The following is a 111,402-nucleotide window of genomic DNA, read 5'->3' on the forward strand; positions in this document are numbered from 1 at the left end:
GGCCCGGGCGTCGGCGAAGGCAGACTGGCTGTCTGTCGAGGCGGCGCCCGGGCCGCAGGCGAGCTGACACCGCGGCCCCCACATGTGAATACTAAAGACGGGGTGATGCCCAGAAGGCTCGCGGTGCGTGCCGCGCGGCTTGCCAAGGCGACCAGCCTTCCCGGCGCCACGCAACACGCACCGCGAGCCTTCTGGGCATCATGCCGCCTTCGTTGAATAGATCAGAGCACCCCTATGAATCGCGCCATGAGCGAGCAGGCAGGTTTCGATATCCGGAAATTCCAGCGCTGGAAGCGCCCCTTCGAGGTGGGCGTCTGGTTGCTGTCCATCCTGCTCAATACCGTGTTCAACGGTTTGGTCGCCTGGTTCGACACCGTATATCGAGCCCATCGCACCTCCGGCATCGAGCCGTGGATCTGGGAGGTGAGCAGCGGCCTGACGATCCTGGCTCTGGTGCCGCTGGTGGTCATGGCGGCGCGGCGTTGGCCGTTCCGGTTCGACAGCTGGCGGCGCAGCCTGAAGGTGCACCTGTTGCTCAGCGTCCCGTTCAGTCTGGCCCATGTCGGGATCATGGTGGCGCTGCGCCACCTGGCCTATGCCGTCATGGGCAGCCAGTACGATTTCGGTAGCGATTGGCTGCAGCAGTTGGGCTACGAGTACCTCAAAGATATCCGCACCTACTTCCTGTTCGTCGGGCTGATCTCGCTCTATGGCTTCGTGCTGCGCCGCCTGCAGGGCGAGGCGAGCCTGCTCGCAGAGCCCGACGTGGGTCCGCCGGTGGAGCCGGTGGAGCGGCCGGAGCGTTTCCTGGTGCGCAAGCTGGGCAAGGAATTCCTGATCGCCGCCCGCGAGATCGAGTGGCTGCAGGCTTCAGGCAACTACGTGAACCTGCATGTGCGCGGGCGCGACTATCCGCTGCGCGCCACCATGGCCGGGATTGAAGATCGCCTTGATCCCGGACGCTTTGTGCGAGTGCATCGCAGCTACGTGGTCAACCTCGATTACCTGGCCGAAATCGAACCGCTGGACACTGGCGATGCCCGTTTGTCGTTGCGCGACGGCGCGAAAATTCCCTGCAGCCGGCGCTACCGCGCGTTGTTGCGGGAGCGTTTCGGTGAGGCCGTAGTCACCCTGTAGGAGCCCACCCTGTGGGCGAAAGCCCTGCGCTAGCAGGGCCGATGTTCTAAAGGCGCGGCCCTATCGGGCCGTTTCGCGCACAGGGTGCGCTCCTACAGTTGCGCCGTCCTGCTAGCCGTTCCACTCTAAGCGCCTTCTTGTCACCGGACCTTGCCGATGAACCTGCCGCGCTTCCGTTCCGTCGCTACCGCCCTGGGCGTCATGCTCGTGTTTGCCGGCTGCACGCCGTCGGGTGATCAGGCGGCTCCGGCAGCCCAGGCGCCGGCTCAGGCGCAGGCCGATGAAGCGGCGAAGAAGCTGGACACCTACCATCAGCTGTTGCGCATCGGTAACGACGAAATGGCTACCACGATGGGCAAGGACATCGTCAGCCGTTATCCCGACAGCGCGGCGGCCAAGGAAGTGCAGCAGAGCCTGCCCGAGATCGAAAAGCGCTGGAAGGAAACCAGCGAGAAGAATCGCCTGCAGGGTTTGTGGCTGTATCAGGTGTCGCCGATGCAAGGCGGCACGCAATCCACGGCCACCATCTATAGCAGCCAGCCTTCCGGCAACGATCGCGTGCGCCTGGTGCTGCGCCGGCATACCGAGTGGGGCCAGAACGCATTCCTCTACAGCGGTGGTGCCCATGGCTTCGTGTGCAAGGCCAATTGCACGCTGCACACGGTGGTGGACGGCAAGGACACCGGCATCAAGGCCTTCGCACCCAGCACCGGTGAGCCGGCGCTGATGATCCGCGATGACAAGGCATTCATTGCCATGCTGGAGAAGGCGAAGAAGATCACCATCGACGTCACCATGCAGGATGGCGAGAAGAAATTGCAGCTGGTGTATGAAGTCGGTGGCTTCGATCCCGCCAAGTGGCAAAGCGTCAGCAAGGGCAAGAAGAAATGAATGCCCGTTCATAAGGAATGTGCACTGATCGGGGCATCGCGCGTTCTTGCGATAGTCCCCCACACGGAGGTCGTCCCCATGTTTGCCAAACGTCTTTTGATCGGTGCAGTACTCGCCACGTCGCTGGCTGCCTGCGCCAGCGTGCCTTACGCGCAGCGTATGAGCGATCGTCAGGCAGCGTATGCCGCCGCCGCCGGCGAGCCGGTACGCAGTTTCCGCTTCTTCGAGCTGTATTCGTGGGAGCCGCTGGGCAACAGCCAGCTCGCCGTCTACACCCGGCCGAATCAGGCATGGCTGCTGAGTGTGAGCGGGCCTTGCCCGGATCTGGAATTCACCAACGCCATTGGCCTCACTTCCAACATGAGTGAAGTGTCGATCAACTTCGACAAGGTGCTTACCGGTCGTACCTTCCCTTGCACCATCTCGCAGATCCGGCCGATCGATGTCGCCAAGATGAGGGCAGTGGAACACGAGCAGCGCAAGATCGAGGCTGCGTCGCGTCCGCAAGATCCCGCCGCCAAGAACTGATGTCCGAGGTATGAGCGAGCCTGAAATCTACTGCCCGTTGTGCACCTGGCGTCCGGCGGGCAGTAGCCGCTGGCGGTGTTCATCGATGATGGGTGGATGCGACACGGTGTGGAACACGTTCTGGACCGGTGGCGTTTGCCCGGGTTGCAGCTACCGCTGGGAAATCACTATTTGCCTCGCCTGCAAGAAGTTCTCGCCGCACGAAAACTGGTATCACTGGCCGCCGCGGCCGATCGACGAGATCGAGCGACAACTCGAAGCAGAACGCTCGTAACGCTGTCGCAAGCAGTGAGCCGTCCTAGTTGAGAAACAGCCTTTCGGCGATCCTCGCCAGCGGCTTTTCCACCAGATGCTGCACGCGTGGCGGCAGGTCCAGCGGTTTGAGCAGCATCTTCACCGTCATCTCGGCCGGGATGTTCCGGCGCAGCAGCGCTTGCGCCCGGCCGGTGATGCGCTTGAACTCGGCCTGGTCCTCCTTGTGCTGCGGATAGCACTGGTTGAACACGTGGCGCAGGGCGATGTCGCTGTCCTCGCTCTTGATCTCGTTCACCCGCTTGAGGATGGTGCGGAACACCTTGTAGCGGCCGAAGCCCTCGCGTTCGCGGTACAGCCGGTAGTGATGGTAGAAGTGCTTGAAGTGGCGCACTTCGTCGCTCTTGATGCGGTTGGTGAGCTGTTTGAGCACCGGCTCGTCGGTGATGTCATTGAGGGCGCGGTACAAGCTGGCGGTGCCGGTCTCCACCACGCAGCGCGCGGCCAGTTCGAGGCCGCGGCTGGTCTCCAGCTGGTCCGTGGTGCACACCGCGCCGTACTCTTGCCAGAACGACTGAAAGCCGCGCTCCCAATCGAACTCCGGCCATACCTTTCTCACATAGGCAGCGAGGGCGCGGCCGTGCTGCAACTCCTCGTGCTCCCAATGCTGGCTCAGCCAGGTCTGCAGGGTCTCGTCGCCAGCGAAGTGGTCGACGAGGTTGTGCGTATAGAGGTCCGAGCCGCTCTCGACGAAAGAGGAGCTGCAGAGGAGAAAGAAGAGGTCTTCGTTGTGGCGGATTCGCTCGAATTCGATCCGATCGAGGTCCAGGCTTTCCAGACTCCAGGGCAAGGAGATGTTGTAGCTCACGCGGGATTTCCTGTGCGGGCCCGGGCCGGTTCGTTACGGGGCGTACGCCGGCCTGGCATGACTGTTCTGTGACAACAGCATACGACGAGACCGCCGCGGTGGATTAATGCCTACCGACCTATAGCGAGCGCCTGGTCTGGACGAGTAAAGGTCCGGGCGTGATATATGGCCAAGCCGGCCGGTTCCGGCGAGTTGAGACGGTGCGCGCAGGAGCGCGCACGACCAGCGGAGCTGGCCCGAAGGGCACGCACTATGGATGGTGCGAGTAAAGGGAAGCAAAGCCCTCTTCAACACTACTGTCAGGGCACCACGGTCACTGGCACGCGCGCACCGGCCAGCACGTCGGTGGATACCGAGCCGAGCAGCCAGCGCGCCAGTGCACCGCGTTCGGTGTGGCCGATCACGATGTGGTCGATGCCGTGTTGCTTGACCTGCTGCAGCAGCGCGTCGCCTGGATTGCCGGGGACGACTTCCACGTCGATGAGCGCTTCCGCCTCTGGCGCCATGGTCTTCAGTTCCGCCAGCAGTTCGTTGGCGCGCTGAGCACCGGAGTCGGCCATCACCAGTGCGCAGGTATCCGCAGCGCCTTCGATCAACTTCACCGCGTTCACCACGCGTACCCGGCCACCGCCTGCGCGTGCCAGCTCGACCGCGTAGCGGAACGCACGCTGCGACGAAGCGGAGCCGTCATAGCCGACCAGTGCGTATTTGAGCATGAGGTTGCCTACCTGGCCTTACTCGGTGACTTCGTGGCAGCGATGCTCGACATGGGTGTTCTTGGCCTGCTGGTGCTCCTCGATTTTCTTGCCCGCATAGCCGCCGCCCACGGCGCCGGCCACCGTCGCCAGTGTCCGTCCCTTGCCACTGCCGATCTGGTTGCCCAGCAAGCCGCCGGCAACGCCGCCGATCGCCATGCCGGCGATCTGGTTGGAGTCTTTAGGCGTGTCCTGCACGGTCACGTCTTCGCACACCGTGCGGGTCCTTGGCTGGGTGACGGCGGTGGACTTGGTCGTCTTGTGTTTGGTGGTCTTGTGTTGGGGCGTGGCGTGATGGGCTGTCGTGCTGCTCGTCGCGGGCGCAGGGTTGCTAGATGGGGCGGTGGTTTGAGCGTAAAGGTCGCTGCTGGCGAGCAGCAGAAGAGACAGGCCAGCGGCGAGTGCGGTCTGCAGTTTCATGGCGTCCTCTCCCTTGGTGACCTTGGGGGAATAAGTCTGCGCGCAGCCTTGTTAGCGACAGATCAACGAGCCCGCGAAAGCGGGCATCCACGCCGCAATCACATGCAGTAGCGAAGTCTGAACATCGCCACTCGCCCTTGCCGGACCGTTCAGCGGAGCGGTCTACCATGGCCAGTGCACCAACCCTTACTACCGCGAAAGGAGATGACCATGATCAAGCGTTCTATGGGAATGGCAGCGCTGATATTGGCGGTCGCAGGCGGCATGACCGCATGGCCGGTGACGCATGCGCAGGCGGCTGAGGCGAGCGTGGATTGCGACCTCAAGTTCAACCTTACCGGTTGGTCGATCCTGTACAAGCACGCCGAGGGCTCGGGCGCGATTAGCTGCAAAAACGGGCAACATTCGGCAGTGAAGATCAACGTCGTGGGCGGCGGCCTTACCGCAGGCAAGTTCCGCATCGACAACGGCAAGGGCGAGATCACCCACGTTCGTGGCATCGAGGATGTCTTCGGCGACTACGTGCAGGCGGGTGCCGAGGCTGGCGTGGTCAAGAGCGGTACGGTGCAGCTGTTGACCAAGGGCACGACCTCGTTGGCCCTGGAGGGTACGGGCGAAGGCATCAACCTGGGCGTATCGGTGGGCAAGTTCACCATCAGCAAGCCGTAAAAACATGATGGCAGGTTGACGAAGGGCGCCATGGGGCGCCCTTCGTCGTTGCTACGCGTACACTTCGCCTGCTTACCCCCACATCTGGAGTCACGTCATGCGCCGTAACGTCCTGCTACTCATGTTGATCCTGCTGGTTGGGCTGATGGCCCCCGCGTTCGCCGACGAGGCGCCCACGGCCTTGCCGCAGTCTGGTCAGGCCGCGCCCGATTTCCGCCTGCAAGACCAGAACGGTAAATGGCACGCAGCGTCCGATTATCGCGGCCACTGGCTGGTGCTGTACTTCTATCCCAAGGATTTCACGCCGGGCTGCACCACGGAGGTCTGCACCTTCCGCGACGACATCGCCAAGCTGCGCAAGGCCGGTGCCGATGTGGTGGGTGTGAGTCTGGATGACGTGAAATCGCACGCCGAGTTCGCCGCCAAGTATCACGTGCCGTTCCCGCTGCTGGCCGATGCCGAGCGCAAGATGTCGGAAGCCTATGGCGTGCTCACCTCCAAGATGGGTATGCACTACGCCAAGCGCACCACCTTCATCGTTGACCCGCAGGGCAAGGTCGCCAAGGTCTACCAGGATGTCGACCCAGAGAAGAATTCCGCCCAGGTGCTGGCGGATCTGGCGACGCTGAAGGCCGCGTCCTGATGCCATTGAAGGCTCATGGCCATGCGGCAAATCCCTTTCCGGGGTTTGCCGCATGGCGCCTGGTGCTGTGGTTGTTGCTCATGCTGGCAGTCTTTGGTTGCCTGCAGTACGCGCGTCACGCCGAGTACATCTATCTCGCCGCCTCCCTCGCGGTGATTGTGGTCAGCGCCGGTTGCATCCTGCGGCAAGCGTGGGCGCGCGACGCCATGCGCGTGGTGGCGGTGCTGCTGGCCGTGTGGTCACTGGTCACCGGTGGGGTGATGCTGACGCAGTGGAGTCAGCTCGAGGAAGCCAGGCAGGCGGCACAAGCCCAGCCACAGATGGCCGAGCTGGCGATGATGATGGTCGAGCGCGCTCGCCGTACCTATCAGATCGTGTTGGTGTTCAAGGCGATAGCTGTGCCCGTGATGCTGTGGCTGGCCTGGCAGCTTGGGCGCCCGTCGGTGAGCGCCCAGTTCAGAACACGGGGAGCATGAGCGGATTCAGCGAAGGTTGGTAAGCGGCAGGGTATCGCTGCTTTCTTCGTTATTGAGGATGTTGCATGCGCCGGTCCCCGCTTCTGTTTTCTCTGATCCTGGCTTTTGGCAGCGTTGGCCTGCACGCGCAGGATCTGGCCACGACCTGCCAAGCCAGCAGCAGCTACGACCTGACGCTGAAAGCCGCCAGCGTGATGTTCGATCGGCCGCAGCCGGCGCCGTTCCATGTTGAGCTGCAGGATGGCAACCTGCGTACCGATGGCGCGCCGGTGCATTTGAATGCCGAGGATCAGGATCGGCTGGCGCTGTTCGAACGGGAGTTGCGCGCGCTCGCGCCACGCGCCAAAGCGGTCGCGCAAAACGGCGTGGATATCCTGGCCCAGGCGGTGCGCGAAGAAGCTGCTGGCATGGGACTTGGCGCTGACACACAGGCCGAACTGAACCAACGCCTCGCCTCGCGTGTGGCGGAGCTGAAGCAGCGCATCGCTACCAGCAATAGCACGCATGATTGGCAGGGCGACATGGCCGACCAATACGCCAGCCAGATCGCCAGCGATCTGTTGCCCTTGCTGGCTGGCGACCTCGGCCAGCAGGCCGTTCAGGCGGCCCTGAGCGGTGACCTGCAAGCCGCTGCCAGCCTACGCGATCGTGCCTCCGATCTCGCCACCCAGTTGCGTCCGCGACTGGAGCGCCGGATGCAGGCCTTGCGCCCACAAATCCAGGCGCTGTGCCCCTCGATCCGGCACCTGGCTGAATTGCAGCAGGGTGTACGCGGGGGTAAGGGACAGCCGCTCAACCTGTTGCAGATCGCTCAGTAACAACGGGAGCTGAGCGATCGAGGGCTTGGCCGGGCGGATTAATGTCTTGCTAAGTGAGCGAGTTCGAGGATAGCGACGGTCTGGTCTCATCCCTCGAACCGCCCGGAGGCGGTCACCGTGTCGCATCTCAACCACCCGCTCTATAACGCCCTGATCCGTCGCGGCATCGACGATCGCGACCTGCATCGGCGGGCGATGGCGCAGGTGCGCGACCCGGCGCTGCAGATGCTGCTGTTCGAAAACCTGCAGACGCTCGACTCGTTGATCGACGACCTGCAAGGCCAGGTTCGTGCCGACGGCGGCGTGCCGGCCGAACACGGCAGCATGGCCGGGACCCTGCAGAGCCTGCTGGCGGACGTTTTCACTCGTTTCTCCGCGCATCGTGATACCGCCTGGGTGCAACGCCTGGCGAGTCACGAGTGCGGTCTGTTGCACAGCTTCGAGCGGCGTTTGCAGCGGGCGCCGGTGGAATCTCGCGGTGTGCTGGGACGCCAATTGAGTCGCCTTTACGGCATGCACAAAGATATGCACTGTCTCGCCGGGACCACCCACGGTTGAGCGATGACTATGCCTACGGCGCAGGACCTGCTGGATTTCTGGTTCGATTCCGCCCATGAGGTGCGCTGGTTCGACCGTGATGATGCTTTCGATGCCCGGATACGCGAACGCTTCGGCGTACTGCATGCCAAAGCCGCGCGCGGCGAACTCGCCGCGTGGGCGGAAACGCCTGACAGCTGGCTGGCACTGCTGATCCTGCTGGACCAGTTCAGTCGCAATCTGTATCGCGATGATTCACGGGCATTCGCCTGCGATCTGCAAGCGCAGACACTGGCCCTTGCCGGCATTGTGCGCGGCCATGACACGGCGTTGCCGTTGCTCCGCCGGAGCTTTGCTTACTTGCCGCTGGAACATGCCGAGGATGCCGCCCTACAGCAACGCTCTGTCGACCTGTTTGGCGGTTTATGCACGCAGGCGCCGAACGACGAGCGTTATGCGGACTACCTTGGCTATGCGCGCCGCCATCAGGCGGTGATCGATCGTTTCGGGCGCTTCCCCCATCGCAATGCCATCCTCGGTCGGCGCTCAACGCCGGCCGAGGAAAGCTACCTCGCCGAACCCGGTGCAGGTTTCTAGTCTTACTCATCTCGAGGAAAGGAGATCCGTCATGCGTCGCTATTTGCTGATTCCGCTGTTGCTGATCAGCCTTGCCGCCGATGCCACGAGCACATTGCGCGTTGGCAGCCAAGTATTGACCGTGGGAGACAGCGCCCTGCGCGCGATACAGCTGTTGGGCGAGCCCGAATTCAAAGAGCCGGTGGAGAACGACGAAGGCGCTTATCTCGGCGAGCGCTGGCAGTACCAGCGCGACAACGGCCGAATCACCATGATCACCATCATCTACGGCAAGGTCAGCCTGATAGAAGACCGCTCGCGCTGACACGAACAACTCGGCAAGTCCTACAACCTCGGCTGGTGTGGCGCGGATGCCGCCCTGATTCTGGCGCGGCTATGGTTTCCCGACACGTGCCGTTGCCGTGGCTGACTGGGAATGTTTATGCGCCGGATTTTCTTGTTGGTGTTGTTGGCGTGGGCATGGGATGCCCGCGCCTCCGACACGCTGCGGGTCGGCAACAAGGTGCTGACCACCGGCGATAGCGCCGCACGGGTGGTTGAGCTGCTCGGTAAACCCACGCATAAGGCGCGTGGGAACAAGGCCGGCAGTGGCAAGTCCAGCAGCGCCAAGCACAAAGGGAAGAAGCCCGAGGCGAAGGGGGGCGAGCGGTGGCAATACCGGCGCGGCAGTCGTACCACCACGATCACCATGGTGGACGGCAAGGTGGCTCATATCGATGAGCGGGGGTAGTGCACGTGGCGGTGGCGTCGAGCGTCATGCGATAAAGGCGGCGATCCAAGGGGAGGCCGTTCTATGTCGCAGTATTCGTCCACGCAAGGTCCATCGGCTGGCAGCCTGCTAAGGGCCCGAGTCGAGGGTGGACACGGCAAGGTCACCAATATCGAGTTGTTCTTCGATTTGGTCTTTGTCTACGCGATCACGCAGCTCTCGCACACGTTGTTGCAGGCATTGAATCTGGTAGGCGCCGTCCACGTACTGCTGTTGTTTCTGGCCGTTTGGTGGGTATGGGTGTTCACCGGTTGGATCACCAATTGGCTGGACCCCGAGCGCCTTGCCGTCCGCGTGATGTTGTTGGCACTCACCTTCGCCGGCCTGCTGTTGTCGACCTCGTTGCCCGACGCGTTCGGCGAGCATGGCCTGCTGTTCGCAGGTGCGTTTGTGGCCATGCAGGTGGGCCGGACGTTGTTCATGCTGTGGGCGATGGGTCGGGACGCGCCTGCGGCGAACCGGCGCAACATCATCCGCATTGCCGTGTGGCTGTCTTGCTCTGGCGTGTTCTGGCTGATCGGCGGATCATTGGGAGGCGAAATCAGGTTCGCCTTCTGGGTGGTGGCGCTGACCATCGAATACCTTGGCCCCGCTGCGTATTTCTACGTGCCGGGCCTAGGCCGTTCGAGTACTGCCGAGTGGGACGTGGAGGGTGGTCACCTGGCTGAACGTTTCAGCCTGTTCGTGATCATCGCGCTGGGCGAATCGGTGGTGGTGACCGGTTCCAGCTTCGCCCAGACGGCGCGGCAAGCCGATACGATCTTCGCTTTCGCCGTCGCCTTTCTCGGTTGCGTGGCGATGTGGTGGATCTACTTCGACCTCGCTGCCGACCGCGCCAGTCACGCGATCCGCCACTCCTCCGATCCGGGGCGCACGGCGCGGCTCGGCTATACCTATCTGCATTTGTTGATCGTGGCTGGCATTGTGGTGAGTGCCGTGGGTGATGAGTTGAGCCTCAGCCAGCCGCATGCGCGCTGCGATATCGCCAGCGTGGCGGTGCTGATCGGTGGTCCTGCGCTCTATTTGTTGGGCAATGCGCTGTTCAAGATGACCGTCAACCAGATCAGCTTTCCGCTGTCGCACCTAGTCGGACTGGGCCTGCTGGTGCTTCTGGTGGCACCCGCCTTTCTGCTGTCGGTGCTGTGGCTGTCGGCGCTGACCACCGCGGTGCTGATTCTGGTGGCGGCATGGGAAACGCTGTCGTTGCGCTCGGTGCGTCGCATGTTGAGCGAAGAGGCGAGTCACTGATTTGGTTTTGCTCCCTCTCCCCCGTTTACCGATTTGTGCACGGGGGAGAGGATTGAGGTGAGGGTCGGGTGCTCGCGATAACCTCTCACCGTCGTCACCCCGGCGTAGGCCGGGGTCCAGTGGCATTGCCGTTTGATGTTCGCGTTGTCGCAACCTGGTTCGCCTGCGGCGGGCTTTCGAACCGCTGCCGCGGTCCGAGTCACTTTTCTCTGCTTGCCCAGAGAGCTGACCACCGCGGTGCTGATTCTGGTGGCGGCATGGGAAACGCTGTCGTTGCGCTCGGTGCGTCGCATGTTGAGCGAAGAGGCGAGTCACTGATTTGGTTTTGCTCCCTCTCCCCCGTTTACCGATTTGTGCACGGGGGAGAGGATTGAGGTGAGGGTCGGGTGCTCGCGATAACCTCTCACCGTCGTCACCCCGGCGTAGGCCGGGGTCCAGTGGCATTGCCGTTTGATGTTCGCGTTGTCGCAACCTGGTTCGCCTGCGGCGGGCTTTCGAACCGCTGCCGCGGTCCGAGTCACTTTTCTCTGCTTGCCCAGAGAAAAGTAAGGCGGACTCTGGATACAAGTGCAACACCCCGATGGAAACCCCAAGAGCAAAACGGGGGCTAAGCTTGTTGGAGAGATGCGAGCAAACGTTCGGACGTCCATTTGACTGGTGAGGTTTCTGCTTCGCGTATCAGGGCGATGATGCGTTCGTTGACTGGGGCGCGTCTGCCGAGGCGAGTAGCCAGTTCCACGATTTCGCCATGCAGGGCGTCGACTTCAGTGCGCCGGCCCGCCTGCAGGTCTTCCCAGGTCGAGGAGCGCGCCAGGGGATCGATCGCCAGCATGCGCGGTGCAATGCGCGTGAACAGCGCATCCGGTAGTTCCAATACCCGTGGCAGCCAACTTGCGGGTAGTGGTGTCAGTCGCGCCAGCGGCAGGCCGGCAGCGGCAAAAACTGACAGGGCTTCGCGCTGGGCCAAGGCCAGGCAGCGTCGCCAACCGCGTTCAGCCAGTTGCTGCCGCAGTGGCACGTTGGATAGGGCGTTGATGGCGTTGTTGAGATTGAACAGCAGCTTGGCGCGTTGGACGGCCGGCATGTCCTGTCGTTGCTGCAAGGGAAGTCCCGCTGCCTCAAAGACAGGAAGAAAACGCGCGAGCGCCGGGTGTTCTTCGACCATCAGCTCGCCGCTCGAACCTTGATGAAACACGCCGGGCGACTGCTGTAGCACGTTGAACGGCACCATGCCTGCGAGCACGGTGCGGCCGGGCAGGGTGTTGCGCAGGATTTCGGCGTTGCGCAGGCCGTTCTGGAAGCTGATGACCAGTGCGTCTGGCGGCAACACATCGGCCAGTTCGCGGCCCGCTTGCGCGGTATCGGCCGATTTCACCGTGACCAGCACCAGCGATGCGACGGCCGCCTGCGGCTCTGTTTGGATGTCCAAAGATGTGCCTGAAATGACCCGATGGAAGCCTTGTAGGTCGCTCAGGGTCAGACCGCGCTCACGCAGCACATGGGCCATGCGCGCACGGCCGATCAGGCGTACGGCGATCTGATCATGCAGTCGCCCGCCGAGATAGCAGCCGACACTACCAGCGCCATAGACGACGATAGCTGGGCGATCGCTCATGCGACGGCCGCCGCGGCGGCACGTCCGGCGACGCGTCCGGAGAAAAGACAGCCACCGAGAAAGCTGCCCTCAAGCGCGCGATAGCCATGCAGGCCACCACCGCCAAAGCCGGCCGCCTCGCCGGCTGCGTACAGGCCCGGCAGCGGCTGGCCATTGTGGCCGAGCACGCGCGCCTGCAGGTCGGTCTCAAGTCCCCCCAGCGTTTTGCGGGTGAGGATGTTGAGCCGCACAGCGATCAGCGGTCCATTCGCCGGATCGAGCAACCGATGCGGTTTCGCCACGCGCACCAGCTTGTCGCCGCGGTAACGGCGCGCATTGTGGATGGCCATCACCTGGCCGTCTTTGGCGTAGGGGTTGTCGAACTGCAAGTCGCGCGCCTCGATCTCGCGGCGGACCAGCGCTGCGTCGAGCAGGCCGTTGCCGGCCAGCGCATTCATGCCGGCGACCAATTCCTCCAGCGTGTCTCGCACGATGAAGTCGCGGCCATGCTGTTTGAATGCCTCCACCGGCGCAGGCGCACCCTTGCCGACGGCGCGCTTCGCCACCTGGCGCCAGCTCTTGTTGGTGAGGTCGGGATTTTGTTCGGAACCCGATAACGCGAACTCACGCCGGATGATCTGCTGGTCGAGGATGAACCAGCTGTAGTCGTAGCTGGTGCCGCGCAAGTATTCCAGCGTGCCCAACGTGTCGAAGCCTGGCCACAGCGGGCCCGGCAGTCGCTTGCCCGTGGCGTCGAACCATAGCGAAGAAGGGCCGGGCAAAATGCGGATCGCATGCATCGGCCAGATGGGGTTCCAGTTCTCGATGCCCTCGACGTAGTGCCACATGCGATCGCGATTGATCAGCCGCGCGCCGGCTGTCTCGCTGATCCCGAGCATACGGCCATCCACATGAGCGGGCACGCCGCTGAGCATGTGAGTCGGCGGCTCGCCAAGACGCTGCGGCCAGTTTTGGCGCACCAGTTCATGATTGGCACCGATACCGCCGGAGGCGACGATCACGGCCTGCGCACGATGTTCGAAGTGGCCGATCGCATCGCGCGAACTCGGCTTGCCGCGCTCCATCGCATCATCGGCCAGTACGCTGCCGCGCGCACCGACGACGGTGCCGTTCTCGACGATCAGTTCATCCACGCGATGACGGAAGCCGAATTGCAGCAGGCCTTTCGTTTGCGCCTCGCGAGCGCGCCGCACGAACGGTTCGATCACACCCGGCCCGGTGCCCCAGGTGACATGAAAACGCGGTACCGAATTGCCATGACCATAAGCGCCGTGCCCGCCACGTTCGGCCCAACCCACCACCGGAAACCAGCGCATGCCCATCGCATGCAGCCACGGACGTTTCTCGCCAGCGGCGAAATCCACATAGGCTTCGGCCCAGCGGCGCGGCCAGTGATCCTCCGGCCGGTCGAACGCTGCGGTGCCCATCCAGTCGGCTAGGGCGAGCGCGTGCGAGTCACGCACACCCATGCGCCGTTGTTCCGGTGAGTTGACGAAGAACAGGCCGCCGAAGGACCAGAACGCCTGGCCACCCAGGCTCTGTTCCGGCTCCTGATCCAGCACCAGCACCCGCTTGCCAGCGTCGGTCAGCTCGGTGGCGGCCACCAGGCCAGCCAGGCCAGCGCCGATCACGATCACATCGCACCTGTCCCGCATGTCCCCGTTCCCCGTCGCGAACCAAGCCCCCAACTTAGCGTGTCGCGAGATGGCTGCCTATGCGCATTGCGCCATGACGCAGCTATGACCGATGGCAGGGCATGACGCCTGGCCCATGTTCGGCTACTAGCCGCGGCGCATCGTGCCATCACGAGCCGAGGGACGAGCGGCCGGCCATGCAGAGACCGCAAACAGGCTCTAAGGGAGGCACTTATGCGTACGACGTTTACTGCCATCACGCTGGCGCTCGGCTTGGTGCTTGGTGCGCCGGCTCAGGCGCGCGAGATTCACATCAATCATCCGGCCTGCGGTTACGACACGCCTTACAACCTGCAGGTCGATGACTCGGGCATCCGCTTCGATCGCGAAAGCGGTATGCCGGGCAAGGTATTCATGCACGATGGCTTTGTGCGTGTGGATGGCCGTGATCTAGCCGTCTCCGCCGACGATGCCGTCCGCCTGCGTCAGTATGAAACCAGCGTGCGCGCGCTGCTGCCGGAAGTGGCTGGCGTCGCGCGCGACGGCGTGGATATCGGCTTCACCGCGATGCGCGCGGTGATGATGACCTTCGCCGAAAACGAGAGCGAACGCCGCCAGATGGTGGGGCGCCTGGACGAGCGGCGCGCCCAGGCGCTGGCGCAGATCGATGGCTCGCTCGGCCATGGCGTGTGGAAGCACGACGCGATCAGCGACGTCGTGGCTGACAGCATCCAGGACTCCGTGTCCGAACTGGTCAGCAAGGTCACGGCCGGCGCGGTGAAAGCGGCGTTGAGTGGCGATCAGAGCAAGGTGGCTGCCTTGCAGGCGCGCGCCGATACGCTGGACAAGACCATCGATAAAGAAGTCAACGCACGCGCCGACAAGCTTGAGGTGCGCGCACGCGCGTTATGCCCTCGCTTACAGGCGCTGGAGCAATTGCAACAGCAGTTCCAGTTCCGCCTTGCCGACGGCTCGCGCTTGGAGCTGATGACACACGACAAGGACGAGCAGAAGAAGGCAACAACCGGTAAGGAACCCAAAGTCGCGCTGCGCTGAGCGGCTTTCCAGGGCCCCAGTTTCTCCCTCGTGGTTGGCCCTGATGCCGCGCCCCTTCCCCGGGGCGCGGCTTTTTTTATCCTGTACCAGGGATGCTCTGATCTATTCCGCGTACCCGGCATGACGTCCAGAAGGCCCGCAGGCTGCGCCGCGCGGCCAGTCTGCCCGGCGTCGCGCAACACAACCTGCGGGCCTTCTGGACGTCACCCCATCATTCAATTCAACACGTTGGGGCCGCTCTGTATGCACGCAGCGCTTCGCCCCAGCGTCTCGACAGACGGCCAGTCTGCCTTCCTCGCTCCTCAGAGCCGAGTCCATCCATGGACTCTCCCCGCGTGCGCCGCTGCGGCAAACCGCTGCGCGCATACAGGGCGGTGACGGGTACGCGGAATAGATCAGAGCATCCCTAGTCCTACAGAACCTTGATGGCTCGCCTGCTAGGCTTCGCGCCTCGTTTCACAGGTTTGGGTTCTGATCCATGCACGATTTACTCGCGCGTCTGCATCTGTCCGAAGACGTCATTCAACTCATCACCAATCTCGTCAGTGCGCTGCTGATCCTGCTGGTAGGCATCTGGCTGGCGGCGCGCGCGGCCAATATCGCGCAGCGCGCCATGCGGCGCGCCAATCTCGATTCCACGCTGAGCGGTTTCCTGCGCAACCTGATCAACGGCGTGCTGATCGTGTTGCTGGTGGTGATGGCGTTGCAGCAACTCGGCATTCCCTCGGCGCCGTTGATCGCCGCGCTGAGCACGGCTGGCCTGGCGATCGGCCTCGCCCTGCAAGGCTCGCTGAGCAACCTGGCCTGGGGCGTGTTGCTGATCGTGTTCCGTCCATTCCGCGTTGGCGACTTTATCCATGCCGGTGGCATCGACGGCACCGTGGAGAGTGTCAACCTGATGCACACCGTGCTGGTGCTGCCGGACAACCGCGAGGCGGTGGTGCCCAACGGCAAGATCGGGGCCGACGCCATCATCAACTTCAACCGGCGCGGCACGCGTCGCCTCGAGCTGAAGGTGGGCATCGGTTACAAGGACGACATCGGCAAGGCAATGAACGCGGTGCAGCAGCTGTTCGCCGCCGACCCGCGCATCCTGCGTGACCCCGCGCCGGGCGTGTGGACCGACAGCCTGGGCGAGAGTGCGGTGTATCTGGTGGTGCGCGCCTTCGTGCGCAGCGGCGACATCTGGGCCACACAGACCGATCTGCTGCGCGCGATCAAGGAGCGCTTCGAGGCCGAGGGCATTCGCATCCCGTTCCCGCAGCGCGAGCTGACCGTGGTGCAGGGACGCCTGGTGGACTGACTGGGTCGCGCGCCTGTCATTGGTTGGGTCGACGCGAGGCGCCCTCGCTGCCTGCGCCCCTGGTGCATACATACGTATGCGCATGGTACCTGCGGCCAGTGTTGAGCCAGACGAAATCGTTAATCCTTCGCTATGATTGGGCTCTTGCGCGCCGCCATCCCCGGGCGCTGCGCCATCGCCATCCGTAGGAGAAACCATGGCCGACCTTAAAGAAGCCCGCGTCCCCGACATCGGTCACGACAATGTCCCGGTGATCGAGGTTCTGGTGAAACCCGGCGACAAGGTCGCGAAAGAGCAGAGTCTGATCACTCTGGAATCAGACAAGGCCACCATGGAAGTCCCGGCGCCGTTCGCCGGTACCATCAAGGAAATGAAGCTCAAAGTGGGCGACGAAGTTTCCGAGGGCGCTGTGATCGCGATCATCGAGGCCGATGAGGCCGGTGCCGCGCCGGCCCAGCCGGAAGCGCCCAAGGCCGCCGCTCCGGCGCCTGCACCGGCTCCTGCCAAAGCGGCCGAGCCCAGCCGTGCCGAACCCGCGAAGCCCGCCACTGCCGGCGGCGTGCGCGAGGCCCTGGTGCCGGACATCGGTGGCCACGAAGGCGTGCCCGTGATCGAGGTGCTGGTGAAGGTTGGCGATACCGTCGCCAAGGACCAAAGCCTGATCACCCTGGAGTCGGACAAGGCCACCATGGAAGTGCCCGCGCCGTTCGGCGGCGTGGTCAAGGAACTCAAGGTCAAGGTGGGCGATGAGCTCTCCGAAGGCAACGTGATCGCGCTGATCGAAAGCGCGGACGCCGCCCCGGTATCCGCGCCCGTTGCGGCCAAGGTCGAAGCGCCGAAGGTGGAAGAGAAGCCGGCCCCGATCGGCGGCCGCGGCATCCTGCCGGGCAACGCGCCAGAAGGCGACGTGGCACCCACCGCACGCCCGCCGTTCGATTCGCGCATCGTCATGCCGGGTGATGCGCCTTACGCCAGCCCCGCGATCCGCGCCTTTGCGCGCGAGCTTGGGGTGGACGTCCATCAGGTAAAGGGTACGGGTCGCGGCAGCCGCATCATGCGTGAGGACGTTACGGCCTACGTCAAGCATGCGCTGGCCTCCGGTGCACGCCCCACCGGCGCACCGCAGGCGACCGGCGGCGGGCTCAACCTGCTGCCGTGGCCCAAGGTCGACTTCGCCAAGTTCGGCGAGATCGAAGAGAAGCCGCTGTCGCGCATCCAGAAGATTTCCGGCGCCAACCTCGCCCGCAACTGGGCGATGATCCCGCACGTTACCCAGCACGAAGACGCCGACATCACCGAGCTGGAAGCCTTCCGCAAGAAGCTCGGCGAAGAGAACAAAGACCTCAAGGTCACCCCGCTGGTGTTCCAGATCAAGGCGGTGGTCGCGGCGCTGAAGAAATTCCCGCAGTTCAATGCATCGCTCGACGTGAGCGGCGAAAAGCTGATCCTCAAGAAGTATTTCCACATCGGCATCGCGGTGGACACGCCCGATGGCCTGGTGGTGCCGGTGATCCGCGATTGCGACAAGAAGGGTTTGATCGACCTGGCGCTGGAGCTGGGCGAGATCTCCAAGAAGGCGCGCGATAAGAAGCTCGGCCCGAACGAGATGTCCGGCGGCTGCTTCTCCATCTCCTCGCTGGGCGGCATCGGCGGCACCGCGTTCACGCCGATCGTCAACGCGCCGGAAGTCGCCATCCTCGGCGTCTCCAAGGCGCAGACCAAGCCGGTGTGGAATGGCAAGGAGTTCGCGCCGCGCTTGATCCTGCCGCTGTCGCTGTCCTACGACCATCGCGTGATCGACGGGGCACTCGCCGCGCGCTTCGCTTCCTTCCTCGCCACCCAGCTCGGCGACATCCGCCGCCTGCTGCTCTGACCGAGACGGTGAGGCGGTGCTAAGAGCCTGCTCCCTATCTTTTCGTAGCCCGCGTTGAGTGTCGCCGGGCGCCAGGTGGTGGAGCGTGGCGCAGCGCCTGGCTGGCTGCCAGGCCAAGCCGCGCGCCGCCGCATGGCGCCCGGCGACACTCAACCCGAAGGGCCGGGTCTGTTTGCACGCCAGCCGGCGTCATCGTTCGGTCGTGTACGGACGTACACTTCCTCACTCTTCCTTGGCTGGCGTGCAAACAGATCCCGGCGCGGGCCACGAAAAGATAGAGAGCAGGCTCTTATGCGCTCCCACCAAGCCACGTCCGCACTGACCGCCTTGGCCAGTGCGGACGCGGGCACCGTCCCCGGCAATTGGCTCGGTTCGCGGTTGCTTCATACCGACGACTTCGACCTTTCCCTGGGGGCGGTGATCGCCGCCTGTCTGCTGTTTCTGGCATGTCTGGCGCTGTCGGCGATACTGCGTCATTTGCTGAGGCGCTATGCGCGCAGGCACGAGAACGTCAATCCATCGGCCGTCTATACCGTTGGTCGACTAACCCACTATCTGTTGCTCACGCTCGGTGTGCTGCTGGCGCTCAACGCCACCGGCATTCCGATGGCGCGGTTCACGGTGTTCGCTGGCGCGCTCGGTGTCGGCCTGGGCTTTGGCCTGCAGGCGATCTTCAACAACTTCGTTTGCGGCCTGATTCTGTTGTTCGACCGCAGCCTTCGAGTGGGCGATTTCGTGGAGCTGGCCTCCGGTGTGCATGGTGTGGTGCGGGGTATCCACATCCGGGCCACGCGAGTCACCACCAACGACGATCTCGACATTCTGGTGCCGAACTCGGAATTCGTGACTGGCCAAGTCGTCAATTGGACCGTGCGCGAGGGCCTGCGCCGGCTGAAAGTGCCTTTTCATGTCGCCTACGGCAGCGATAAGGAACAAGTGAAGGAAGCGGCGCTGGACGCCGCGCGCGCCGTGCCTCACACCTATGCCTTCGAAGGGCCGCACGCGCCGCAGGTATGGTTGGCGGAATTCGGCGACTGGGCATTGAAGTTTCAGTTGGTGGTATGGCTCAACGCCGATGCCACGCGCAGGCCCGGTGCCGCGACGGCAGCCTATAACTGGGCTTTGCATTCGGCTTTGCAGGCGCACGGCATCCGCATTCCGCTACCGCAATACGACGTGCGCCTGCGCGACGCGCAGGCCGTGACGGCTACCGATAGTTCTCCCCATTGATCACAGGCGGACGCCGGTTACCGGCTCCGCTCGAACACCCAAGGAAACAGCATGGCCAACACCATTGAAATCAAAGTTCCCGATATCGGCGGCCACGACGGCGTGCCGGTGATCGAAGTGCTGGTGAAGGCCGGCGACACGGTGACCAAGGACCAGAGCCTGATTACGCTGGAGTCGGACAAGGCGACGATGGAGATTCCGTCGAGCGCCGCCGGCACCATCAAAGAGCTGAAGGTGAAAGTGGGCGACGAGCTGTCCGAAGGTTCGGTGATCGCTGTGCTCGAAGTCGCCGGTGACGCCGCTGCTCCCAAGGCGGAAGCGCCGAAGGCCGCATCCGCACCGACGCCCGCCGCGCCTGCTCCGGCCAAGGCCGCCGCACCGGCACCTCAGGCAGCAGGCGCCTCCGGTCGCACCGCAGACATCGAATGCAAACTCGTCGTGCTGGGTTCCGGTCCGGGCGGCTACACGGCGGCCTTCCGCGCCGCCGATCTCGGCGTCGACACCGTACTGGTAGAACGCTACGCCACCCTCGGCGGCGTCTGCCTCAATGTCGGCTGCATTCCGTCCAAGGCGCTGCTGCACGCCGCCGCCGTCATTGACGAGGCCGAAGCGATGGCCGCACACGGCGTCAGCTTCGGCAAGCCCAAGCTAGACCTCGACAAGTTGCGCGGCTTCAAGAACAAAGTGGTCGGCCAGCTCACCGGCGGCCTGAGCAGCATGGCCAAGCAGCGCAAGGTGCGCACCGTGCAAGGCGTCGGCACCTTCGTGTCGCCGCATGAGATGGAAGTAGAGACGGCCGAAGGCAAGAAGCTGATCCGTTTCGAGAACGCCATCATCGCTGCCGGATCGCAGTCGGTGAAGCTGCCCGCGTTCCCGTGGGACGACGAGCGCATCGTGGATTCCACCGGCGCACTCGAATTGAAAGACGTGCCGGCCAAGTTGCTCGTCGTGGGCGGCGGCATCATCGGTCTGGAGATGGCCACCGTATACGCCGCGCTCGGCAGCGAAGTGACCGTGGTCGAGTTCATGGACCAGCTCATTCCGGGTGCCGATGCCGACCTGATCCGGCCGCTGGCCAAGCGCCTCGGCGGCAAGCTCAAGGGCGTGCATCTCAAGACCAAGGTGGTCGAGGCCAAGGCTACCAAGAAGGGCATCGAGGTCAGCTACGAAGGCGAGAGCATTCCCGAAACCAAGCTGTTCGATCGCGTGCTGGTCTCCGTGGGCCGCTCACCGAACGGCAGCAAGATTGGCGCTGAGAAGGCTGGCGTCGCCGTCACCGAGCGCGGCTTCATCAATGTCGACACGCAGATGCGCACCAACGTGCCGCACATCTACGCCATCGGCGATCTGGTCGGCCAGCCGATGCTGGCGCACAAGGCCACGCACGAAGCCCGCGTTGCCGCGGAAGTGGTCGCCGGCATGAAGAGCTACTTCGATGCGCGTGTGATTCCGTCCGTTGCCTTCACCGATCCGGAAGTGGCATGGGTGGGCGTGACCGAGCGCGAGGCGAAGGAAAAGGGCCTCAAGATCGGCGTGGGCAAGTTCCCGTGGGTGGCCAGCGGCCGTGCCATCGGCATCGACCGCACCGAGGGCTTCACCAAGCTGCTGTTCGACGAAGAGACCCATCGCGTGGTCGGCGGCGCCATCGTCGGCCCGCATGCCGGCGATCTGATTGCCGAGATCACCCATGCGATCGAGATGGGCAGCGAAGCCGCCGACATCGGCCTCACCATCCATCCGCATCCGACGCTGAGCGAATCGGTGGGCATGGCGGCGGAGGTGTACGAAGGCACCATCACCGATCTGTACCTTCCGAAGCGGAAGTGATGCTCCGGTTGCGGTGAAAAAAGCCCGGGCTGGTCCCGGGCTTTTTTTACGACCCTACGCGTGCGGCCGCTGATCCGCCGGCAGGTTGGTTTCGATCTTCTTTGTCAGGTTGTCCAGCATATTGACGAGCTCGCTCGCCGCGCCAGCCATCTGATTGACCACGCGTAGAAGCTCGCGCGGCTGATAGTCGTCGGCCTGGACGTCCAGCATCGCATCGATCATGCGCGGTCCATCGAGAACCATCGGTATATCCTGGGCCTGAATGGTACCGCTGAGGGTCTGCATCGCGTAAATGGTGGAGTAGTTCCGCAACCGTTCGCTTTCTATCCAGCCAGCGGACTGGTTGGCCACTGTTACATCCCAGGCTTCGCGGCGCAGCATCGGCCAGCGGTAGTCGAGGTAGAGTCCGTGCGGCGTGGCCTGTCGTACATGGCGGTGAATCACCTCATCCGGCACATGCGCCTTCAGGTCGCTGCTCAGCGCATCGCGCAGCGCACTCAGTTCGCGCAGGCGGGCGGCATCGTGTTCGCGAACGCGGCGAATCTCGGCGAGGTTCTGCTGGATCTCCGCTTCGATCTTGGCGCCGGCCTCGGCAGCCGCATGCCGATGGTGTGTGTGCTCGATCCACGCTTCCAATCCCAGCGCGGTGAGGATGCTGAGCACGATCATCAGGTAATGCTTGGAAAAATCTTTCAGCGAATGAAGGCGTTCTTTCGGCAGTTCGAGGTGCATGCGTGACTCCGCTGTTTGTCGATCCGGGTCGATGGTGCGGCTTACGGGCTGTGGGCGGACGTGAAAAAGTTCGCAGGGACAGACTCATCCGGACACGATGCATGCGGCCGGCTTTTTGGTGGTTCAGGAGGCCTGCGCTGGCTTTGCAGTGTCGGGGCTTCCGTTCGGCAGCGCTGCGGCAAGCTGCTTTTCCAGCAGGCCGAGGTTGTTCACCATTTGGCGTTGCATGGCGATCATCTGGCTGATGACATGCAGGAATTCGCGCGGCTGAGCCTCATCGGTCTGCAGGTCGGCGACCGTGTCGACCAGCCCTGTGCCGGTCATCAGTATCGAGATGTTCTCGGTCATCGCGGCGGCGGAGTCGCGCTGGTTGGCATAGGCGGCGGAGTAGCGTTGCACGCGCTCATGGTCGATCCAGCTGACCGCCTGGTTCGCTACGCCCACGTCCCAGGCTTCGTGGCGCAGGGAGGGAAAGCGGAGGCCCAGATCGAAACGGTCTTTCGCCTGCTCCAGGATGTGCCGCTTGATGGTGTCTTCCGGGACGCGTGCTTTGAAATCCTCGATCAGTGAGTCACGGATTTTGGAGAGCCGCTTCAGCTGTTCGGCATCATGCTCCAGGGCAGCGTGGGTTTCGGTCAGATTGGTACGGATCTCCGCCTCGATCTGCTGGCTGGCCACCTCAGCAGCATGGGTGTGGTGCGAACGCTCAATCCACGCCTCCAGCCCCAGCGCGGTGAGGATACTGAGCACGATCATCAGATAGTGCTTGGAGAAGTCCTTGAGCGAATGAAGGCGCCCTTTCGGGAGTTCGAGGTGCATGCTGCGAATCCAGGCTGATGGGTGGTGATCGGGGAGCCGGAGCGTAACTGATTGGCCGCAGGAATCGCAGTGCGGCGAACTGGGGGGGGCTGACGATCCATAAGCGCCACGGCGTATTGAGTACTCTCAAGAGCAGCCCAACATCCCTGGGTTCGATAAGTGCAGTGGTAAAGGAGATCGTTATGACACTGAAGGTTTGTCTTGCCGGAGCTACCGGCTGGGCCGGTTCCGAACTGGCTCGCGGCATCGCGGCCACCGATGATCTCCATCTGGTCAGTGCGATTTCGCGTAAACATGCCGGCCAGCCGCTTGGTGCCGTACTCGGTGAAAGCCGTCTCGATACGCCGGTGTTCGCCAGTGCGACAGAAGCCTTGGCGCAGCCCTGCGATGTATTCGTGGAATACACCAAGCCCGACAGCGCCAAGGCCAACATCCTCGCCGCGCTGGCGCATGGTGCGCATGTCGTCGTGGGCACCTCGGGCCTCACTGACGAGGACTACGCGCAGATCGACGAGGTGGCACGCAAGCACCAGCGCGCTGTGCTGGCCTGCGGCAACTTTGCGCTCACCATGGTGCTGATGCAGAAGTTCGCCGAGATGGCGGCGAAGTACATCCCCAGCTGGGAGATTATCGACTACGCCTATGAGGGCAAGCCGGATGCGCCGAGCGGCACCGTGCGCGAGCTAGCCGGGCGCCTTGGCAAGGTGCGCCAACCGGAGCTGGCCGTGCCGCTGGAGCAGACCAACGGCGTGCGCGAAACCCGCGGCGGTACCTTGGCCGGAACGCAGGTGCATGCCGTGCGCCTGCCGGGCTTCGTGCTTGGTGCCGAGGTGATCTTCGGCATGCCCGACCAGACGCTGACGCTCAGGCACAACGCTGGCGGCAGCGCGAAGCCTTATGTGGATGGCGCGCTGCTGGCGATCCGCAAGGTATCCACCCTGGTCGGATTGTATCGGGGCCTGGATGCGGTGCTGGACGTCTAAGCGTCTAGCTTTGGGCCTTGCCCACGATGGCGGGCACGGACTTCACCAGGTGCGCCTCCAGCTGCCTGAGGTGCGACTGGGTTTGGGTCGTGACGTTGATCATCTGGCGCAGCACGACCAGGTATTCGACCGGGTCGACCTCCATGCCGAGGGTAACCCGTGTGCGCAGCGTGGACATATGCGGCGCGTCGAGGGTGATGGTGCTGTCGTGAGTCATCCAGGATGCGGCATCACGCAGTTCGGCATAGGCCGCTGAGTACTGGCGCAGCTTGGCGGCGTCTACCCAGCTGGCGGACTGGTTGGCGACGGAAACATCCCATGCCTGGCTGGCGAACACTGGCCAATTGAGGCTGAGCCCGAAGTCATCCTTCCTGGCCTGGATATGCTGGTTGATGGTGGCCGCCGGTACGCCCTCGCGGATGTCTTTGGTGATCGCCGCGTCCAGGTCACGCATCGGTTGGAAGCGCTCTTCGTTGGTCTTGAGCGAGCTGCGTACATCCGCCAGGGCGCCGCGCAGTTCATTCTCAATTTGTGCGCTCGCTGATGCGGCGGCGTGCTCGTGATGGGTGTGCTCGATCCATGCCTCCAGTCCCAGCGCGGTCAGGATGCTGAGCACAATCATCAGATAGTGCTTGGCGAACTCCTTGAACGAATGCGTCGAGACCTTGGGTATTTCGATATGCATGTCGCGTTCCGGGTGGGGCTGGCGGACGCGCAGCGTACCCGATACGCAGGCACCTGTTCATGGGTCCGGTGGGCCGGCTCCAAAAAGAAAGGCCGCCGGGGGTACCGGCGGCAAACTGGGAAGATCCTGCTGCCCGGCCAGAGATAGGCCGGGCGGCGGTACAGCTTTTTGGATTACAGCGAGAAGTCGTATTCGGCGTTCAACTGCACGTAGCGCGGTGGCTGGAAGGCCGTCGGCATCTTGTACGTCGAACCGAACAGCGAGGTGCCGCCAGTTTGGCCGGTTTCGCCCGACTGGTTGACCGAGGTGACCATTTGCTTGTTGAACACGTTGAACACGTTCGCGCGCAGGGTCAGGCCCTTCACCCAATGCGGCTTGTACTGCACGTTGGCGTCCACGTTCCAAGTGTTCGGCGTGCGGCCGGCGCTGCCCTGGTTGATCTGCTGGTTATGGCACATGTTGTAGACGCCCGTGCCATAAGCGCCTCCGATGGTTCCATCGATCGGGTTGAGGCCATAGCAGCTGATCGGTATGCCGGTCTGGAACACGCCGTTTGCGCCGACCGTCCACTCCTCGTTGATCTGCCAGGCACCGTAGACCTTGAAGGTGTGGCGGTGGTCGTTCGGCAAATAGCCGTTCGAGCCGATCATCAACTCCGGATAGTCGAACAAGTAGGACGTGCCGGTATCGGTCTGCTTGTTGTTGGAGTTGACCAGGCCTTCGGTATTGCCCCACAGGCGCGACCACACGTACGAAGCCTTCACGTAGAACCGGTTGTCGAACGCGCGCTCGGCCGTCAGTTCCAGTGCTTCATACTTGCGCTTGTAGGCCGGCTCGCCGATCTGTGCTGCGTTGAGGTTGATCGGGTAGAGCTTGCCGCTGGTGTCGAGCGGGAACAGCAGGCTGGCGCTGCTGCCTGGGTTGTAGATGAAGCAGCCACCCGGGATGTTCGGGTCCACCGAGCCAAGCTGGTTGGTCGGCAGGTTGGTGCCGAAGTGCGCATTAGCGTAGGCGTACACCGGACGCAGGTCGCACGAGTCGTCGGTGCCGTTGATCACCTTGCGATATGTGCCCTTGACGCCGAATGTCCAGTTCTGCACCTGCTGCTGCGCGCCCAGGATGAACTCACGCTGCTTGAACGGACGCAGGTTGGTGGCCGCCGACGAGTGCGGGTTCGGTGTGACGCCGGTCTCGCCGTTGTAGATGGTCGGAGCGTAGTTCGTATTCAGCGCAATCAGCCCCGCAGGAACCGGAGCTAGGCCTAGCGGCTTGCCGGTCTTCGGGTCGACGCCGGTATAGGTGTAGAACTGGTAGCCGAAGAGCGAGGCCGAGGCACCACGCAGCGAAACTTCGGCGTCCAGCGGCAGCGAGTAGTCGCCGGCGCTGCCGTAGACCTTCAGCGTCGAGTCGCCGTGAACGTCCCACGAGAAGCCGAGGCGTGGCTGCCAGCTGTTGGACATCTTCACATAGTCCTGGCCCTGGCCGTTCTGGTCCTTGAAGCCGTCATTGCGGACGCCGATGCGCAGCAACAGGTTACTGGTGATCTGCCACTTGTCCTGCAGGTAGAACGCCTTCTGTTGAAGCGTCGCCTTCGCGCCGGTAGCGAACGTCGTGGCCTGCACGACGCTGTCGACTGGGTTCGGTGTCGCGTCGTAGCCCAGATAGGCCGTCGGCAGGCTCTGATAGGTGAAGCCCGCGCCGCCTTCGCTTGCTGCACCGGCAAACGTCTTGAAGCGGGTCTGTTGCCAACCGGCCGTCAGGTCGTGATCGCCGAGCTTGTACTCGAGGTCGAGGCGGGCATTCTTGGTCGTGTCCTTGCTGTTCGGAATGCCCAGTGTGCCAACGAAGCTGCAGCTGTAGTTCGTATAAGGGGTCACGCCCGGAACGTTGTTGACGATCGCGTTACGGCTATCGGTGATCGCCGGGCAACCCGGTGCATTGATCGCGTTGAAGATGTTGCCGTCATACGACTCTTGCACACCGTTGGCCGCTGTGGCGCGGTTGGAGCGATGATTGATCGATTCGCCATACATCGCCTGCACGCTGAAGTCGTCTGTGATGTACGAGGTGTACTTCAGGATGTGGTTGGCACCGCCGGTCTTGTCGTAGATCTGGCCAAGATAGTTGTAGTGGTACGGGACGTTGTTGGCGTCGTAGTTGTAGTCGTACACCGAGGTCGTGCGCTTACGGGTGTTGTCGAAGCCCGTGTATTCCAGCAGGTTGCTCGCGTTGATGTTCCAGTCCAGCTTCACCAGGTAGGTAGGATTGGTGGTCTTGACCTTGTCGTAGCCCGGACCAACCGCCTGAGTGCTGCCGTAAGCGGCGTCAGTGGTACGCGTGCCGCCCACGAGGGCGAACACGAACAACTTGTCCTTGATCACCGGGCCACCCAGCCAGGCGTTCCAGCGCGTGCTGAAGTCGAGCGCGCCACCGCCACCGCCGCCTTGGGCGCCAGCATTCGCCGCGTTACCGGTGAGGAAGTTGCGATTCAGCGCGTTCGACTGGAACAGCGTGCCGTTGTTCTCGTAGATGTTCTTCTGTTTCGCCTGCCAGAACTCAGGGTTATAAGTGATGTCGGCACCGCCCTTCCACTCGTTGGTGCCGCGCTTGGTCTGCACCGAGATCACGCCACCGGTGGAGTTGCCGTATTCGGGGCCGTAGCCGCCGTTCTGCACTTCTTCCTGGTCGATGGCTTCGAACGGAACCTCGGAGAACGTCAGGCTCTGGAACATATTGCTGACGTTGAAACCGTTGACGTAGTAGCTGTTCTCGGCAACCGAGGCGCCGCCGACCGAAGCGAGGTTTCCGAACGCGCTGTCGCCGCGCGAGACGCCGGGCGCCAGCAGGGCGACGGACGTCTGGTTGCGCGCAATGGGCAGGCTCTTCATTTGGTCGGCGGTGAGCACGGTGGCCGTCTGCACCGAGGACACGTCGATCGCGGGCAGGGCGTTCGCTACCACGTTAATGGTGCTCAGCTGCTGTGCCGAGGCAGCGGGAGCGGCGGCCGTGGCCAGATTGAGATTGAAGCCCTGGCCGGCGACGACACGGATATCGCGACTGGTGGTCTGACCGTTCTCGGTGACATTTACCCGGTAGGTGCCGGGCTGCACCGAGCTGACGTTGAACTTGCCGTCCTTCTCGACCGTCACTTCACGCGACTGATTATTGCCGAGGTTGATCACTTCCACCTTGGCGCCCGCGTCGGCCGTGCCGAACACGGAGCCCACGGTGCTTTGCGCCTGGGCAGCGCCGCAACCAAGGCCAAGGGCCATGGCGACGGCGAGAACCATGTGACGCTGACGGATTACGTGGTTAAACCTGCGATGCAGCATTGACTCCCCTCCTGGTAGCTTGCCTGCGCCTCGTGCGGCGCGTGCCGATTTGTCATCTCCTGACGAGCCTGTTGTTTCTTTTGGCAACAGTTCCCCCGATTCGCCCGGATTGCCCTGGCGAATGGCTGTCGATTTACAACAGTGATGGCTGAGTCAGTCTCCCCACCTGCGGGAATGTCATTGGGTGACGACATTCGCAGGAGCCAAGACAGTAACTGCAGAAACAATTGTTACGCAATGGTTGTTTTTACGTGACCGTATTTTTAACGGCCAACCGCGATTTACTTGCCATGGGCGGCGCTTGAGTCGCAAGAAATAACAGCGGCGAAGTGATTTATTTTTGACGATATCTTTGACAGTCGCGGTAAATCGAGCGTGCTCTTTGCGTAATTAATTGCGACGCGGCGGGCGTCGGTAGTTATCCTGGGCCGAAAAGGTCGCTTTGTGCGATGTAGCTATCCCTTTCCACAAAGCTGGAAAGCCCCACACCCACCAAGCGATAGCGGCTCTCGGCCGGCCGCTCCACGCGGGCACGCAGGGCGCAGGCCAGGTCAGCCAGCTCGACGGCCGAAGCGGGGCGTGTGGAGGGTGTGAGGCTTCGGGTCAGCGTATGGAAGTCCGACGTTTTCAGCTTCAGTACCACCGTGCGTGCGATGCGGCCGTGTTCGCCTTCTGCTTCACGCTCATGCGCCGCCCAGGTTTTCTCGGCGAGCCGGCGGATATGCGGCTCGAGTTCGTCCAGGGTCAGATCGTGCTCGAAGGTATCTTCGGCGGAGACCTGCAAGGTCGGGCGATCAGACTGCACGGGATGATCGTCGATACCGAGCGACAGCTCATGCAGGCGGCGCCCCCAGCGACCGAACTGTTGTTCCAGGTCTTGCGGCGGCATGTTGCGTAAGTCACCCACGGTGGCGATGCCCAGCGCGGCGAGTTTGGTTTCCATCACCTTGCCGACGCCAGGCAGGCGACCCACGGCGATCGGTGCCAGAAACGTCAGCACCTGTTGTGGGCGGATCACAAACAGGCCATCGGGCTTGTTCCAGTCGGAGGCGATCTTGGCCAGGAATTTGTTCGGCGCGACACCCGCGGAAGCGGTGAGCTGCGTTTCCTCGCGGATGGCCGCGCGAATCGCTTCGGCGGTAGCGGTCGCCGAGGGCAGGCCGGTCAGGGTAGTGGTGACATCGAGATAAGCTTCGTCCAGCGACAGCGGCTCGATCAGATCGGTATGTCGGGCGAAGATTTCGCGCACTTGTCGCGACACGGCCTTGTAGCGCGAGAAATCCGGCGGCACGAAGATCGCCTGCGGACACAACCGCTCGGCGCGCACCGCCGGCATCGCCGAGCGCACGCCAAATTTTCGCGCCTCATAGCTCGCCGCGCACACCACCGAGCGCGCACCGCGCCACGCTACCACCACCGGCTTGCCGCGCAGCGACGGGTCGTCGCGTTGCTCCACCGACGCGTAGAACGCGTCCATGTCGACATGCAGAATTTTGCGCGTGGTTGGGGACACGAAAGGCGTGGTCGATGAGGTGGTGAGCGCCAAGAGTTAAGCACGGAACGGGCAAGACATGCCTGATCCTGCGAGTTGTTTGCCCATTCCTGTGGCCGGCATTGAACCTGTCGATCACACCCGCAGATCACACCCGCTTGCCACCCGCCTTGTCAGGATGAAGGTGGCTCACCGCGAGGAATGATCGATGAAGATTTTGATGGTGCTCACGTCGCATGACCAACTGGGCAGCACGGGCCACAAGACCGGCTTCTGGCTGGAAGAGTTCGCTGCGCCGTACTACACGTTCAAGGACGCGGGTGCGGAGATCGTGCTCGCTTCACCCAAGGGCGGGCAGCCGCCGTTGGATCCCAAGAGTGATGCGCCCGACACGCAGACTGAAGCCACCCATCGTTTCCGCGCCGACGCCCCGGCGACGAAAGCGCTGGCTTCCACCCTCAAGCTCAGCGAAGCGGTGAAAGGGCAGTACGACGCCGTGTTCTATCCGGGCGGCCATGGGCCGCTGTGGGATCTGGCCGAGGACCAGGATTCGATTCGACTTATCGAGCGCAGCTACGCTGCTGGCAAGCCGGTCGGTGCGGTGTGTCATGCACCGGCGGTGTTTCGCCATACCAAGCGTGCCGATGGCCGGTCGCTGGTGCAGGGCAAGTCGGTCACTGGTTTTACCAACAGCGAAGAAGCGGCCGTGGGCCTGACCGACGTGGTGCCATTTCTCGTCGAAGACATGCTCAAGGCCAACGGCGGCCACTATTCCAAGAAGGCCGATTGGCAGGCTTATGCCATCACCGACGGCAATCTGATCACGGGACAGAACCCGGCCTCGTCGGTGAGTGTCGCGAAAGCGATGCTTGCGTTGTTGCGCGCGGAAGGTTGACGGCCTTCTTGTCCCTGGCCCGTTCGGGCCAGGGATGCCAGCACTCATGCGCCCAACACGAGTAACTCGTGCCGTCGGCGTGAGTCGATCGGCGCCTCACCGCGCTCATGCAAGCCATAGTCGCGCACCACGTCCGCCACGCGAATGCGGTAGTCGGCAAAGATACCCGCCCGACCGGCGTGCTGGGCTTCGCGATGGGATTCCATCGCGCGCCATTGCTTGACCGCTGTTTCATCGCGCCAGAAGGACAGCGATAGCAGCTTGCCGGGCAGGGTGAGGCTTTCGAAGCGTTCGATGGAAAGAAAGCCGTCCACACCGTCCAGCAAAGGGCGCAGGTCGGTGGCGATGTCCAGATAGGCCTTCCGCATACCCGGTGCGGGCTGCACTTCGAAGATCACCGCGATCATGCGTGTGCCGCCATCAAGCCGGCGGGCAGGTTGAAGGCCCCATCCACGACTTCCACGAACGAGCGTTCCTCGCGCCGGATGAAACGTTGCGCCTGCGCCATGGCGAAGTTGGCGGCGCCTTCGGGGTCGGACTTCAAGCGGGTGCGATAGGCCTCATAGGCGGCCAGGCTATCGAAGGCGATCAAGGCCCAGGCGATGTCGTTGCTGCCTTCATGCGGCAGGAAGTAGCCGATGAGGTGGCCTCCGCAGCGCGGGATGATGCGGCCCCAGTGTTCTGCATACGTCTTGAAGGCCTCACGCTGAAACGGGTCGATCTCGTAACGAATCAGGCAAGCGATGCTCATGGTGATTCCTTGGTGGTTGTGGCCACCTTAGCTGCCGTACGCCGCCGAACGTTTCGTCCACGAGCGAAGCGTGAGCGCGAATGTGGCGAAGGTCATCCGCTTTTCTGTCCGCTCTCAGGTTATTGTCGGTGCCCATGACCGAGACGACATCCAGTTCTTACCTCCGCCGCCTGGGCACTTGGGACGCAGCCGCCATTGTGATTGGCGGCGTGATTGGCGGCGGTATCTTCCGCAGCGCTTCCACCGTGGCCGAGCGCACTTCATCGGGCTGGCAGTTGCTGACACTGTGGGCCATCGGTGGGCTGCTTACCCTGACGGGTGTGCTGTGTTACGCGGAACTCGGTGCGAGGCGACCGCAAGCAGGCGGCATCTACATCTACTTGCGCGAGGCCTTCGGTCAGCTGCCAGCGTTTCTGTTTGGCTGGTGCATGGCGCTGATCAACTACCCCGGCAGCGTGGCGGCGGTGGCGACCACGTTCGCGGACTATTTCTGCGCGGCCGTCGGTCTCCCTCTGCTATGGGTGAAGCCGGTGGCGGCGGGGGGCATCACGCTCATCGTTGGCGTGAACTTCTTCGGCATTCGCGCTGGTGCGCGCATGCAAAATCTTTTCACCGTGCTCAAGCTCGGCGCGATTGTGATGCTGGTGGTGACGGGGCTGGTGTTTGCACGCGGACATCTAGGTGTGGCGCTGGAACCTGATACCTCGCGCCCGGTGGCGCCGTGGGCGTTCCTCGGCGCGCTGTTGCCGGTGTTGTTTACCTATGGCGGTTTTCATTACCTCAACGATTTGGCCGGTGAGGTGAAAGAGCCACAGCGCACCTTGCCGCGCGCGCTTGGGCTCGGGCTGGCCGGTGTCGTGGTGTGCTACGTGCTGGTCAACCTGGCCTATCTCGCCGGTCTCGGTCATGCGGGCCTCGCGGCCAGTCACGCGCCCGCGGCGGACCTGATGCGTCACCTGTTCGGAGACGCCGGTGCGCGCCTGATCGCGGTGGGCATCGCGTGTTCCACCTTCGGCTACTGCAGCATCGCCATCGCTGGTGGTGCGCGTGTGCTGCAGACCATGGGCGCGGACGGCATGTTCTTCAGCGCTGTCGGCCGCATCGACCCGCGTTCGCGCGCGCCGCAGGTGGCGTTGGCGGTGCTGGGTGGGTGGGCGATCGTGCTGGTGTTGTCGGGCAGCTTCGGTCAGTTGCTCAACTACACCACGGTGGGCGAGTGGCTGTTCCATGCGTTCGGCATCGCCACGCTGTTCTGGTATCGCCGCCGCTTTGCTAACGAACCTTCGCCGTATCGCGTGCCGTTTTATCCGCTGCTGCCGTTGTTGTTCGTGGTCACCGTGCTCGGCGTGATCATCGCCACCACGCTTGATTCGCCGGGCGATGCGGGGATGAGTTTGCTGTTGGTGCTAGCGGGTGCGCCGGTGTACTTCGTGTGGCGGGCCTGGCAGCGCCGTCAACTGGCGTAAAGCACACGCGCTTAGTCGCCTGCTCTTAGCATGCCTATGAGTGCGCGTAAACCTGCGGAGACATAGCGTCGGCTGGGGTAGTAAAGAAACAGGTCGTCTTCGTACGCACACCAGTCGTCCAGGCAGCGGATCAGCGCTCCGCTTGCCAGATGTTTGGTGACGCGGTAGTCCCAAACGTAGGCGAGGCCGCATCCCTGCAGGGCTGCTTCGATCATGAGTTCATGCTCATCGAGCGTGATCGACCCGTTCACTTCGACGTCGACCACGTCGCCATCGCGCTCGAAGTGCCAGTTGAGCAAAGCGCCGCTGGGGTAGCGGTATCGAACACAGGCGTGCTCGCGTAGATCGCCCGGCGTCATCGGGATACTGCGCCCCTTGAAATACGCCGGGGAGCCGATGACGGCGAAACGCAGCCGCGGCTTGATGCGCACGGCGACCATGTCTTGGGACAGCCGTTCGCCAAAGCGGATACCCGCATCGAAGCCCTCTTCGACGATATCCAGCAAGCGATCGGTGGCGATGACGTCGAGATGCAGGCCCGGGTTCTGTTTCAGCAGCGGCCCCATGACATCCCGAAACACGAATGGCGCGATGGAGTTGGGTACCGTCAGCCGAACCGTGCCAAACGGCGTGCCGCGAAACGCATTGAGGCCGTCCAGCGCCTGATCGATCTGCTCGAACGCGGGGCGCAGCTCGGTGAGCAGGCGCTCGCCGGCCTCGGTCAGCGAAACGCTGCGGGTCGTGCGATGAAACAGCCGCACACCGACCCGTTCTTCCAGGTTGCGAATGGCATGGCTGATGGCCGACGAGGCTACGCCGCGCTCGATCGCGGCTTTGCGAAAACTGCTCTGCCGGGCCACCGCCAGAAAGGTGGAAAGCTCCGCCAGTTCGGCGCGTTGCATGGTTTGCGCTCCGATGATTGATCTATTGAATTCACTACTCTGTTCTGGATTGTACGCATGGATATATTTATTGGGAGGGCCCAACTATCGCTCACCGGTGGGCGGCTTCGTTGGAAGTCGCCCCGCCCGGGCGAAACCTCACCTATAGAGAGAACCCCATGTCATCGATCCGTTTGAAGACCCTGGAGGGCAAAGTCGCCCTCGTTACTGGCGCCAGCTCCGGTATTGGCCGAGCCACCGCGTTGGAACTCGCCAGGCGCGGCGCCAAGGTCGTCGCCAGTGCGCGGCGCCAGCCGGAGATCGACGCGCTCGTCGCGCAGATCCAGCAGGAAGGCTTCGAGGCCACCGCCGTGGTGGCCGATATCAATGTCGAGCAAGATGTGATCGACCTGGTGGCGAAGACCGTCGCTACCTATGGCCGTATCGATATCGCTTTCAACAATGCCGGCACCGAGGGTGAGTTCACGCCCTTTGTCGAGCAGTCGAACCAGGCGTACGACACGATCTTCAACGCCAATGTGCGTGGCGTGTTCTGGTCCATGAAGCACCAGGCCCGCGCCATGCTGGCGCAGGGCGGCGGCACCATCATCAACAATGCCTCGATGGGCGGCGTCATCGGCTTCGGCAATGCGGCGCTTTACATCGCCAGCAAGCATGCGGTGATGGGGCTGACCAAGACCGCTTCCATCGAATGGTTCAAGCAGGGCGTGCGCGTCAATGCCATCTGCCCCGGCCTGATCGACACACCGTTCCAGGATCGTATCTGGCCATCCGAACAGGCCAAGGCCGATTTCGGTGCGGCATCGGTGCCGGGCCGGATGGGTACGCCAGAAGAAATGGCTGCGGTCGTGGCGTTCCTGGCTTCCGACGATGCTTCCTTTGTGTCGGGGCATGGCCTGCTTGCCGATGCGGGCTACTCGATCGCCTGAGCAGGCTGCCACGCGTCTCCTGGCCTTGCACGTCGCAGGGCCAGGAAGCGGCATGGCAAGTCGCCCTTCATACGTAAGAGGCATACTCGAACCTTCTCTCGCGCGAAGACTCGGGCATGAACAAACTTCTTGGCATCGGTTTGTGCAGTTTCGCCCTGCTGGCGGCCTGTCATGCATCGACTGACATGGCCGTGACCGATCTCGCGCAGACCGGATCAGCATCGCGTATCACGCTGGACCAAGTGCAACGTGTGGGGTCGCCGGAGAAGGCCAGCGATGGCCAGCTGCAGCAGCGCTACGCGTTTCAGCCAACCGTACAGCCGCAGTTGGTGATTTCACCTTTGCACGGCAGCTGGGATCGGTCGACGCAAGGCGAATTGCACTTGCATGTGCAGAACGCGATGGATTGGGCGGTGACGCTCACCGTCGATATCGACGGCGTCGGCAAGGACCAGCACCTGCACGCCAACATCGCGTTGCCCGCCGGTCCAGCCCAGACCGTGGTGGTGCCGCTACACGCCGCCTCGCCGCGCGCGCAAGGCATGCAAGTGGCGCCGCCCATGCCATATGACGCGAACGGCCATCGCATCCTGGTCGCCACCACGGTGGAGGGGGCGCTGGATCTCAAGCAAGTCGGCGCGATCCGTCTGGGCATGCCCGCACCGCAAGCGCCGCAAACGCTGCTGCTGGGACGCATCGAGACGAAGGCGGGCGACGGGGCGCTGAGTGATGCTTATGCCGGCATCGTCGATCGCTATGGGCAATACACGCGCGGCCAGTGGCCGGAGAAGATCGACACCGACGAGACGCTGCGTTCTGCGCAAGCGAAAGCGCAGGCCGATCTGGCCGGTGCGCACGAAGCCGCTCAGCGCGATATCTATGGCGGTCGTTTGGATGCGCCGGTCTTCAAATCCAGCGGCTGGTTCCGCACGGAACGGCGCGATGGCCGCTGGCAGTTGGTGACGCCAGAGGGGCACGCCTTCTTCTCGCTCGGCGTGAATGCGGTGGTGCCCGATGGTGGCCGCAGTTATGTGGAAGGCCGCGAGTCGATGTTCAAGGATCTGCCGCCGGCCAGCGGCGAGTGGAGCGCGTTCTACGGCAGCGGCGACAACCGCCGGACCGAAGCGGGCTCGGCCGCTGGCATCGGCTACAACCACGGCCACTGGTTCGATTTCTACGCCGCCAATCTCTATCGCCTCGATGGCAAGGACTGGCCCGCCGCGTGGCGCACGCGCACCCTGGATCGCTTGCATGGCTGGGGCTTCAATACGCTGGGCAACTGGAGCGATGACGCCTTGGCCAAGGCGCACAAGCTGGCCTACACGCGCTCCATCAATATCGCCGGTGAGTTCGGCAACGTGTCCAGTGGCTACGACTACTGGGGGCGCATGCCCGATCCCTTCGATCCGCGTTTTGCGCAGGCCGCCGAAACCGCGGTGGCAAATGCGGTGAAGGATGTGCGTGATGATCCATGGCTGCTCGGCTACTTCGCTGACAACGAGCTGGCGTGGGCCGGGCAGGGGCCGCAAGGGCGTTGGGGATTAGCGCAGGGTACGTTGCGTGGCGAAGCGCGCAGTCATGCCAAGCAGGCGTTTATCGCGGCGTTGAAACAGAAGTACGGCGAGCCGGCGAAGCTGGCGGCGGCCTGGGGTATCACGCTGGCATCGTGGGAGGCATTGAACGCCACCAACTTCGCCGCGCCCGATCCCAGCGAAGCACATCCCGCCGTCGCGGCCGACTACAGCACGTGGCTGAAGCAGTACGCCGATCAATACTTCCGCACCGTCGCGGAAGCGATCCGCCGGCATGATCCGCATCACCTGTTCCTCGGTGGCCGCTTCGCGGTGAACACGCCAGAAGCCGTCGCCGCCTGCGCGCAATACTGCGACGTGATCAGTTTCAACAGCTACACCGACGTACCGCAGCACGGTGTCGACATAGCCGCCGTGGCGAAGCTCGGCAAACCGGCGCTGATCACCGAATTCCACTTCGGCTCCGACGACCGCGGTCCGTTCGGCAAGGGCGTGGTGTCGGTATGGAACGAGCAGCAGCGCGGCGAGGCGTACGCGCGCTATATCGATGCCGCCATGAAAGACCCAAACATCGTCGGCGCACACTGGTTCCAGTACGCCGACCAGCCGGCCAGCGGCCGCCTGCTCGACGGCGAGAACGCGCATATCGGGCTGGTGGGGATAACCGACGTGCCGTTCGGCGGGTTCGTGAAGGCGGTGAGCGACGCGAACCGCAAGCTGCCTTGATCGACGGAGGGATAGGTCGCTGTATCTCGGAGACTTTGAACGGGCTCTCAGGCGCATCCCTTTCAAGTGACGCATCGGCATGGAGCTGCTCTTTTGACGCGGCAGAACCTGATGGCCTCCAGATGAGCGAGGGTTTGCGTTTGATCTTGGGGTCCCCTGTGCAGCGGTGAGGGCTGGACGATAAGGCCCGCAGGGGCATGGGCAAGGATGCCCATGCCTTTTCGACACGACAGGGACGTCGTGTCGAAAAGCCCGGCCAGACCTCACGGACCCGCAGGCGAAGCCGGAGGGCGCGGAACCGGGGTGGCCTCTCTTTTGGTTACTTTTCTCTGGCCAAACAGAGAAAAGTGACCCGGCCTCCGGCAGGAGGACGGAAGCCCGCGGCAGGCGAGCCAGGTCGCGACAACGCGAGCATCAAACGGCAACGCCACTGGACCCCGGCCTACGCCGGGGTGACGAAGTAGAAGCAGTGTCGCGAGCACCCGCCCCTCACCCCCAATCCTCTCCCTCGCACACAAATCGGTAACCGGGGAGACAAGGCAGGGGGCGAGCGCCTTGAAAAGGATGGCTCTCAGGCGCTGAGACGGGCAAAGTGCTATCTTGATTATCGGCCCGATAATCAAATGCGCATCCCATGCCCCGTTCCGACCATGGTGGATCCCGTCCCGGCGCTGGCCGCCCTGCGGGCGAGGCCAGCCAGCGCATTCGCGTGCCGGAAAGCCAGGTGCCGGCGGTGCTGGCCTATCTGGACGCCTACCGCCAACCCGCGTCGCTGGAGGCGCCGCGCCCGGTATCGCTGAACCCCTCGACGGTCGCGCTCACCGCCTTCACCAGCCGGGTGCCGGCGGGTCTGCCAAGTGCCGCGGACGACCATGTCGACGAGGTGGTCGATCTCAATGAACACCTCGTCCTTCCGGGGCATGAGCCGAGCACCTTCATCATCCGGGTATCCGGCTGGTCGATGATCGGCGCGGGCATTTTCGATAACGACGAAGTGCTGGTGGATCGCGCGCTGAAGGCACGGCAGGGCGACATCGTGGTGGCGATCGTCAACGGTGAGTTGTCGATCAAGCGCCTCGGCAAGGTGGATGGCCATATCGCCCTGCTGCCCGAGAACGCGCACTTCAAACCCATCGTATTCAAGGAAGGCGAAACCCTGGAGATCTGGGGTGTTGTCACCAAGTGCCTGCGCAATCTGCGCTGAGCGGCCATGGGCAACGTCGTCGCGCTGTCGTCACTGATCCAGGGCCGCCAGGTCTGGAAGGGACAGGCGGCGCCGATTCCGGGCAGCAGCCCGACGGGATGGCAGCTGCTCGATGCCGCGCTGCCGACCGGCGGCTGGCCCGACGCGGCGCTGACGGAAATCCTGCTGCCCGCGGATGGCGTCGGCGAGCTGCAGCTGGTGCTGCCCACCCTGGCGCGCCTCACCCAGGCAGGCCGCAGCGTGATGGTGATCGCGCCGCCGTATACGCCTTATGTTCTTGGCTGGGAACGGCGCGGTGTGGCGATGTCGCAGGTGGACATCGTGATGGCCGATATGCGCGACGCGCTGTGGGCGGCCGAGCAATGCCTGCGCTCGGGCAGTTGCGCGGCGGTGCTGGCCTGGCCGACGCAGGCGGACGACCGCGCGCTGCGCCGGTTGCAGGTGGCCGCCGATACCGGCAAGGCGCTGGCCTTCGTCTTCCGCGACCGGCGCCATGCGGTGCAGGCGTCTCCGGCGGCCTTGCGGCTGGAACTGGAAACGGAGCCTTCACTGCAAGTGCGCGTGCGCAAGTGCCGCGGCGGCAACGCGCCTGCACAGCCCGTGCCCTTGCACGCCGGCTGGTCATGAGAGCCTGTTCAATACCTCCGCGCGGCCCGAGTTGGCCCGCTGTGGGCACCAGCTGGCGATGCGCGGCTTGGCCTGACAGCCAGTCAGGCGCTGCGCCACGCCCCACCACCTGGCACCCACAGCGAACCAACTCGGGCTGCTCAGAGATATTGAACAGGCTCTGAGGAGGGCGCGTCATGCTGTGGGCCTGCGTACTGCTGCCGCATCTGGCGCTGGATGGTGTCCTTCGACGCCGCCCTTCCTCTGACGCGCCTTTGGCGCTGGTGACCGGGTCGGCGCAGGCGCGCACGATCTTCGCCGCCAATGCGCCGGCTCGCGCCGCCGGTTTGCGCGCTGGGCAACGTCTGTCGGCAGCGCAGGCTTTGCTGAGCCAGTTCGAGACGATCGAGCACGACCCGGAGGCGGTGAAACGCTGGCATCGTTTTCTGGCCGCATGGGCGTATCGCTACAGCTCCGAGGTGACGTTGTTCCCGCACGCGATCGTGCTGGAGGTGAGCCGGAGTCTCGGTCTGTTCGGACCCTGGCCGCGCTTTGAGCGCTTGCTGCGCGACGATCTTGTGTCGCTGGGTTTTCGCCATCGCGTGACGCTGGCGCCGACCGCGCATGCCGCCTATGTGTTGGCGGGCATGCACGATGGCCTGGCGGTGACCACGCCGGAGACTTTGCAGCGTGCGCTGGGCGCGGTGTCGATCGCGCATGCTCGCCTTCCGCCGAAAGCCGCTGCATCTCTGCCGATGATGGGCATCCGTCAGCTGGGGCAGTTGCTGAGCTTGCCGCGCGCCAGCTTGCAGCGCCGCTTCGGCAGCGAATTGCTGGACTACCTGGATCGGCTGACCGGCGACGCACCCGAGTTGATGGAAGGCTATCGGCCACCCGATACGCTGGACCTGCGCATGGAGTGGACGCATGAGATCGAGCAGGTCGAGGCGCTGATGTTTCCACTGCGCCGATTGACCGGCGATCTTGCCGCGTACCTGGCGGGACGCGACGGTGGTGTGCAGCGCTTCGTGCTGGAACTGGAGCATCGCGCGGGAGCGCCGACGCGCGTGAACGTGGGCCTGCTCGCTGCAGAGCGCGATGGCGCGCTGTTGTTCGAATGCGCGCGTGGACGGCTGGAGCGCCTGGAGCTTCCGCAGCCCGTCGTGGCGATGCGACTGATGGCGCGTGAGCTTCCGCCGTTCGTGCCGGCCGGGCGCGATCTGTTCGATACGCGCCCCGCGAACGCCATGCCGTTGGAGCAGTTGCGTGAGCGTTTGCGTGCGCGGCTTGGTGAGCGCGCCATCCATCGGTTGCGGCGCACGATCGATCCCCGTCCCGAACATGCGCAGACGACAGCCGAGGACATGAGGCTTCCGCCGGTGGTGACATCACTGCCACGCCCGACCTGGCTGCTTGGCACGCCGATACCGCTGCGCGGACAAGTCACGGTACTGGCCGGCCCGGAGCGCATGGAAACAGGCTGGTGGGACGGCGGCGATCTGCGCCGCGACTACTACGTAGTGCGCACTGCGCAAGGGCAGCGTGCCTGGGTATTCTGTCCGCCGGGTGAGCCGGGCCAATGGATGCTGCACGGGTGGTTCGCATGAACACCTATGCCGAGCTGCATTGCCTGTCGAATTTTTCGTTCCAGCGGGGCGCGTCGAGTGCGCGCGAGTTGTTCGATCGCGCCAAGGCATGTGGCTACTCCGCGCTGGCGATCACCGACGAGTGTTCGCTGGCCGGCATCGTGCGTGCGCATGAAGCCGCGCGCGATACCGAGATCCAACTGATCGTCGGCGCCGAATTCCAGCTGGACGATGGTCCGAAGCTGGTGCTGCTGTGCGAGAACCTGGCCGGTTACAGCGCGTTGTGCGCCTTGATCACGCGTGGCCGGCGTGCGGCAGAGAAGGGGCGTTATCGCGTTTCACGGCACGACCTGGCCGATGGCTTGCCCGGCACGCTGGCGCTGTGGATACCCGCGGCCGAACCGGATCGCGAACACGGTGCATGGTTGCGCTCACTGTTCGGCGATCGCCTGTGGCTGGCGGTGGAGCTGCATTGCGGGCCGGACGACGCCCAGCGCCTGCGGACACTCGAAACTCTGGCGGCATCGCTCGGTATAGCGATGGTGGCTGCTGGCGATGTTCACATGCATGTGCGTCGTCGTCGTGCCTTGCAGGATGTGCTGACGGCGATTCGCCATCACCTCACCATGGCGGAAGCCGGCGCGGTGCTGTTCAAGAATGGCGAGCGTCATTTGCGCACACGCGATGCGCTGGCGGCGATTTACCCCGCGGCCTTGATGGAAGAAAGCGTGCGCATCGCCGGACGTTGCCATTTCAGTCTGACGGAGTTGCGCTACCGCTATCCCGCCGAGTTGGTGCCGGCAGGGCATACGCCGGCCACGTGGCTGCGGCATTTGACGGAGAAGGGCATCCGCTGGCGTTGGCCGAGTGGCGCGCCGGCCAAGGCGCTCGCCCAGATCGAGCACGAGCTTGGACTGATTGCCGCGCTCGGCTACGAATCCTATTTCCTCACTGTGCAGGACATCGTCCGTTTCGCCCGTGACGAAAACATCCTTTGCCAAGGGCGCGGTTCGGCGGCGAATTCCGCTGTCTGCTATGTGCTGGGCGTGACCGAGGTGGATCCGGATCGCATCAATCTGCTGGTCGAACGTTTCATTTCCATCGAGCGTAACGAGCCACCGGATATCGACGTCGATTTCGAGCACGAGCGGCGCGAGGAAGTGATCCAGTACATCTATCGCAAATACGGTCGCGACCGCGCCGCGCTGGCGGCCACTGTCATCAGCTATCGCGGCAAGAGCGCCGTGCGCGACGTGGCGCGTACCCTGGGTCTGCCGACCGACCAGATCGATATGCTGTCCAAGGTGCTGGCGTGGTGGGATGGTGAGGAGCCGCTGGACGGGCCATTGCGCGAGCGCGGTTTCGACCCGGCCAGCCCGGTACTGCAGCGCGTGTTGAAGCTCACGGCCGAGCTGCTGGATGCTCCGCGCCACCTGTCGCAACACGTGGGCGGCTTCGTAATCTCCGACCAGCCGCTGTCGCAACTGGTGCCGGTCGAGAATGCCGCCATGCCTGATCGCACCATCATCCAGTGGGACAAGGACGATCTGGATGCGTTGGGCTTGCTCAAGGTGGATTGCCTCGCGCTCGGCATGCTGACTTGCGTGCGTAAATGCCTGGATCTGCTGCGCCAGCATCGCGGCAAGGATCTGACGCCCGACACCATCCCGAAAGAGGATCCCGATACTTACGCCATGATCCAGCGCGCCGACACCATCGGTGTGTTCCAGATCGAAAGTCGTGCGCAGATGGCCATGCTCCCGCGGTTGCTGCCAAAGAATTTCTACGACCTGGTGATCGAAGTGGCGATCGTGCGGCCGGGGCCGATCCAGGGCGACATGGTGCACCCGTATCTGCGACGCCGGCGTGGTGAGGAGGGTGTCGACTATCCATCTGAAAAGCTGAAGCCGGTGTTCGAGCGCACGTTGGGCGTACCGTTGTTCCAGGAGCAAGTCATGAAGTTGGCTATCGTGGCGGCCGACTACACGCCCGGTGAGGCTGATCAACTGCGTCGCGCGATGGCCGCCTGGAAGCGGCATGGCGGTATGGAAAAACACCGCGAACGCATTACCCAGGGCATGCTTAAAAATGGCTACACCGCCGAATTCGCGGCGCGCCTGTTCGAGCAGATCAAGGGCTTCGGCTCCTATGGTTTTCCCGAGAGCCACGCCGCGAGTTTCGCCGGCATCGTCTACGCCAGCAGCTGGCTGAAATGCCATGAGCCGGCGGCGTTCACCTGCGCCTTGCTCAATGCGCAGCCGATGGGTTTCTACGGACCGAGCCAGATCGTGCAGGACGCACAGCGTCATGGCGTGACGGTGCGGCCGGTCGATGTGCGTTACAGCGAGTGGGACAACACGCTGGAAGCCGACGCGAGCGGTTCGCTGATGCTGCGGCTCGGACTCCGTCAGGTACGCGGATTCAGAGAGGACGTTGCACATCGTTTGTCAGGCGCGCGTCAGCACGGTGCCTTCAGCGACATGGCCGACCTATGCGCACGCGCCGGACTCGATAGCCACCATCAGGAGGCGTTGGCCGAAGCGGGCGCCTTGCGCGGCCTGGCCGGCCATCGCCACCGCGCACGGTGGGCCATCGCCGGTGTCGAGCCGCAGCTGCCGTTGTTCGGTCACGCGAGTCCAAAGGAACAGGCCATCGTGCTGCCGCCGCCATCGCAGGCCGAAGACACCCTGGCTGATTACGCGCGCGTGGGTCTGAGCCTGGGGCCGCATCCCATGCAGCAGATTCGTGCCCGATTGCGGGCCGCGCGTTGCGTGGATTCACGCGCGCTACGCGATCGCCCCCATGCCAGCCAAGTGCGCACCGCCGGCTTGGTCACACAGCGCCAGCGACCGCAGACCGCAAGCGGCGTCACCTTCATCACGCTGGAAGACGAGTACGGGCCGATCAATATCGTTGTCTGGAGTCAGGTCGCCGAGAGGCAGCGACGCGTTTTTCTGGAGGCGCGCCTGATGGGCGTCGATGGGCAATGGGAGCAGGTGGATGGTGTCAGTCATTTGATCGCGCATCGGCTGATCGATATGAGCGAACTGCTTGGGCCGCTCGACAGTCGGTCGAGGGACTTTCATTGAGGCGCTTTCAACCAGAAGCGAACACTCTTCAAATCATGACGTTCTCAGGACTGTTCATGGATCGGCTGTTTGCCGAGTGCGTTATTAAAGCGAGAGTTGCTCAGAAGGTTTGCAACCGGGGCCGCAAGCACGGAGCGCTGCCCGCACACCCGGCTTGCGGCCCCCGGCTGCAAGCCTTCTGAGCCTCTGAAGAGCTCATCGGGCCGCGCCATGCGATTGAGATGGCGAACAAGCAGCCACCCACACCTACGACCCAATGGAACCGGTTTGTCAGTCGACGAGTTGGTTACGCCGGCTAGATCGGAAGACCTGTCTCGATGACGGAACAAATAGCCGTCTCTGCATCAGGCACAGGCTCAGGTACAACGAACTCAAGGCAAGACCCCGCCATATGCCGACGTCGCTGCTGCCAACACCAACAACGAGTTCAGATGCAGAGAACAAGAAGAGCAATCCTGTTGCGACCAGGCAAATGTTCCGCAAGCGGTATTCGCGAGATAGGCGACTGGTGAAGGTCTTCATGCAGCCATTGTGCGGTTGCATTCCATAAAGATGCGATATGGCGGAATCGGCTCGCCATATAGATAGCGTAAATTCTTTGCCGTTGCGGATAGCGTCCGTAGCGGATTCAACCTCCCAGTGCATCAGCCGGCGCCAAGCCATCGCGACAACCGAACGGCAACGACACTGGACCCCGGTCTGCGCCGGGGTGACGAAGTTGAAACGGTGTCGCGAGCACCCGCCCCTCACCTCAATCCTCTCCCCCGTGCACAAATCGGTAAACGGGGGAGAGGAGGCAGGTTGCAGACGTCTTGAAAGGGATGGCTTTAAGACGTCACCAATCCGTAGGCCGATAGTCCTTCAAGAATTGGCCCCACACGTGTTCCCCGGTGTTGATGCCGTGGATGATCGGGTCGACGATGCGTGCGGCGCCGTCGACGATGTCGAGCGGCGGGTGGAAGCGCTCTTCGACGACCTTGCGCGCGGCGATGTCCGCCGGGTCTTCGTCGGTCACCCAGCCGGTGTCGACGCTGTTCATGTGGATGCCGTCGTTCTGGTAATCGGTCGCCGACGTGCGCGTCATCATGTTGAGCGCGGCCTTGGCCATATTGGTGTGGGGGTGGCGCGTGGTTTTGAAGTTACGGTAGAACTGGCCTTCCATCGCGGACACGTTGACGATGTGTTTGTCGCGCTCGGGTGTGCGCAGCATCAGCGGCTTGAGTCGCGCATTGATGATGAATGGCGCGATCGCGTTGACCAATTGCACTTCCAGGAGTTCGACTGAGGGCACTTCAGCCATCAGTAGCCGCCAGGAATTGCGGCCACGCAGGTCGACCTGTTGCAGGTCCTGGTCGAGCCTGCCTTCGGGAAACAGGTGGTGTTGCGCCAGCAGTTCCTCGGGCAGCAGCGGCAGTTGCGACAGTTCAGCGGCACGAGTCAGTCCGGCCATGTTGGAGGCGTTGCCGCGCGGCATCATCATCGAAGTGCCGGCTTCGGGAAGCATGTGCGAGTTGCGCAACCCTTCGTAGTGACCGACCAGCTTGCGTACGGTTTCCGGCATGTCATGCAGCGCGGCGGTTTCGCTTTCCATCATGTGCGCATAGAAATCCGGTGGGCGGCGCACGGTCTGGCAGGCGTTGTTGACGATGAAATCCAGTCGCGACCGGGTGGCGGTCAATTCCTGGCAAAACGCCTCCACGCTGGGTGTGTGGCGTAGATCGAGGCCGTATATCTGTAGACGGTGTTCCCAGTCGCCAAAGTCGGGTTCTTCTGCGTAGCGTGCCGCTGAGTCGCGTGGAAAACGCGTGGTGACAATCAATTCGGCACCCGCGCGCAGCAACTTCAGCCCCGCCTGATAACCGATCTTTACCCGGCCGCCGGTGAGTAGCGCGACGCGGCCGCGCAGGTCGGCGGTTTCGGTGCGCTTGGCGTAATTGAACGGCGCACACGTCGGGCACAGTTGGTCGTAAAAGAAATGGATGGCCGAATACTTCTGCTTGCACACATAGCAATGCTGCGGCTCGATCGACTCGCGTGGCTGCACGGCATCCGCGGCGGCCTGATCGTCAGCGACATGTTTGTCGTGTGGCTCGAAGCCGACCGGTGCGAACACATTCGGCGTTGTGAATACCGGTTTGCGTCGCAATGCGCGAATGCCGGTTTGATGCAGCACCGAATCGTCAGCCTGAATCTTCGAGGCATGTCGCGCCTTCTCCGCCGCTTTCAGCTTCGCGCGACGTGTGGCGGGATCAGGGTGGTAGACGCTGGCGACCGCTTGATGCAGGCGAGCGCGGTCCGGGGCTGGGAGTTGTTCCAGCCGTTGCGGGTCGGCAGCAAGCCATTCCAGGAGCTCCGTCGCAGCGCGCAGGTTGTCGAGGAGGGCATGGTCTGCGTCATCTTGCGAAGGCAGGGTGGAAGTGGTGTTCGTCAAAATACTTTCCGGAGTCGGGTGGCCAGGCGATCAGCATCACCATCGGGATAAAAATGTCGCCGCAGGGGCGTCGGCTTTGCCGCTAGCGCATCCGCCGCGGAGTTTCAGCCCAACAGGCTGCTGGCCGCGCCGAACGCAATGAGCATGATCACCGCCACCGCCAGGCAGGCGCTGGTGGGTTTGATGCGGCGCGAGTCGAAGCGTGGCACCAGGCGCCACAGCAGCGCCGCGCCGATCACCATGTTGGCGACCATGAAGGCCCGCCACCAGGCGGTCTTGATCACGGCGGCGGCATCGAACTGCGCGCCGGTGCGCAGCAGCACGAGAGCGATGACTACCACGTCGATCATCATCCACAGCAGGCAGGCGAGGTAGGTGCGGTTGAACACCACCGGGCAGCGCTCGATCCAGCGCAGCACAGCCCAGGCGATGATGGCGATGAACAAGGCGCCTATGCTGCTGTAGAGCACCCACCACAGCAGGCTGCTGAGCAGGACGAGGAAGGTGTTCATGCGGATTCCCCTAAGCCGAGGCGGCGCAGCAGTTTGTCCATCAGCCAGGCTGGGCCGATCAGCAGGTAAGCGAGATCGGTGAGGAAGCTGGGGCGGCGTCCTTCGATGGCGTGACCGATGAATTGGCCGACCCAGGCCACGGCGAATACGCCGAGCGCGCACCACAGCAGCGTCATCGATCCCAGTTGGCGATAGAGCAATTCGGTAAGCAGGTCGAGCAGCACGAAAAAGATCAGCAATGCACCGGCCAGCTTGCGCGAATGCTTCCAGTACCAGGCGAATGCCAGGACTTGCGCACCCACGGACCAGAACCCCGGCCGTCCGAGCATCGATGGCACCGGCAGGGTCCATAGCAGGGCCACCACGCACCACACGATCAACGGCACGCAGATCCAGTGCAGCAGCCGGTTGGTGGGATGCTGGTGATCGCGGCTGTAGCTGTCGAGCCAGTCGCGCATGCTGCGTGGACCTTGTGTGTCGTCGGTGGGCTGCATCAGAGGGTCCTTAGTGCGCGCTGCTTTTGGAGAACAGGTTGAGCACCAGTACGCCGGCCACGATCAGGCCGATACCGAGCATGCCGGCGAAGTCGAGCTTTTGCCGGTAAGCCACCACCCCGATCAGGGCGATCAACGCCGTGCCGACCCCCGACCACACCGCGTAGGCGATGCCGATGGGGATGTGGCGCAGGGTGAGGCTGAGGCAATAGAAGGCGACGCCATAGCCGGCTATCACGGCGATGCTCGGAACCAGTTTGCTGAAACCTTCGGAGGCTTTCAGCGCACTGGTTCCGATGACCTCGGCGACGATTGCGATGCCGAGATAGAGCCAGGCGTTCATCCACTCAATCCAGTGTGATGCCGGCGAGACGTTGCAGTGCTTCGGCGTACTTGGCGGAGGTGCCAGCGATGACGTCGGCGGGCACGCGCGGGCCCGGCGCCTGCTTGTTCCAGCCCTGCGTTTCCAGGTAATCGCGCACGAACTGCTTGTCGTAGCTCGGCGGGCTGATGCCTACGCGGTACTGATCGGCCGGCCAATATCGCGTGGAGTCCGGCGTCAGCATTTCGTCCATGATGTAGAGCTTGCCGTCCTCGTCCGTGCCAAATTCGAACTTGGTGTCGGCGAGGATGATGCCGCGCTCGGTGGCATAGGCAGCTGCCCACCGATAGATGGTCAGCGTCGCTTCGCGCACTTGTTCGGCGAGATCGGCGCCAACGGCGGAGACCACCGCATCGAAGCTCACGTTCTCGTCGTGATCGCCCACGGCGGCCTTGGTCGACGGTGTGAAGATCGGTTCCGGCAGTTGCTGCGCCTGCTGCAGGTCGGCGGGCAGCTTGATGCCGCACAGCGAGCCAGTGGCTTGGTAGTCCTTCCAGCCCGAGCCAATCAGATAGCCGCGTGCAATGGCTTCCACCGGCACCGGCTTCAGGCGGCGCGTGACCACGGCGCGCTTTTCGTACAGCTTCAGGTCGGTGCCGGCAGGCAGCACGTCGCTGAGCGGCGTATGTAGCAGGTGGTTGGGCACCAGGTGTTCGGTCTTGCCGAACCAGAAATTGGAGATTTGCGTAAGCATCTCGCCCTTGCCGGGGATCGGGTCGGGCAGCACGACGTCGAACGCCGAGAGGCGGTCGGTGGCCACGATGACGAGGCGGTTGCCTGGCAGCGCATAGACGTCGCGCACCTTGCCGCGATGGATCAGTTCCAGGCCGGGCAGGTTCGATTGCAGCAAGGTGGTGGGCACGACGGGCTCCTGGGCGATGCGATGGGGCAGGTGAGCGCGACATTGTACCGGCTGATGCCTGTCCTGCAGTCAGAGGGCTGGCCGCAGCACCCCGGGAAGTGCCGATTGGGCTGCTAGAATCGCTCCCCTTTAACCCCATGTGTGGCCGATGCGAATCGTACTGACAGCGGCGCTCAGTCTTGCCGCCAGCCTGCCCACTCTCGCCGCACCGGCCGCGAAGCCTGTGCGCCTGGGCCTGTGCGCGGCCTGCCATGGGGAGACTGGCATGGCACAGATTCCCGGCGCCCCTCATCTCGCGGGCCAGAAGCTGGATTACCTGCGCGAAGCCCTCAAGCAATACCGCGATGGTCGCCGCAACGTGCCGCTGATGCGCGCCGCCATCGGCCCGGTCAGCGACTCCGATCTGGATGAGCTGGCGCGCTGGTACAGCGCGCAATCGCCGCAGCCCCAGGAAAAGGACAAGGGCAAGCCATGAACGTGTCCTGGACCCTGCTGCTCGCCTTTCTCGGCTTGATCTTTGGCCACGGTCTGCCCGGGGCCATCGTGGGCGGCATCGCCGGTTTCATCATCGATAGCCTGAAGCAGGGCCAGCGTCGCCGCGCTACGCCCGAGGCCGGCGGCTACATCGGTCCGCTGTTCGCTTTGCTGGGCGCGGTGGCGAAATCGGATGGGCGCGTGTCGGAGGCGGAGATCGCCGTCGCCGAACGCCTGATGTCGCGCATGGGCCTGGACGTCGAGCAGCGCAAGCAGGCCATCGGCAGTTTCAATAGCGGCAAGCAGCCTGAGTTCGATGTAACCCCTGCCATCGATGGCCTGCGCCAGTGGGTGGGCATGCGTCGTGACCATGCCTTCCCGGTACTCGACGTAGTGATCGAAACCGTGCTGGCCGAGGGCAATCCGCCGCCGGAGAAAATGTCGATCCTGCGCCAGCTGGCCTTTGCGCTGCGCGTCAGCGATATGGAGCTGATGGCGCTGATGGCGATGAAGGGCTACGCCTGGAACGCCGCCGCTGGCGGCCAACGTCGCGGTTACGGCACGGGTTCCAGCGGCGGCAGCTATGTGCCGCCTCAGCGCAACACCAACGGTCCTGATCCCTACACCGTGCTCGGCATCGAGCGCAGCGTGGACGACCGCGCGGTGAAGCGGGCCTATCGCAAGCTGATTTCCGAGCACCACCCCGACCGCCTCGGCGATCTGCCCGAAGACATGCGCAAGCGTGCCGAATCCCGCGCTAGCGAGATCAACGCGGCTTACGAGCGGATCAAGGCGGATCGCGGGTTCAAATGAACTCGTTCAAATAACATCGACGTGCAGGAGCCCACCCTGTGGGCGACCCTCGCATGCGACAGCGTTACCACTTCGGATCGCGCACAGGGTGCGCTCCTACAGGATTCACGTCATGAGCAAGCAAAGCGCCGTCATCGCCCCATCCATTCTCTCCGCCGACTTCGCCCGCCTCGGCGAGGACACCGCCAAGGCGCTGGCGGCCGGTGCCGATTGGGTACATTTCGACGTGATGGACAACCACTACGTGCCCAACCTCACCATCGGGCCGCTGGTGCTCAAGTCACTGCGCGACTACGGGATCACCGTGCCGATCGATGTGCATCTGATGGTGAAGCCGGTGGACCGCATCGTGCCTGACTTCGCCAAGGCCGGCGCCAGCCTGATCAGCTTCCACCCGGAAGCCAGCGAGCATGTGGATCGCACTATCGGTCTGATCAAAGACTCGGGTTGCCAGGCTGGTCTGGTGTTCAACCCGGCTACGCCACTGAGCTGGCTGGATCACGTGCTCGACAAGTTGGACCTGGTGCTGATCATGTCGGTCAACCCCGGTTTTGGCGGCCAGAAGTTCATCCCCGGCGCGCTGGACAAGCTGCGCGAGGTGCGCCGCCGCATCGACGAGAGCGGTCGTGCGATCCGGCTTGAAGTGGATGGTGGCGTCACCGCCGACAACATCGGCCAAATCGCTGCGGCGGGCGCCGACACCTTCGTGGCCGGTTCGGCCATCTTCAATGCGCCGGACTACCGCACGGTCATCGAAGCCATGCGCAAGGCCATTGGCTAAGCCATTGCGCAAATAAAAATCCCGGCGCAGGGGAGGCGCCGGGAAAAGGACGTCGGAACGACGTTCAGAGGAGACCACATTGGCTGCACCCGATGCTCCTGCGTGCTCCACGGCAATGGAACGGGTGCCCACCGCAAATTGAGACAGGCTTCCACCCGATTGGTTCCCGGTGGTTACAGTTTTCTGTTGAACAAGAAAAAGCCCCGCGCAAGGCGGGGCAGGAACTCACCAACGGGGGCGGGATCTTCCTTGAGGGCGGTTACAAGAGACTGCCAGTCCGGGTTGGGCTCCTCGCCCTAGTGACCGGCACGATTCCCTTCGCACCGGCCACCCCCATGCGTTCCACGGCAACTCTACGGAGTCGGTTCAAGTCCACGGGGGCTCAGTGGATGCTCATGATCAGGCCGAGCAGCAGGGCGCCAAGCGCCAGCGTCACGCGCAGGGGTTCAAAGCTGCGCAGTTCGGCGTTTGGGTCGACGTTGGGTTGGCTGTGCTTTGACATGGGTGCCGCTCCGCTTAGGTGTGTGCCATTGGGCACTACCGAAGGGCATTTGCGGTGATATGAAATGGCGCAGCGAAGGCAGCTTCTGGCAAATGGCCGGCGCGCCAACCGATATGTAAAGAACAGGGTAGCTTGGTTACTGTCGATCAAACGGAGTGTTGGTCATGCCAAAAATGTGGGTGAGAAAAGCGTCGTTCTTTTATCTGCTGATGGTGGGGGGCATGGCTTCTGCGCATGCGAGCGGCACGTGGCAGGACGCTCGCTCAGTGGCGTCCAGTCTGGCGGATGCGAAAACCGCGAAGTCGGATCAAGGGCTGGCCGATTTGCAACAAACGAATTGCCCTGCGGGTCTCGAACGCTTTGTGCCGGGCAGCTACTACTACTGCGTCGGCGTGCGTGACTTGGCCAGAAACGAGCCTGAAAACGGTGCAGCCATGCTCAAGACCGCGGCGGGATGGGGCAACAAATCGGCGCAATATCTGTTGGGCGTTAGCTATTACAGGGGCGCGGGTTTGCCGATGGATCGCGCGCAAGGTTTGGCTTGGCTGGAGCTGGCTGCAGAGCGCAAAGATCCGACCTATATCGCGGCTCTTCAGGAAGCCATGAGAGAGGCGACTCCGGACGAGCAGGCCAAGGCAAGCACGCTGTGGCAAAGCATGGTTTCCACCTATGGGGATAGTCACGCAGCCCGACGCGCAGAGCGACGCTATCGGCACGAGCGCGATGTTCTGATGCAGAACGAGGTGTACGGCTCCAAGGTCTGTATTGCCGGCATCACCTCGGTGGATGTTGCCCGGGCTGACCCGAGAGTTCCCGACTATGACTCCGAGTCCCAGTGCAGGAACGCCCAGCCGGTGGCTTTGGCGGCAGCCAAGCTGGATACGTTCGAGGATCAATTGCTGGAAGGCTGGTCGGGCCACGTGAGCGTGGGACAGCTACAGCAGGTGTCTTCACCCCGAAACTGAAAGGGCGGGCTGCCGGCATCGTGTGGCAAAATGCGGGCGGCCTTCTCTTGCGCCTTGCGCACAAGGTTCGGGCATAGCACGCTGCGCACCATTGTCAGACAGGGAACCGCCATGGGCCGCAGTATTGCCATCGTCGAAGACGAGCCGCTGATCCGCGCGAACTACGTCGAGGCGTTGAATCGCTTCGGCTACGACACGCGCGGCTATGGTTCGCGCCAGGAGGCTTCCAGCGCCTTCGCCATGCGCTTGCCAGAATTGGTGATCATCGACATCGGCCTGGGCGATGAGCCGGAGGGCGGTTTCGACCTGTGTCGCGAGTTGCGCGCAAAGTCGGCGACGCTGCCGATCATCTTCCTCACCGCGCGCGATTCGGATTTCGACGTGATCTCCGGCCTGCGCCTGGGCGCGGACGATTACCTCAGCAAGGACACCAGCTTGCATCAGCTGGCGGCACGCATCGCGGCACTGTTTCGCCGCATCGAGTCGTTGAAGGCGCCGGCTTCCAGCGAGACGGTGATCGAGCATGGCCCGCTCAAGCTCGAATCCGAGCGCATGCGCATCACTTGGAACAGCGAAGAAATCCCGCTCACCGTTACCGAGTTCTGGATGGTGCATACGCTGGTGCGCTTCCCCGGTCATGTGAAGAACCGCGACCAGCTGATGCGCGAAGCTGAGCTGGTGGTGGACGATGCCACCATCACCTCGCACATCAAGCGTATTCGCAAGAAGTTCATCGCCATCGCGCCGGAGTTCGATGCCATCGAGACAGTGCACGGCGTGGGTTATCGCTGGAGACCGTGATGCGCACGTGGCTGCTTGGTTTTCTGCTTGCGCTTGCGTCGATGGCGCAGGCCGGTGAGGCGTCTGGCGAGAAGACAGCGATGATTTATGGCAAGCCTGACGGCGCCGTGCCGGGCTGGTCTATCGTCACGTTGGTGCCCCAAGGTTGGACACAGGATTGTTGCCAATACGCCAAAGCCATCGGCGTCAATCTGGTGCTTTATCGCGGTGAATGGACGGGTGAACCGAATCGGGTGATGGTGCTCAACGTCTGGCCCCAAAAGCTGCCGACGCTGGCAGCGGAGTGGCAGGACGACAAAAAGCACTATCTGCAACGCGATCCGGCTGCCAAGGTGTCCGCGTTTGCGGTCAACAACCCGAAGATGGCCTGCCAGGGTGGCCTGTATCAGGGCACCGATCATATGGACGACGTCGTGGTGTTCTGCGACCCCGGCAAAGCCGCCGGCATCCACCTCAGCTGGTCGATGACCGTAGCGGCCAACGATGCGTCGCGTGGAGAGGTGCTTGAGCGCTTCAAGCGGGTCGTCGAGCAATCCATCTATATGAAATACGAGCCCGGGCACCGTCCGGCGGATGCGACCAAGCGTTGAATAGTCCCTCGATGCCGGCGGCCGGCGATAAAGTGGCGCCATGACGCTCCGCCGCAAGCTGCTTCTTGTCGCCCTGTGCACGCTGGCTTTGCCGGTGGGCGGCTGGTTGTACGTGCGACAGATGGAAATGCTGTTGCGCGAAGGACAGGAACAGGCGTTGGTGGCATCGGCACGGGCGGTGGCGCGCAGCTTGGTAGTGACTCATGCGCCGCTGCCACAGGGCGACGCCGGCTGGTATGTGCAGCGGACGGCCAACCCGATCACGGTAGACGGTTACGGTGACGACTGGGCGCCGTTGACGCCGTGGAGCCAGCCGCTGGAGGGGCACGGCAAACTGCTGCTGGCCGAGGACAAGGATTGGCTTTACGTCTACATCGATGTGCGCAGCACGCATCGCACGCGCGCGGACGCGGAGGACGCCAACGCACTTGCGGCCGATCACCTGATCCTGGGGTTGGACAAGGGCGGGCAGCAGCGTCGCTATTTGCTGGCGAGTGCCGCGCCTGGGCCGGTCACGGCGCGACCACTGGACCCTGCTGTGGAGAAATTCCCCGATTTGCTGGTTGCGCAATGGCAAGAAGATGGTAGCGGCTATCGCGTGGAGCTGCGCCTGCCTCGAAGCCTGGGTTTGGAAGGGCTTGGTGTCGGCGTGCACGATGCATCCGCTGCCACCGGCACCGACCCGCAGTCGGTCGAGATGCGTCCGCTGCTGAGTTATTCCGCAACGCTGTCGAAGGAGTTGTCCCAGCTCGCACCGGACAACGTGCAGGCGCGCGTGCTGGCGCCGCAGGGATGGCTGCTCGCGCGCAGCGGCCGGCTCGGTACGGCAACGGCCGCGGCTTCCGATCAGCCGGGCTGGTTCGCTTCGCTGATCTATCGTTCGCTGCTCGCCAATCGCCTCGAGAATGCAGAGCCCTGGACCGATGACGCGCCACGGCTGGACGTGACCGAAGTAAAGGCGGCACGCGACGGCAACCCGGCCACCTTGTGGCGACGTGGCGAGGCGCGCGGCAGCGTGGTGTTGGCCGCTGCTGTGCCGGTTGGCCAGGGCGGCAAGGTGCAAGGCGTGTTGCTGCTGGAGCAGGCAAGCCGCGCTGTACCCCTGCTGGCCAACCGTGCATTGCTGGGTTTGTTGATGACCAGCTTCGGCGTGTTGCTGGTGGCAGGCGCCATCTTGCTGGCCTTCGCGACCCGCTTGAGCTTCCGCCTGGCTCGTCTTCGCGACGCCGCCGAGCAGGCGCAGGTCAACGATGGCCGTCTGGACGGCCAGGTGATGATCGGCAAATTCCCGATGACTGACGCCGAGGACGAGATCGGCGACCTCGCACGCAGCTTCGAGAGCCTGCTGGAAGTGGTCGGCGGCTATACCGACTACCTGCGCACGCTCGCGTCCAAGCTGTCCCACGAATTGAATACGCCGCTGGCCATCGTGAAGTCCTCGCTGGACAACCTGGAGCACTCCCTATTGGATCGGGCGGCGCTGCCACCCGACGCGGCGCCCTACCTGGCGCGTGCGCGTGACGGTGTGGCGCGATTGGGAGCACTGGTGCGCGCGATGAGCGAAGCCAGCAGGATGGAGCGAGCCATCGCCGCCGCCGAGCCGGAAGACGTCGATCTGGTCGAAGTCGTGCGCGGTTGCGCCGACGCCTACCGCCCCCTGGCCGGCACACGGCGACTGGATTGCCTGCTGCCGAAGACGCCTCTGCATCTGCATTGCGCACCAGAACTGATCGCCCAGGCGCTGGACAAACTCTTCGACAACGCCCTTTCGTTTACACCGGAAACCGGCTGGTTGCGCCTGAGTCTGCGCGCCATCGACCACGGCGCGGAGATCGAGCTGGCCAATCAAGGTTCGCCGTTGCCGGCCGCGATGCACGGGCGCCTGTTCGATTCGTTGGTGAGCCTGCGCGACAAAGCCACACCAGGCGATGCCCCCCATCTTGGCCTCGGGCTCTACGTAGTGAGGCTGGTAGCCGAACGCCACCACGGCGTGGCCTCAGCGCGCAATCTCGACGATGCCAGCGGCGTCGCCTTCACGCTGCGTCTGCACGGTATGCCGCGTCAACGCCTGTAGGAGCGCACAGGGTGCGCTCCTACAAAAACGTCAAGGCGAAGCCAGCGCCACCCTCCGCACGATCCAGCCCCCCGCCTCATGCAGCACTTCAATCTGCCGCGTACTCGGCGCACCGCAGTCGCCGGCCTTCTCCCGGCAGGCGGCAAGGGAAACCCGCAGATGCTGGTCATCGCTCAATTCGAAATCTGTCAGCCGCTCGGTCGCCTGGCTGGCGGCATTTTCCAATGCCGTGCCGATGAAGACACCGCTGCGAAACACATATAGCTGCAGGTTGTCTGGGTGGCAGGCGCTGTCGTAGCCAGAAGCGGCTTCAGCTACGTAAGTATCGCCTTTGCGTTGCGCGCGACCGGTGAGCAGGCGCTGGCCACCGGTCAGCAGGAAGCGGTCCTCGTCATTGCGCGGACCGGGTGCGGCTGCGCAATGCGTGGTGTCGGGGCGGACAGTGGTGTTGTCTTCGTCATCCGCGGCTTCCAGCGGTTGCAGCGGGCGCGGAATGTACGGCTGCTGCACGAGTGCAGCCGGCGGCGGCTGCAGTGGCCGATGCAGCCACAGCGTCAGGCCCACCACGCCGATCAGCAGGCTGGTTACGGCCCAGCCGCGTCCGCGCGTGCCGGGATGGCGAAGCAGCCATAGCAGCGTGCCCAGGCCCAGCAACAGGGCGATCGATGCCAGTGCAGGCCATAGCAGGGCCAATACGGAAACGCAGACAGCAGCGATGGCCCAGCGCGAGACCGCGGTGCTGGGCTGGTTGGGCATCGGTGGCGGAGTCGCGGTGGCATGCGTCGCTGGCAGGGGTGGGGGGAGCGAGGCTTTGTGCGCGGTCGATGCCGGCGCCCACGGAAACCATTGCTGCCCGCCGTCGTGACACCACTGGTCGCCCGCTTCGGCGTAGCGGGAAAGCACCGACTGAGGCAGCGGGCCACGCAGCTGTCCTTGGCGTAACAGCCAGACAAGAGGCGCGTCGTCGGGTGCCACGTGGGCCTCGACGCCCATCTCTTCCAGTTGCGCAGCCTGCGCCTGCGCTGCGGCCTGTTCCAGTCCGCGACGGATTAGCAATGGCGCGCGTTCGAATACGCGTTGGCGGAAGTCGGCGCCCTCCATGCCGAAGGCACCGGCCATGCGCTCATGCACAGCAGCGGGATCCTGGCCGTCCAGCAGGCGGCCAGTGAGCACAAGGCAATAAAGATCCATGTCCAATCCCCCGAGGCGCCGAGTCCTGCGCCGATGTCCCAAGGGTAGGTGTGTGCCCGAGGGTGCACAAGCGGGATTTCGGTTCGTTGCACGGCTATGCCTACAATGGCCGCCCCAAGTTCCTCCCGTTTGGCCTTCCGGATCCCCGCAACGTGATCTCCCGAGACGAATTCGACGCGCTGGTTGCCCAGGGCCACACGCGCATCCCGCTGGTGCGCGAGGTGTTCTCCGACCTCGATACGCCGCTGTCGGTGTACCTGAAACTGGCTGATGGCCCGTACACCTTTCTCTTCGAGTCGGTCGAGGGTGGCGCCACCTGGGGGCGCTATTCGATCATTGGTTTGCCGGCGAAGCGCGTGTACCGCCTGCGCGGGCACGAGCTGGAAGTGGAGGATTCAGGCGAAATCACCGAGCGTCGCCATCTCGACGATCCGCTGGGCGAAATCGAGAAGCTGCGTCTGCAGTACGACGTGCCGCGCCTGCCGCAACTACCCGCCTTCAGCGGCGGCCTGGTTGGCTATTTCGGTTTCGAAACCATCGGCTACATCGAGCCGCGCCTGGCGCAGTGGGATCGCGCCGATGAGCTGGGCACGCCCGATGTGCTGCTGATGCTCGCTGAAGAAGTGGCCGTGTTCGACAACCTCAAGGGTCGGTTGTACCTGATCGTGCACGCCGACCCGTCGCAGCCGCATGCCTATGCGGAGGCGCAGCGCCGATTGGATGCGCTGGTGTACCGCCTGCGCCAGGGTGGCGCTTCGTACCCGCAGCTGACTCAGTCCATCGCGCTGGATGAGGGCGATTTCAAATCCTCCTTCACCAAGGAAGAGTTCGAGGCGATGGTGGAGCGTGCGAAGGAATACATCCGCGCCGGCGACATCTTCCAGGTGGTGCCCTCGCAGCGTCTGAGCATCGGTTTCCATGCACGCCCAGTGGACGTGTATCGCGCATTGCGTGCACTCAATCCCTCGCCGTACATGTATTTCGTCGATCTCGGCGGGACGCAGATCGTTGGTTCCTCGCCGGAGATTCTGGCGCGTCTGAAGGACGGCAAGGTGGTGGTGCGGCCGCTGGCTGGTACCCGCAAGCGCGGCGCCACCGAGGAAGAAGATCTGGCGCTGGAAGCTGAGCTGCTGGCCGATCCGAAAGAGCGCGCCGAGCATGTGATGCTGATCGACCTTGGCCGCAACGACATCGGCCGCATCAGCGAGACCGGCAGCGTGGAAGTGAGCGAATCGTTCGCCATCGAACGCTACTCGCACGTAATGCACATCGTCTCGCAGGTGCAAGGCAGGGCCCGTCCGGGGTTGGGTTACATGGACGTGCTCAAGGCGACGTTCCCCGCTGGCACGCTCAGCGGCGCGCCGAAGATCCGCGCGCTGGAAATCATCCAGGAGCTGGAGCCGTACAAGCGCAACATCTACGCCGGGGCGATCGGCTGGATCGGCTGGTGGGGTGATGCGGATACCGCCATCGCCATTCGCACCGCCGTGATCCAGGACGGCCGCCTGCACGTGCAGGCCGGCGCCGGCATCGTCTATGACTCCGATCCCGCCGCCGAGTGGGAGGAGACCATGAACAAGGGGCGCGCGCTGTTTCGCGCGGTGGCGCAGGCGGCGAAAGGGCTTTAGGCTGATGCTCGGTCACTCATCAAGGATGACGCTGTGAGCCTTTCCATCATGCGATACGGCATCGTTGCGCTGCCGCTGTTGTATTCGCTCACGGCATCCGCGCGTGAGCCGTCCACGTTGCCGTGGGCGGACGATCCGTATAGCCGCATGAAAGCGATGGCGATGCTGCAGTCGCTCAACGCCGATCTATTGAGTCACCCAAGCGCGACGCTGACGCTGGAACGCTGGTGCGGCGCGCATCATCTGGCCCATGACGCCAAGGTGGTGGCGCGACGTGTGCGTGGTGCGAACAAACCCTTGCCGGAAGGCGCGCGCGAACTGCTTGGTATTGGCGCGGATGAGGTGGTGCGCTACCGCCAGGTGCAGCTGGTCTGCGGCAACTTGGTGCTGTCCGAGGCGGATAACTGGTATGTGCCATCGCGGTTGAGCGACGAAATGAACCGCGAGCTGGACGGCACGGACGTGCCGTTCGGCAAGGTGGTGCAGTCGCTGCATTTCCGTCGACAGACACTTTCGGCAGAGTTGTTGTGGTCGCCGCTGCCGCCGGGTTGGGATGTGGAAGGGGCGTCGCTGCCACCCTCCACACAAGAACCGTTGCGGATTCCTACGCATGTGTTGCAACACCGGGCGATCCTGGTGGCGCAGGACAGTCGGCCTTTCAGCCTGGTGGTGGAGAGCTATACGTCGAACGTACTTGCGATGCCGTCGACGGTGTTGCGGCCCACTCCCTAGCGTCGTCCCTTGCCCTGTCAGGGGGGCGAGGCTTGCGCCAACCTGGCGCCAATGGCACACGTTCCAGTCATTTCGAGGTGCGGGCGTGGCGACGCGCACAGGTCATCTGTGGCATCAAATGGCCGGCTATACTGTAGATTCCCTTGCGGCCCTGGGTGTCGCATGTCTGCAGGCTCGCCATGCTCTTGATGATCGACAACTACGACAGCTTCACCTTCAACCTCGTGCAATATCTGGGCGAGCTGGGACAGGAGGTGAAGGTGGTGCGAAACGATGCGCTCGACGTGACCGGCATCCGCGCGCTGCGGCCGTCGCACATCATGATTTCGCCGGGGCCGGGCACACCGGATGATGCCGGCGTATCGCTCGATGTGCTGCGCGAACTGTCGGGCGAGATTCCAGTGTTCGGTGTATGCCTGGGGCATCAGGCGATCGGTCAGGCTTTCGGCGGCAAGGTGATCCGGGCCAAGCAGATCATGCATGGCAAGACGTCGCCGGTACGCCATCGCGGCCAGGGCGTGTTCGCCGGCCTGCCGAATCCGTTCGAGGCTACGCGCTATCACTCGCTGGTGGTGGAGCAGTCTTCGTTGCCCGACTGTCTCGAAGTGACCGCGTGGACGGAGAACCCCGACGGTTCCATCGACGAAATCATGGGCCTGCGCCACAAGACGCTGGCGGTGGAGGGGGTGCAGTTTCATCCCGAATCGATCCTGACCCAGCACGGCCACGATCTGTTGCGTAACTTCATTGGCTTGCCGCTGAAGCTGGCCGCATGAGCGGGCAGGGACGCAGCATCACCATCACGCCGCAGGAAGCGCTGCAACGCACGATCGAGCACCGCGAGATTTTCCACGACGAGATGATCGAGCTGATGCGGCAGATCATGCGCGGCGAGGTGAGTCCGCTGATGACCGCGGCGATCATCACGGGCCTGCGCGTGAAAAAAGAAACCGTAGGCGAGATCACCGGTGCCGCACGTGTGATGCGCGAACTGGCGGCCAAGGTGGAGGCGCCGCCGCACGATCATTTCGTCGACATCGTCGGCACGGGCGGCGATGGCGCGTCCAGTTTCAATATTTCCACTGCGTCGATGTTCGTGGCCGCCGCCGCGGGGGCGCGTATCGCCAAGCATGGCGGGCGCAGCGTGTCGTCCAAGTCAGGCAGCGCCGATGTGCTGGAGGCGTTGGGCGCATCGATCGACCTGTCGGCGGCCAAGGTGGCGCAATGCATGGCCGAGACCGATATCGGCTTCATGTTCGCGCCTAACCATCATCCGGCGATGAAAGTCGTGGCGCCGGTGCGCAAGGAAATGGGGGTGCGCACCCTGTTCAACATCCTGGGGCCGCTGACCAACCCGGCTGGGGCGCCGAACATCCTGATGGGCGTGTTCCACCCCGACCTGGTGGGCATCCAGGTGCGCGTGCTGCAGCAGTTGGGCGCGCGTCACGCGCTGGTGGTGTGGGGGCGCGACGGGATGGACGAAATCTCGCTGGGCGCGGCAACCCTGGTCGGCGAGCTGCGCAACGGCGAAGTGCGTGAATATGAGGTGGAGCCGGAGGACTTCGGCCTGGCCATGGCCTCCAGCCGCAACCTGCGCGTGGAGAACGCCGCGGAGTCCCGGGCCATGCTGCTGGACGCGCTGGAAGGGCGTGGTGGCGTGCCGCACGACATTGTCTGCCTCAATGCCGGTGCGGCGCTGTATGCGGCTGATGTCGTGAATTCGATCGGCGACGGCATCGAGCTGGCACGCGCGACCATTGCCAGAGGGGCCGCTCGTGCAAAAATGGACGCTTTCGTGGCGACCACCCGGCGTCTTGCCCAGGCATAGGCCAAAGGCTGTAGGGGCGCACATCTTGTGCGTGTAGCGCCAACGGCGTGGTGACGTTGTACCCTTACTCGCGCACTGCCCTGCGCTCCTGACGAACACAGCCGACCATGACCGACATCCTGCAACGCATCCTGACGCGAAAGACGGAAGAAATCGCCGAACGCAGCGCCAGGTTGCCGCTGGCCGAACTCTCCGCGCGTGCAGCCGACACACCGGAGACGCGAGGCTTTGCCGCCGCCATCGAAGCGAAGATCGAGGCCGGCCTGCCGGCGGTGATCGCCGAGGTGAAGAAGGCCAGCCCGAGCAAGGGTGTGATCCGTCCCGATTTCGATCCGGCCGCGATCGCGCGCAGCTACGAGAAGGGCGGGGCGGCCTGCCTCTCCGTGCTGACGGACAAGGATTTTTTCCACGGCAGCGAGGACTTTCTTCGGCTGGCACGTGATGCCTGTTCGCTGCCAGTGTTGCGCAAGGATTTCGTGATCGATCCGTACCAGGTATACGAAGCGCGCGTGATCGGTGCGGACTGCATCCTGCTCATCGTCGCTGCGCTGGGTGATGCGGCCCTGCTCGAGCTTTCGTTGCTGGCAGCGGACCTGGATCTGGACGTGTTGTGCGAAGTGCATGACGCCGAGGAGCTGGAGCGCGCACTGGCCCTGCCGGTGCCGCTGATCGGCGTGAACAATCGCAACTTGCGCACGTTCCAGACCTCGCTGGAGACCTCGCTGGATCTGCAGCAGCTGATGGAATATGACCGCATCCTGGTCAGCGAGTCGGGTATCCACACGCCTGGCGATGTGGAGCTGTTGCGCGATGCCGGCATCAATGCGTTTCTGGTTGGTGAGGCCTTCATGCGCGCCGACGATCCGGGCGCCGAGTTGAAGCGGCTGTTCACCGCGCTCTGACCCATATGTTTGCAGGGGAAGATGTGAAGGTCATGCCAGGGACGGTGGACGCGAGAGCTTATGTGCCGCGCACCGTATTGTTCGATTTCGATGGTGTGCTGTTTCGCGGGGACTCGTTTGGCGTGTTCATGCGCGAGCGCTTCGGCCAGTCGCTGTTCCGTCGCCTGATGCTGGTGCCAGCCTTGCCGTGGATGCTGGTGACCTGGCCGATTTCATGGCGGCTCCCGATACGAACCGCCGTGCATATCGGGCTGCTCGGGCTGAGCGAGCGGCGTTATACGGAGGCAGCTGCGGCCTTTGCGGCCTCGCTGGTGCGCCGCCCGGGCCAGTTTTCCCGCGATGGCCTGCATGCACTGCGCCGCCATCAGGCGGCTGGTGATCGAGTGATTGTGGTGACCGGCTGCGAGCAGACGGTGGTCAGGGGCATTCTCGACCAGCTGGGGCTCGATGAGCTGGAAGTACTCGCTTCGGAACTGAAGCCTGGGCTTTTGGGGATGCGCGTCAAGTTCCACAACGTGGGGCGACGCAAGCTGGTCAAGCTGAAGGCGGCCGGCGTGGTGGAGTGGCAGCTGGCGTACAGCGATTCGCTGCAGGACATTCCCATGTTGAAGCCGGCGACTGAGGCCGTGCTGGTCAATGGCACGCCCAAGGTGTGCAAGCGGCTGGAAAAGGTCTTGGGTCGCACGATCACCCGCGTCGACTGGTTCTGATCCAGCCGGCATGGTCACTTGTTTTGTGGTCGTCAGAGTGATTATGTTAGTGCTTACATAATTACTGAGTTCCGTCCATGTACCTGTCTTCGCTCGCCGAGCTGGCGCTCGGCAGTCGTCTCAAAGCACTCAGCGATCACTTTTACGGTGCAGCCGACGAGGTTTATCGCGCCTGCAACGCGCAGATCGAATCGCGCTGGTTCCCGGTGTTGCGCTATCTGTGGGAAAACGGGCCAAGCACGGTTGGCGATGTGGCGTCCGCCATCGGCCAGACCCACTCCGCCGTCAGCCAGCTGGCTGACAAGCTGGTGCGCGCCGGCATGCTCAGGCGCAAGCGCGATCCCGCGGACGGTCGGCGCAGCGTGCTCACTCTCACGGATAAGGCGAACCGTTCGTTGTCCGGGCTCGGTTTGATCTGGTGTTCGATCCGGCGCGGCGCGGTGGCGGCGCTGGGAAGCGAGGGCGAAAAACTGCTGTCGGCGCTGGCTGCGTGCGAGAAGGCCCTGCAGGAACGGCCGATCGTCGACACCATCCTGGCCGAGCACGCCGCGCTGAGCTCCGCGCCGCTGGAGATCGTGCCTTACGAGCCTGTGCTGGCCGGGCACTTCTATCGCCTCAATGCGCAATGGCTGCAGCGGCACTTCCAGTTGGAGGAGATCGATCGCCAGATGTTGAGCGACCCGGAGCGTTATGTATTGGCGCCTGGTGGGGTGCTGCTGTTCGCCCGGCTGGGCGGCGAGGTCATCGGCACCTGCGCCTTGCTGCAGGAATCGCCGGGTGTGTACGAGCTCTCGAAGATGTGTGTGGACGAGACCTTCCGAGGGCTCGGCGCCGGCCGGCAGCTGCTCGATGGCGTGATCGCCGAGTTTCATCGGCGCGGCGGGAAGGAGCTGTTCCTGGAATCCAATAGCCGCTTGAAGACCGCACTGCGCATGTATGAGCAGGCGGGTTTCGTCATGCAGCCGGGCACGCGGGCAGGCTCGCACTACGAGCGGGCCGATGTGTACATGATTTACGCGCCGCCGACAGCGTCGGTGCGAAAGAAGGCGCGCAAGAGCTGAGCGGCCCCGCAAAGCAACATCCCGGCTTGCGCCGGGATGTTTGTGCAAGAGTGAGCAGTGAAGCTGGCGCTTAGCGCGTGCCTCGCACCACGATGGTCTTGCCAGCCACGTCGATCATCCCCTGCTCCTCCAACTGCTTGAGCACGCGGCCCACCATTTCGCGCGAGCAGCCGACGATGCGGCTCACTTCCTGGCGCGAGATGCGGATCTGGGTGCCTTCCGGGTGGCTCATGGCGTCCGGCTCCTGGCACAGATCCAGCAGCGTGCGGGAGATGCGGTTGGTGACGTCCATGAAGGCCATGCGGCTGACCTGGCGTGAGGTGCGCAGCAGGCGATGGGTGAGCTGTGAGCCGATGGCGAACAGGATCTTCGGGCATTCCTCACGCAGCGGGCCTTCCATCAGATGGAACAGGCGCTCGTAGCTGATTTCGGCCATTTCGCACGGCGTGCGGGTGCGCACCATGGATTCGCGCTGCGCCTGCTCCACAAATAGGCCCATTTCGCCGATGAACTGGCCACGGCTGAGGTAGGCCAGGATCAGCTCCCGCCCCTGCTCGTCCTCGGTGCAGACGGCCAGCGAGCCGTCGATGATGTAGTACAGCGTATTGGCCGGGTCGCCCGGACGGATGATGGCCGTCTTGCCCGGGTAGCGACGGCGGTGGCAGAGGGCCAGGAACCGCTCCATCGACGCCGGGTCAGGCGCAAAGTTGGCAGGAGCCTGGGATCGTTCAAAAGCTTGTTGTAGTTGGTATTTGAGTTGCGCCACGATCTGTCCTAACGAAGTAGGGTCAAGCCTGCCGCCAAAGCGGCAGGGCTCGCAGGTCTAAATCAGTCCCCGCGGCATTATGGCAAACAAGTCGAGCCTGCCAAGGTTCAGTTTTTCCTTTTTTTGCCGCATACTTCACGATCTTTCGGTCGCGACCCCTGTCGCATGCCGGTCACAAGGGTCGCGGAAGCTTGATGCTTTCGCGTCGAACTATCCAGCGGGGACCCTTGTCGCTAACCCGCCTCTGCTGCTGGCCTCATTCCGGCCTGGAGAGTCGCTGTGGTGAAACCACTCCCGCGCCTGCGTCTGCAAGGCTTCAACAACCTGACCAAGGCTTTGAGCTTTAACATCTACGACATCTGCTATGCGGTGTCGGAAGAGCAGCGCCAGCGCTATATCGAATACATCGATGAGCAGTACGACGCCGATCGTCTGACCCAGATCCTGACGGATGTGGCGGAGATCATTGGCGCCAACATCCTAAACATTGCGCGTCAGGACTACGATCCGCAAGGGGCTTCGGTCACGATCCTCATCTCCGAGGAGCCCGTGATCGAGAAGCTGGGTCGCGACACCATCTCCGGTGCCGTGGTCGCGCACATGGACAAGAGCCACATCACCGTCCACACCTACCCCGAAACGCATCCGCACAACGGCATCGCGACCTTCCGCGCGGACATCGACGTGGCCACCTGCGGCGTGATCTCGCCGCTGAAGGCGTTGAACTACCTGATCGACAGCTTCGAGTCGGACATCGTGGTCACCGACTACCGCGTGCGTGGCTTCACCCGCGATATCAAGGGCAAGAAGCACTTTATCGATCACAAGATCAACTCGGTGCAGGACTACCTGGCCAAGCACATCCGCCAGAAGTACGAGATGTTCGACGTCAACGTGTACCAGGAAAACATGTTCCACACGAAGATGCACATCAAGGACTTCGACCTCGATACATATTTGTTCGAGGCCCATGCGGACGACCTGTCGTTCAAGGAGCGCCAGCGCATCGAGTCGCTGCTGCGGCGCGAGATCGAGGAGCTGTTCCACGGTCGCAACCTGATGTAACAAAAGAAACCCGCCTTTCGGCGGGTTTCTTTTGTTAGGGGCCGCTGCGCGGGCGGTTAGGCGTAAGGAGTAAGTGAGCATTGACTCACTCGAGGCCGCAACGCGGCCAACTCACTTGCTCACAAGGCGGCAAGGCCGCCGCTCACAGCCTGTAAGCCACTGTTTTCATCACCAGTGAGCTCAGGTGCATCAGTGAGGGGATGGGGAACGGCAGGTCGATGCCGCCGCGTTCCTTCGCGTTTCGGGCATGACGTATTTCATCGGCCTGCATCTGTGCCAGCACGGCGCGGGAGCGCTCGTCCTGGGGCGGCAGCTTGTCGAGGTGTTCCTCCAGATGCGCTTCGACCTGGCGCTCGGTCTCGACCACGAAGCCCAGGCTTACTGGATCGCCGGCCAGCGCGGCAAGGGCGCCGATGGCGTAGCTGCCGGCATACCACAGCGGGTTGAGCAGGCTGGGGCGGCTATCCAGTTCTTTCAGGCGGTCGGCACACCAGGCGAGGTGGTCGGTTTCCTCGGCGGCGGCGTGCTGCAGGTGTTCGCGGTTTGCTTCGCGGCGCGCCAGCGCGGCCTGGCCGTCGTACAGCGCCTGTGCGCAGACCTCGCCGGTGTGGTTGATGCGCATCAGGCCGGCGGCGTGGCGGCGTTCGGCGTCATCCATGTCGGCTTCATCGATATCGGCGGCGGGGGATGGGCGCGCGGCCTCGGGGCTGCCGGCGACGGTCTGCAGTGCGCGATCCAAGCCGATCAGCAGTCGATCGAGGGGTGAAAGGGTGCGGGCGTTCATGGCGGCCTCCATCAAGATTCCAGTTGTTGCGCAAGCAGCACGAGCGGATGCTGATGCGGCCAGCGGTGACCCGCGTCATTCATGCCGGCAGCAAGATGCAGTCGGCAACCGATATTGGACGACAACAGTCGTTGCGGCGCCAAGGTGGCGACCTGCCGCAGGGTCTCGTCGCGAAGGCGGGCGGCGCGCTCCGGGAACTCCAGCATATGGCTGCCGGCGGCGCCGCAGCAGTGGGGCGGCTGCGGCAGCGCCTTGGTGTCCAGGCTGGGTATTCGCTGTAGCAATTGCAAAAGGGCTGCATCGCTCTGCGCTACGTTGATCTGGGTGCAGGGCAGGTGCAGCGCCACATGTTCTGGTAGCGGGCGGAACGACAGGCGATCGGCGCGGGCGACGAGCAAAGTCACTGGGTCGGTCACTGGTGTGCCGGGGAGGGCGCGCCGCAGTGTGCCGATACATCCGGGGGTGATCGAAACCAGATGGCTTGCGCCGGCCTCTTTCCAGGCGGCCCGCACCTGTCGTGCTGCCTGTTCGGCCGATTCAGTCTCGCCGCCGTGCAGATCCATGGCGCCGCAACAGAAGGCTGGCAGCTCGATCACCCGGTAGCCAGCTGCACGCAGCAAAACGATGGCGGCCTGCTGGGCTTCGGCGTCTTCGACGCTGGCAATGCAGCCTGGGAAAACGGCGACGGTCTCGATCTCCGGCGCGTCGCTTGATGTTGAGGCGTGGCGTGGCGCTTTGGGGAGGCCTTCCGTCGGCCACAGGGCCAGAGCGGCGCGTACAGGGGAGCGGGGCGACAGGAGTTTCTGGAGCAGGGGCTTCCAATAGGCGAAACCAGCCCATTTGGCGAGCTTTCGGAGGCGCCGCCAGCGCGCCGGATGCCTGATGAGTTCGAGTTCCCGGCTCGGTCGCTGCGGCGATGGTCCGAGCAGGGCGCGCGTTTCCACCAGCAGCTCGCCATACTGCACGTTGGCGGGGCATACCTTTTCGCAGTTCAAGCAGCCCAGGCAGTGATCCAGATGCTGGCGTAGCGCAGGGGTGACCGATACCTGCTCCCGGGCCAGGGCGGCGGCGATGGCGATGCGGCCGCGGGGTGATTCCGCCTCGTTCCGATCCAGCGCATAGGTGGGGCAAACGGGCAGGCATAGACCGCACTGCACGCATTGGTCGGCCAGTGCGGCAATGCGCATGGGGGGCTTTTCATCGAGCATATTGTTCATGCTATCATCGCCAGCTCGCAGCCCGCCGGTCGGTGGGCTTGCGCGATAGATGACAGCTCCGCTATCATCTCGCGCCTTTGCTCCACCGATTATGCCAACCGCCACTTTGGCGGCAGACTAGGTATTCCGAAATGAAAACGTTCAGCGCCAAGCCGGAAAGCGTCAAGCGCGACTGGTTCGTGATCGACGCCACGGACAAGACGCTCGGTCGTCTTTCGACCGAGATCGCCCGCCGTCTGCGCGGCAAGCACAAGCCGGAGTTCACCCCGCACGTCGACACCGGCGATTACATCGTCGTGGTCAACGCCGAGAAGGTGGCCGTCACGGGTGCCAAGCTGGACGACAAGAAGTACCACCGTTTCACCGGCTATGTCGGCAACCTGAAGACCACGAGTCTGAAGGACCTGCTGGCTACCCACCCCGAGCGCGTGATCGAGATCGCCGTGAAGGGCATGCTGCCGAAGAACCCGCTGGGCCGTGCCATGTACCGCAAGCTCAAGGTCTACGGCGGCGCCGAACATCCGCATACCGCACAGCAGCCGCAGGCGCTGGAACTCTAAGGAATCATCATGGCGATCCAGCAGAATTACGGCACCGGCCGCCGCAAGACCTCCGCCGCCCGCGTGTTCCTGCGCAAGGGCAAGGGCGAGATCATTGTCAACGGCAAGACTCTCGAGCAGTTCTTCGGTCGTGAGACCTCGTGCATGATCGTGCGCCAGCCGCTCGAACTGATCGAAGCTACTGACAAGTTCGACATCAAGGTGACGGTCGCCGGTGGCGGCATCACCGGTCAGGCCGGCGCGATCCGCCTGGGCATCGCCCGCGCGCTGATCGAGTATGACGAAAGCCTGAAGTCCCCGCTGCGCAAGGCTGGCTTCGTGACGCGCGACGCCCGTGAGGTCGAGCGTAAGAAAGTCGGTCTGCACAAAGCACGTCGCGCTACCCAGTTCTCGAAGCGTTAATTCTCCTTGGAGAGCGGCTCTTTGGGGAGCTGCTTCTCAGAGAGCAATCGTTTCGACAGTACGGCGCCCCAGGTCAGAGCGCGTCGCACTGCGAGTTATTGGGAGATCGTCTAACGGTAGGACAACGGACTCTGACTCCGTTTATCTAGGTTCGAATCCTAGTCTCCCAGCCAAAAACAAAAGACCCGCCCTAGTGGCGGGTCTTTTGTTTTTGGCTGGGAGACAGGAGACGACCCACGTTCGACAAATTTGTCTGGAACTTGTTGGACAGCGCGCTAGCGCTGGCCCCCGCAAAGCGGGGGTTGGTCCCATGGATGGGACCAACAATCCTAGTCCCGCAAGCTCGAGAAGGCCTGCCCAAGTGGAGGAACTCCCACCTTCGGGTCGGATGCTCCCATCCCGTCACATTTAATGCGCCCACCCTCAGAGTAAGGTCTCCGATTGCCGTCCGCGCATGGTGCGCGAAAAGGAGGCAAACATGGCTACGCAAAAGAGGGTTCCGAACCAGGCCCTGACGCTAGAGGGCCTGATCGAAAAATATGGCATCGCCGCTCTTGGGGCGCTGCGCAATCCCGCGCTGTGGGACGTTATCGTCCCGATGGGGCCGGCCAAGAATGGGGTGCTTTCGGCTGCGGCAAAGAAGCAGCTACAGGCTGAGCTGAGCGCCGTCTACGGCGCCCTGCTCAGCAACGCGAAGGCAGGTGATGCAGTTTCCGGCGCTTTCGCAGCGCAGGTGGCGATAAGCAAGGCCGCCATCCACTAAGTCTTTCGACGTCACGTCCGCCAGAGATGGCGGACGTGACTGGAGTTGCTTACATCTCGCGATCACCGATAAGCACTACATCGGCAGCGCGCTGAGCGAACAGCCCGACGGCGACGATGCCCGGGATCTGATTGAGGTCTTTCTCCAGCGCAACGGGATCGGCAATCTGCCAGCCGTGCACGTCGATGATCCAGTTGCCGTTGTCGGTGACCACGCCGTCGCGCCACACCGGATGGCCGCCACGCTTGACGATCTCGCGACCGATCAGGCTGCGCGCCATCGGAATCACCTCGATCGGCAGCGGAAACTTGCCAAGCAAGTCCACGCGCTTGCTCGAATCGATGATGCACACGAACTTGTCGCTCGCCGCGGCCACGATTTTCTCGCGAGTCAGCGCGGCGCCGCCGCCCTTGATCAGGCGCTTGTAGGGGTCGCATTCGTCGGCGCCGTCGACATAGAGCGAGAGCGGTCCGGTGGCGTTGAGATCGAGCACGGGAATGCCAAGCTTCTTCAGCTGTGCCGTCGATTGCTCGGAGCTGGAAACGGCGCCCTGGATGCGGTCCTTCAGGTCGGCCAGCGCGTCGATGAAGAACGCCACGGTGGAGCCAGTGCCGACGCCCACGATGGCGCCGTCCTCGACGTAGCGGATGGCGGCTTCGCCAGCCAGGCGTTTCTCGTTTGCGTTGCTCATGGCGTGGGTTCCGGGTATCGGTAGAAAATCATTCGAGCGTGAGGATGTGTCGCCACTCGGCAGCGCCGACCGGCATCACTGAAAGACGATTGCCCTTGCGCACCAGCGGCATCTCGACGAGGGCGGGATCGGCCTGCAGTGCTTTCAGCGTAATAGTGCGCTTGAGCTTTTTTACGAACTTCACTTCCACCAGCATCCAGCGCGGGTTGTCGCGCGAACTGGCGGCGTCGAAGTACTTGCTCTTGGGATCGAACTGGCTGGGGTCGGGATAGGCGTCGGTCGCTACTTCGGCGACGCCGACGATGCCTGGCTCGGCGCAGTTGGAGTGGTAGAAGAACACCTTGTCGCCGACCCGCATGCCATCGCGCATGAAGTTGCGCGCCTGGTAATTGCGCACGCCGTCCCAAGCTTCCTGGCCCTTGCGCTTGAGGTCGTCGATGGAAAAGGCGTCCGGTTCGGACTTCATCAGCCAGTGGTTCATGCGTGGGCTTCTCCGTCCGCGCCGGGGGCGTGGCAGTCGATCAGTTCCTGGTCGGTAGCGATGTAGTCGAGTTGTACGTCCCAGTGCGCCGCATCGATCTTCGGTAGCTCCTGAAAGGCGTAGCCGATACCGACCAGCAGCGGCTCAGTGGGTCGAGCCTGCTTCTTGAGGAAGGCAAAGCTGCGATCGTAGTAGCCGCCGCCGTAGCCGAGCCGATGGCCGCGACGGTCGAAGGCGAGCAATGGAACCAGCACCAGATCAAGTTGGAAAGGCTCAAGCAGCTCGGTGGGCGAGACTGGTTCTGGGATGCCGAAGCGGTTGGGCTGCACGTCTTCGCCGGATCGCCAGGGGGCGAAACGCAGGTGCGTTTCCGGGCCCATCACGGGCAGCAGGAATTGCTGGCCGCGCGCGGCCAGCGGCGGAATGACGAGGTTCAGCGGCAACTCGCCGTTGCTGGCCCAATAGCCGGCAACGCGCACGTCGGTGAGGTATTCGGGTAGCTGCTCGAGGCTGCGCCGCAGGCCCTGGGCAGCGGCCATGCGCTGCGGCGGCGTCAGTGCGCGACGGCGTTCGGCCAGCTGCTGGCGTAGTTCGCGTCGCTGGGCGGTGGCGTCCACGGTGACGCATCTCCTCAAGAGAACGCCCGCAGCGGCTGCTGCGGGCGGTTCCGCGGGCCCGGCCGATGTCGGAACAAACTCGGCCGTAGCGGTAAAAAAAGGTGGCGTAAACCGCGATGCCGCTACCCACCAAACGACCTTGATCCACGATGGATCAGGTGGGAGGGCCACATGGTCTCGAGGCTTTCCGCACGCAGCGGACATGCACAACAACCGATGAAAAGCCGACCCGGGGCCGTATTTAGGAACAAGGCAAATGTAAGAGTGTGCTGGCGCACACCGCAGTAAACGCCGAGGACTATTTTAGTGGTGCGTCGAGTGCGGCATCAAGCTTGCGACGCAGGGCGGCCAAACTGTCGCTAACGCCCTGGTCATGACCGCTGTGCTGCTTGCGCAGCGCCAGGAACTCATGAGTGATGCTGATGGCCGCCAGCACAGCCAGGCGATCGAAGCCTGGCGTCTTGGCGTTGGCACGCAGTTCACGCATCTTGCGGTCGAGGTAAGCCGCCGACTCGAGCAGGCCCTCGCGTTCTTCCGGCGCGCAGGCGATCAGGAATTCGCGGTCGATCAGTCGCAGCGCGACCGGTTCACTGGGGGTGCTCATCAGGGTACTCAGCCGTTGTTCTCGAGCGCCTTCAGGCGCTGGATCATTGCCTCGACGCGACTGCGCGCCTGCTCGTTGCGGGCCATCAGGCCGGCGCGTTCGCTGGCCAGCTGTTCCTGGCTATGCCGCAGGCTGCGGTTTTCCTCGGTGAGCCGGCGCACCATCTCGAGCAGGCGATCGAGCTGTTCGCCAAGCGCGGCGATTTCCTGCTTGACGGGGTCAGGCTTGACGGGGTCGGGCGTGCTCATGCGGGGAACTATAACAGGAGGTTTGGCGAAGTCAGCAGGCTCTACGGCGCTTTGCGAAACAGTGCATTAAACTGCTCGCTTACCCTTCGAGGAGTACTGCCATGACGGCTATGGAGCTGATCGGCCATGAGGACCTGGACGGTGTCGCACGGCGGCTGCAGCTGGCTGTGGACGCCAGCGAACTGCATGGCTCCCTATGCGGCTATCTCTCAGGGGGCGGTCGATTGGGTAAGCAATCCCTGCTGGCGGTGCTGCAGCTGGATGGCCATGAGCCGGTCAAGCCGTCGGTGCATGACCAGGCCATGCTGGACGGTCTTGTCCGTCAGAGCGAGGCGGAACTGGCCGATCCTGAGCTCGGCTTCGAGCCGCTTTTGCCCCCCGACGACCGTCCGCTCGCCGAACGCGCGGAGGCGCTCGTGGATTGGTGCCGCGGTTTCCTGGGCGGCTTTGGGCTGGTGGGCGCCGAGCCCCAGCGCAAGCTGTCCGATGAAGCGCAGGAAATCCTGCGCGACTTTGCTGCCATTGCCAGCTCCGAGTTCGAGTTGGGCAACGAGTCCGAAGACGAAGATGCGCTGATTGAAGTCCACGAGTTCGTGCGCATCGGCGCCATGCTGCTGCACGCCGAATGCGTCGGCGGCCGCAACAAGCCCAACAGCGATACGGTGCATTGAATATCCTGCCTGACGAGTTCGCCCGCCGTCGGCGTCAGCTGATGAAGATGGCGGGCGAGGATGCGGTATTGCTGGTCGCTGCCGCACCCGAGCGCATCCGCAACGCAGACGCCACCTGGCCGTACCGGCAGGACTCGGATCTGCACTACCTGTCCGGTTTTCCCGAACCGGATGCTGTGCTGGCCCTGCTGCCGGGTCGACAGCACGGCGAGGCGGTGCTGTTCTGTCGCGAGCGTGACGCCGAACACGAGCGTTGGCACGGTGAGTCCATCGGTACCGAGCGCTCGGTCAGCGAGCACGGCATGGACGATGCGTTTCCCATCGATGACATCGACGACATCCTGCCTGGCATGATCGAGGGCAGGGCGCGCGTCTATTGCCACTTCGGGCGCGAGCCGGAATTCGACGCACGCCTGCTCGGCTGGATGCGCCGGTTGCGCCAGCTGCGCGGCGGCGGCGTGGTACCCAAGGAATTCGTCGCACTCGGCCATCTGCTGCACGACCTGCGCCTGTACAAGTCGCGCGCGGAACTGAAGCTGATGCGCGCCTCCGCCGATATCGCCTCTGAGGCGCACCTCGCCGCAATGCAGGTCGCGCTGCCTGGACGACATGAATACGAGGTGGAAGCAGAACTGACGCGCGTCATGCGCAGCCGCGGCGCCGTGCCAGCCTTCCCGCCCATCGTCGCCGCTGGCGCGAATGCCTGCGTAATGCACTACCAGGCCAATCGCGCACCTTTGCGCGATGGTGACCTATTGCTGATCGACGCTGGCGCCGAACTGGATTGCTACGCCTCCGACATCAGTCGCAGCTTCCCCGTCAGCGGGCGGTATAGCCGCGAACAGCGCGCGCTCTACGAGGTGGTGCTGGCCGCGCAACAGGCCGCCATTGAGGAAGTGCGGCCAGGACAGTCGTTCAGTGCGGCGCATGACGCCGCGGTGCGGATGATTGCCGAAGGCCTGTGCTCGCTCGGCCTGCTCAAGGGTGATGCCGACACCGCCATCGCCGAGGGTAGCTACAAGCATTTCTTTCCGGCCAAGACCGGGCATTGGCTGGGTCTGGATGTACATGACGTGGGCGACTATCGCGTCGACGGCGAGCCGCGTTTGCTGGAGCCGGGCATGGTGGTGACGGTGGAGCCGGGTATCTATGTGCCCGTGAATGAACGTTCGGTGGCCGAGCGCTGGCGTGGCATCGGCATACGCATCGAAGATGATGTGGCGGTAACGCGCGAGGGTAACGAAGTGCTGACGGCCGCGGTGCCCAAACAGCCGGAAGAAATCGAAGACTTGCTTTCGCGGCGTTGAGCCATCGCGCCACCGTCGCCTGCGGGCCGTTTCGTTTCAGTGATCGGTGTCCTGCGATTCGGCCTTGCGATGCGCTTCATCTGAAGCATGCACCTCGTACCACATCGCATTGAGAATGCCGAAAGCGCAGGCGAGGCCGAGACCGAGAATCCAGGAGAAGTACCACATGGTCAGAGTGCTCCGCTCAGTAGGTGTGGCTGGAGTCGCGAACATGCTCGAGCGTCACGCGCCCGCGCAGTACACGATAGACCCAGCTGGTGTAGAGGATGATCAGCGGCATGAAGATTGCCGTGGCGCCGAGCATCAATCCCAGCGTGCTGCGGCTGGATGAGGCGTCCCACACGGTGAGGCTGGAGCGTGGGTCGAGGCTGGACGGTAACAGGAACGGGAACAATGCAAAGCCGGCCGAGAGGATGGTGCCCACCACCATCAGGCTGCTGCTGAGAAAGCCGCCCAGGCCGCGCTTGCCGACGGTCAGTTGCACGCCCACAGCGCCGAGCAGGGCCAGCACCGGTGCTGCCCAGAACCACGGATATTGCAGGTAGCTGGCGAACCAGCTGCTGCCGCGAGCCACATCCTTGAACAGCGGGTTGGATACGCCGCCGGTCACGGTCGGCCCCACGATGGCGTAGCCAGGTATGCCATAGGCCAGCCAGATGCCAGCGAGCACGTACACGACCACATAGATCAGCGTGAACCAGCGAGCGAATATGGCAGCGCGCACCGCAATGGTCTCGTCGGCTTTCATCGCGGCCCAACAGGCGCCGTGTGCAAGCAACATGCTCAGCGACACCAGGCCGGCTGCCAGGGCGAATGGATGCAGCAGATCGAAGAAGCCACCGTGCCAGCTCATGCGCAGATCGCCGTCGAACTGGAACGGCACACCAAGGAACAGATTGCCGAAGGCCACGCCGGAAATCAGCATCACCACCACGCCGGATGCCACCAGCACCCAGTCCCACAGGTTGCGCCAGCGCTGGTCGTGGATCTTGCCGCGGAAGTTGAAGCCGACCGGCCGCAATATAAAAGCGATCAGCACCAGGCAGATCGCCAGGTACATGCCGGAGAACGACACCGCATAGAGCATCGGCCACGCAGCGAAGGCCGCGCCGCCGCCGAGGATGAACCACACCTGGTTGCCCTCCCAGGTGGGCTCGATGGTCTCCAGCAAGACCAGGCGTTCTTCATCGTTGCGCCCCAGCACACGCAGCAGCGCGGCGATGCCGAAGTCGAAACCGTCCATGACGGCGAAGCCGATCAGCAGGATGCCGAGCAAGGCCCACCAGATGACCCGCAGGGTGTCGTAGTCGAACATGATGTTCTCCTCAGGCCTTGGCTGCAGCGAGGGAAGGCGAGTCGGTGGTCGGCCATAGGCCGAGCCCATCCGGCCCCTTGCGCGCAAACTTCACCATCAGCGTCGCATCGATCACGGCCAGCGCGGTGTAGAACAGCACGAAGCCGCCGAGCGACGTCCATACCTGGCCAGCGGTCACTGACGACACACCAAGCGCTGTCGGCAAGATGCCTTCGATCGCCCACGGCTGGCGGCCGTACTCGGCCACGATCCAACCCAGTTCCGCGGCTACCCACGGCAGCGGCAGGCTCCACAAGGCGAGCTTGAGATACCAGCGCTTGTCGTCGAGCTTGCGCTTGCTGGCTAGCCAGAACGAATACGCGAATAGCGCGATGAAGTAGAAGCCACAGGCCACCATGACGCGGAACGCCCAGAACAGTACCGGCACGTTGGGAATGGTGCTGTCCGCGGCCTTCTGGATGTCCGCCGGCGTGGCCTGGCGCGGATCGTCGATGAAGTGCTTCAGCAGCAGCGCGTAGCCGAGATCCTTGTCATGCGCCGCGAGAATCGCCTTGGCCTGCGCATTGTTTTTGTCTGCACGCAACACCAGCATGGCGTCATACGCCTGGATGCCGTTGTCGATCTTGCCCTTGGTTTCCTCGATCAGGTTGGTGATGCCGGGAATAGGTTTGTCGATAGAGCGTGTGCCGATCAGGCCCATCACCCACGGCAGCCGCAGCGCGTAATGCGTAGTGCGGTTCTGCACATCGGGAATGCCGAACACGGTGAACGAGGCGGGAGCCGGTTCGGTCTCCCACATCGCCTCGATTGCGGCCATCTTCATTTTCTGGTTTTCGGAAACGGCATAACCCGACTCGTCACCCAGCACCACCACGGAAAGCGCCGCGGCGAGACCGAAGCTGGCCGCGACTGTCATCGAACGCTTGGCAAAATCCACATTGCGTCCGCGCAGCAGATACCAGGCGCTGATGGAGAGCACGAACATCGCACCCATCACGTAACCGGCACTCACCGTGTGCACGAACTTGGCTTGGGCCACCGGGTTGAACATCACCTCGCTGAAGGAGGTGACTTCCATACGCATGGTTTCGGCGTTAAAGGCTGAGCCCACCGGGTTCTGCATCCAGCCGTTGGCGATCAGAATCCACAGCGCGGAAAGACTGGTAGCCAGTGCGAGGAACCAGGTGACCAGCAAGTGCTTCACTCTGGAGATGCGCTTCCAGCCCATGAAGAACAGGCCAACCAGCGTGCCCTCCAGGAAGAACGCCATCAAGCCTTCGATCGCCAGTGGCGTACCGAACACATCGCCCACGTAGTGCGCGTAGTAAGCCCAGTTCATGCCGAACTGGAACTCCATGGTGACGCCGGTGGCGACACCCATCGCGAAGTTGATGCCGAACAGCACGCCCCAGAACTGGGTCATGCGCTTCCACACTTCGCGTCCGGTCATCACGTAAACGCTCTCCATGATGGCGAGCATCCACACCAAGCCCAGCGTGAGTGGTACGAAAAGAAAGTGATAAAGCGCTGTCAGTGCAAATTGCAGGCGTGACAGGGTGACGACATCGGCATCGATGATCATGGATGACCTTTGTGCGCAGCGGAAGATGAGGCGGCTGGAGCGAGCAGATGCTCGATGGCGACCGGGCGGGTATCGGGGCGGGGGTGTGGAGCGATGGCGATCCACCAGATCAGCGTGAGTAACGCGATCTTGGCGATGACGATAAGAATCAACTTGCGAGCCAGTCGACGAAGCTGCCGACTTTCGTGCGAGGTGCTGTTGGATTGGGTAAGCGGCATGGACATCCGGTGTTCCCCTGCATCAGCTGCGAGGCAGGATACGCTCGGGATATGTCGATGTCGCGCGAAGCAATGCCGCAGTGGCGGAGTGACGCAGGCGGTTGACCTGGAGCTATCGTGAGCGGTTGCTCAATCGCTTTCGATACGCTTGCCGTGAACGGCTCGAAGGGCGATGCGGCCCCACACTGGGGCCGCATGTTCAACACTCTGCGTTAGAGCAAAGCAAACGCATCCCGCGTCAAATTTTCTGGTGCGCCATCGGTGCACATCACATCGTCTTCGATGCGGATACCGCCGTAGGGGCGGAAGACGTTCACTTTGTTCCAATCGATGTCGCCCGCGAACGGCTTGTCGCGCAGTTCGTCGAGCAGCATGTCGATGAAGTACAGGCCCGGCTCGATGGTGACCACCATGCCCGGCTCCAGCACCCGCGTCATGCGCAGGTAGGGATGCCCGGCCGGACGCGGAATGCTGCCGCCGCTTTCGCTCTGCTGGAAACCGGCGACGTCATGCACCTGCAAACCGATCGGATGGCCCAGGCCGTGCGGGAAGAACGCGGCGGTGACGCCGGATGCCACTGCACTCTCCGCGCTCATGCGGATCAACCCATGCTCACGCAGCACATTGGCTAGTACGTGATGGGCGTGGATGTGCAGTTCCGGATAGCTCTGCCCGGTGCGCACTTTGGCGACGAAACCGAGCTGCGCGGTTTCCACGCTATTGATCAGCGCCTGGAATTCGGTGTGACCGGCGGCGGCATATGTGCGAGTGATGTCGCTGGCGTAACCAGCCGCGCTGGCGCCGGCGTCGATAAGGAACGAGCGGCTTGTCGTCGGCGGCTGCCGGTCGAAATGGGTGTAGTGCAGCACGGCACCGTGTTCGTTGAGGCCGACAATGCTGGCGTAGGGCAGTTCGGCATCGATAGCGCCGGCAGCAGCGAGGTAGGCCTGGTGAATGCCCAGCTCGCTGGCGCCATCGCGAAATGCCTGTTCCGCGGCGCGGTGCGCGCGGGCACCGATACGGCTCGCCTGGCGCATCAGTTCCAGTTCGTAAGGGGTCTTGTACGAGCGGTGATAGTGCAGGTAGTCGACGACCGCTTGCGGGTTGTTCGCCTCGGCACCTGCGACGACAGGGCATTCGGGTGCGATCACCGCGCGGCGCGTTTCGGCGCCGGGCAGCTGGGCGACGGCTTCGGCGGCAGTGCGCACGACCGTGATATCGAAATGTTCCACCCAGTAGCCGTTCGGCGCTTCCGGCGCCACGTGCCAGTAGTCGTGTGGCTGCAGGAACACCAGCCGCGTCTTACGCCCTGGCGTATGTACGATCCAGCTGCCGGGCGCGTCGGTGAGCGGTAGCCAATGGCGAAAATGCGGGCTGGCAACGAATGGGTAGTGTTGGTCGTCGAGGAATTTGCCCGGCGGAGTGCCGGCGGCAATCACCAGGTGATCGAAGCCACCGAGGGCCAGTGCCTTGTCCGCGCGCTCGCGCAGGGTGGCCATGTGCTGCGGGTAGAGCGGGGCGAGGCGATCGGTCATGCGAGGTTCCTGACTAGGCGGCGCGTTCCGCGCCGAAACGCGAATCATCGCGCGCCCGCAGCGACGCTGCCAGCTTTAGACGTGGGCAGCTTTAGACGTAGGAGCCGGGAAGCTCCAGCCAGCTGTTGAGCAATGCGGCATCGTCGTTGGTGATCGCGATGATGCGATAGCCAGCCCAGATTTGGCCGGGACTGGCCGCAGTGGTCTGCCATTGCACCTGGATGCCGAGTTCGATCGCTTGTAGTCCGCTGCCCAGGCCGGGCAGGCCGACGCTGACCTGGTAGACCGCGTCGCTTCTTGGCGGCTCGGTGCTGATCAGCAGCATGCCGGTGATCGACAGATTGCCAAGGTAAGCCATGGGCTGACCGGTGATGACGTTGGTCACTACGGCAGTGAAGTCGACGCGCTTGCGTTGGGCGCGGCGTTGATCGATGGCGGTGCTGTTGGCGCTCATGATCCATCGGCTCCGGGATGCAGGTTGTCGGACTGCAAATGCGCGGCTCGCCGTAGGTTGCTGGTGAGCGCAGCCCAGGCGCGATCGAGCAGGGTCTCGCGTTCGGGCGGCACCGCGCGCGCCTGGTTGCTGGCGATCTCGCGAGCTAGCTGTCGCAGCGTCTTTTCGCCGGCGCGCGTGCCCCGGCGAGTGACAAACAGTGCGTTGTCGGAGACCGGCGAGAACCACGCCAGCTTGAGTCGCGTCGTCTTGCTGCTGTCCGGATCGGCGAATTCAAACCACGCCCCCGGTGGCAGCTGGCACAGCCGGTCATGGATGCGTTGTTCGTGATCTTCCAGTTGCGGCGCCTGCGGCATAGTCGATTCGCAGGCTTGCCGTTCGCCAAGGCGCTGGTGCTGCTCGAGCTTCAACGCCAGCTTGTCGGTGTCGGGCTCCTCGCCCGTCTCCTGCTCGTCCTGCGGCAAGGTGAGCAGGCGCAGCGCGACCTGGGCGGCTTCGTCGCCATGCATGCCGATCTGCTGCAGTCCGTTTTCGATGTCCAGTTGCAGCTGTAGGCGATCATGGACGGGTATGGTGCCGAGCAGTTGATCGGTGATCTGCAGGCGGGCTGTGAAGACCTCATTCTCTTCGCCGTGGCGCAGCAAAGTCAGTGCGAGCACGTCCGACCACGCGCGCTCCAGCAAGGTGCGCAGCAGGCCTCGCGGAGGGGTTTGTTTGAAGCGCTCCGCCATCAGGCCGGCAGCACGCTGGCGGGCCTGCTCCAGTCGCTCGCGCCCCTGCATGGCTTCGACATGGAGGCGTTCGGCGGCCTGCGCCTTGCAGTTCAGCTGCTCGATGCGGCCTTCGACATCGCTGAGCAGGTTGGCGTAGAGGGCTTCGCTGGGCTGTTGCAGCCGCGCGTGCGCGATCCACTGGGCCAGTTTGCCGGCCAGGACACGGTCCTCTTCGCCTTCAGGGCCGCTCAGCCATTCGTTGACCACGTCGCCCACGGTAGAAAGCAGTTGGCGTGCCGGGTGTTCACGCTGGTCGAAGAAGCTGTGATCGGCCACGACCAGGCGCAACAGTGGCAGTTCCAGGCCGCTGAGCAGAGTATGGGCGCTGGCACTGCCGTGCAGTTGTTGCCTGATTTGCTCGAACAATAGGCCGACCAACTCCACCATGTCGCTGTGTTCCTTCGACAGGTGAGTGTGCGTCTCGGGGTCGATGTGGCCGGCGTTGAGCTGCATCAGCAGCTCGTTGTGCAGGCGGTGTGCGCTGCGCTGCTCATTGCCGGCACGGCCGGCGAGGCTGGTCAGATGTAGTTGCAGGGCGTTGAGCGCTTCCTGCAGTTCGTCGAGGCTGGCGGTGCGGCCACCGTCGACCAGCGACCAGCCCCCCAGGCCGGTGCGGCGCTGCGCAAGCAGGTTGCGCAGCGTTTCCAGCACGGCGATGTTGTCGCCGTGCGCCGCGCCGGTGGTGGGCTCGGCGGCGGCGGTCGTCACATCGGGCGCCGTGGCGTTGCCGCGATCGATGCTCAGCTGAGTCACCGGGAATGCGCGCAATCGCGGCAAGATGCCGTCGCCGCGCAGGAGCTCATTGATGGTTTCGTACAGTGGGTTGAGTTCCTGGATCACCGCGTGCTCGAAGCTCTCCAGCATCAACAGGCCGTGGTCGCCAGGGATCTGCAACGCATCACCCGCCTCGCGGAAGGCGCAGGCCAGCGCCTGGGGGCCTAAGGGCAGATCCTCGCCTTCCAGCGGCGGCACGCCGACCAGCACGGCCATGCGATAGCCGAGTTCGTGCAACGCCAGGCTGTTGCGGGCTTCACCGCGCGCAATGATTTTCTCCAGCGCCGCGCCTTGTTCGTGGGCGGTCTCGTCCAGCAGCTCCAGCGTCAGGCTGACCGGCTCGGCGGCGACCGGCTCGACGGGGTCCTCGCCCATCCGGCGGAAGCGATCACGCAGGTCGGCCATGAAGCGCCGCTCGAACAGCTCCTGCTCGCTCTGCAGGCGCCCCCGGATCACCAGGAAGCGTTGCTGTTCCAATGGGTCACGGGATTGCATAGCGTGCGCGTAAAATCGCCGCTCAAGGTCCGCAAGGCCGCGCCGAAGCGGCGGCGCCAGCCAATCCAAGCAGAAGGTGTGAACCTCCTCGATCAGCCGGCGCGCGCGCGGAGACCACCGCGGGTTGTCGAGGCGGTCACCTCGGCTGGACGCAAGTGGCTGGCGGCTATCCTGGTGCTCGACATCCATGGCTGGATCCTGTCGTTCCCCGGGGGTGGCGGCAGTCTATGCCTGTTCGGGGTAGCTCGCCATGGTTAGGGATGCTCTGATCTATTCAACCTAGGCGTCACCGCTGTGTCAGCTCGCCTGCGTCGAATAGATCAGAGCATCCCTGGTTCAGCCGAGGAAGCTGGCGATGACGTCGTTGAGGAAGCGCTGCCCCAGGGCGGTGGTTTGCAGGCGCAGCGGGTCCGTGGTGAGCCAGCCTCGCTGGCGGGCTGCGGCAAGCGCCGGGGCGATGCGGTCCAGTGGCAGGCTGGTGCGCTCGCTGAACTCGGCCATCGGCACGCCGTCGACCAGGCGCAGCGCATTGAGCATGTATTCGAACGGTAGCTCGTCGTCAGCGACGGGGTTGTCACCGCCGATGCGACCGGGGCCACCCGCGGCGTCGAGCCAGGTGCGCGGGTGCCGGGCCTTCCAGCGCCGGCGCACACTGCCGTCGGTGGCATCGCTGAGCTTGCCGTGTGCTCCGGCGCCGATGCCGAGATAGTCACCGAACTGCCAGTAGTTGAGATTGTGCACGCAGCGCCGGCCGGGGCGGGCATAGGCCGAGATCTCATACTGACCGTAGCCGGCGTCCGCCAGCCGTTGTTCGCAGGCCTCCTGCATAGCCCAGGCGTGATCGTCGTCGGGCAACGGCGGCGGGTTGGCCGCAAAGGCGGTGTTCGGTTCCAGGGTGAGCTGGTAGTGCGAGATGTGCGTCGGCTGAAGCGCGATGGCGCGCTCCACGTCGGCCAAGGCGCCTTCTAGCGACTGCTCCGGCAGCGCGTACATCAGGTCGAGATTGAAGTTGTCGTAGCCGGCGTCCTGCGCCGACTTCACCGCCGTTTCCGCCTCGCTGGCGGAATGGATGCGGCCCAGGCGCTTGAGCTTGTCGTCGTCGAAACTCTGGATACCGAACGAAAGGCGGTTCACCCCCGCGGCAAGATAGCCGTCGAAACGGCCGTGCTCGACCGTGCCGGGGTTGGTCTCCAGGGTGATCTCGGCGCCATCGGCCAGTGGCAGACGCTCGCGTACGCCATCGAGGAAGCGGTCGATCAGTTCGGGAGCGAACAAGCTGGGCGTGCCGCCGCCGAAGAAGATGCTCTGTACCGTGCGGCCTTCCAGTGCGTCGCCGAAATCGACGCGATCGGCGTCCAGGTCGGCCAGCAACAGCTCGGTGTAGAGCGCATACGGCGGCGGGTCGCTACGCAGACCGTGCGAGTTGAAATCGCAGTACGGGCATTTCTTCACGCACCATGGCATGTGGACGTACAGCGACAGCGGTGGTGCGATCAGCGGCATGATTCAGTCGTGGCGCAGTTCGGCCAGTTGCGCATGCAAGGCAACGAGTGCCTTGCCGCGATGGCTGAGACGGTTTTTCAGGGACGATTCGAGTTCGGCTGCGCTGGACGTCTGGCCGTCCGGAAGGAATAGTGGGTCGTAGCCGAAACCCTGCGCGCCGCGCTGTTCAGTGAGTACATGACCGTGCCAGCGGCCTTCGGCGATCAGCGGTGCCGGATCGTCGGCGTGCTGCACCAGCACCAGCACGCAGATGAAGAAGGCGCCGCGCTGTTCGGTGGGCAGGCCCTCCAGTTCGCGCAGCAGCTTCGCGTTGTTGGCCGAGGCGTCGCCGTGGGTGCCGCTGTAGCGTGCCGAGTACAGGCCGGGTGCACCACGCAGATGCGTCACGCACAGGCCGGAGTCGTCGCCCAGCGCGGGCATGCCGGTGATGCGCGAGGCGTTGCGTGCTTTCAGCAAAGCGTTCTCGACGAAGGTGAGGCCGGTTTCCTCCACGTCGTCGACGCCCAGGCTGCCTTGTGTGACGACGTCGAAGCCGCTGTCGGCGAACAGGTCGTTGAATTCGGCAAGTTTGCCGCGGTTGCTGCTGGCGAGAACGAGGTGTGACTTGGCGGTGTGTGACATGGCTTAGTCGGTGAGGTTGGCGAATTCGGGGGCGTAGTCGACCTGGCCGCGATAGCCCTGCAAGCCGTTTTCACAAAGGGCCAGCGCCATGAACGCATCGCCGCCGCCATAGGTGTCTTGCAGGTCGAAGCTGGAGGCGGGTGTGAAACCGAAACGGCCGTAGTACGCGGGATCGCCAAGCACAACGACCGCGCGAAATGAGCTGACAGTCAAAGCTAGCAACGCTTCGCGGATCAGCGCCGTGCCTATGCCGCGGCGTTGCAACGCCGGTGTCACCGCCATCGGCGCCAGACCCAGCGCCTGGGCGTCGTCGCCGTGCTCGATGCGGATGGGCGAGAACAGGACGTGCGCGACGACTTCGCCATTCTGTTCGGCGAGCAGCTCGAACGTGTTGCGGCGGGAAGCATGTAGCTGCTCCACCAGCCGCGCCTCGTCCTCGCGCCCGAAAGCCGCACGGTGGACGACGAGGATCTCATTGAGATCGTCGGGATCGGGGCGGGGACGGCGGATCAGCAGGGGCATGGTCAGCTCTGGGCGAGCGCGGCGCGTTGCGCGGCGACCAGTTCGACGACGCCCTTTTCGGCCAGGGCCAGCAGGGTGTCCATTTCGTCGCGACGGAAAGCATGGCCTTCGGCCGTGCCCTGCACCTCGATGAAGCCGCCGCCGTCGTTCATGACGACGTTCATATCCGTGTCGCAGTTGGAATCCTCGGCGTAGTCGAGGTCCAGCACGGGCACACCCTGGTAGATACCTACCGATACGGCCGCTACGGCGCCGAACACCGGGTTGCGGCGCAGGTTCTCGCGCTTCATCAGCAGATTCACAGCGTCGACCAGGGCCACGTAGGCACCGGTGATGGCCGCCGTGCGGGTGCCGCCGTCGGCCTGGATCACGTCGCAGTCGAGGGTGATGACGCGCTCGCCCAGGGCCTGGCGGTCCACGCAGGCGCGCAGGCTGCGGCCGATCAGGCGCTGGATTTCCATGGTGCGGCCGCCTTGGCCGCCGCGCGCGGCTTCGCGCTGCATGCGGGTGTTGGTGGCGCGGGGCAGCATGCCGTATTCCGCGGTAACCCAGCCTTCGCCCTTGCCGCGCAGCCACGGTGGCACGCGGTCTTCGATGCTGGCGGTGCAGAGCACCTTGGTGTCGCCGAAGCTGACCAGCACCGAGCCTTCGGCATGGCGGGTGTAGTGGCGCTCAATGGTGACTGTGCGCAGCTGGTCGCTGGCGCGGCCGCTGGGGCGGATAGGGGAATTCATGGGATGCGGAGGCCTGGATTGGGCAAGGCAGGGTGGGAGAGTTTACCATTGCGCCCTTTCAAGCCGCCCGCGGCAGGGTTTTTCCATGATTCGCAGCATGACCGCCTACGCCTTTGCCGAGTCCACCGGCCCCGTTGGCACGCTCAGCTGTGAGCTGCGCACGGTGAACCACCGCTACCTGGAACTGAGCCCGCGCCTGCCCGACGACTTGCGCAGCTTCGAGTCCGCCTTGCGCGAACGTATTGCCGCAAAGCTGTCGCGCGGCAAGCTGGACCTCACGGTGCGTCTGCGCAGCGAGGCGCGCGGCGATGCGCTGCAAGTCAATCAGACCGTGTTGACGCGACTGTCTGAGCTGTCGCTGGATCTAGAGTCGCGCTTTCCGAGGCTTAGCATCGAGCTCACCGAGCTGTTGCGTTTTCCCGGTGTGATGCAGCAGGCCGAGGTGGATCAGGACGAACTCCAAGCCGCATTGTTCGGCGTGCTCGATGACGCCCTTGATGCTCTCACCGCCACACGTGAGCGCGAAGGCGCCAAGCTGGCCGATCTGCTGAAGGAGCGCCTGGACGGCATCGAGCGCATCGTCGCCGACGTGCGCGGCTGGATGCCGCAGATCCGTGAGGGTCTGCGTACCCGGCTGGAAACGCGCTTGGCTGATCTAAAACAGCCTGCTGATCCTGGTCGCCTGGAACAGGAACTGGTGATGCAGATCACCCGCGTCGACGTGGACGAGGAGTTGGACCGTCTCACCGCCCATATCGCCGAGGCCCGCCGCGTGCTGGGTTTGAAGGAGCCCGTGGGTCGCCGTCTGGACTTTTTGATGCAGGAGTTCAACCGAGAGGCGAACACGCTCGGCTCCAAGTCGGTGGACCCGCGCAGCACCAATGCAGCGGTGGAGCTGAAGGTGCTGATCGAGCAGATGCGCGAGCAGGTACAGAACATCGAATGAGTACGCCCGTACCCGAGGCCCAATCACTGGAAGGCACCTTGTTCGTGGTGGCCGCGCCTTCGGGTGCGGGCAAGTCCACCTTGGTCAACGCGCTGCTTGAGCGCGAGCCTGCGATTTCGCTGTCTGTCTCGCACACCACGCGTCCGCCTCGCCCAGGCGAGCAGTACGGCCGGCACTACTACTTTGTCGAGCGTACCGAGTTCGAGCGCGAGATTGCCGAGGGCATCTTCCTCGAGCACGCCGAAGTGCACGGCAACCTTTACGGCACCTCACGCACCACCGTGGCGGAGTTGCTGTGTCAGGGTAAGGACGTGCTGCTGGAGATCGACTGGCAGGGCGCGCGACAGATCCGCAAGAGCAAGCCGGATTGCGTCAGCGTGTTTATCCTGCCGCCGTCGCGGTTGGAGCTGGAGCGGCGCCTGCGCGGACGGGCTTCGGACAGTGCCGAGGTGATCGAGCGCCGTCTGCATAATTCGCGCGAAGAGATCGCCCACGCGGACGAGTTCGACTACATCATCGTCAACGACCGCTTCGAAGATGCACTGGGCGACCTGCAATCCATCGTGCGTGCCGTGCGTCAGCGCAGTGGCCTGCAGTGGCGGCGCCACGAGGCGCTGATCGCGGAGCTGCTGGCCTGAACCCTTGCCAAGCAGCGGCAGGGCGCCTTGCGTAGCCTTCGCGGCCGTCTTCGGCTACTTTGGTTGTCTTTCACCTGGCAGCTTCGCCCATGACTGACTCCGTTCGCGCCAAGCCCGATGACAGCGCCATCGTGCGCGTCCGTGGCCTGACCACGGTGCTCAACGGCAAGACCATCTTCGATGCGCTGGATCTGGACATTCCGCGCGGCAAGGTCACCGCCATCATGGGCCCCAGCGGCACCGGCAAGACCACCTTGCTCAAGCACATCACCGGACAGATGCGCGGCCAGGCCGGCGACGTGTCGGTGGATGGGCAGAACGTACAGGCGCTGACACGCGAGCAACTGTTCGAGCTGCGCGAGCGCATCGGCTATCTGTTTCAGAACTCAGCGCTGCTGACCGACTTCGACGTATTCGAGAACGTCGCGTTCCCGCTGCGTCAGCACACCGAATTGCCTGAGGTGCTGATCCGCAACATCGTGTTGACCAAGCTGCAGGCGGTGGGCCTGCGCGGTGCCGCGCGGCTGATGCCAACCGAGCTGTCCGGCGGCATGGCGCGGCGCGTGGCGCTGGCGCGCGCGATCGTGTTCGATCCCATGCTGATTCTTTACGACGAGCCCTTCGTCGGCCTCGATCCGATCGCGCTGAACCAGGTGCTCAAGCTGATCCGTACGCTCAATCAGACGCTGGGTATCACTAGTGTGCTGGTGGCGCACGAGCTGGCGGCGGTGCAGCAGGTGGCCGACCACGTTTACCTGATTGCCAACGGCAAGGTCGTCGCGCACGGCGACCCCAAGACCATCGCCAGCGATGGCTCGCCGTGGACACGGCAATTCTTTGGCGGCGAGGCCGATGGCCCGGTGCCGTTCCAATACCCAGCGGGCGATTACGCCACCTCGCTCGGCTTCAAGGGGGGCGCATGAACGCGCAACTGGCACGCGACAACATCGTCATCCGATCGCTGAGCCAGATCGGCGACTGCGCCCTGTTCCTGCTGCAGATTCTGGCCGCCATCCCCCGTAGCCTGAAGCATTCTCGCGAGACGATTCGCCAGCTGTGGTTTGTCGGTGCGATGAGCTTGATCATCATCATGGTCTGCGGCCTGTTCGTGGGCATGGTGCTGGGCCTGCAGCTGTATGACGTGCTGTCGATCTTCGGCGGGACCTCGGCCACCGGCACGGTGGTGGCGATCGCGATCTATCGCGAGCTGGGGCCGGTGGTGACCGCGCTGCTGTTCGCAGGCCGCGCGGGCACCTCGGTGACTGCGGAAATCGGTCTGATGCGCGCCACTGATCAAATTGCCGCGATGGAGATGATGGCGGTTGATCCCATCGCCTACGTCGCCGTGCCGCGCTTTCTCGCAGGCGTGGTCGCCATGCCACTGCTGTGCTGCGTATTCTGCGCGCTGGGCATCTTCGGTGGCCATCTGGTCGGTGTGAGCTGGTTGGGCATCGACAACGGCACGTTCTGGTCGAACATGACGGCTACGGTCGAACTGGTGAAGGATGTGATCAACGGCGTGCTGTGGAAGAGCGTGGTGTTCGGCGCCGTGGTCTCCTTGATTGCCGTGTTCCAGGGCTACACCACGCCGCCGACCAGCGAAGGTGTGGCCTATGCCACCACACGTACTGTGGTGGCCTCGTCGATCGCCATCCTGGCGCTCGACTTCGTGCTCACCGCATTCCTGATGTGAGTGCCTGATGTGAGCACTCCCATGGCGACCCCCATGACGACATTTTCCAACCACTTTTTGAGGATCGTGCCGTGAGTCAGAGACCATCCTATGCCGTCGGCACCGGCCTGTTTATCGTGCTCGGTTTCACCGCGCTCGGTTATCTCGCCACCCAGACCACCTCCGTGGCCAACACTAGTCGCGGCCCGAGTTACACGATCGAGGCGCACTTCGCCAATATCGGCCAGCTCAAGGAGCGTGCGCCGGTGAAAGTGGCGGGTGTGCGTATCGGCCAGGTGCAGTCGATCGTGCTCGATCCGGGTAAGGAGACAGCCGATGTGAAGCTGTCCATCGACAAGCGCTACGACAAGATTCCCGAGGACTCCGTTGCGACGATCTTCACCAGTGGTCTGCTTGGCGACCAGTACGTGGGCATCCAGTACGGCAACTCGACGAAGATCGTCGCCGACGGCAGCACCCTGGGGCTGACCCGCCCGGCGCAGCAGTTGGAGGAAATGCTCGGCAAGTTCTTTGGTGCCGGCGGTGCGGCGGACAATCTTTCAGGCAGCTATACGGTCAAGGCGCGCTTCACCAATGTCGGCGCGCTCTCCGCGGGTGCGCCGGTGAAGATGGCCGGTGTGGCCATTGGCAGCGTGCAGTCGGTGAGGGCCGATCCGGTCAAGCTGGATGCCGAGGTGGTGCTGGCGATCGACAAGAAATACAGCCAGATCCCCGACGATTCGGCCGCTGCAGTGTTCACCAGCGGTTTGATCGGTACGCAGTATGTTGCGATCCAGCCCGGCGGCTCGCCGGACATGCTCAAGAGCGGCGATGAGTTGGTGTTGACCCAATCGGCCCTGCAGCTCGAAGACCTGATCGGCAAGTTCCTGGTCAATGGCTCACCAAGCGACAAGAAGCCCGCCGACAACGCCAGCGCGTCCAATCCCCCGGCCGGCAAGCATTGAGCCGGCCTTCCCCAAGGCTGATACCAGGCCGATCTTCCAGGAGTGTCCCCATGATGTTGCGTAGTTTGGCTCTTGCCACCGCCATCGTATTCGGTGGCGTGATTGCCACACCGGTCTTCGCTCAGAACGCCGCCCAGGCGCCGGCCTCCAGCCAGGCACCCGTGCAAGTGGCGCAGGCCATCGTCGATCAGCTCGGCAATGCCATCGATGGGCACCAGGCCGAGCTGAAGAAGGATCAGGAAAAGCTGATCTCGGTGATCGATGACGTGTTCCTGCCGCATTTCGATATCGATTACGCGTCGATTTTGGTGCTCGGTCAGCATGCACGCGAGGCTTCGCCCGAGCAGCGCGAGCGCTTCGCCAAGGCGTTCTACAATTCCATTACTCACCGCTATGCCGAGGGTCTGATCAACTACACCCGCGGCCGCGTGAAGGTGCTGCCGTTCAGCGGTGACCTCAATGACAAGCGCACCGTGGTGCGCACCCAGGTCGTGCTGGACGACGGCAAGACCGTGTCGGTGGATTACGCCTTCCGCAAGAGCCACAGCGGCGACTGGAAGGCTTACGACGTGATCATCGAAGGCATCTCCTACGTCACCAACTATCGCAACCAGGTCGATGCCGAGATCCGCAAGGTCGGCATCGACAAGCTGATTTCGAACCTGGAGACCCAGGGCTCGAAGGCGCTGGAGACGTTGGAGAAGGAAGGCAAGGCGACGCAGTGATGGCAGACGTACACGCCACCTTCCAGCTCGCCGAATCCGCACCGGATACCTTGCAGGTATCCGGTGCGCTTACCTTCGCCACGGCGGCGGATGCGCTGTCGGCGATCAATGCGGCGGTAGCCCGTAACGGTCGTCGTCAGATTGACTTGGCTGGCGTGCAGCACAGCGACAGCGCAGGCCTTGCCTGTGTGCTGGCCGTGTTGTCGGAGGCAGCGAAGCAGGGGTGCAAGTTGGCCTTGCGCAATGTGCCGGAGGGGATGCGCGTGCTGGCCCAGGTTTGTGAGGTCGATGCGCTGATTGCCTGACGAGCACTCGGTACGGGATAAAAAAGAAGGGGCCTTGCGGCCCCTTCTTTCGTACTCGGTTTCAGTTCTGGCTCGGCGGCTGCTTGGCGGGCTCGCTGGCCGGAGGCTGCTCTGAGGACTGCTTCTTCTCCCACTTGTGCTGCTCGTCGAGCAACTCCTCAGGATCGAAGTTGCCGTCCTTCAGGCCCTGCATCCGTTCGATCACGTCGGTCGGCGGGTTGCCGTCATAGATCTGGTAGATGCGCTGCTGGCGATAGGCATCACGCAGAAACGCGTACGGATCGTAGGCCGACTGCAGGAAGCTCTCCGCATCGATAGCGCGTGCGCGTAGCGTCACCAGGTACAGCGCCGACGGCAGATAGTACTGGCCGGCCTTGAAGCTGTGGTTGCGCGAGTAGTAGCTCAGCGGATCGAAGAAGTAGCTGTCCACCGGCAGGCGCCACACATCGCGCACTGTGGTCGGGCCGATGAGTGGCAGCATCAGGAAGTCGCCCTCCGGCACGCCCCAGCGGGCGAGGGTGATGCCGAAATCGTTGTCTTCCAGCGGCAGACCGAGCTGGCTGGCCGGGTCGAAGAAGCCGCCGATACCCAGCGTCAGATTGACCAGGAAACGTCCGGTGCTGCGTGCAGCCTGCATCGGGCGGGCCTGCAGCAGGTCGTTCGCCACCGTGATTGGCATGCGGATATTGGTGAAGAAGTCGCTCACCGCGCGGCGGACCGGGGGATTGGTCACGTTGCGGTAGCCCACAGCCACCGGACGAATGACCGCCTTGTCGACTGAATCGTTGAAGGCGTACACCTTGCGGTTGAATTGCTCGTGCGGATCATCCATGCGCGGTTTGGCGATGGTGCAGCCGGTCAAGAGCGCCACAGCGAGCAGCGGCAGGCAGCGCAGCAGAGGGTGTCGGATGATGGACGACATCGGCATCAGGGGATCCGTTAGGGTGTAAAAGTGTACTTCCTAGTACTCATATTGTGTACCGTCTGGCAGTCTCGCGGCTTGGCACTGCAGGTCTGCTGAACCGCGCATCATACGGCTATGCTGCATTGCCAGCAAAGCGCCCGCTGGCTACACTGGCGGCCTATAAGTCGCTTTATTCTTTAAGGATTTCACATGGCACGCATTACCGTGGAAGACTGCCTCGACGTAGTCGACAACCGATTCGAGCTGGTGCTGATGGCGACCAAGCGCGCCCGCCAGCTGTCCAAGGGTGCCGAACCGGCGGTCAACCCCAATCACGACAAGCCCACCGTGCTTGCCCTTCGCGAGATTGCGGATCGCCGCATCGACCAGGCCACTATCGACGAGATCGACAAGGCCGAGCGCGAGCGCGCCGAGCGCGAAGCGCTGGAGTGGGCTGCGGCAGAAGTTGACGACGACCTCTCCAAGGGCGGTGACGACTGATGGATGGCGCTGGCTGTAAACGAAGCTCCGCGCGCGCCGGTTCCGCCGGCGTTATGTGCGAGTGCGTCGTTTCAGCTGGTTTAGAAGTTCTCTGCCAGCGTTGCGAGGTGGCTGCCTGAGCGGCGGCCAACCTTCCGTGCCGGCCGCCACGCATCCCGACACTGTGGATACGTCGGCATTGCCTCCGTATGTGCTCGCCCTGAAGGAGCGCGTAGCCTACCTGCCAGAGCCGCAGGTGATGCGTGTGATTCGCGCCTACGAAGTCGGTGCGCAAGCTCATGAAGGGCAAGCGCGCAAAAGCGGCGAGCCGTATATCACGCATCCAGTCGCCGTGGCCGGCATCCTGGCCGAACTCGGTCTCGATGCCGAGACCATCATCGCGGCGATCCTGCATGACACCCTCGAAGACACCGCGCTGAGTCGCGGCGAACTCGCGAGAGAGTTTGGCGAAGCCGTGGCCGAACTGGTCGACGGCGTTACCAAGCTGGACAAGATGAGCTTCAGCAGCCGCCAAGAGGCCGATGCGGAGAGCTTCCGCAAAATGCTGCTGGCGATGGCGCGCGACCTGCGCGTGATCCTGATCAAGCTGGCCGACCGCCTGCACAACATGCGCACGCTGGGTGCGAAGGATGCGCCATCGCGTCGCCGCATTGCGCGCGAAACGCTGGAGATCTACGCGCCGATCGCGCAGCGCCTGGGCATGAACAAGTTCAAGGCGGAGCTGCAGGATCTGGGCTTTCGCGCGCTGCACCCCGACCGCTATCGCGTGATCAGCGAGCGCATCCGCGCCGCGCTGGGCAACCGTCGCGAGGCCATGGGCAAGATCGAGGCCGCGCTGTCGACCCGGCTCACGGCTGAGCATCTAACGTCGCGTGTGATCGGCCGCATCAAGTCGCCGTGGAGCATCTATTCGAAGATGCGCGGCGAGCACAAAAGCTTTGCGCAGCTGATGGACGTGTACGGCTTTCGTGTGGTGGTGGACAGCGCGATGAGCTGCTACATGGGGCTGGGCGCCGTCCACTCGCTGTACAAGCCGGTCGATCGTCGCTTCAAAGACTTCATCGCCATACCCAAGGCCAACGGCTATCAATCACTGCACACGGTGCTGCTGGGGCCGTTCGGCGCGCCGATCGAGGTGCAGATACGCACCGCAGAAATGGACTCGGTGGCTGAGCGCGGCGTGGCCGCGCACTGGGCCTACAAGACTGACAGCGGCCCGGCGAACAGCGCGCAGGCGCGCGCACGAGAATGGCTTTCTTCGCTCGCCGACAGCCAGGCTAATACCGCTTCGTCGGCGGAATTCATCGAGAACGTAAAGATCGACCTGTTCCCGGACGAGGTCTATCTGTTCACGCCGCGCGGCGACATTCTTTCGTTGCCGCGCAATGCCACCGCGCTCGATTTCGCCTATGCCGTGCATACCGACGTGGGCGATCACGCCGTGGCCGCGCGCGTCGACAAGAAGCTGCTGCCTCTGCGCACACGGCTGGAGTCGGGACAGCTGGTGGAGATCATCACTGCACCGTCGGCCGTGCCGAATCCGGCGTGGTTGGAATCGGTGGTCACCGGCAAGGCGCGTACCGCGATCCGCCAGTACCTCAAGCACCTCCAGCACGAGGATGCCGTCGATTTCGGCCATCGCATGCTCGACCGCGCGCTCGATGCGCAGGGCAGCAGTCTCGATGCCATTCCGCCGGCGGTGCTGGATCGCTTCCTGGAGGCCTCCAAGTTCAAGCGCCTGGAGGAGCTGCTTTCCGACATCGCCCTGGGCAACCGCATGCCGGACGTGGTGGCGGGTCAGTTGCTGGCGGCGCGCGGTAAGCAGAAGGGCGAGGCCGTACCGACGGCGCATGTGACGGAGAAGATCCGCATCACGGGCGCCGAGCGCGGCGTGTTGAGCTTTGGCAATTGCTGCCATCCGCTGCCGGGCGACGAGATCATCGGCTATCTGTCGTCGGGCAAGGGCATTGTCGTGCACCGCGTCGAATGTCCGAACGTGGTGGAGCTGCGCAAATCGCCCGAACGTTGCGTGGCGATCGAATGGGACCGCGATGTGCAGGGCGATTACCGCGCCGAGCTGCGCATCGAAGTCATCAACCGTCCCGGCGTGCTGGCAACGGTGGCTGCCGCGATCGCTGCAGCCAACTCGAATATTGAGAACGTGGAATACGTTGAGCGCGATGCTGCGGCTGCGACTTTGCTGTTTGCGCTCGAGGTGAGGAATCGCAAGCACCTTGCGGATGTGATCCGCCGCGTGCGCCGTACCGGCGTCGTCAGCGGTGCCTACCGCTATCCCTTGTAGGAGCGCACCCCTGGGCCGTGTCCAGGGCAGATTCTGTCGCGATGAGCGCGCCGCGGCGTGATTCACGCCCCGCAGGCTTTTCGCCCACAGGGCGGGCTCCTACACTTGGCCCTTTCCCGTTCGAGGTTTGCGCCATGTCCCGCAGCATCATCACCACTGACAAGGCTCCGGCCGCGATCGGCCCCTATTCACAGGCCGTGCGTGCCGGCAACACGGTGTATTTCTCCGGGCAGATTCCGCTGGACCCGACCACCGGCAACCTGGTGGATGGCGACATCGCCGCGCAGACCTGCCAGGTGTTCGACAATCTCAAGGCGGTAGCCGAGGCGGCGGGCGGTTCGTTGTCGAAGATCGTCCGCGTCGGCATCTACGTCACCGATCTGGCCCATTTCATTACCGTGAACGCGGTGATGGCAGAGTATTTCCAGGCGCCTTACCCGGCACGTTCCACCATCGAAGTGTCGGCGTTGCCCAAGGGCGCCGAAGTGGAAGTGGATGCCGTCATGGTGCTGGACTGATCCCACCATTCGGCTGGGGCTGACACTGATAGTCGACGCGCCCGCTACGCGAGCGCGATGAGCTCCGGTAGGCTTGCGGCAATGCCTGCTCGACCGAACAGCCCCGCCATGGATGCTTCACACACCGCCGGCCTCACGCCCGTTGCGGCGCTACCCGGCATCGGTCCCGCTCTGGCGGAAGCGCTGGGGCGACTGGGGCTCGAGCGGGTGCAGGACTTATGGTTCCACTTGCCGCTGCGTTACGAGGACCGCACTCGCATCAGCACCATCGCCGAGCTGCGTGCGGGCGAGCGGGTGCAAGTGCAAGGTGTGGTGGAAGCTGTTGAACGCGGCTTTCGCTATCGGCCGCAATTGAAAGTCGCTATCGGCGACGATTCCCGGCAAACGCTGCTGCTGCGCTTCTTCCACTTTCATCGCGCCCAGGCCGAGCAGTTGCAGCCTGGGCGACGCCTGTTGGTGTTCGGCGAGGCGCGCCAGGGCGCACACGGGTTGGAGATGGTGCATCCGCAGTACCAGCGCCTTGCCGATGACGCGGAGCCTTCGATGGAAGACCGGCTCACACCGGTGTACCCAAGCACCGAAGGCCTGGGTCAGAAGCGGATCACCAGCGTGATCGCCAAGGCCCTTGCGCTGCTGCCCTCGGATGAGCAGCTTGAGCTGATCCCTCCTGAATTGGGCGCAGCGCATGGGCTCACTTCCTTGCGCGATGCGCTGATGTACGTCCATCGACCACCGGCGGATGCACATGTGGGACAGCTGATGCTTGGTCGCCATCCCGCTCAGCAGCGGCTGGCTTTCGAAGAATTGCTGACCCAGCACATCAGTCTCAAACGTATGCGAGCGGCGGTGCGCCGTCGACATGCGCCAGTGCTGGGGGGCGATGGCGGCCTGCGAAAACGTTTGCTGGAAGGCTTGCCGTTTCAGTTGACCGGTGCGCAGCAGCGCGTATCGGATGACGTCGCCACGGATATCGCGCAGCCGAGGCCGATGCTGCGCCTGGTGCAGGGCGACGTGGGCAGCGGCAAGACGGTGGTGGCTGCGCTGGCCGCGCTCGCGGCGACCGAGGCCGGCCATCAGGTCGCTTTGATGGCACCTACCGAGCTGCTGGCCGAGCAGCACCTGCGCAATTTCCGTCAATGGCTGCAGCCACTGGATATCGAAGTCGAGTGGCTGGCCGGCAAGGTGGTTGGCAAGGCGCGCCAGCAAGCGCTAGCGCGCGTAGCGGCCGGAGTGCCAATCGTGGTCGGCACGCATGCATTGATGCAGGAGGGTGTGGCTTTTGCGCGGCTGGGGCTGGTCATCGTCGACGAACAGCATCGTTTCGGTGTGCAGCAGCGACTCGCACTGCGCGACAAGGGGCTGGAAGGCGATCAAGTGCCGCACCAACTTGTACTTACGGCGACGCCGATTCCGCGCACACTGGCCATGAGTGCCTACGCAGACTTGGACGTTTCCTCCATCGACGAGCTACCGCCAGGGCGCACGCCGGTGCAAACCATTGCCATCTCCAATGGGCGTCGCATCGAGGTGATCGAGCGTATCCATGCGGCCTGTCGCGAAGGTCGCCAGGTGTATTGGGTTTGCACGTTGATCGAGGAGTCGGAACAGCTGCGTGCTCAAGCCGCCGAGGTGGCGCATGCCGAGCTTTCTGCGGCCTTGATGGATTGCAAGGTGGGCCTGATCCACGGTCGCATGAAGCCGAAGGAAAAGCAGGCCGTGATGGATGCTTTCAAGGCCGGTGAACTTGCCGTGCTGGTGGCGACTACGGTGATCGAGGTGGGCGTGGATGTGCCCAATGCGAGTCTGATGGTGATCGAGAACAGCGAGCGCCTGGGGCTGGCCCAGTTGCACCAGTTGCGCGGGCGCGTCGGGCGTGGCGCCGTCGCCTCGAATTGTGTGCTGCTCTACCAGCCGCCGCTGGGTCAGCTTGCACGCGAACGCCTGCAAGTGATGCGCGACACCAACGACGGTTTCCGTATCGCCGAGAAGGATCTGGAGCTGCGTGGTCCAGGCGAAGTGTTGGGTACGCGGCAGACGGGGCAGCTCAGCTTCCGCATCGCCGACCTGGCCCGCGACGCGCACTTGCTGCCGGCAGTACAGCAAGTGGGTTCGGAGATGTTGCGGCACCATCCGAAGCGCGCCGAACAGTTGATCGAACGTTGGGTGGGCGTGGCTGCGCGTTACGCGCATGCGTGAGTATGAGCAGAGGTGGTGCCGCATTTCGCTGGCCCTTTTGCTCTGTTCCCCATTCCCCATAAGCTACGTGCCCAACCCAAAGGTCCACTCATGAGCAAGCCGCAACTCCTCATCGACACCGATCCGGGCGTGGACGACGCGCTGGCCATCCTGATGGCGCATGCGCACGCCGATATCGCCGGTCTCAGCATCGCTGCTGGCAACGTTGGTCTTGAGCACACGGTGCGCAATGCACGTACGCTGGTGGATCTGGTGGGCGCGACCGTGTCGGTGTTCGGCGGTTGCCCGACGCCGCTGGTGCGCGCGCCGGAAGAGGATGCTGCTTTCGTGCATGGCACGGATGGCTTTGGCGATGTCGGGTTCCCCGAGCCCAAGGTCGCAGCGGCGGACGAGCAGGCCGCGCTGGCCTTGTTGCGTCTGACCCGCGAGCGCCCCGGCGAACTGACCCTTGTGGCGCTGGCGCCGTTGACCAATGTCGCCTTGGCGTTGCGGCTTGATCCCGGCCTGCCAAAGCGCGTGAAGCGTCTGGTGGTGATGGGGGGCGCGGTGACCGGGCAGGGCAACACGGGCAAGGTGCCGGCCGAGTTCAATATCGGCTTCGATCCCGAGGCGGCGCACGTAGTGTTCGAGGCGTTTCCGCGCTTCGACCTGGTCGATTGGGAAGCCACCCTGCGCCATGCCTTCGACGAAGCGGAGTTCGATGGCTGGCTGTCCGCTGGCGACCATCGCGCAAAGTTCTTCGGCCAGGTGTTCCGTACCGCCCGTTCTTTCAACGTCAAGCACAGGCGTCGTGGCATCATCGCGGCGGATGCGCTGGCTATGGCGGTGGCGATCGATCCTTCCATCATTACCCGCAGCGAGGAACGGCATGTGGCAGTGGAGTTGGATGGGCGGTTGACCCGCGGTGCTACGGTTGTCGACTGGGCCCGTCGTCTGGGTCATCCGGCCAATGCCCGTATCGTGCTGGATGTGGATCAGGCGCGGTTCGCAGCTATGGTGAGACGGGCGCTCGGCGCCTCTTGATTAGCGTCTTGGTACGCCTCGCTTAGGCAAGTCCCTGAGCGACTTGCCAATGCCGGCGACCTATCGTTACAATACCGCTCTTTTCACCCACCGCTTTGAGTCCGTCATGAAGCCCGATACCCATCCGAATTACCGCCCGGTGGTGTTCCAGGACCTGTCGTCCGAGTTCGCGTTCCTTACGCGTTCGACGATTGCCACCAAGGAAACCGTCAAGTGGGAAGACGGCAACGAGTACCCGCTGGTCAAGGTGGATATCTCCAGCCATTCCCATCCGTTCTACACCGGCAAGCAGAAGACGCTGGACGTGGGCGGTCGCGTCGACAAGTTCCGTCGCCGCTACGCGCAGAAGTAATTCGCGCTAGGCGTGGTCGCCAGGCCTCCGGCTCTGGCTTCCCGTAACACGGACATGGGGCGAGCGTAAGCTCGCCCCATGTTTTTTCGTGTCCGCCATCCGACCATGCGCTAAGGGATGTTCACCGGATCGATGTGCGATAATGGCCGGTATTGCATCGTTGCCACCCCCGGGCACGATGTTTCTACATTCCCTCGCCGGTAGGCACACGCTACGTGTCGGCCGGTGGTGACATACGTGAAGGAGGTTTCCGTGTCCGATACCAAGATTGTCAAGCTGGTGGATGAGTCGAGCAACCGCAGCAGTGAGCTGCCCCTGCTGAGCGGTACGCTCGGTCCGGCATGCATCGACATCGGCACCCTCTACAAGGATACAGGCCACTTCACCTACGACCCGGGCTACGGCAGCACTGCCAGCACCAAGAGCGCCATCACCTACATCGATGGCGACGAGGGCGTGTTGTTGTACCGCGGCTACCCGATCGAACAGCTGGCCGAGAAGTCCAGCTTCCTCGAGGTGGCCTACCTGTTGCTCAACGGCGAGTTGCCGAGCAAGACGCAGTTCAACGATTTTGACCACCAGATCACGCATCACACGATGATGCATGAGTCGCACAAGGACTTCTTCAAGGGCTTCCATCACGACGCGCATCCGATGGCCATGCTGGCTGCCTCGGTGGCTTCGCTGTCGGCGTTCTACCACGACAAGCTCGACGTGGATAACGCGGAAGACCGCAAACTGGCTGCGATTCGCCTGATCGCGAAGATGCCGACCATCGCCGCCGCCTGCTACCGCTATTCCATCGGCTGGCCGTTCCGTTACCCGCGCAACAACCTCGCGTATGTTGACCGCTTCCTGCACATGATGTTCGAAGTGCCGAGCGAGCCGCTGGAGATGAGTCCGGTTGCCGCCAAGGCGTTGGATCTGCTGTTCATCCTGCACGCCGATCACGAGCAGAACGCATCCACCTCCACGGTGCGTCTGGTCGGTTCCACCGGCGCCAACCCCTACGCTTCGATCGCTGCGGGCATCACCGCGCTGTGGGGCCCGGCACATGGCGGCGCCAACGAAGCCGTGCTGAAGATGCTTGAAGAGATTGGCACGGCGGACAAGGTCGAGACCGCCGTCAAGCGCGCCAAGGACAAGAACGACAACTTCCGCCTGATGGGCTTCGGTCATCGTGTCTACAAGAACTTCGATCCGCGCGCCAAGATCATCCGCGAGATGTGCCACAAGGTGCTCGCCGAGCTGGGTGTCAACGATCCGCTGCTCGACGTGGCGATGAAGCTGGAAGAGGCTGCGCTGAAGGACGACTACTTCGTCGAGCGCAAGCTGTACCCGAACGTCGATTTCTACTCCGGCATCATCTACAAGGCGTTGGGTATTCCGACCGAGATGTTCACCGTGATGTTCGCCATCGCGCGCACCGCTGGCTGGATCGCGCATTGGATCGAGCAGCACGAAACGCCCGGCTCGCGCATCGGCCGTCCGCGTCAGATCTACACCGGTGCCGGCGTGCGCGATTACGTGTCGGCCGACAAGCGCTAAGTCACCGCAGTATTAAAACGAAAAACGCCCGGCATTGCCGGGCGTTTTTCGTTGGGGCTTTCGTAATCAGCGCAAGGCGGCTGCGAGCTTGCGTTCGAAGTCGTCTGCGTCATCGCTCTCGGCGAGCAGGGTTTCCACGGTGGCCAGCGAGGCACGCCGCATAGGTTTCTCGTCGATGCGGTCCAGTGGCGGCTGGCGCAGCGCGTCGATCGGGAACACCGTGATGTCGAAGGGCAGGCCGTCGGCGGCGAACAGCAGGACAGGGTACTCGGCCTGTTCATCGCGGCTGGCGCGTAAGCGTCGGGTCTGCGTCTCGACGGGGACACCGTGCTCATGCAGGAACAGCACGACCGCTTCGGGATCGTCGGCGAATACATGCAAGCAAACCGCTGAATGGCCGTCGGCGGTGCCGTCAAGCACGGCGCCGACCAGACGCGGTTCGTAGGCACGTAGGAAGCGCATGGCCTCGATGGCGGCTTCGCGCCGTTCTTGCAGCAGCTGCGGCTGGCTCTCGGCATGGAAGATGCGCTGATGCTCGCGCAGCGCATCCTCGATCTCGTTGTTGCGGGGCAGGGCCTGCGCGTCGAGGATGCCCAGACGCTCGGCGGCCTTGAGCTTGGCGTGATGAAAGTCGCGGATACCGTGTTCGCTCATCAACCGCGCCGCTTCCTGGGCGATGCGTCGACGATTGCGCTGGACGCGGTCGTGCGCGTGGATGTGATGGTGTTCGCCTCGCGCCATGGTCGTGATCCCTCCTCAGTCAATAATGCGGACGTCTATGTGGGAGGAGCTGCCGTCGTGCGGCCTTGCATCGGACCGGCGGTAGCCGCCGATCCGTCGCTGTCAAAAGATGTCGTAGGCGTGCTGCTGGTCGGGGTCCTCTTGCTGCTGGCTGGCCTGCTGGCGCAGGCGGTCCACGTCTTCCACCTTGAACATCTCGGACATGCTGTTGGGGTCGCCGGCGCCGGAAGGCAAGCCACTTGACCGGTTGATCTGCACCGTACTGATACCCGGCGGCATCGACAAGGTGGTGGAGGGCACGTCCTTGAGCGCGGCGCCCATGTAGCCCATCCATATGGGCAGCGCGGCCTTGGCGCCGAACTCGCCACGGCCCAGCGAACTGAAATCGTCGAAGCCTACCCATACCGCGGTCGACAGGTCGCCATTGAAGCCGACGAACCAGGCGTCGCGATGCTCGTTGGTGGAACCCGTCTTGCCGGCCAGGTCGTCACGGCCAAGCGCCATGGCGGCCGCGCCGGTGCCGCGCTTGACCACATCCTGCATCAGCGACGTCACCAGGTAATCGTTGCGAACGTCGATCACTTGTGGTGCCAGCACGGGCGGGTGGGTGCCACCGCCATGGGCGTCCGCGGGCAGCACGGCGTCGCCGGGGGCAGTAGGCACCACCGAGCTGGCACTTGCTATGGAGTTGGCAGGAATGGGGTTGCTGGCTGGCGGCGGGCCTGGCGGACGCGTGTCGAGCAGGCGTTCCTGGCAGGTGCGGCAGGCGCGTGCAGGGTTGGCCACATACACGGGCTTGCCGTCGCGGTCGTCGATCTCGCTGATGAAGTACGGCGTTACCAGATAGCCGCCATTGGCGAACGCGGCATAGCCGCGCGCCATGCCCATCGGCGACACCGAAGCGGTGCCCAGCGCCATCGAGAGATTGGGCGGTAGCGCATCCAGGGAGAAGCCGAAGCGCGTGATGTAGTCGCGGGCGTAGCGCACGCCGATCGCGTCGAGCAAGCGCACCGAGACCAGGTTCTTAGATTTCACCAACGCTTCACGCAGGCGGATCGGCCCATCAAATTTGTCGTCGTCGTTGGACGGAGTCCACAAACCGTCCGGCCGTGATGGATCGGGCAAGGCTAGTGGCGCGTCGTTGACGATGGAGGCCGGCGTGAAGCCGCGCTCGAAGGCCGCCGAGTAGATGTAAGGCTTGAAGCTCGAACCTGGCTGGCGCGCGGCCATCACGGCGCGGTTGAACTTGCTTCGCAAGAAATTGAAGCCGCCCACCAGTGCCTGCAGCGAGCCATCCTCCGGATTGACCGAAGCCAGTGCGCCTTGCACTTTCGGGATCTGGGTCAGCTGCCACTCGCCTTTCTCGTCGCGCGACAGGCGAATGATGTCGCCGCGTTTGAGCACGGTGCTCACGCTTTTGGGTGCTGCCCCAATCCGGGTTTCGCTGATATAGGGACGCGCCCAGTCGACGGATGCCATGCCCAGCTTGGTCTGCTCGCGGCTGGACAGGTACACGGTCGCTTCGCTAGCGGACACCGCCGTGACGATGCCAGGGTGCATGCTGGCGATGTCGGTGTAGCTTGACAGCACCCGGTCGTAGTCTTCGTTGCCGGCGTTGTCCGCCAGTTCCTGGTGATCCTCCGGTCCGCGCCAGCCGTGGCGGCGGTCGTAGTCGATCAGGCCGGCACGCAGCGAGTCGACGGCGGCCTGCTGGCGAGCGCTCTGTACCGTGGTCTTGATCACGTAGCCCTCGGTGAGGGCGTCGTTGCCCAGGCGATCCAGCGCCTGCAGGCGGACCATTTCGGCCAGGTAGGGCGCATCCACCTCGATCGGCGGCTCATGCGGATAAGCGCTGTTCGGCTCGTTGACGGCCTGGTCGTGCTCGGCCTTGGTGATGTAGCGATTCTGCAGCATTTGGCCCAGCACCCAGTTACGGCGTGCGATGGCGCGTTTGGGATTATTGAGCGGGTTGACCACCGAGGGTAGCTGGAAGGTGGAGGCGATCAAGGCACACTCGGCCACGCTCAGCTGGTCCAGCGACTTACCGTAGTAATACGAGGCTGCCGCCGCCACGCCGTAGGAGCGGTGGCCGAGGAACATCTTGTTCAGATAAAGCTCAAGGATCTGATCCTTGCTCAGCTGGTTCTCCATACGCAGGGCGATGAAGATCTCGGTGAGCTTGCGTGAATACAACTTCTCGGGGCTGAGGAAGAAGTTCCTCGCGACCTGTTGGGTAATGGTGGAGCCGCCAGGCCCCTTGTCGCCACCGGAGACGACGACATGCCAGCCGGCGCGGGCAATGCCGTGCCAGTCCACGCCTGGGTGGCTGTAGAAATCGGCGTCCTCGGCTGACAGCACGGCGTGCTTCAGCCGCTCCGGCACGTCAGCGATAGTCACGGGGATACGACGGGTTTCGCCGAAACTTGCGATCAGCTTTCCGTCCGCGCTCATCACGCGCAGTGGAACTTGCATGTGGTAATCCTTCAGTGCAGCGACTGAAGGCATGCGGGGGGAAACCAGCCAATAAGCCACACCCACCGCGGCGACAGCCAGCAGTAATCCGGTGAAAGCAAGGATCAGCACCCAGCGCAGCAAACGCTTGAGAATTTGCATGGTGTGGAGTTTGCGAGACCTGAGTCAAAACACGACAGAGTATAGATGTAGCACTATCGCCTGAATGGGTGGTGGCCGGCACATTCCCTGCACATTCCGGTGAGGCAGAGCAAGAAATGCGCCACCGAAGGGATCGCGCTAAGTGTGCAAGCCATCACGCCAAACAGTCGAGAAAGTTGTCGTAGGCCATTGCCAATACGTCAATTTTTGGATTTAATGCCGACGCGCACTCGCCGCACATACGGTGCGGGCGCCCAGGGGCAAGGGGGAAAATCGTGGGGCTCTTTACACCCAAGAAGCCGTCGCTTGTTGGCGTCGATATCAGTTCGACCGCCGTCAAGCTGCTGCAGCTCAGTCAGACCGGTGGCCGTTATCGCGTGGAGCACTACGCGGTCGAGCCACTGCCCCCCAATGCCGTGGTCGAGAAGAACATCGTCGAGATCGAGGCGGTAGGCGAAGCGATTCGACGCGCGCTCGCACGATCCGGTTCCAAGCTCAAGCATGCGGCTGCTGCCGTGGCGGGCTCGGCGGTGATTACGCGCATCATCCCGATGTCGAGCGACCTGTCCGACGATGACCTCGAAGGACAGATCCAGGTCGAAGCCAATCAATACATTCCGTACCCGATCGAGGAAGTGAGCCTCGATTTCGAAGTGCTCGGTCCGGTGCGCGACAACCCCGAAATGAACAACGTGCTGCTCGCGGCCTCGCGTACCGAGAACGTTGATATGCGCGTCGCCGCGCTGGATCTGGGCGGCCTCGCCACCAAGGTCGTCGACGTCGAAGCGTTCGCGATGGAGAATGCCTTCGCGATGGTGGCTGACCAGCTCAACGTCGGCCGTGACGCGTTGGTCGCCGTCATCGATATCGGCGCCACCATGACCACGCTGTCCGTGCTGCGCAACCAGCGGACTATCTATTCGCGCGAACAGGTCTTTGGCGGCAAGCAGCTCACCGACGAGATCATGCGCCGCTACGGCCTTTCCTATGAGGAAGCCGGCCGCGCCAAGCGCAAGGGCGGTTTGCCGGAGTCATACGAAAGCGAAGCCCTGGAACCGTTCAAGGAATCGCTGATCCAGCAGATCAGCCGTTTGCTGCAGTTCTTCTTCGCCGGCAGTGAATACAGCAAAGTCGACCAGGTCGTGCTGGCCGGCGGTTGCGCGTCCATCGAAGGCATCGGCCCGATGCTCGAAGAGCAGCTCGGCGTGTCTTGTGTCGTCGCCAATCCGCTGGCGCGCATGTCGCTGTCTTCGCGCGTGCAGGCGCAGCAGCTGGCCCAGGACGCACCCGCGTTGATGATTGCGGTCGGCCTCGCCATGAGGAGCTTCGACTGATGGCACTCATCAACCTACTTCCCTGGCGCAACGAGCGCCGCAAGCAACGAGAGCGTGAGTTCTTCATGCAGCTCGGTGCGGCCTTTGTGGCAGCCCTGCTGTTTATGCTGCTGTGGGTGCTCTGGATGGACCAGCGCATCGACAATCAGAACGAGCGCAACACCTACCTGCAAGGCGAGATCAAGCAGATCGACGACCGCATCGCCAAGATCAAGGATCTGGAGAAAGTGCGCGAGCGGCTGCTGGCCCGCAAGCAGATCATCGAGCAGCTGCAGGCGAACCGTTCGCAGATGGTCCATCTGTTCGATGAACTGGTGAAGACCATCCCGGCCAGCGCACGCCTTGGTGGCCTCAAGCAAAATGGTGAGTCGCTGACGCTCGACGGCGTGGCGCAGTCCAACGCCAGCGTCGCCGAATACATGCGCAACATCGAGTCCTCACCGTGGATGGGTCATGCCGACCTGCGCAAGACCGAGAATACGCACGGCGATTCGCGCATGCCGTATGCCTTCGGCCTGGACGTCGCCCTGAGCAAGCCCAAGGCGGATGAAAATGCAGACGCAGAACAACGCACGCCAGTCCTCGTGCCTGGGGTCAGTGCAGCGGCCGCATCGGCAACGCCTGCCGGGGCGGGTTCAGTCGCGGCACGCCAGGCGTTGACCCCGGCCGTGCAGGCCGCGACGGCGACGCCGCCGGCCAAGCCGGCTCCTGCTACGCGGGAGGCGCCGAAGCCGGCGAATACCGCAGGGACGGGCCTGCCAGGTAATGGAGGAGCCAAGCCATGAAGTTCCTCAACGACCTGCGCAATCTCGACCGCAACAACATTGGCGGGTGGCCGAAGTCGGTCAAAATCTTCTTCACCGGACTGCTGTTCGGCTTGGTAGTACTGCTCGGCTGGTATGTGTTCGTCAGCGATCAGCAGAACACGCTTGAGCAGCAGGCCAACAAGGAGGAGCAGCTCAAACAGGAGTTCTCCCAGAAGCAGGCCAAGGCGGTCAATCTCGAAGCGCTGCAGCAGCAGCTCGATGAGATGCAGGACATGCTGCGCCAATTGCTGCGCCAGCTGCCCAGCAAGACCGAAATGCCGGAGTTGCTGATAGACATTTCGCAGACTGCGTTGTCGGCAGGCCTGGAAACCGAGCTGTTCCAGCCAGGCGCCGAGGTGCCGAAGGATTTCTACGCTGAGAAGCCGATCCAGTTGCGCATGGTGGGCACCTACCATCAGTTCGGCACCTTCATCAGCGGCGTGGCCTCGCTACCTCGCGTCGTGATCCTGACCTTGCATGACGTGTCGCTGACGCCGAAGGACAAGAACGGTCAGCTAGTGCTGCAGGGCACAGTCAAAACCTATCGTTATCTGGAAGACGAAGAGAGCGTCGAGGCCAAGGCAGCCAATGCCAAGTCGCAGTCGGGCGCCAAGACCGGGGGGCGGAAATGAGCAAGTTGATAGCCCTTAAGTCCGCTCACGTGGTACGCGCCGCGCTGGTGCTCGGTGCCGTCCTGGTGCTCGGAGGCTGCACGCGCGGCATGTCCGATCTGCGCGACTGGGTTTCCCAGGAGAGGCAGAAGAAAGGCGCGCCGATCCCGCCGCTGCCAGTCATCAAGACCTTTGAAACCTTCCTGTACAACGACCAGGACAAGCGTGATCCGTTCAGCCCGAGTACGGCCGAACTGGACAACGGCGCGGCGAATGCCGGGCCGCGGCCCGATCAGGATCGCACCAAGGAGCCATTGGAAGTGTTCGCGCTCGACAGTCTCAAGATGGTCGGCACCGTAGGGACCGGTGGCGGCACTGAAGTGCTGATCAAGGACCCGGGTGGCGTGATCCATCGCGTCCATCGCGGCGAATACATGGGCCAGAACTACGGTCACGTCACCGCCATCAGCGAAGACCACATTGAACTGGTCGAGTTGGTATCCAACGGTAATGGCGGCTGGATGGAACGCTCAGCCAGCATCGCGCTTGGCGAGAAATAAGAATCACAGGGGCTGATGCAATGACCTACCTAATCAAACCTGTTCGGGGCCGTGTCATGCGCCAAGCGAGTCGTCGCCTGATCACTGGATTGCTGATCGTCAGTGCTGCGTGGTCAAGCATCGCGGCGGCGGCCACCAACACCTTGAAGGAGATCAGCTACGACACGCTGCCTGGCGGCCGTATCGAGCTGCATTTGAACTTCACGGGGCCGGCGCCGGAGCCGAAGATTTTCACCACCGGCAACCCGCCGCGTATTGCGATCGACTTCAGTGATACCGACAACGCGGCGGCGCGCCACCTCGATATCGGCAAGGGCTCGACTTCGGGCGTGTCCGCGGTAGCCGCCGGCGGCCGTACCCGCGTCATCGTCGAACTGATGCGCGATTCGTCATATCGCACGCGTGTCGACGGCAACAGCCTCGTGTTCACGGTCAACAATGGTACCGACGCGCAGACCACGACCACCGCCTCCACCATCGATCCATCCAAGGCGTTGCCTTCCTCGGCGAGCGGTCCGGCGGTGTCGAATATCGACTTCCGCCGCGGGCCGAATGGCGAAGGTCGGGTGCTGATCAATTTCAGTGGCGCTGGCGCCAGCGCCGACATGAAGCGTGAGAACGACAAGGTGGTGGTCAATCTCGACCACGTGAATCTGCCGCAGAACCTGGCTCAACGCCTCGATGTGCTCGACTTCGCCACGCCGGTGCAGTCGATCGTCACTAAGGGCGGTGCCCGCGGTGGCGCACACATGGAAATCGCAACCAAGGGCAGCGTCGAAACCTCGGCCTACCAGACGGCCGACCAGTATGTGGTCGAAGTCGCGCCCAAGAAAAAGGATCCCAAGGCCGGTCCTGATGGCAAGTCTCTACGCGGCCAGGATCCGGTTTACAACGGTAACCGCGTCACCTTCAATTTCCAGGACATCCCGGTCCGCTCGGTGCTGCAGCTGATCGCCGACATGTCGGGCCAGAATCTGGTGGCCTCCGACACGGTGGGTGGTGCCATCACCCTGCGCCTTGTCAACGTGCCGTGGGATCAAGCGCTGGACGTGGTGCTGCGTGCCAAGGGCCTGGACAAGCGCCGCAACGGCAACGTGATCTGGATCGCGCCGCAGGATGAGTTGGCGAAGTACGAGCAGAGTGTGGCCGATGCCCGCATCAAGGCGGAGGACAATGCCGAGCTGGTCACCGACTACGTGCCGATCAGCTACGGCAAAGCGCAGGACATCGCGAAGCTGTTGACCCAGGGCCCGGCAGGTGGCGGTGGCGGAGGTGGTGCTGGCGGCAGCTCGCACGGGTTCCTTTCCGCACGCGGCAGCGTCTCGTTCGATGAGCGCACCAACACTCTGCTGCTCAACGACAGTGCACAGAAGATCCGCGAACTGCGCGAGTTGATAGCGGTACTCGACAAACCGGTGCAGCAGGTGCTGATCGAGTCGCGCATCGTGGTGGCCAGCGACACCTTCACCCGCGAGCTGGGTGCCAAGTTCGGTGTACAGGGGAAAGTCAACAACACGCAGTTCCAGAACGCGGCTACTGCGATCCCCAATCTGCAAGCAGGTCTGGGCGGTGGCAATGTGACCTCGTTTGGGGGAACGGACAACGGCAACGGCTCGGCTGGTGGCAAAGGCTTGAACGTGAACCTTCCCACTACCCTGCAGGGAGGTAGCTTCGGCCTGGCGATTCTCGGTGCGAACTATGCGATCGACCTTGAGCTGTCGGCCGCCCAGACCGAAGGCCGTGGCGAAGTGGTCTCCAGTCCGCGCGTGATTACGGCGAACCAGCAGGAAGCCATTATTCGCCAGGGTCAGCAGATCGGCTATGTCACCTTCCAGAACGGCGGCGCCGCTGGTGGCGGCCAACCGACCGCTTCTGTGCAGTTCAAAGACGCGGTGCTGGAGCTGAAGGTGACGCCGACGATCACGGCCGATAACCGTGTCTATCTCGCCATCAATGTGAAGAAGGATGCGCTGGCCCAGTTCGTCGATACGCCGAATGGCAAGGTGCCGCAGATCGATACGCGTGAGATCAACACCTCAGTGCTGGTGGACAACGGCCAGACCGTGGTGCTCGGCGGCATCTACGAGATCACCAAGGCGAATGCCACCACCAAGGTGCCGGGTTTGGGCGATATCCCGGGCGTGGGCATTCTGTTCCGCAAGACTTCGCGCCAGAGCGACAAGGCGGAGCTACTGATCTTCGTGACGCCGCGCATTTTGAGCGAAAGCCTGCGCTGAGCACCGCACAAGGCATGATGAAAGGGGCGGCTCAGGCCGCCCTTTTTCTTTGAGCTGGCGCGGGCCTATGCCATCAGTTGCGGGGGCGGGTGCCGCCTGCGGCGGCTAAACTTCTGTGAATGGCTGCGGTCTGTAGCCGCACGAAGCACAACGGAATTCTTGATGGACATGCCCCAGGTTCACCCTTCCTCACGCCTGCAACAGGCGTTCACCAAACTGCGTGAGGAACTGCAGCAAAGCATCATCGGCCAGCCCCACCTGATCGATTGCCTGCTGGTGGCGCTGCTGGCCGATGGGCATTTGCTGGTCGAAGGCGCACCAGGTCTGGCCAAGACAACCGCGGTGAAGGCGCTAGCGGCTTGTATCGAGGCGGACTTCCATCGCGTGCAGTTCACTCCCGACTTGCTGCCCGCCGATCTCACCGGCACGGATATCTTCCGAACCCAGTCCGGCAGCTTCGAATTCGAGCGCGGACCGTTGTTTCACAACATCGTGCTGGCCGATGAGATCAACCGCGCGCCGGCCAAGGTGCAATCGGCGCTGCTTGAAGCGATGGCGGAGCGGCAGATCACTATAGGCCGCAGCACCTGGCGTCTGCCGGAGCTGTTCATGGTGATGGCGACGCAGAACCCGATCGAACAGGAAGGCACTTTCGCCTTGCCCGAAGCGCAGCTGGACCGCTTCGTCATGCACGTCACCATCGGCTATCCGGATGCACCGTCGGAATTGGCCATTCTGCGTCTGGCGCGGGAGCAGGCGCGCCGCAGCCTGCATCCGCAGCCACCGGCACGTGCCACGCTCAGCCAGTCCGACGTATTTGCCGCGCGCGAGGCCGTGCTGTCGGTGCACATGGCTCCTGCGCTTGAGGCCTACCTGACCCAATTGGTGCTGGCCAGTCGCGACGCCGGCGCCTACGGCCCCGAGCTGAAACGCTGGATCGCCTGGGGTGCGAGTCCGCGCGCCACCATCGCACTGGATCGTTGCGCACGTGCGCATGCCTGGCTGGCGGGGCGCGACTATGTGCTGCCGGAAGACATCCATGCCATCGCCCACGACGTGCTGCGTCACCGCGTATTGCTGAGCTATGAAGCCGAGGCAGAGGGCGTGCGCAGCGATCAGGTGGTCTCGCGTCTCCTGGATCTCGTGCCGCTTCCGTGAGTGCCGTATTGCTACAGCGCGCCGAGGGTGATGGCCGCGCGAGCGTTTCCCTGGCTGAGTTGCTGGCTTTGCGCGCCAAAGTGGCGCGAGCGGCCCTGCCAAAGCTGAATAGCCGAGTGGCCCCTGCGGGTCAGCAGTCCAGCCGTCTATACGGCCGCGGCATGGACTACGCGGAGTCCCGCGCCTACCAGCCCGGCGATGACATTCGCCGGCTCGACTGGCGGCTCACGGCGCGCAGCGGCAAGCTGCACACCAAGCTGTTCCAGGAAGAACGCGAAGGAAGAGTGCTGATTTTGCTGGACACGCATGCCAGCATGCGCTTCGGTACTCGCGTGCGCTTCAAGTCGGTGCAAGCAGCACGTGCCGCAGCGACGGCTGCCTGGCTGGCCGTGCGCGCTGGGGAGCGCGTGGGCGCCATGGCCTTTGGCGAGCGCACGCACATGCTGCGACCGCAGGGAGGTACACGGGGTGCGCTGGCGCTTTGCGGCGCGCTGGCGGATTGGGATATCGATCCTGCTGCAGGGCGCAACGAGCCCTTGTCAGAGGCCTTGTTGCGGGCAGCACGGTTGATGCACGGCGCCAGCCGCGTGCTACTGGTGAGCGATGGGCTCAGTTGCGACGAGCCGGCACGGGGGCGCCTGCTCGATCTCTCGCGCCGCGCCGGTGTCAGTGTGCTGATCGTCGGCGACGCGCTTGAGTTGGCGACAGCGCCGGCCGGCCGCTATCCCTTGGAGCATGCCGGCGTGCGCCGCGAGGTGGTGCTGCAGGCGGAGCGTCAGCGACGCGAATTCCAACAGACCCTGGGCGCCGGTCAGGTCCGCCTGGCCGCGTTGGCCCAATCACTAGGCTTGCGGCATCGAAGCATCGATACCGCGGTCGATCCGCTGGAAGCGGTAAGCGGTCTGCTGGGTGGAGCGAGGTCCGCGTCATGATGCTGCCTGTCGCCACACCATCCCCGCCGCAACCTACCGGTCCGGTTTTGCGTGACATCCACCTGCCGCCCGATCCCTCCTGGTGGCCGCCGGCACCGGGCTGGTGGGTGCTCGCTGCACTGACGTTGTTGCTGGCGTGTCTCGGGTGGTGGATGGCCTGGCGGCATCGGTGTTGGCGGCGTCGCGTCGAGGCGGTTCTATCGGAGATCGACGCGATCGAGCAACGCCATGCGCAGCGGCCCGATGCGTTGGCCGCCGGCTTGCATCAGTGGCTGCGGCGCGGAGCGCGCATATACGACCCCATGGCGACGCATCATCGTGGCGATGCTTGGCGTCGCTGTCTGGCCGTAGTGCCTGTCGACGCGGCCACACTGGACAGCTTGATGACGTTGGAGTCGGTGATGTACCGACCCACCACCACAGTAGATGTGCACGACCTCGCCGGGGCCACGCGCCGATGGCTGGCGCTTGCTTTGAAGCAACGAGCCATGCGCAAAAAACTCAAGTCTCCTGTATTGCGTGCCTCCTTAGAGCGCGGACATGTCTGAATTCGCCTGGCCCTGGATCGTCCTGGTGCTGCCGTTGCCCTGGTTGCTACGGCGCTGGCTGCGTCCGGCGGCACCGGATCAGGCATTGCATCTGCCGCATCCGGGCCTTCATCTGGCGAGTGTGGTGGAGCAAGCGCCAACGGGCGCTCGCACTTGGCTATTGGTGCTCGCGTGGCTATGCATGGTCGGCGCGGCGGCGCGGCCTCAATGGGTGGGGCCGCCGCAAGCGCAGCAGCGCAGCGGTCGCGCCTTGATGCTCGCGGTCGACCTCTCCGGCAGTATGCGCACCGAAGACATGGAGCTGGCCGGTCAGGTGGTCAGCCGTTTCGGTGCCGTCGAAGCGATTGCCGGTGATTTCATTTCGCGCCGGAGCGGCGACGAACTCGGGCTGATCCTGTTCGGCACCCGCGCATTCTTAGTGACGCCTCTCACCTACGATCTCTCCGCCGTGAGTGCTCAATTGCAGAGCTCCACCGTTGGCCTGGCCGGTACCGAGACCGCCATCGGCGATGCGATCGCCGTGGCCGCGAAGCGCCTGTCCTCCCTGCCGGAGCCCGCACGTGTGCTGGTGCTGCTCACGGACGGCGTGAACAACGCTGGCAACATCACGCCGTTGGACGCGGCGCGCGCCGCGAAGGCGGCCGGCATACGCGTATACACCATTGGCATCGGTGCGACCGAAATGCGCGTGCCGGATTTCTTCGGCACGCGCGTGGTCAATCCTTCGGCCGATCTGGACGAAGGCATGTTGCGCTCGCTCGCCACACAGACCGGTGGCCGTTACTTCCGCGCGACCGACACCAACGAGTTGGCTGCAGCGTACCGAGCCATCGATGCGCTGGAGCCGATGCCGCAGCAAGGTCCGGAGCTGCGTCCGCGCCACGAATTGTTTCGCTGGCCGCTGCTGGCCGGCATGTTGTGTCTGTTGTTCGCCCTGGCACCCAGCGCACGCCGCCCCGTACCGGCGGTGAACGCATGAGCGCGATGTGGCAGCAGTTTCATTTTCTGCGGCCGTGGTGGCTGCTTGGCTTGCTGGCTTTGCCGCTGCTATGGGCGATGGCCTCACGCGGCAGCCACGCGCAGCGTGAGCTGTCGAAGCTGGTCGATCCCGAATTGCTGCCGCATCTGCTGCAGGGGCGTGCCGGTTACCGGCACTTGCCGCCGATGTTGATCGCTTTGGGCTGGACACTGTGCACGCTCGCGCTGGCCGGCCCCGCCTGGAGTCGAATCGCTACGCCGCTGTATGCGAATCGGACGGCGCAGGTGATTGCCGTGTCGTTGTCGCAACACATGTTGTCGCGGGATGTCGCCCCCAGTCGTATCGACCGTGCACGGTACAAAGTGCGCGATCTGCTGGCAGCGAACCGGGACGGCCTCAATGGCCTGGTCGCCTACGCGGGCGAAGCTTTCGTGGTGGCGCCGCTGACTTCAGACGTCGGCAGTCTCAACGATCTGCTCGACGCACTCGCGCCAGACACGATGCCTGCCGATGGCAATAACGCGGCGCAGGCGATCGAACGAAGCGCAGGCTTGATCCGCGACGCCAAGGTCGGTGGTGGATCGATGATTCTGGTCACGGATAGCACTGATGCCGCCGCAGTGGCGGCTGCGCGCAAAGCCCGCAATGAGGGCATCAGCGTATCGGTGCTTGCCGTGGGCACGCCGCAGGGCGGTCCTGTTCCATCGGGCGATGGCGGTCTCCTGCGCGGCGAGCGTGGCGATGTGGTTCTCGCGCAGCGGGATGACGCGTCATTGCGGGCGTTGACCGAGGCGGGTGGGGGTCGCTTCGTGCCGATGAGCGATGACCATCAGGATATCGATGCACTCCACCTCTCCAGCCCCACCGCAGGCGAGGCGGCGACGGCGAGTGGTTTGGTGAGCGAAGAATGGCAGGATCGTGGCCCCTGGTTGTTGCTGCCGCTGCTGCCCATCGTCGCGCTGGCGTTTCGCCGTGGCT

The 111,402-nt window shown here is 63.6% G+C and carries 112 protein-coding genes, 1 tRNA gene and 1 other RNA gene (1 of these 114 only partly in view); 72 read left to right on the forward strand and 42 right to left on the reverse strand.

Annotated features, from left to right (window positions below; translation table 11 throughout):
• The first annotated feature begins 246 nt into the window (after window positions 1-246).
• From OUZ45_RS13175 to OUZ45_RS13190, 4 genes are all read left to right on the forward strand, one after another.
• On the forward strand, window positions 247-1,137 hold the full coding sequence (locus OUZ45_RS13175) for a LytTR family DNA-binding domain-containing protein (RefSeq protein WP_266170580.1): 891 nt from the start codon (window positions 247-249) through the stop codon (window positions 1,135-1,137).
• 156 nt (window positions 1,138-1,293) lie between these two features.
• Window positions 1,294-2,028: a hypothetical protein gene (locus OUZ45_RS13180; protein WP_266170581.1), complete on the forward strand. Its 735-nt coding sequence runs from the start codon at window positions 1,294-1,296 to the stop codon at window positions 2,026-2,028.
• Between the two features lie 78 nt (window positions 2,029-2,106).
• Complete coding sequence (locus tag OUZ45_RS13185) at window positions 2,107-2,556, forward strand: DUF6491 family protein (protein ID WP_266170582.1); 450 nt, start codon at window positions 2,107-2,109, stop codon at window positions 2,554-2,556.
• A 10-nt stretch (window positions 2,557-2,566) separates the two neighbouring features.
• A complete protein-coding gene (locus tag OUZ45_RS13190; protein ID WP_266170583.1) occupies window positions 2,567-2,830 on the forward strand; it encodes a hypothetical protein in 264 nt (87 codons plus the stop codon).
• Window positions 2,831-2,854: 24 nt separating this feature from the next.
• Here OUZ45_RS13190 and OUZ45_RS13195 read toward each other — a convergent pair whose 3' ends face one another.
• From OUZ45_RS13195 to OUZ45_RS20775, 3 genes are all read right to left on the reverse strand, one after another.
• Window positions 2,855-3,676 carry a ferritin-like domain-containing protein gene (locus OUZ45_RS13195; protein WP_266170584.1) on the reverse strand — a complete coding sequence of 274 codons (822 nt, stop codon included), beginning with the start codon at window positions 3,674-3,676 and terminating at the stop codon, window positions 2,855-2,857.
• Window positions 3,677-3,975: 299 nt separating this feature from the next.
• Window positions 3,976-4,392 (reverse strand): universal stress protein, encoded by a 417-nt coding sequence (locus OUZ45_RS13200; protein WP_266170585.1) that lies wholly within the window; start codon window positions 4,390-4,392, stop codon window positions 3,976-3,978.
• A gap of 18 nt (window positions 4,393-4,410) precedes the next feature.
• The gene (locus OUZ45_RS20775) at window positions 4,411-4,851 is read right to left on the reverse strand and encodes a glycine zipper 2TM domain-containing protein (RefSeq protein WP_323137553.1); all 441 of its coding nucleotides are present in this window, start codon (window positions 4,849-4,851) and stop codon (window positions 4,411-4,413) included.
• Between the two features lie 210 nt (window positions 4,852-5,061).
• Between OUZ45_RS20775 and OUZ45_RS13210 the strand changes: the two genes are divergently transcribed.
• The 9 genes from OUZ45_RS13210 (at window position 5,062) to OUZ45_RS13250 (ending at window position 10,608) form a co-directional block, all read left to right on the forward strand.
• Window positions 5,062-5,520 carry a hypothetical protein gene (locus tag OUZ45_RS13210; RefSeq protein ID WP_266170586.1) on the forward strand — a complete coding sequence of 153 codons (459 nt, stop codon included), beginning with the start codon at window positions 5,062-5,064 and terminating at the stop codon, window positions 5,518-5,520.
• A 97-nt stretch (window positions 5,521-5,617) separates the two neighbouring features.
• Window positions 5,618-6,163 (forward strand): peroxiredoxin, encoded by a 546-nt coding sequence (locus OUZ45_RS13215; protein WP_266170587.1) that lies wholly within the window; start codon window positions 5,618-5,620, stop codon window positions 6,161-6,163.
• Window positions 6,163-6,639, forward strand: a complete 477-nt coding sequence (locus OUZ45_RS13220; protein ID WP_266170588.1) for a hypothetical protein — start codon at window positions 6,163-6,165, stop codon at window positions 6,637-6,639. The genes OUZ45_RS13215 and OUZ45_RS13220 overlap by 1 nt, the downstream gene beginning before the upstream one ends.
• Window positions 6,640-6,704: 65 nt before the next feature.
• The gene (locus OUZ45_RS13225; RefSeq protein ID WP_266170589.1) at window positions 6,705-7,457 is read left to right on the forward strand and encodes a DUF2884 family protein; all 753 of its coding nucleotides are present in this window, start codon (window positions 6,705-6,707) and stop codon (window positions 7,455-7,457) included.
• A 117-nt stretch (window positions 7,458-7,574) separates the two neighbouring features.
• Window positions 7,575-8,015: a PA2169 family four-helix-bundle protein gene (locus tag OUZ45_RS13230; protein ID WP_266170590.1), complete on the forward strand. Its 441-nt coding sequence runs from the start codon at window positions 7,575-7,577 to the stop codon at window positions 8,013-8,015.
• A 3-nt stretch (window positions 8,016-8,018) separates the two neighbouring features.
• On the forward strand, window positions 8,019-8,591 hold the full coding sequence (locus OUZ45_RS13235; RefSeq protein WP_323137554.1) for a DUF924 family protein: 573 nt from the start codon (window positions 8,019-8,021) through the stop codon (window positions 8,589-8,591).
• A gap of 31 nt (window positions 8,592-8,622) precedes the next feature.
• Window positions 8,623-8,895, forward strand: a complete 273-nt coding sequence (locus tag OUZ45_RS13240; protein WP_266170591.1) for a DUF2845 domain-containing protein — start codon at window positions 8,623-8,625, stop codon at window positions 8,893-8,895.
• 117 nt (window positions 8,896-9,012) lie between these two features.
• Window positions 9,013-9,321, forward strand: a complete 309-nt coding sequence (locus OUZ45_RS13245) for a DUF2845 domain-containing protein (protein ID WP_266170592.1) — start codon at window positions 9,013-9,015, stop codon at window positions 9,319-9,321.
• A 63-nt stretch (window positions 9,322-9,384) separates the two neighbouring features.
• On the forward strand, window positions 9,385-10,608 hold the full coding sequence (locus tag OUZ45_RS13250) for a low temperature requirement protein A (protein ID WP_266170593.1): 1,224 nt from the start codon (window positions 9,385-9,387) through the stop codon (window positions 10,606-10,608).
• A 607-nt stretch (window positions 10,609-11,215) separates the two neighbouring features.
• On the opposite strand, the gene OUZ45_RS13255 is transcribed toward OUZ45_RS13250, so the two are convergent.
• Both OUZ45_RS13255 and OUZ45_RS13260 read right to left on the reverse strand, forming a co-directional pair.
• On the reverse strand, window positions 11,216-12,223 hold the full coding sequence (locus OUZ45_RS13255; protein WP_266170594.1) for a 2-dehydropantoate 2-reductase: 1,008 nt from the start codon (window positions 12,221-12,223) through the stop codon (window positions 11,216-11,218).
• Window positions 12,220-13,878, reverse strand: coding sequence for an FAD-binding dehydrogenase (locus tag OUZ45_RS13260; RefSeq protein WP_266170595.1), 1,659 nt, complete (start codon window positions 13,876-13,878; stop codon window positions 12,220-12,222). Before OUZ45_RS13260 ends, OUZ45_RS13255 begins: the two co-directional genes overlap by 4 nt.
• Before the next feature lie 213 nt (window positions 13,879-14,091).
• Here OUZ45_RS13260 and OUZ45_RS13265 point away from each other — a divergent pair, with 213 nt between their 5' ends.
• From OUZ45_RS13265 to lpdA, 5 genes are all read left to right on the forward strand, one after another.
• The gene (locus OUZ45_RS13265) at window positions 14,092-14,913 is read left to right on the forward strand and encodes a DUF2884 family protein (protein WP_266170596.1); all 822 of its coding nucleotides are present in this window, start codon (window positions 14,092-14,094) and stop codon (window positions 14,911-14,913) included.
• A 478-nt stretch (window positions 14,914-15,391) separates the two neighbouring features.
• Window positions 15,392-16,216 (forward strand): mechanosensitive ion channel family protein, encoded by an 825-nt coding sequence (locus OUZ45_RS13270; RefSeq protein ID WP_266170597.1) that lies wholly within the window; start codon window positions 15,392-15,394, stop codon window positions 16,214-16,216.
• Between the two features lie 196 nt (window positions 16,217-16,412).
• Window positions 16,413-18,089, forward strand: a complete 1,677-nt coding sequence (aceF, locus tag OUZ45_RS13275; protein WP_266170598.1) for a dihydrolipoyllysine-residue acetyltransferase — start codon at window positions 16,413-16,415, stop codon at window positions 18,087-18,089.
• 291 nt (window positions 18,090-18,380) lie between these two features.
• Window positions 18,381-19,319 (forward strand): mechanosensitive ion channel family protein, encoded by a 939-nt coding sequence (locus OUZ45_RS13280; RefSeq protein WP_266170599.1) that lies wholly within the window; start codon window positions 18,381-18,383, stop codon window positions 19,317-19,319.
• A 51-nt stretch (window positions 19,320-19,370) separates the two neighbouring features.
• Window positions 19,371-21,146, forward strand: a complete 1,776-nt coding sequence (gene lpdA, locus OUZ45_RS13285; RefSeq protein WP_266170600.1) for a dihydrolipoyl dehydrogenase — start codon at window positions 19,371-19,373, stop codon at window positions 21,144-21,146.
• 54 nt (window positions 21,147-21,200) lie between these two features.
• Here the strand turns inward: lpdA and OUZ45_RS13290 are convergent, their stop codons facing one another.
• Both OUZ45_RS13290 and OUZ45_RS13295 read right to left on the reverse strand, forming a co-directional pair.
• On the reverse strand, window positions 21,201-21,878 hold the full coding sequence (locus OUZ45_RS13290) for a hypothetical protein (RefSeq protein WP_266170601.1): 678 nt from the start codon (window positions 21,876-21,878) through the stop codon (window positions 21,201-21,203).
• A gap of 123 nt (window positions 21,879-22,001) precedes the next feature.
• Window positions 22,002-22,697 carry a hypothetical protein gene (locus OUZ45_RS13295; protein WP_266170602.1) on the reverse strand — a complete coding sequence of 232 codons (696 nt, stop codon included), beginning with the start codon at window positions 22,695-22,697 and terminating at the stop codon, window positions 22,002-22,004.
• Between the two features lie 182 nt (window positions 22,698-22,879).
• On the opposite strand from OUZ45_RS13295, the gene dapB reads away from it, so the two are divergent.
• Window positions 22,880-23,680 (forward strand): 4-hydroxy-tetrahydrodipicolinate reductase, encoded by an 801-nt coding sequence (gene dapB / locus OUZ45_RS13300; protein ID WP_266170603.1) that lies wholly within the window; start codon window positions 22,880-22,882, stop codon window positions 23,678-23,680.
• A 4-nt stretch (window positions 23,681-23,684) separates the two neighbouring features.
• Here dapB and OUZ45_RS13305 read toward each other — a convergent pair whose 3' ends face one another.
• From OUZ45_RS13305 to dinB, 3 genes are all read right to left on the reverse strand, one after another.
• On the reverse strand, window positions 23,685-24,365 hold the full coding sequence (locus OUZ45_RS13305) for a hypothetical protein (RefSeq protein ID WP_266170604.1): 681 nt from the start codon (window positions 24,363-24,365) through the stop codon (window positions 23,685-23,687).
• Between the two features lie 173 nt (window positions 24,366-24,538).
• A complete protein-coding gene (locus OUZ45_RS13310) occupies window positions 24,539-27,697 on the reverse strand; it encodes a TonB-dependent receptor (protein WP_266170605.1) in 3,159 nt (1,052 codons plus the stop codon).
• A 418-nt stretch (window positions 27,698-28,115) separates the two neighbouring features.
• Window positions 28,116-29,210, reverse strand: coding sequence for a DNA polymerase IV (gene dinB / locus OUZ45_RS13315; protein WP_266170606.1), 1,095 nt, complete (start codon window positions 29,208-29,210; stop codon window positions 28,116-28,118).
• A gap of 187 nt (window positions 29,211-29,397) precedes the next feature.
• On the opposite strand from dinB, the gene OUZ45_RS13320 reads away from it, so the two are divergent.
• Window positions 29,398-30,084, forward strand: coding sequence for a type 1 glutamine amidotransferase domain-containing protein (locus tag OUZ45_RS13320; RefSeq protein ID WP_266170607.1), 687 nt, complete (start codon window positions 29,398-29,400; stop codon window positions 30,082-30,084).
• Window positions 30,085-30,128: 44 nt separating this feature from the next.
• Here the strand turns inward: OUZ45_RS13320 and OUZ45_RS13325 are convergent, their stop codons facing one another.
• Together OUZ45_RS13325 and OUZ45_RS13330 are read right to left on the reverse strand one after the other, a co-directional pair.
• A complete protein-coding gene (locus tag OUZ45_RS13325; protein ID WP_266170608.1) occupies window positions 30,129-30,491 on the reverse strand; it encodes an antibiotic biosynthesis monooxygenase family protein in 363 nt (120 codons plus the stop codon).
• Window positions 30,488-30,835 carry an NIPSNAP family protein gene (locus tag OUZ45_RS13330; RefSeq protein ID WP_266170609.1) on the reverse strand — a complete coding sequence of 116 codons (348 nt, stop codon included), beginning with the start codon at window positions 30,833-30,835 and terminating at the stop codon, window positions 30,488-30,490. Before OUZ45_RS13330 ends, OUZ45_RS13325 begins: the two co-directional genes overlap by 4 nt.
• Before the next feature lie 134 nt (window positions 30,836-30,969).
• Between OUZ45_RS13330 and OUZ45_RS13335 the strand changes: the two genes are divergently transcribed.
• Entirely contained in the window at window positions 30,970-32,301 is a 1,332-nt protein-coding gene (locus OUZ45_RS13335; RefSeq protein WP_266170610.1) for an APC family permease, read from the forward strand.
• 11 nt (window positions 32,302-32,312) lie between these two features.
• Here the strand turns inward: OUZ45_RS13335 and OUZ45_RS13340 are convergent, their stop codons facing one another.
• Window positions 32,313-33,203: a LysR family transcriptional regulator gene (locus OUZ45_RS13340; RefSeq protein ID WP_266170611.1), complete on the reverse strand. Its 891-nt coding sequence runs from the start codon at window positions 33,201-33,203 to the stop codon at window positions 32,313-32,315.
• 158 nt (window positions 33,204-33,361) lie between these two features.
• Here OUZ45_RS13340 and OUZ45_RS13345 point away from each other — a divergent pair, with 158 nt between their 5' ends.
• From OUZ45_RS13345 to OUZ45_RS13370, 6 genes are all read left to right on the forward strand, one after another.
• Window positions 33,362-34,132 (forward strand): glucose 1-dehydrogenase, encoded by a 771-nt coding sequence (locus OUZ45_RS13345; RefSeq protein ID WP_266170612.1) that lies wholly within the window; start codon window positions 33,362-33,364, stop codon window positions 34,130-34,132.
• A 116-nt stretch (window positions 34,133-34,248) separates the two neighbouring features.
• Complete coding sequence (locus OUZ45_RS13350; RefSeq protein ID WP_266170613.1) at window positions 34,249-36,390, forward strand: beta-galactosidase; 2,142 nt, start codon at window positions 34,249-34,251, stop codon at window positions 36,388-36,390.
• A gap of 634 nt (window positions 36,391-37,024) precedes the next feature.
• Window positions 37,025-37,594 carry a LexA family protein gene (locus tag OUZ45_RS13355; RefSeq protein WP_266170614.1) on the forward strand — a complete coding sequence of 190 codons (570 nt, stop codon included), beginning with the start codon at window positions 37,025-37,027 and terminating at the stop codon, window positions 37,592-37,594.
• Between the two features lie 6 nt (window positions 37,595-37,600).
• Window positions 37,601-38,221 (forward strand): translesion DNA synthesis-associated protein ImuA, encoded by a 621-nt coding sequence (imuA, locus tag OUZ45_RS13360; RefSeq protein WP_266170615.1) that lies wholly within the window; start codon window positions 37,601-37,603, stop codon window positions 38,219-38,221.
• Window positions 38,222-38,397: 176 nt separating this feature from the next.
• Entirely contained in the window at window positions 38,398-39,807 is a 1,410-nt protein-coding gene (locus OUZ45_RS13365; protein WP_266170616.1) for a Y-family DNA polymerase, read from the forward strand.
• Window positions 39,804-42,875 (forward strand): error-prone DNA polymerase, encoded by a 3,072-nt coding sequence (locus OUZ45_RS13370; protein ID WP_323137555.1) that lies wholly within the window; start codon window positions 39,804-39,806, stop codon window positions 42,873-42,875. The genes OUZ45_RS13365 and OUZ45_RS13370 overlap by 4 nt, the downstream gene beginning before the upstream one ends.
• 835 nt (window positions 42,876-43,710) lie before the next feature.
• Here OUZ45_RS13370 and OUZ45_RS13375 read toward each other — a convergent pair.
• The 5 genes from OUZ45_RS13375 to OUZ45_RS13395 form a co-directional block, all read right to left on the reverse strand.
• The gene (locus tag OUZ45_RS13375) at window positions 43,711-45,306 is read right to left on the reverse strand and encodes an SDR family NAD(P)-dependent oxidoreductase (RefSeq protein ID WP_266170618.1); all 1,596 of its coding nucleotides are present in this window, start codon (window positions 45,304-45,306) and stop codon (window positions 43,711-43,713) included.
• Window positions 45,307-45,410: 104 nt separating this feature from the next.
• A complete protein-coding gene (locus OUZ45_RS13380) occupies window positions 45,411-45,818 on the reverse strand; it encodes a hypothetical protein (RefSeq protein WP_266170619.1) in 408 nt (135 codons plus the stop codon).
• Window positions 45,815-46,312, reverse strand: a complete 498-nt coding sequence (locus tag OUZ45_RS13385; RefSeq protein WP_266170620.1) for an Mpo1 family 2-hydroxy fatty acid dioxygenase — start codon at window positions 46,310-46,312, stop codon at window positions 45,815-45,817. Before OUZ45_RS13385 ends, OUZ45_RS13380 begins: the two co-directional genes overlap by 4 nt.
• A gap of 10 nt (window positions 46,313-46,322) precedes the next feature.
• Window positions 46,323-46,655, reverse strand: a complete 333-nt coding sequence (locus OUZ45_RS13390) for a DMT family transporter (RefSeq protein WP_266170621.1) — start codon at window positions 46,653-46,655, stop codon at window positions 46,323-46,325.
• Between the two features lie 4 nt (window positions 46,656-46,659).
• Window positions 46,660-47,556, reverse strand: coding sequence for a phosphoribosylaminoimidazolesuccinocarboxamide synthase (locus tag OUZ45_RS13395; RefSeq protein ID WP_266170622.1), 897 nt, complete (start codon window positions 47,554-47,556; stop codon window positions 46,660-46,662).
• Window positions 47,557-47,704: 148 nt separating this feature from the next.
• On the opposite strand from OUZ45_RS13395, the gene OUZ45_RS13400 reads away from it, so the two are divergent.
• The 7 genes from OUZ45_RS13400 to OUZ45_RS13430 all read left to right on the forward strand — a co-directional run bounded on the left by OUZ45_RS13400 (window position 47,705) and on the right by OUZ45_RS13430 (window position 54,556).
• Window positions 47,705-48,031, forward strand: a complete 327-nt coding sequence (locus OUZ45_RS13400; protein WP_266170623.1) for a c-type cytochrome — start codon at window positions 47,705-47,707, stop codon at window positions 48,029-48,031.
• Complete coding sequence (djlA, locus tag OUZ45_RS13405; protein WP_266170624.1) at window positions 48,028-48,843, forward strand: co-chaperone DjlA; 816 nt, start codon at window positions 48,028-48,030, stop codon at window positions 48,841-48,843. The genes OUZ45_RS13400 and djlA overlap by 4 nt, the downstream gene beginning before the upstream one ends.
• Window positions 48,844-48,955: 112 nt before the next feature.
• Complete coding sequence (gene rpe, locus OUZ45_RS13410; protein ID WP_266170625.1) at window positions 48,956-49,624, forward strand: ribulose-phosphate 3-epimerase; 669 nt, start codon at window positions 48,956-48,958, stop codon at window positions 49,622-49,624.
• A gap of 657 nt (window positions 49,625-50,281) precedes the next feature.
• Window positions 50,282-51,091, forward strand: coding sequence for an SEL1-like repeat protein (locus OUZ45_RS13415; RefSeq protein ID WP_266170626.1), 810 nt, complete (start codon window positions 50,282-50,284; stop codon window positions 51,089-51,091).
• Window positions 51,092-51,202: 111 nt separating this feature from the next.
• Window positions 51,203-51,892 carry a proteobacterial dedicated sortase system response regulator gene (gene pdsR, locus OUZ45_RS13420; protein ID WP_266170627.1) on the forward strand — a complete coding sequence of 230 codons (690 nt, stop codon included), beginning with the start codon at window positions 51,203-51,205 and terminating at the stop codon, window positions 51,890-51,892.
• Window positions 51,892-52,482: a hypothetical protein gene (locus OUZ45_RS13425; protein WP_266170628.1), complete on the forward strand. Its 591-nt coding sequence runs from the start codon at window positions 51,892-51,894 to the stop codon at window positions 52,480-52,482. The genes pdsR and OUZ45_RS13425 overlap by 1 nt, the downstream gene beginning before the upstream one ends.
• 40 nt (window positions 52,483-52,522) lie before the next feature.
• A complete protein-coding gene (locus OUZ45_RS13430; RefSeq protein WP_266170629.1) occupies window positions 52,523-54,556 on the forward strand; it encodes an ATP-binding protein in 2,034 nt (677 codons plus the stop codon).
• Between the two features lie 30 nt (window positions 54,557-54,586).
• Here the strand turns inward: OUZ45_RS13430 and OUZ45_RS13435 are convergent, their stop codons facing one another.
• Entirely contained in the window at window positions 54,587-55,747 is a 1,161-nt protein-coding gene (locus tag OUZ45_RS13435; RefSeq protein WP_266170630.1) for a hypothetical protein, read from the reverse strand.
• Between the two features lie 152 nt (window positions 55,748-55,899).
• On the opposite strand from OUZ45_RS13435, the gene trpE reads away from it, so the two are divergent.
• The 7 genes from trpE (at window position 55,900) to OUZ45_RS13470 (ending at window position 62,608) form a co-directional block, all read left to right on the forward strand.
• Window positions 55,900-57,375 (forward strand): anthranilate synthase component I, encoded by a 1,476-nt coding sequence (gene trpE, locus OUZ45_RS13440; RefSeq protein ID WP_266170631.1) that lies wholly within the window; start codon window positions 55,900-55,902, stop codon window positions 57,373-57,375.
• A 33-nt stretch (window positions 57,376-57,408) separates the two neighbouring features.
• On the forward strand, window positions 57,409-58,107 hold the full coding sequence (locus OUZ45_RS13445) for a hypothetical protein (protein ID WP_266170632.1): 699 nt from the start codon (window positions 57,409-57,411) through the stop codon (window positions 58,105-58,107).
• Between the two features lie 179 nt (window positions 58,108-58,286).
• A complete protein-coding gene (locus OUZ45_RS13450; protein WP_266170633.1) occupies window positions 58,287-58,883 on the forward strand; it encodes an anthranilate synthase component II in 597 nt (198 codons plus the stop codon).
• Window positions 58,880-59,935 (forward strand): anthranilate phosphoribosyltransferase, encoded by a 1,056-nt coding sequence (gene trpD, locus OUZ45_RS13455; protein ID WP_266170634.1) that lies wholly within the window; start codon window positions 58,880-58,882, stop codon window positions 59,933-59,935. Before OUZ45_RS13450 ends, trpD begins: the two co-directional genes overlap by 4 nt.
• A gap of 107 nt (window positions 59,936-60,042) precedes the next feature.
• Window positions 60,043-60,837, forward strand: a complete 795-nt coding sequence (trpC, locus tag OUZ45_RS13460) for an indole-3-glycerol phosphate synthase TrpC (protein ID WP_266170635.1) — start codon at window positions 60,043-60,045, stop codon at window positions 60,835-60,837.
• Window positions 60,838-60,899: 62 nt separating this feature from the next.
• Window positions 60,900-61,547, forward strand: a complete 648-nt coding sequence (locus OUZ45_RS13465; RefSeq protein ID WP_323137556.1) for an HAD family hydrolase — start codon at window positions 60,900-60,902, stop codon at window positions 61,545-61,547.
• Between the two features lie 77 nt (window positions 61,548-61,624).
• The gene (locus OUZ45_RS13470) at window positions 61,625-62,608 is read left to right on the forward strand and encodes a bifunctional helix-turn-helix transcriptional regulator/GNAT family N-acetyltransferase (protein WP_266170636.1); all 984 of its coding nucleotides are present in this window, start codon (window positions 61,625-61,627) and stop codon (window positions 62,606-62,608) included.
• 70 nt (window positions 62,609-62,678) lie between these two features.
• On the opposite strand, the gene crp is transcribed toward OUZ45_RS13470, so the two are convergent.
• A complete protein-coding gene (gene crp / locus OUZ45_RS13475; RefSeq protein ID WP_266170637.1) occupies window positions 62,679-63,374 on the reverse strand; it encodes a cAMP-activated global transcriptional regulator CRP in 696 nt (231 codons plus the stop codon).
• A gap of 279 nt (window positions 63,375-63,653) precedes the next feature.
• Here crp and speD point away from each other — a divergent pair, with 279 nt between their 5' ends.
• Entirely contained in the window at window positions 63,654-64,439 is a 786-nt protein-coding gene (gene speD / locus OUZ45_RS13480; RefSeq protein ID WP_266170638.1) for an adenosylmethionine decarboxylase, read from the forward strand.
• Window positions 64,440-64,581: 142 nt separating this feature from the next.
• Here the strand turns inward: speD and coq7 are convergent, their stop codons facing one another.
• Together coq7 and OUZ45_RS13490 are read right to left on the reverse strand one after the other, a co-directional pair.
• Window positions 64,582-65,223, reverse strand: coding sequence for a 2-polyprenyl-3-methyl-6-methoxy-1,4-benzoquinone monooxygenase (coq7, locus tag OUZ45_RS13485; protein WP_266170639.1), 642 nt, complete (start codon window positions 65,221-65,223; stop codon window positions 64,582-64,584).
• Between the two features lie 11 nt (window positions 65,224-65,234).
• Entirely contained in the window at window positions 65,235-66,440 is a 1,206-nt protein-coding gene (locus OUZ45_RS13490) for a (Fe-S)-binding protein (protein ID WP_266170640.1), read from the reverse strand.
• Between the two features lie 131 nt (window positions 66,441-66,571).
• On the opposite strand from OUZ45_RS13490, the gene rplM reads away from it, so the two are divergent.
• The 4 genes from rplM (at window position 66,572) to OUZ45_RS13510 (ending at window position 68,165) form a co-directional block, all read left to right on the forward strand.
• Entirely contained in the window at window positions 66,572-67,000 is a 429-nt protein-coding gene (gene rplM, locus OUZ45_RS13495) for a 50S ribosomal protein L13 (protein WP_266170641.1), read from the forward strand.
• Between the two features lie 9 nt (window positions 67,001-67,009).
• Entirely contained in the window at window positions 67,010-67,402 is a 393-nt protein-coding gene (gene rpsI, locus OUZ45_RS13500) for a 30S ribosomal protein S9 (RefSeq protein ID WP_266170642.1), read from the forward strand.
• 99 nt (window positions 67,403-67,501) lie between these two features.
• A tRNA-Gln gene (locus OUZ45_RS13505) sits at window positions 67,502-67,575 on the forward strand.
• Between the two features lie 305 nt (window positions 67,576-67,880).
• Window positions 67,881-68,165 (forward strand): hypothetical protein, encoded by a 285-nt coding sequence (locus OUZ45_RS13510; protein ID WP_266170643.1) that lies wholly within the window; start codon window positions 67,881-67,883, stop codon window positions 68,163-68,165.
• Window positions 68,166-68,214: 49 nt separating this feature from the next.
• On the opposite strand, the gene rpiA is transcribed toward OUZ45_RS13510, so the two are convergent.
• From rpiA to OUZ45_RS13540, 6 genes are all read right to left on the reverse strand, one after another.
• Window positions 68,215-68,856 carry a ribose-5-phosphate isomerase RpiA gene (gene rpiA, locus OUZ45_RS13515; RefSeq protein WP_266170644.1) on the reverse strand — a complete coding sequence of 214 codons (642 nt, stop codon included), beginning with the start codon at window positions 68,854-68,856 and terminating at the stop codon, window positions 68,215-68,217.
• 28 nt (window positions 68,857-68,884) lie between these two features.
• Entirely contained in the window at window positions 68,885-69,337 is a 453-nt protein-coding gene (locus OUZ45_RS13520) for an EVE domain-containing protein (protein ID WP_266170645.1), read from the reverse strand.
• A complete protein-coding gene (locus OUZ45_RS13525) occupies window positions 69,334-69,954 on the reverse strand; it encodes a 5-formyltetrahydrofolate cyclo-ligase (RefSeq protein ID WP_266170646.1) in 621 nt (206 codons plus the stop codon). Before OUZ45_RS13525 ends, OUZ45_RS13520 begins: the two co-directional genes overlap by 4 nt.
• A gap of 104 nt (window positions 69,955-70,058) precedes the next feature.
• Window positions 70,059-70,245, reverse strand: a non-coding RNA gene (gene ssrS / locus OUZ45_RS13530) — 6S RNA.
• Window positions 70,246-70,252: 7 nt separating this feature from the next.
• The gene (locus OUZ45_RS13535; RefSeq protein ID WP_266170647.1) at window positions 70,253-70,558 is read right to left on the reverse strand and encodes a cell division protein ZapA; all 306 of its coding nucleotides are present in this window, start codon (window positions 70,556-70,558) and stop codon (window positions 70,253-70,255) included.
• Window positions 70,559-70,566: 8 nt separating this feature from the next.
• Window positions 70,567-70,806 (reverse strand): TIGR02449 family protein, encoded by a 240-nt coding sequence (locus OUZ45_RS13540; RefSeq protein ID WP_266170648.1) that lies wholly within the window; start codon window positions 70,804-70,806, stop codon window positions 70,567-70,569.
• Window positions 70,807-70,907: 101 nt separating this feature from the next.
• Between OUZ45_RS13540 and OUZ45_RS13545 the strand changes: the two genes are divergently transcribed.
• Complete coding sequence (locus OUZ45_RS13545) at window positions 70,908-71,477, forward strand: UPF0149 family protein (protein ID WP_266170649.1); 570 nt, start codon at window positions 70,908-70,910, stop codon at window positions 71,475-71,477.
• Window positions 71,432-72,784 (forward strand): aminopeptidase P N-terminal domain-containing protein, encoded by a 1,353-nt coding sequence (locus tag OUZ45_RS13550; RefSeq protein WP_266170650.1) that lies wholly within the window; start codon window positions 71,432-71,434, stop codon window positions 72,782-72,784. The genes OUZ45_RS13545 and OUZ45_RS13550 overlap by 46 nt, the downstream gene beginning before the upstream one ends.
• Window positions 72,785-72,820: 36 nt before the next feature.
• On the opposite strand, the gene cydX is transcribed toward OUZ45_RS13550, so the two are convergent.
• From cydX to rph, 11 genes are all read right to left on the reverse strand, one after another.
• A complete protein-coding gene (cydX, locus tag OUZ45_RS13555) occupies window positions 72,821-72,952 on the reverse strand; it encodes a cytochrome bd-I oxidase subunit CydX (protein WP_266170651.1) in 132 nt (43 codons plus the stop codon).
• 16 nt (window positions 72,953-72,968) lie between these two features.
• Window positions 72,969-74,099 carry a cytochrome d ubiquinol oxidase subunit II gene (gene cydB, locus OUZ45_RS13560; protein WP_266170652.1) on the reverse strand — a complete coding sequence of 377 codons (1,131 nt, stop codon included), beginning with the start codon at window positions 74,097-74,099 and terminating at the stop codon, window positions 72,969-72,971.
• A 10-nt stretch (window positions 74,100-74,109) separates the two neighbouring features.
• The gene (locus tag OUZ45_RS13565) at window positions 74,110-75,678 is read right to left on the reverse strand and encodes a cytochrome ubiquinol oxidase subunit I (protein WP_266170719.1); all 1,569 of its coding nucleotides are present in this window, start codon (window positions 75,676-75,678) and stop codon (window positions 74,110-74,112) included.
• Entirely contained in the window at window positions 75,678-75,905 is a 228-nt protein-coding gene (gene cydP, locus OUZ45_RS13570) for a cytochrome oxidase putative small subunit CydP (RefSeq protein WP_266170653.1), read from the reverse strand. Before cydP ends, OUZ45_RS13565 begins: the two co-directional genes overlap by 1 nt.
• A gap of 206 nt (window positions 75,906-76,111) precedes the next feature.
• Window positions 76,112-77,434, reverse strand: coding sequence for a Xaa-Pro dipeptidase (gene pepQ / locus OUZ45_RS13575; RefSeq protein ID WP_266170654.1), 1,323 nt, complete (start codon window positions 77,432-77,434; stop codon window positions 76,112-76,114).
• Window positions 77,435-77,525: 91 nt separating this feature from the next.
• Window positions 77,526-77,888, reverse strand: coding sequence for a PilZ domain-containing protein (locus tag OUZ45_RS13580; RefSeq protein WP_266170655.1), 363 nt, complete (start codon window positions 77,886-77,888; stop codon window positions 77,526-77,528).
• Window positions 77,885-80,119 (reverse strand): DUF1631 family protein, encoded by a 2,235-nt coding sequence (locus tag OUZ45_RS13585; RefSeq protein WP_266170656.1) that lies wholly within the window; start codon window positions 80,117-80,119, stop codon window positions 77,885-77,887. Before OUZ45_RS13585 ends, OUZ45_RS13580 begins: the two co-directional genes overlap by 4 nt.
• A gap of 147 nt (window positions 80,120-80,266) precedes the next feature.
• Complete coding sequence (gene hemW, locus OUZ45_RS13590) at window positions 80,267-81,433, reverse strand: radical SAM family heme chaperone HemW (RefSeq protein ID WP_266170657.1); 1,167 nt, start codon at window positions 81,431-81,433, stop codon at window positions 80,267-80,269.
• A gap of 3 nt (window positions 81,434-81,436) precedes the next feature.
• Entirely contained in the window at window positions 81,437-82,054 is a 618-nt protein-coding gene (gene rdgB, locus OUZ45_RS13595; RefSeq protein WP_266170658.1) for an RdgB/HAM1 family non-canonical purine NTP pyrophosphatase, read from the reverse strand.
• 3 nt (window positions 82,055-82,057) lie between these two features.
• The gene (locus tag OUZ45_RS13600; RefSeq protein WP_266170659.1) at window positions 82,058-82,576 is read right to left on the reverse strand and encodes a GNAT family N-acetyltransferase; all 519 of its coding nucleotides are present in this window, start codon (window positions 82,574-82,576) and stop codon (window positions 82,058-82,060) included.
• Window positions 82,577-82,578: 2 nt separating this feature from the next.
• Window positions 82,579-83,310, reverse strand: coding sequence for a ribonuclease PH (gene rph / locus OUZ45_RS13605; protein ID WP_266170660.1), 732 nt, complete (start codon window positions 83,308-83,310; stop codon window positions 82,579-82,581).
• An 85-nt stretch (window positions 83,311-83,395) separates the two neighbouring features.
• Here rph and OUZ45_RS13610 point away from each other — a divergent pair, with 85 nt between their 5' ends.
• The 7 genes from OUZ45_RS13610 (at window position 83,396) to OUZ45_RS13640 (ending at window position 88,561) form a co-directional block, all read left to right on the forward strand.
• Window positions 83,396-84,256: a YicC/YloC family endoribonuclease gene (locus tag OUZ45_RS13610; protein ID WP_266170661.1), complete on the forward strand. Its 861-nt coding sequence runs from the start codon at window positions 83,396-83,398 to the stop codon at window positions 84,254-84,256.
• Window positions 84,253-84,894 (forward strand): guanylate kinase, encoded by a 642-nt coding sequence (gmk, locus tag OUZ45_RS13615; protein WP_266170662.1) that lies wholly within the window; start codon window positions 84,253-84,255, stop codon window positions 84,892-84,894. Before OUZ45_RS13610 ends, gmk begins: the two co-directional genes overlap by 4 nt.
• Before the next feature lie 89 nt (window positions 84,895-84,983).
• Window positions 84,984-85,817, forward strand: a complete 834-nt coding sequence (locus OUZ45_RS13620) for an ABC transporter ATP-binding protein (protein ID WP_266170663.1) — start codon at window positions 84,984-84,986, stop codon at window positions 85,815-85,817.
• Window positions 85,814-86,587: a lipid asymmetry maintenance ABC transporter permease subunit MlaE gene (gene mlaE, locus OUZ45_RS13625; RefSeq protein WP_266170664.1), complete on the forward strand. Its 774-nt coding sequence runs from the start codon at window positions 85,814-85,816 to the stop codon at window positions 86,585-86,587. Before OUZ45_RS13620 ends, mlaE begins: the two co-directional genes overlap by 4 nt.
• A gap of 71 nt (window positions 86,588-86,658) precedes the next feature.
• The gene (gene mlaD / locus OUZ45_RS13630; protein ID WP_266170665.1) at window positions 86,659-87,531 is read left to right on the forward strand and encodes an outer membrane lipid asymmetry maintenance protein MlaD; all 873 of its coding nucleotides are present in this window, start codon (window positions 86,659-86,661) and stop codon (window positions 87,529-87,531) included.
• A gap of 53 nt (window positions 87,532-87,584) precedes the next feature.
• Window positions 87,585-88,256 carry an MlaC/ttg2D family ABC transporter substrate-binding protein gene (locus tag OUZ45_RS13635; protein WP_266170720.1) on the forward strand — a complete coding sequence of 224 codons (672 nt, stop codon included), beginning with the start codon at window positions 87,585-87,587 and terminating at the stop codon, window positions 88,254-88,256.
• Entirely contained in the window at window positions 88,256-88,561 is a 306-nt protein-coding gene (locus OUZ45_RS13640) for an STAS domain-containing protein (RefSeq protein WP_266170666.1), read from the forward strand. The genes OUZ45_RS13635 and OUZ45_RS13640 overlap by 1 nt, the downstream gene beginning before the upstream one ends.
• 61 nt (window positions 88,562-88,622) lie before the next feature.
• Here OUZ45_RS13640 and OUZ45_RS13645 read toward each other — a convergent pair whose 3' ends face one another.
• Complete coding sequence (locus tag OUZ45_RS13645) at window positions 88,623-89,483, reverse strand: MlaA family lipoprotein (protein ID WP_266170667.1); 861 nt, start codon at window positions 89,481-89,483, stop codon at window positions 88,623-88,625.
• A gap of 192 nt (window positions 89,484-89,675) precedes the next feature.
• Between OUZ45_RS13645 and rpoZ the strand changes: the two genes are divergently transcribed.
• From rpoZ to OUZ45_RS13680, 7 genes are all read left to right on the forward strand, one after another.
• On the forward strand, window positions 89,676-89,966 hold the full coding sequence (gene rpoZ / locus OUZ45_RS13650; protein ID WP_266170668.1) for a DNA-directed RNA polymerase subunit omega: 291 nt from the start codon (window positions 89,676-89,678) through the stop codon (window positions 89,964-89,966).
• A gap of 136 nt (window positions 89,967-90,102) precedes the next feature.
• A complete protein-coding gene (locus OUZ45_RS13655) occupies window positions 90,103-92,268 on the forward strand; it encodes a RelA/SpoT family protein (RefSeq protein ID WP_266170669.1) in 2,166 nt (721 codons plus the stop codon).
• A gap of 134 nt (window positions 92,269-92,402) precedes the next feature.
• On the forward strand, window positions 92,403-92,786 hold the full coding sequence (locus OUZ45_RS13660) for a RidA family protein (RefSeq protein WP_266170670.1): 384 nt from the start codon (window positions 92,403-92,405) through the stop codon (window positions 92,784-92,786).
• Between the two features lie 108 nt (window positions 92,787-92,894).
• Complete coding sequence (recG, locus tag OUZ45_RS13665; protein ID WP_266170671.1) at window positions 92,895-94,982, forward strand: ATP-dependent DNA helicase RecG; 2,088 nt, start codon at window positions 92,895-92,897, stop codon at window positions 94,980-94,982.
• Between the two features lie 90 nt (window positions 94,983-95,072).
• On the forward strand, window positions 95,073-96,005 hold the full coding sequence (locus tag OUZ45_RS13670) for a nucleoside hydrolase (RefSeq protein WP_266170672.1): 933 nt from the start codon (window positions 95,073-95,075) through the stop codon (window positions 96,003-96,005).
• Between the two features lie 106 nt (window positions 96,006-96,111).
• Window positions 96,112-96,357 carry a type B 50S ribosomal protein L31 gene (locus OUZ45_RS13675; RefSeq protein ID WP_266170673.1) on the forward strand — a complete coding sequence of 82 codons (246 nt, stop codon included), beginning with the start codon at window positions 96,112-96,114 and terminating at the stop codon, window positions 96,355-96,357.
• Window positions 96,358-96,609: 252 nt separating this feature from the next.
• On the forward strand, window positions 96,610-97,905 hold the full coding sequence (locus tag OUZ45_RS13680) for a citrate synthase (protein WP_266170674.1): 1,296 nt from the start codon (window positions 96,610-96,612) through the stop codon (window positions 97,903-97,905).
• A 66-nt stretch (window positions 97,906-97,971) separates the two neighbouring features.
• On the opposite strand, the gene OUZ45_RS13685 is transcribed toward OUZ45_RS13680, so the two are convergent.
• Together OUZ45_RS13685 and OUZ45_RS13690 are read right to left on the reverse strand one after the other, a co-directional pair.
• Window positions 97,972-98,646 carry a hypothetical protein gene (locus OUZ45_RS13685; RefSeq protein WP_266170675.1) on the reverse strand — a complete coding sequence of 225 codons (675 nt, stop codon included), beginning with the start codon at window positions 98,644-98,646 and terminating at the stop codon, window positions 97,972-97,974.
• Between the two features lie 102 nt (window positions 98,647-98,748).
• Window positions 98,749-101,259, reverse strand: coding sequence for a penicillin-binding protein 1A (locus OUZ45_RS13690; RefSeq protein ID WP_266170676.1), 2,511 nt, complete (start codon window positions 101,257-101,259; stop codon window positions 98,749-98,751).
• Window positions 101,260-101,534: 275 nt separating this feature from the next.
• Here OUZ45_RS13690 and OUZ45_RS13695 point away from each other — a divergent pair, with 275 nt between their 5' ends.
• The 10 genes from OUZ45_RS13695 to OUZ45_RS13740 all read left to right on the forward strand — a co-directional run.
• On the forward strand, window positions 101,535-102,593 hold the full coding sequence (locus OUZ45_RS13695) for a pilus assembly protein PilM (RefSeq protein ID WP_323137558.1): 1,059 nt from the start codon (window positions 101,535-101,537) through the stop codon (window positions 102,591-102,593).
• Window positions 102,593-103,378 carry a PilN domain-containing protein gene (locus OUZ45_RS13700; protein ID WP_266170677.1) on the forward strand — a complete coding sequence of 262 codons (786 nt, stop codon included), beginning with the start codon at window positions 102,593-102,595 and terminating at the stop codon, window positions 103,376-103,378. The genes OUZ45_RS13695 and OUZ45_RS13700 overlap by 1 nt, the downstream gene beginning before the upstream one ends.
• On the forward strand, window positions 103,375-104,031 hold the full coding sequence (locus OUZ45_RS13705) for a type IV pilus inner membrane component PilO (protein WP_266170678.1): 657 nt from the start codon (window positions 103,375-103,377) through the stop codon (window positions 104,029-104,031). The genes OUZ45_RS13700 and OUZ45_RS13705 overlap by 4 nt, the downstream gene beginning before the upstream one ends.
• A complete protein-coding gene (locus tag OUZ45_RS13710; RefSeq protein ID WP_266170679.1) occupies window positions 104,028-104,570 on the forward strand; it encodes a pilus assembly protein PilP in 543 nt (180 codons plus the stop codon). The genes OUZ45_RS13705 and OUZ45_RS13710 overlap by 4 nt, the downstream gene beginning before the upstream one ends.
• A gap of 56 nt (window positions 104,571-104,626) precedes the next feature.
• Complete coding sequence (locus OUZ45_RS13715; RefSeq protein WP_266170680.1) at window positions 104,627-106,807, forward strand: type IV pilus secretin PilQ; 2,181 nt, start codon at window positions 104,627-104,629, stop codon at window positions 106,805-106,807.
• A 162-nt stretch (window positions 106,808-106,969) separates the two neighbouring features.
• On the forward strand, window positions 106,970-107,965 hold the full coding sequence (locus tag OUZ45_RS13720; protein ID WP_266170681.1) for an AAA family ATPase: 996 nt from the start codon (window positions 106,970-106,972) through the stop codon (window positions 107,963-107,965).
• Complete coding sequence (locus OUZ45_RS13725; RefSeq protein ID WP_266170682.1) at window positions 107,962-108,897, forward strand: DUF58 domain-containing protein; 936 nt, start codon at window positions 107,962-107,964, stop codon at window positions 108,895-108,897. Before OUZ45_RS13720 ends, OUZ45_RS13725 begins: the two co-directional genes overlap by 4 nt.
• Entirely contained in the window at window positions 108,894-109,445 is a 552-nt protein-coding gene (locus tag OUZ45_RS13730; protein WP_266170683.1) for a DUF4381 domain-containing protein, read from the forward strand. Before OUZ45_RS13725 ends, OUZ45_RS13730 begins: the two co-directional genes overlap by 4 nt.
• Window positions 109,438-110,424 carry a VWA domain-containing protein gene (locus OUZ45_RS13735; protein WP_266170684.1) on the forward strand — a complete coding sequence of 329 codons (987 nt, stop codon included), beginning with the start codon at window positions 109,438-109,440 and terminating at the stop codon, window positions 110,422-110,424. The genes OUZ45_RS13730 and OUZ45_RS13735 overlap by 8 nt, the downstream gene beginning before the upstream one ends.
• Window positions 110,421-111,402 carry the 5' portion of a VWA domain-containing protein gene (locus OUZ45_RS13740; RefSeq protein WP_266170685.1) on the forward strand. The gene runs 929 nt beyond the window's last position, so the window shows 982 of its 1,911 coding nt (coding positions 1-982); its start codon is at window positions 110,421-110,423; its stop codon lies beyond the right edge, outside the window. The genes OUZ45_RS13735 and OUZ45_RS13740 overlap by 4 nt, the downstream gene beginning before the upstream one ends.

This window comes from Dyella subtropica (genome assembly GCF_026283965.1).
In the GTDB taxonomy this organism is placed as follows: domain Bacteria; phylum Pseudomonadota; class Gammaproteobacteria; order Xanthomonadales; family Rhodanobacteraceae; genus Dyella_D; species Dyella_D subtropica.

What these genes read in the sequence shown, in the direction of transcription:
- OUZ45_RS13310 (WP_266170605.1), bottom strand. Translation starts at nt 27,697, where the DNA reads ATGCTGCATCGCAGGTTTAACCACGTAATCCGTCAGCGTCACATGGTT.
- OUZ45_RS13510 (WP_266170643.1), top strand. Translation starts at nt 67,881, where the DNA reads ATGGCTACGCAAAAGAGGGTTCCGAACCAGGCCCTGACGCTAGAGGGC.
- OUZ45_RS13385 (WP_266170620.1), bottom strand. Translation starts at nt 46,312, where the DNA reads ATGCAGCCCACCGACGACACACAAGGTCCACGCAGCATGCGCGACTGG.
- OUZ45_RS13720 (WP_266170681.1), top strand. Translation starts at nt 106,970, where the DNA reads ATGGACATGCCCCAGGTTCACCCTTCCTCACGCCTGCAACAGGCGTTC.
- rdgB (WP_266170658.1), bottom strand. Translation starts at nt 82,054, where the DNA reads ATGTCACACACCGCCAAGTCACACCTCGTTCTCGCCAGCAGCAACCGC.
- cydB (WP_266170652.1), bottom strand. Translation starts at nt 74,099, where the DNA reads ATGTTCGACTACGACACCCTGCGGGTCATCTGGTGGGCCTTGCTCGGC.
- gmk (WP_266170662.1), top strand. Translation starts at nt 84,253, where the DNA reads ATGAGTACGCCCGTACCCGAGGCCCAATCACTGGAAGGCACCTTGTTC.
- OUZ45_RS13550 (WP_266170650.1), top strand. Translation starts at nt 71,432, where the DNA reads ATGCGTCGGCGGCCGCAACAAGCCCAACAGCGATACGGTGCATTGAAT.
- OUZ45_RS13705 (WP_266170678.1), top strand. Translation starts at nt 103,375, where the DNA reads ATGAAGTTCCTCAACGACCTGCGCAATCTCGACCGCAACAACATTGGC.
- OUZ45_RS13250 (WP_266170593.1), top strand. Translation starts at nt 9,385, where the DNA reads ATGTCGCAGTATTCGTCCACGCAAGGTCCATCGGCTGGCAGCCTGCTA.
- OUZ45_RS13430 (WP_266170629.1), top strand. Translation starts at nt 52,523, where the DNA reads ATGACGCTCCGCCGCAAGCTGCTTCTTGTCGCCCTGTGCACGCTGGCT.
- OUZ45_RS13670 (WP_266170672.1), top strand. Translation starts at nt 95,073, where the DNA reads ATGAGCAAGCCGCAACTCCTCATCGACACCGATCCGGGCGTGGACGAC.
- OUZ45_RS13180 (WP_266170581.1), top strand. Translation starts at nt 1,294, where the DNA reads ATGAACCTGCCGCGCTTCCGTTCCGTCGCTACCGCCCTGGGCGTCATG.
- OUZ45_RS13645 (WP_266170667.1), bottom strand. Translation starts at nt 89,483, where the DNA reads ATGTCGTCCATCATCCGACACCCTCTGCTGCGCTGCCTGCCGCTGCTC.
- OUZ45_RS13355 (WP_266170614.1), top strand. Translation starts at nt 37,025, where the DNA reads ATGCCCCGTTCCGACCATGGTGGATCCCGTCCCGGCGCTGGCCGCCCT.
- rpe (WP_266170625.1), top strand. Translation starts at nt 48,956, where the DNA reads ATGAGCAAGCAAAGCGCCGTCATCGCCCCATCCATTCTCTCCGCCGAC.
- aceF (WP_266170598.1), top strand. Translation starts at nt 16,413, where the DNA reads ATGGCCGACCTTAAAGAAGCCCGCGTCCCCGACATCGGTCACGACAAT.
- OUZ45_RS13435 (WP_266170630.1), bottom strand. Translation starts at nt 55,747, where the DNA reads ATGGATCTTTATTGCCTTGTGCTCACTGGCCGCCTGCTGGACGGCCAG.
- cydP (WP_266170653.1), bottom strand. Translation starts at nt 75,905, where the DNA reads ATGTCCATGCCGCTTACCCAATCCAACAGCACCTCGCACGAAAGTCGG.
- OUZ45_RS13320 (WP_266170607.1), top strand. Translation starts at nt 29,398, where the DNA reads ATGAAGATTTTGATGGTGCTCACGTCGCATGACCAACTGGGCAGCACG.
- OUZ45_RS13715 (WP_266170680.1), top strand. Translation starts at nt 104,627, where the DNA reads ATGCGCCAAGCGAGTCGTCGCCTGATCACTGGATTGCTGATCGTCAGT.
- trpC (WP_266170635.1), top strand. Translation starts at nt 60,043, where the DNA reads ATGACCGACATCCTGCAACGCATCCTGACGCGAAAGACGGAAGAAATC.
- OUZ45_RS13365 (WP_266170616.1), top strand. Translation starts at nt 38,398, where the DNA reads ATGCTGTGGGCCTGCGTACTGCTGCCGCATCTGGCGCTGGATGGTGTC.
- pdsR (WP_266170627.1), top strand. Translation starts at nt 51,203, where the DNA reads ATGGGCCGCAGTATTGCCATCGTCGAAGACGAGCCGCTGATCCGCGCG.
- OUZ45_RS13185 (WP_266170582.1), top strand. Translation starts at nt 2,107, where the DNA reads ATGTTTGCCAAACGTCTTTTGATCGGTGCAGTACTCGCCACGTCGCTG.
- OUZ45_RS13620 (WP_266170663.1), top strand. Translation starts at nt 84,984, where the DNA reads ATGACTGACTCCGTTCGCGCCAAGCCCGATGACAGCGCCATCGTGCGC.
- OUZ45_RS13710 (WP_266170679.1), top strand. Translation starts at nt 104,028, where the DNA reads ATGAGCAAGTTGATAGCCCTTAAGTCCGCTCACGTGGTACGCGCCGCG.
- recG (WP_266170671.1), top strand. Translation starts at nt 92,895, where the DNA reads ATGGATGCTTCACACACCGCCGGCCTCACGCCCGTTGCGGCGCTACCC.
- OUZ45_RS13380 (WP_266170619.1), bottom strand. Translation starts at nt 45,818, where the DNA reads ATGAACACCTTCCTCGTCCTGCTCAGCAGCCTGCTGTGGTGGGTGCTC.
- pepQ (WP_266170654.1), bottom strand. Translation starts at nt 77,434, where the DNA reads ATGACCGATCGCCTCGCCCCGCTCTACCCGCAGCACATGGCCACCCTG.
- OUZ45_RS20775 (WP_323137553.1), bottom strand. Translation starts at nt 4,851, where the DNA reads ATGAAACTGCAGACCGCACTCGCCGCTGGCCTGTCTCTTCTGCTGCTC.
- OUZ45_RS13585 (WP_266170656.1), bottom strand. Translation starts at nt 80,119, where the DNA reads ATGGATGTCGAGCACCAGGATAGCCGCCAGCCACTTGCGTCCAGCCGA.
- OUZ45_RS13330 (WP_266170609.1), bottom strand. Translation starts at nt 30,835, where the DNA reads ATGAGCATCGCTTGCCTGATTCGTTACGAGATCGACCCGTTTCAGCGT.
- mlaE (WP_266170664.1), top strand. Translation starts at nt 85,814, where the DNA reads ATGAACGCGCAACTGGCACGCGACAACATCGTCATCCGATCGCTGAGC.
- OUZ45_RS13190 (WP_266170583.1), top strand. Translation starts at nt 2,567, where the DNA reads ATGAGCGAGCCTGAAATCTACTGCCCGTTGTGCACCTGGCGTCCGGCG.
- OUZ45_RS13270 (WP_266170597.1), top strand. Translation starts at nt 15,392, where the DNA reads ATGCACGATTTACTCGCGCGTCTGCATCTGTCCGAAGACGTCATTCAA.
- OUZ45_RS13370 (WP_323137555.1), top strand. Translation starts at nt 39,804, where the DNA reads ATGAACACCTATGCCGAGCTGCATTGCCTGTCGAATTTTTCGTTCCAG.
- OUZ45_RS13660 (WP_266170670.1), top strand. Translation starts at nt 92,403, where the DNA reads ATGTCCCGCAGCATCATCACCACTGACAAGGCTCCGGCCGCGATCGGC.
- OUZ45_RS13200 (WP_266170585.1), bottom strand. Translation starts at nt 4,392, where the DNA reads ATGCTCAAATACGCACTGGTCGGCTATGACGGCTCCGCTTCGTCGCAG.
- hemW (WP_266170657.1), bottom strand. Translation starts at nt 81,433, where the DNA reads ATGCCGCTGATCGCACCACCGCTGTCGCTGTACGTCCACATGCCATGG.
- OUZ45_RS13350 (WP_266170613.1), top strand. Translation starts at nt 34,249, where the DNA reads ATGAACAAACTTCTTGGCATCGGTTTGTGCAGTTTCGCCCTGCTGGCG.
- OUZ45_RS13545 (WP_266170649.1), top strand. Translation starts at nt 70,908, where the DNA reads ATGACGGCTATGGAGCTGATCGGCCATGAGGACCTGGACGGTGTCGCA.
- OUZ45_RS13610 (WP_266170661.1), top strand. Translation starts at nt 83,396, where the DNA reads ATGATTCGCAGCATGACCGCCTACGCCTTTGCCGAGTCCACCGGCCCC.
- rpsI (WP_266170642.1), top strand. Translation starts at nt 67,010, where the DNA reads ATGGCGATCCAGCAGAATTACGGCACCGGCCGCCGCAAGACCTCCGCC.
- OUZ45_RS13240 (WP_266170591.1), top strand. Translation starts at nt 8,623, where the DNA reads ATGCGTCGCTATTTGCTGATTCCGCTGTTGCTGATCAGCCTTGCCGCC.
- rph (WP_266170660.1), bottom strand. Translation starts at nt 83,310, where the DNA reads ATGAATTCCCCTATCCGCCCCAGCGGCCGCGCCAGCGACCAGCTGCGC.
- OUZ45_RS13255 (WP_266170594.1), bottom strand. Translation starts at nt 12,223, where the DNA reads ATGAGCGATCGCCCAGCTATCGTCGTCTATGGCGCTGGTAGTGTCGGC.
- rpiA (WP_266170644.1), bottom strand. Translation starts at nt 68,856, where the DNA reads ATGAGCAACGCAAACGAGAAACGCCTGGCTGGCGAAGCCGCCATCCGC.
- OUZ45_RS13730 (WP_266170683.1), top strand. Translation starts at nt 108,894, where the DNA reads ATGATGCTGCCTGTCGCCACACCATCCCCGCCGCAACCTACCGGTCCG.
- OUZ45_RS13580 (WP_266170655.1), bottom strand. Translation starts at nt 77,888, where the DNA reads ATGAGCGCCAACAGCACCGCCATCGATCAACGCCGCGCCCAACGCAAG.
- OUZ45_RS13265 (WP_266170596.1), top strand. Translation starts at nt 14,092, where the DNA reads ATGCGTACGACGTTTACTGCCATCACGCTGGCGCTCGGCTTGGTGCTT.
- OUZ45_RS13400 (WP_266170623.1), top strand. Translation starts at nt 47,705, where the DNA reads ATGCGAATCGTACTGACAGCGGCGCTCAGTCTTGCCGCCAGCCTGCCC.
- coq7 (WP_266170639.1), bottom strand. Translation starts at nt 65,223, where the DNA reads ATGAACGCCCGCACCCTTTCACCCCTCGATCGACTGCTGATCGGCTTG.
- OUZ45_RS13520 (WP_266170645.1), bottom strand. Translation starts at nt 69,337, where the DNA reads ATGAACCACTGGCTGATGAAGTCCGAACCGGACGCCTTTTCCATCGAC.
- cydX (WP_266170651.1), bottom strand. Translation starts at nt 72,952, where the DNA reads ATGTGGTACTTCTCCTGGATTCTCGGTCTCGGCCTCGCCTGCGCTTTC.
- OUZ45_RS13535 (WP_266170647.1), bottom strand. Translation starts at nt 70,558, where the DNA reads ATGAGCACCCCCAGTGAACCGGTCGCGCTGCGACTGATCGACCGCGAA.
- OUZ45_RS13470 (WP_266170636.1), top strand. Translation starts at nt 61,625, where the DNA reads ATGTACCTGTCTTCGCTCGCCGAGCTGGCGCTCGGCAGTCGTCTCAAA.
- lpdA (WP_266170600.1), top strand. Translation starts at nt 19,371, where the DNA reads ATGGCCAACACCATTGAAATCAAAGTTCCCGATATCGGCGGCCACGAC.
- OUZ45_RS13225 (WP_266170589.1), top strand. Translation starts at nt 6,705, where the DNA reads ATGCGCCGGTCCCCGCTTCTGTTTTCTCTGATCCTGGCTTTTGGCAGC.
- OUZ45_RS13490 (WP_266170640.1), bottom strand. Translation starts at nt 66,440, where the DNA reads ATGAACAATATGCTCGATGAAAAGCCCCCCATGCGCATTGCCGCACTG.
- OUZ45_RS13640 (WP_266170666.1), top strand. Translation starts at nt 88,256, where the DNA reads ATGGCAGACGTACACGCCACCTTCCAGCTCGCCGAATCCGCACCGGAT.
- OUZ45_RS13735 (WP_266170684.1), top strand. Translation starts at nt 109,438, where the DNA reads ATGTCTGAATTCGCCTGGCCCTGGATCGTCCTGGTGCTGCCGTTGCCC.
- OUZ45_RS13215 (WP_266170587.1), top strand. Translation starts at nt 5,618, where the DNA reads ATGCGCCGTAACGTCCTGCTACTCATGTTGATCCTGCTGGTTGGGCTG.
- OUZ45_RS13690 (WP_266170676.1), bottom strand. Translation starts at nt 101,259, where the DNA reads ATGCAAATTCTCAAGCGTTTGCTGCGCTGGGTGCTGATCCTTGCTTTC.
- OUZ45_RS13700 (WP_266170677.1), top strand. Translation starts at nt 102,593, where the DNA reads ATGGCACTCATCAACCTACTTCCCTGGCGCAACGAGCGCCGCAAGCAA.
- OUZ45_RS13345 (WP_266170612.1), top strand. Translation starts at nt 33,362, where the DNA reads ATGTCATCGATCCGTTTGAAGACCCTGGAGGGCAAAGTCGCCCTCGTT.
- OUZ45_RS13235 (WP_323137554.1), top strand. Translation starts at nt 8,019, where the DNA reads ATGACTATGCCTACGGCGCAGGACCTGCTGGATTTCTGGTTCGATTCC.
- djlA (WP_266170624.1), top strand. Translation starts at nt 48,028, where the DNA reads ATGAACGTGTCCTGGACCCTGCTGCTCGCCTTTCTCGGCTTGATCTTT.
- imuA (WP_266170615.1), top strand. Translation starts at nt 37,601, where the DNA reads ATGGGCAACGTCGTCGCGCTGTCGTCACTGATCCAGGGCCGCCAGGTC.
- OUZ45_RS13260 (WP_266170595.1), bottom strand. Translation starts at nt 13,878, where the DNA reads ATGCGGGACAGGTGCGATGTGATCGTGATCGGCGCTGGCCTGGCTGGC.
- OUZ45_RS13425 (WP_266170628.1), top strand. Translation starts at nt 51,892, where the DNA reads ATGCGCACGTGGCTGCTTGGTTTTCTGCTTGCGCTTGCGTCGATGGCG.
- OUZ45_RS13600 (WP_266170659.1), bottom strand. Translation starts at nt 82,576, where the DNA reads ATGCCCCTGCTGATCCGCCGTCCCCGCCCCGATCCCGACGATCTCAAT.
- dapB (WP_266170603.1), top strand. Translation starts at nt 22,880, where the DNA reads ATGACACTGAAGGTTTGTCTTGCCGGAGCTACCGGCTGGGCCGGTTCC.
- OUZ45_RS13245 (WP_266170592.1), top strand. Translation starts at nt 9,013, where the DNA reads ATGCGCCGGATTTTCTTGTTGGTGTTGTTGGCGTGGGCATGGGATGCC.
- OUZ45_RS13685 (WP_266170675.1), bottom strand. Translation starts at nt 98,646, where the DNA reads ATGGCGCGAGGCGAACACCATCACATCCACGCGCACGACCGCGTCCAG.
- OUZ45_RS13675 (WP_266170673.1), top strand. Translation starts at nt 96,112, where the DNA reads ATGAAGCCCGATACCCATCCGAATTACCGCCCGGTGGTGTTCCAGGAC.
- OUZ45_RS13175 (WP_266170580.1), top strand. Translation starts at nt 247, where the DNA reads ATGAGCGAGCAGGCAGGTTTCGATATCCGGAAATTCCAGCGCTGGAAG.
- OUZ45_RS13280 (WP_266170599.1), top strand. Translation starts at nt 18,381, where the DNA reads ATGCGCTCCCACCAAGCCACGTCCGCACTGACCGCCTTGGCCAGTGCG.
- OUZ45_RS13390 (WP_266170621.1), bottom strand. Translation starts at nt 46,655, where the DNA reads ATGAACGCCTGGCTCTATCTCGGCATCGCAATCGTCGCCGAGGTCATC.
- OUZ45_RS13295 (WP_266170602.1), bottom strand. Translation starts at nt 22,697, where the DNA reads ATGCACCTCGAACTCCCGAAAGGGCGCCTTCATTCGCTCAAGGACTTC.
- trpD (WP_266170634.1), top strand. Translation starts at nt 58,880, where the DNA reads ATGAGCGGGCAGGGACGCAGCATCACCATCACGCCGCAGGAAGCGCTG.
- OUZ45_RS13540 (WP_266170648.1), bottom strand. Translation starts at nt 70,806, where the DNA reads ATGAGCACGCCCGACCCCGTCAAGCCTGACCCCGTCAAGCAGGAAATC.
- OUZ45_RS13340 (WP_266170611.1), bottom strand. Translation starts at nt 33,203, where the DNA reads ATGCAACGCGCCGAACTGGCGGAGCTTTCCACCTTTCTGGCGGTGGCC.
- OUZ45_RS13220 (WP_266170588.1), top strand. Translation starts at nt 6,163, where the DNA reads ATGCCATTGAAGGCTCATGGCCATGCGGCAAATCCCTTTCCGGGGTTT.
- OUZ45_RS13305 (WP_266170604.1), bottom strand. Translation starts at nt 24,365, where the DNA reads ATGCATATCGAAATACCCAAGGTCTCGACGCATTCGTTCAAGGAGTTC.
- rpoZ (WP_266170668.1), top strand. Translation starts at nt 89,676, where the DNA reads ATGGCACGCATTACCGTGGAAGACTGCCTCGACGTAGTCGACAACCGA.
- OUZ45_RS13210 (WP_266170586.1), top strand. Translation starts at nt 5,062, where the DNA reads ATGATCAAGCGTTCTATGGGAATGGCAGCGCTGATATTGGCGGTCGCA.
- rplM (WP_266170641.1), top strand. Translation starts at nt 66,572, where the DNA reads ATGAAAACGTTCAGCGCCAAGCCGGAAAGCGTCAAGCGCGACTGGTTC.
- OUZ45_RS13335 (WP_266170610.1), top strand. Translation starts at nt 30,970, where the DNA reads ATGACCGAGACGACATCCAGTTCTTACCTCCGCCGCCTGGGCACTTGG.
- OUZ45_RS13635 (WP_266170720.1), top strand. Translation starts at nt 87,585, where the DNA reads ATGTTGCGTAGTTTGGCTCTTGCCACCGCCATCGTATTCGGTGGCGTG.
- OUZ45_RS13325 (WP_266170608.1), bottom strand. Translation starts at nt 30,491, where the DNA reads ATGATCGCGGTGATCTTCGAAGTGCAGCCCGCACCGGGTATGCGGAAG.
- OUZ45_RS13450 (WP_266170633.1), top strand. Translation starts at nt 58,287, where the DNA reads ATGCTCTTGATGATCGACAACTACGACAGCTTCACCTTCAACCTCGTG.
- OUZ45_RS13290 (WP_266170601.1), bottom strand. Translation starts at nt 21,878, where the DNA reads ATGCACCTCGAACTGCCGAAAGAACGCCTTCATTCGCTGAAAGATTTT.